The 115,343-nt window shown below is 37.2% G+C and carries 116 protein-coding genes, 1 tRNA gene, 2 pseudogenes and 1 riboswitch; of the genes and pseudogenes, 15 read left to right on the top strand and 104 right to left on the bottom strand.

The window, feature by feature from the left end; genetic code table 11:
* Window positions 1–404: 404 nt before the first annotated feature.
* From CYK55_RS04800 to CYK55_RS04685, 24 genes are all read right to left on the bottom strand, one after another.
* Window positions 405–1,124: a YebC/PmpR family DNA-binding transcriptional regulator gene (locus CYK55_RS04800; RefSeq protein ID WP_034688412.1), complete on the bottom strand. Its 720-nt coding sequence runs from the start codon at window positions 1,122–1,124 to the stop codon at window positions 405–407.
* A 98-nt stretch (window positions 1,125–1,222) separates the two neighbouring features.
* Window positions 1,223–2,404 (bottom strand): nucleotidyltransferase, encoded by a 1,182-nt coding sequence (locus tag CYK55_RS04795; protein ID WP_034688414.1) that lies wholly within the window; start codon window positions 2,402–2,404, stop codon window positions 1,223–1,225.
* A 77-nt stretch (window positions 2,405–2,481) separates the two neighbouring features.
* Window positions 2,482–3,243, bottom strand: coding sequence for a class I SAM-dependent DNA methyltransferase (locus CYK55_RS04790; protein WP_034688416.1), 762 nt, complete (start codon window positions 3,241–3,243; stop codon window positions 2,482–2,484).
* Between the two features lies 1 nt (window position 3,244).
* Window positions 3,245–3,598, bottom strand: a complete 354-nt coding sequence (gene rsfS / locus CYK55_RS04785; RefSeq protein WP_034688417.1) for a ribosome silencing factor — start codon at window positions 3,596–3,598, stop codon at window positions 3,245–3,247.
* 24 nt (window positions 3,599–3,622) lie between these two features.
* On the bottom strand, window positions 3,623–4,207 hold the full coding sequence (gene yqeK, locus CYK55_RS04780) for a bis(5'-nucleosyl)-tetraphosphatase (symmetrical) YqeK (RefSeq protein WP_034688419.1): 585 nt from the start codon (window positions 4,205–4,207) through the stop codon (window positions 3,623–3,625).
* On the bottom strand, window positions 4,197–4,844 hold the full coding sequence (locus CYK55_RS04775; protein ID WP_034688420.1) for a nicotinate-nucleotide adenylyltransferase: 648 nt from the start codon (window positions 4,842–4,844) through the stop codon (window positions 4,197–4,199). Before CYK55_RS04775 ends, yqeK begins: the two co-directional genes overlap by 11 nt.
* Before the next feature lie 12 nt (window positions 4,845–4,856).
* Window positions 4,857–5,168 carry a ribosome assembly RNA-binding protein YhbY gene (gene yhbY / locus CYK55_RS04770; RefSeq protein ID WP_019724120.1) on the bottom strand — a complete coding sequence of 104 codons (312 nt, stop codon included), beginning with the start codon at window positions 5,166–5,168 and terminating at the stop codon, window positions 4,857–4,859.
* Between the two features lie 15 nt (window positions 5,169–5,183).
* Window positions 5,184–6,293 carry a ribosome biogenesis GTPase YqeH gene (gene yqeH, locus CYK55_RS04765; protein WP_034688423.1) on the bottom strand — a complete coding sequence of 370 codons (1,110 nt, stop codon included), beginning with the start codon at window positions 6,291–6,293 and terminating at the stop codon, window positions 5,184–5,186.
* Window positions 6,290–6,817, bottom strand: coding sequence for a YqeG family HAD IIIA-type phosphatase (locus CYK55_RS04760; protein ID WP_010735865.1), 528 nt, complete (start codon window positions 6,815–6,817; stop codon window positions 6,290–6,292). Before CYK55_RS04760 ends, yqeH begins: the two co-directional genes overlap by 4 nt.
* A 311-nt stretch (window positions 6,818–7,128) precedes the next feature.
* Window positions 7,129–7,863 (bottom strand): amino acid ABC transporter ATP-binding protein, encoded by a 735-nt coding sequence (locus CYK55_RS04755; protein ID WP_034688425.1) that lies wholly within the window; start codon window positions 7,861–7,863, stop codon window positions 7,129–7,131.
* 13 nt (window positions 7,864–7,876) lie between these two features.
* Window positions 7,877–8,566 carry an amino acid ABC transporter permease gene (locus tag CYK55_RS04750; protein ID WP_126134012.1) on the bottom strand — a complete coding sequence of 230 codons (690 nt, stop codon included), beginning with the start codon at window positions 8,564–8,566 and terminating at the stop codon, window positions 7,877–7,879.
* A gap of 11 nt (window positions 8,567–8,577) precedes the next feature.
* Window positions 8,578–9,396 carry a transporter substrate-binding domain-containing protein gene (locus CYK55_RS04745; protein ID WP_034688428.1) on the bottom strand — a complete coding sequence of 273 codons (819 nt, stop codon included), beginning with the start codon at window positions 9,394–9,396 and terminating at the stop codon, window positions 8,578–8,580.
* A gap of 222 nt (window positions 9,397–9,618) precedes the next feature.
* The gene (locus CYK55_RS04740; protein ID WP_080693146.1) at window positions 9,619–10,086 is read right to left on the bottom strand and encodes a hypothetical protein; all 468 of its coding nucleotides are present in this window, start codon (window positions 10,084–10,086) and stop codon (window positions 9,619–9,621) included.
* Window positions 10,087–10,364: 278 nt separating this feature from the next.
* On the bottom strand, window positions 10,365–11,150 hold the full coding sequence (locus CYK55_RS04735) for an acetyl-CoA carboxylase carboxyl transferase subunit alpha (protein WP_034688429.1): 786 nt from the start codon (window positions 11,148–11,150) through the stop codon (window positions 10,365–10,367).
* Window positions 11,143–12,012, bottom strand: a complete 870-nt coding sequence (gene accD, locus CYK55_RS04730; protein ID WP_034688431.1) for an acetyl-CoA carboxylase, carboxyltransferase subunit beta — start codon at window positions 12,010–12,012, stop codon at window positions 11,143–11,145. Before accD ends, CYK55_RS04735 begins: the two co-directional genes overlap by 8 nt.
* 1 nt (window position 12,013) lies before the next feature.
* Complete coding sequence (locus CYK55_RS04725; protein ID WP_034688432.1) at window positions 12,014–13,393, bottom strand: acetyl-CoA carboxylase biotin carboxylase subunit; 1,380 nt, start codon at window positions 13,391–13,393, stop codon at window positions 12,014–12,016.
* Window positions 13,394–13,400: 7 nt separating this feature from the next.
* Complete coding sequence (fabZ, locus tag CYK55_RS04720; protein WP_010735872.1) at window positions 13,401–13,820, bottom strand: 3-hydroxyacyl-ACP dehydratase FabZ; 420 nt, start codon at window positions 13,818–13,820, stop codon at window positions 13,401–13,403.
* 19 nt (window positions 13,821–13,839) lie between these two features.
* Window positions 13,840–14,319, bottom strand: a complete 480-nt coding sequence (accB, locus tag CYK55_RS04715) for an acetyl-CoA carboxylase biotin carboxyl carrier protein (RefSeq protein ID WP_301356783.1) — start codon at window positions 14,317–14,319, stop codon at window positions 13,840–13,842.
* A gap of 2 nt (window positions 14,320–14,321) precedes the next feature.
* A complete protein-coding gene (gene fabF / locus CYK55_RS04710; RefSeq protein WP_034688437.1) occupies window positions 14,322–15,557 on the bottom strand; it encodes a beta-ketoacyl-ACP synthase II in 1,236 nt (411 codons plus the stop codon).
* Window positions 15,558–15,569: 12 nt separating this feature from the next.
* A complete protein-coding gene (fabG, locus tag CYK55_RS04705) occupies window positions 15,570–16,307 on the bottom strand; it encodes a 3-oxoacyl-[acyl-carrier-protein] reductase (protein ID WP_034688439.1) in 738 nt (245 codons plus the stop codon).
* A 10-nt stretch (window positions 16,308–16,317) separates the two neighbouring features.
* Window positions 16,318–17,238, bottom strand: a complete 921-nt coding sequence (gene fabD / locus CYK55_RS04700) for an ACP S-malonyltransferase (protein ID WP_034688542.1) — start codon at window positions 17,236–17,238, stop codon at window positions 16,318–16,320.
* Between the two features lie 110 nt (window positions 17,239–17,348).
* Window positions 17,349–17,573: an acyl carrier protein gene (locus tag CYK55_RS04695; RefSeq protein WP_034688440.1), complete on the bottom strand. Its 225-nt coding sequence runs from the start codon at window positions 17,571–17,573 to the stop codon at window positions 17,349–17,351.
* Window positions 17,574–17,627: 54 nt separating this feature from the next.
* Window positions 17,628–18,590 (bottom strand): beta-ketoacyl-ACP synthase III, encoded by a 963-nt coding sequence (locus tag CYK55_RS04690; protein WP_034688441.1) that lies wholly within the window; start codon window positions 18,588–18,590, stop codon window positions 17,628–17,630.
* 9 nt (window positions 18,591–18,599) lie between these two features.
* Window positions 18,600–19,040, bottom strand: a complete 441-nt coding sequence (locus CYK55_RS04685; protein WP_010735879.1) for a MarR family winged helix-turn-helix transcriptional regulator — start codon at window positions 19,038–19,040, stop codon at window positions 18,600–18,602.
* Between the two features lie 310 nt (window positions 19,041–19,350).
* Between CYK55_RS04685 and CYK55_RS04680 the strand changes: the two genes are divergently transcribed.
* Window positions 19,351–20,307: a GIY-YIG nuclease family protein gene (locus tag CYK55_RS04680; protein ID WP_034688442.1), complete on the top strand. Its 957-nt coding sequence runs from the start codon at window positions 19,351–19,353 to the stop codon at window positions 20,305–20,307.
* Between the two features lie 30 nt (window positions 20,308–20,337).
* Here the strand turns inward: CYK55_RS04680 and CYK55_RS04675 are convergent, their stop codons facing one another.
* The 6 genes from CYK55_RS04675 to CYK55_RS04650 all read right to left on the bottom strand — a co-directional run bounded on the left by CYK55_RS04675 (window position 20,338) and on the right by CYK55_RS04650 (window position 26,073).
* The gene (locus tag CYK55_RS04675) at window positions 20,338–20,568 is read right to left on the bottom strand and encodes a YkuJ family protein (RefSeq protein ID WP_010735881.1); all 231 of its coding nucleotides are present in this window, start codon (window positions 20,566–20,568) and stop codon (window positions 20,338–20,340) included.
* 85 nt (window positions 20,569–20,653) lie between these two features.
* Complete coding sequence (locus CYK55_RS04670; protein WP_034688443.1) at window positions 20,654–21,541, bottom strand: NAD(P)-dependent oxidoreductase; 888 nt, start codon at window positions 21,539–21,541, stop codon at window positions 20,654–20,656.
* 87 nt (window positions 21,542–21,628) lie between these two features.
* Window positions 21,629–22,852 (bottom strand): glycosyltransferase family 4 protein, encoded by a 1,224-nt coding sequence (locus CYK55_RS04665; RefSeq protein ID WP_034688444.1) that lies wholly within the window; start codon window positions 22,850–22,852, stop codon window positions 21,629–21,631.
* 23 nt (window positions 22,853–22,875) lie between these two features.
* The gene (locus CYK55_RS04660) at window positions 22,876–23,916 is read right to left on the bottom strand and encodes a glycosyltransferase family 4 protein (protein WP_034688445.1); all 1,041 of its coding nucleotides are present in this window, start codon (window positions 23,914–23,916) and stop codon (window positions 22,876–22,878) included.
* A gap of 163 nt (window positions 23,917–24,079) precedes the next feature.
* Complete coding sequence (gene ptsP / locus CYK55_RS04655) at window positions 24,080–25,807, bottom strand: phosphoenolpyruvate--protein phosphotransferase (protein ID WP_034688446.1); 1,728 nt, start codon at window positions 25,805–25,807, stop codon at window positions 24,080–24,082.
* On the bottom strand, window positions 25,807–26,073 hold the full coding sequence (locus CYK55_RS04650) for a phosphocarrier protein HPr (RefSeq protein WP_002287602.1): 267 nt from the start codon (window positions 26,071–26,073) through the stop codon (window positions 25,807–25,809). Before CYK55_RS04650 ends, ptsP begins: the two co-directional genes overlap by 1 nt.
* 543 nt (window positions 26,074–26,616) lie before the next feature.
* Between CYK55_RS04650 and CYK55_RS04645 the strand changes: the two genes are divergently transcribed.
* Entirely contained in the window at window positions 26,617–28,854 is a 2,238-nt protein-coding gene (locus CYK55_RS04645; RefSeq protein WP_126134011.1) for an ATP-dependent Clp protease ATP-binding subunit, read from the top strand.
* A gap of 193 nt (window positions 28,855–29,047) precedes the next feature.
* Entirely contained in the window at window positions 29,048–29,368 is a 321-nt protein-coding gene (locus CYK55_RS04640; RefSeq protein ID WP_034688448.1) for a DUF1827 family protein, read from the top strand.
* 13 nt (window positions 29,369–29,381) lie between these two features.
* Here the strand turns inward: CYK55_RS04640 and CYK55_RS04635 are convergent, their stop codons facing one another.
* The 4 genes from CYK55_RS04635 to CYK55_RS04620 form a co-directional block, all read right to left on the bottom strand.
* On the bottom strand, window positions 29,382–29,609 hold the full coding sequence (locus CYK55_RS04635; protein ID WP_235186316.1) for a flagellar motor switch protein: 228 nt from the start codon (window positions 29,607–29,609) through the stop codon (window positions 29,382–29,384).
* 244 nt (window positions 29,610–29,853) lie between these two features.
* Window positions 29,854–31,434 carry a peptide chain release factor 3 gene (locus CYK55_RS04630; RefSeq protein ID WP_126134010.1) on the bottom strand — a complete coding sequence of 527 codons (1,581 nt, stop codon included), beginning with the start codon at window positions 31,432–31,434 and terminating at the stop codon, window positions 29,854–29,856.
* 245 nt (window positions 31,435–31,679) lie between these two features.
* Window positions 31,680–33,056: a hemolysin family protein gene (locus CYK55_RS04625; RefSeq protein WP_034688450.1), complete on the bottom strand. Its 1,377-nt coding sequence runs from the start codon at window positions 33,054–33,056 to the stop codon at window positions 31,680–31,682.
* 138 nt (window positions 33,057–33,194) lie between these two features.
* Window positions 33,195–34,319: an AI-2E family transporter gene (locus CYK55_RS04620; protein WP_034688451.1), complete on the bottom strand. Its 1,125-nt coding sequence runs from the start codon at window positions 34,317–34,319 to the stop codon at window positions 33,195–33,197.
* Window positions 34,320–34,454: 135 nt separating this feature from the next.
* Between CYK55_RS04620 and CYK55_RS04615 the strand changes: the two genes are divergently transcribed.
* Window positions 34,455–34,901: a GNAT family N-acetyltransferase gene (locus CYK55_RS04615; protein ID WP_034688452.1), complete on the top strand. Its 447-nt coding sequence runs from the start codon at window positions 34,455–34,457 to the stop codon at window positions 34,899–34,901.
* 47 nt (window positions 34,902–34,948) lie between these two features.
* Here CYK55_RS04615 and ntdP read toward each other — a convergent pair whose 3' ends face one another.
* The 3 genes from ntdP to recX all read right to left on the bottom strand — a co-directional run bounded on the left by ntdP (window position 34,949) and on the right by recX (window position 37,552).
* A complete protein-coding gene (ntdP, locus tag CYK55_RS04610; protein ID WP_010735893.1) occupies window positions 34,949–35,482 on the bottom strand; it encodes a nucleoside tri-diphosphate phosphatase in 534 nt (177 codons plus the stop codon).
* A 92-nt stretch (window positions 35,483–35,574) separates the two neighbouring features.
* Entirely contained in the window at window positions 35,575–36,759 is a 1,185-nt protein-coding gene (mutY, locus tag CYK55_RS04605) for an A/G-specific adenine glycosylase (RefSeq protein WP_034688453.1), read from the bottom strand.
* Window positions 36,752–37,552, bottom strand: a complete 801-nt coding sequence (gene recX, locus CYK55_RS04600; RefSeq protein ID WP_034688455.1) for a recombination regulator RecX — start codon at window positions 37,550–37,552, stop codon at window positions 36,752–36,754. The genes mutY and recX overlap by 8 nt, the downstream gene beginning before the upstream one ends.
* A gap of 105 nt (window positions 37,553–37,657) precedes the next feature.
* Between recX and rlmD the strand changes: the two genes are divergently transcribed.
* Window positions 37,658–39,034, top strand: a complete 1,377-nt coding sequence (gene rlmD / locus CYK55_RS04595; protein WP_034688457.1) for a 23S rRNA (uracil(1939)-C(5))-methyltransferase RlmD — start codon at window positions 37,658–37,660, stop codon at window positions 39,032–39,034.
* Between the two features lie 114 nt (window positions 39,035–39,148).
* On the opposite strand, the gene CYK55_RS04590 is transcribed toward rlmD, so the two are convergent.
* The 3 genes from CYK55_RS04590 to CYK55_RS04580 form a co-directional block, all read right to left on the bottom strand.
* Window positions 39,149–39,865 (bottom strand): YcjF family protein, encoded by a 717-nt coding sequence (locus CYK55_RS04590; RefSeq protein ID WP_126134009.1) that lies wholly within the window; start codon window positions 39,863–39,865, stop codon window positions 39,149–39,151.
* Window positions 39,866–40,081: 216 nt separating this feature from the next.
* Window positions 40,082–40,660 (bottom strand): lytic polysaccharide monooxygenase, encoded by a 579-nt coding sequence (locus tag CYK55_RS04585; protein ID WP_034688459.1) that lies wholly within the window; start codon window positions 40,658–40,660, stop codon window positions 40,082–40,084.
* 341 nt (window positions 40,661–41,001) lie between these two features.
* The gene (locus tag CYK55_RS04580; RefSeq protein WP_126134008.1) at window positions 41,002–42,552 is read right to left on the bottom strand and encodes a fibronectin type III domain-containing protein; all 1,551 of its coding nucleotides are present in this window, start codon (window positions 42,550–42,552) and stop codon (window positions 41,002–41,004) included.
* Between the two features lie 366 nt (window positions 42,553–42,918).
* Between CYK55_RS04580 and CYK55_RS04575 the strand changes: the two genes are divergently transcribed.
* Complete coding sequence (locus CYK55_RS04575) at window positions 42,919–43,401, top strand: TspO/MBR family protein (protein ID WP_034688463.1); 483 nt, start codon at window positions 42,919–42,921, stop codon at window positions 43,399–43,401.
* Window positions 43,402–43,577: 176 nt separating this feature from the next.
* Here CYK55_RS04575 and CYK55_RS13935 read toward each other — a convergent pair whose 3' ends face one another.
* The 8 genes and pseudogenes from CYK55_RS13935 to CYK55_RS04565 form a co-directional block, all read right to left on the bottom strand.
* Entirely contained in the window at window positions 43,578–43,676 is a 99-nt protein-coding gene (locus CYK55_RS13935) for a carbohydrate-binding protein (RefSeq protein ID WP_326273372.1), read from the bottom strand.
* 27 nt (window positions 43,677–43,703) lie between these two features.
* A pseudogene (locus tag CYK55_RS13995) lies at window positions 43,704–43,793 on the bottom strand (hypothetical protein); the annotation flags it as partial.
* Between the two features lie 15 nt (window positions 43,794–43,808).
* Window positions 43,809–44,072: a hypothetical protein gene (locus CYK55_RS13730; protein ID WP_241234797.1), complete on the bottom strand. Its 264-nt coding sequence runs from the start codon at window positions 44,070–44,072 to the stop codon at window positions 43,809–43,811.
* Between the two features lie 16 nt (window positions 44,073–44,088).
* Complete coding sequence (locus CYK55_RS13725) at window positions 44,089–44,283, bottom strand: hypothetical protein (protein ID WP_241234796.1); 195 nt, start codon at window positions 44,281–44,283, stop codon at window positions 44,089–44,091.
* Window positions 44,262–44,450: a hypothetical protein gene (locus CYK55_RS13720; RefSeq protein ID WP_241234795.1), complete on the bottom strand. Its 189-nt coding sequence runs from the start codon at window positions 44,448–44,450 to the stop codon at window positions 44,262–44,264. Before CYK55_RS13720 ends, CYK55_RS13725 begins: the two co-directional genes overlap by 22 nt.
* Entirely contained in the window at window positions 44,447–44,704 is a 258-nt protein-coding gene (locus tag CYK55_RS13715; RefSeq protein ID WP_235186321.1) for a hypothetical protein, read from the bottom strand. Before CYK55_RS13715 ends, CYK55_RS13720 begins: the two co-directional genes overlap by 4 nt.
* Window positions 44,705–44,749: 45 nt before the next feature.
* Window positions 44,750–44,965: a hypothetical protein gene (locus CYK55_RS13710; RefSeq protein ID WP_235186322.1), complete on the bottom strand. Its 216-nt coding sequence runs from the start codon at window positions 44,963–44,965 to the stop codon at window positions 44,750–44,752.
* A 705-nt stretch (window positions 44,966–45,670) separates the two neighbouring features.
* A complete protein-coding gene (locus tag CYK55_RS04565; protein WP_034688465.1) occupies window positions 45,671–46,885 on the bottom strand; it encodes an LCP family protein in 1,215 nt (404 codons plus the stop codon).
* Between the two features lie 403 nt (window positions 46,886–47,288).
* Here CYK55_RS04565 and CYK55_RS04560 point away from each other — a divergent pair, with 403 nt between their 5' ends.
* Complete coding sequence (locus CYK55_RS04560) at window positions 47,289–47,624, top strand: hypothetical protein (protein WP_241234794.1); 336 nt, start codon at window positions 47,289–47,291, stop codon at window positions 47,622–47,624.
* 97 nt (window positions 47,625–47,721) lie between these two features.
* On the opposite strand, the gene CYK55_RS04555 is transcribed toward CYK55_RS04560, so the two are convergent.
* The 3 genes from CYK55_RS04555 to CYK55_RS04545 form a co-directional block, all read right to left on the bottom strand.
* On the bottom strand, window positions 47,722–47,922 hold the full coding sequence (locus CYK55_RS04555) for a cold-shock protein (RefSeq protein WP_010735910.1): 201 nt from the start codon (window positions 47,920–47,922) through the stop codon (window positions 47,722–47,724).
* A gap of 128 nt (window positions 47,923–48,050) precedes the next feature.
* Complete coding sequence (locus CYK55_RS04550; RefSeq protein ID WP_126134007.1) at window positions 48,051–48,653, bottom strand: superoxide dismutase; 603 nt, start codon at window positions 48,651–48,653, stop codon at window positions 48,051–48,053.
* Between the two features lie 80 nt (window positions 48,654–48,733).
* Complete coding sequence (locus CYK55_RS04545) at window positions 48,734–49,207, bottom strand: GtrA family protein (protein ID WP_034688469.1); 474 nt, start codon at window positions 49,205–49,207, stop codon at window positions 48,734–48,736.
* Between the two features lie 188 nt (window positions 49,208–49,395).
* Between CYK55_RS04545 and CYK55_RS04540 the strand changes: the two genes are divergently transcribed.
* Window positions 49,396–50,202 carry a DUF1189 domain-containing protein gene (locus tag CYK55_RS04540; RefSeq protein WP_126134006.1) on the top strand — a complete coding sequence of 269 codons (807 nt, stop codon included), beginning with the start codon at window positions 49,396–49,398 and terminating at the stop codon, window positions 50,200–50,202.
* 55 nt (window positions 50,203–50,257) lie between these two features.
* Here CYK55_RS04540 and CYK55_RS04535 read toward each other — a convergent pair whose 3' ends face one another.
* The 10 genes from CYK55_RS04535 to mltG form a co-directional block, all read right to left on the bottom strand.
* Window positions 50,258–51,205: a phosphoglycerate dehydrogenase gene (locus tag CYK55_RS04535; protein WP_126134005.1), complete on the bottom strand. Its 948-nt coding sequence runs from the start codon at window positions 51,203–51,205 to the stop codon at window positions 50,258–50,260.
* Window positions 51,206–51,421: 216 nt separating this feature from the next.
* Complete coding sequence (locus tag CYK55_RS04530; protein ID WP_034688475.1) at window positions 51,422–51,724, bottom strand: HesB/YadR/YfhF family protein; 303 nt, start codon at window positions 51,722–51,724, stop codon at window positions 51,422–51,424.
* Between the two features lie 15 nt (window positions 51,725–51,739).
* On the bottom strand, window positions 51,740–52,405 hold the full coding sequence (locus CYK55_RS04525; protein WP_034688477.1) for a potassium channel family protein: 666 nt from the start codon (window positions 52,403–52,405) through the stop codon (window positions 51,740–51,742).
* Between the two features lie 186 nt (window positions 52,406–52,591).
* Window positions 52,592–53,983 (bottom strand): magnesium transporter, encoded by a 1,392-nt coding sequence (gene mgtE / locus CYK55_RS04520; RefSeq protein WP_034688479.1) that lies wholly within the window; start codon window positions 53,981–53,983, stop codon window positions 52,592–52,594.
* A gap of 144 nt (window positions 53,984–54,127) precedes the next feature.
* A riboswitch (M-box (ykoK) riboswitch) is annotated at window positions 54,128–54,303 on the bottom strand.
* 84 nt (window positions 54,304–54,387) lie between these two features.
* The gene (locus tag CYK55_RS04515; protein WP_126134004.1) at window positions 54,388–57,456 is read right to left on the bottom strand and encodes an N-acetylmuramoyl-L-alanine amidase; all 3,069 of its coding nucleotides are present in this window, start codon (window positions 57,454–57,456) and stop codon (window positions 54,388–54,390) included.
* A 282-nt stretch (window positions 57,457–57,738) separates the two neighbouring features.
* Window positions 57,739–58,371: a response regulator transcription factor gene (locus CYK55_RS04510; protein WP_010735919.1), complete on the bottom strand. Its 633-nt coding sequence runs from the start codon at window positions 58,369–58,371 to the stop codon at window positions 57,739–57,741.
* Window positions 58,368–59,441, bottom strand: a complete 1,074-nt coding sequence (gene liaS, locus CYK55_RS04505; protein WP_019723158.1) for a two-component system sensor histidine kinase LiaS — start codon at window positions 59,439–59,441, stop codon at window positions 58,368–58,370. Before liaS ends, CYK55_RS04510 begins: the two co-directional genes overlap by 4 nt.
* A complete protein-coding gene (gene liaF / locus CYK55_RS04500) occupies window positions 59,438–60,169 on the bottom strand; it encodes a cell wall-active antibiotics response protein LiaF (RefSeq protein ID WP_126134003.1) in 732 nt (243 codons plus the stop codon). Before liaF ends, liaS begins: the two co-directional genes overlap by 4 nt.
* A gap of 180 nt (window positions 60,170–60,349) precedes the next feature.
* Entirely contained in the window at window positions 60,350–60,829 is a 480-nt protein-coding gene (gene greA / locus CYK55_RS04495) for a transcription elongation factor GreA (protein ID WP_010735922.1), read from the bottom strand.
* Between the two features lie 139 nt (window positions 60,830–60,968).
* The gene (gene mltG, locus CYK55_RS04490) at window positions 60,969–62,144 is read right to left on the bottom strand and encodes an endolytic transglycosylase MltG (RefSeq protein ID WP_034688486.1); all 1,176 of its coding nucleotides are present in this window, start codon (window positions 62,142–62,144) and stop codon (window positions 60,969–60,971) included.
* A gap of 216 nt (window positions 62,145–62,360) precedes the next feature.
* Here mltG and CYK55_RS04485 point away from each other — a divergent pair, with 216 nt between their 5' ends.
* Window positions 62,361–63,515, top strand: a complete 1,155-nt coding sequence (locus CYK55_RS04485) for a serine hydrolase domain-containing protein (RefSeq protein ID WP_126134002.1) — start codon at window positions 62,361–62,363, stop codon at window positions 63,513–63,515.
* A gap of 111 nt (window positions 63,516–63,626) precedes the next feature.
* Here the strand turns inward: CYK55_RS04485 and CYK55_RS04480 are convergent, their stop codons facing one another.
* The 28 genes and pseudogenes from CYK55_RS04480 to map all read right to left on the bottom strand — a co-directional run bounded on the left by CYK55_RS04480 (window position 63,627) and on the right by map (window position 94,917).
* A complete protein-coding gene (locus CYK55_RS04480) occupies window positions 63,627–64,586 on the bottom strand; it encodes an NAD-dependent epimerase/dehydratase family protein (RefSeq protein WP_034688488.1) in 960 nt (319 codons plus the stop codon).
* Between the two features lie 151 nt (window positions 64,587–64,737).
* Window positions 64,738–66,162, bottom strand: coding sequence for a lipopolysaccharide biosynthesis protein (locus tag CYK55_RS04475; protein WP_034688490.1), 1,425 nt, complete (start codon window positions 66,160–66,162; stop codon window positions 64,738–64,740).
* Between the two features lie 116 nt (window positions 66,163–66,278).
* Window positions 66,279–67,340 (bottom strand): EpsG family protein, encoded by a 1,062-nt coding sequence (locus CYK55_RS04470; protein ID WP_034688493.1) that lies wholly within the window; start codon window positions 67,338–67,340, stop codon window positions 66,279–66,281.
* Between the two features lie 11 nt (window positions 67,341–67,351).
* Window positions 67,352–68,302, bottom strand: coding sequence for a hypothetical protein (locus CYK55_RS04465; protein WP_034688495.1), 951 nt, complete (start codon window positions 68,300–68,302; stop codon window positions 67,352–67,354).
* Window positions 68,303–68,319: 17 nt separating this feature from the next.
* On the bottom strand, window positions 68,320–69,078 hold the full coding sequence (locus tag CYK55_RS04460; protein ID WP_241234793.1) for a dTDP-rhamnosyl transferase rfbG: 759 nt from the start codon (window positions 69,076–69,078) through the stop codon (window positions 68,320–68,322).
* Window positions 69,030–69,302, bottom strand: a complete 273-nt coding sequence (locus CYK55_RS13705) for a glycosyltransferase (protein WP_241234792.1) — start codon at window positions 69,300–69,302, stop codon at window positions 69,030–69,032. The genes CYK55_RS04460 and CYK55_RS13705 overlap by 49 nt, the downstream gene beginning before the upstream one ends.
* An 11-nt stretch (window positions 69,303–69,313) precedes the next feature.
* The gene (locus CYK55_RS04455; protein ID WP_034688499.1) at window positions 69,314–70,129 is read right to left on the bottom strand and encodes a LicD family protein; all 816 of its coding nucleotides are present in this window, start codon (window positions 70,127–70,129) and stop codon (window positions 69,314–69,316) included.
* Window positions 70,130–70,141: 12 nt separating this feature from the next.
* Window positions 70,142–71,224 carry a glycosyltransferase gene (locus CYK55_RS04450; RefSeq protein ID WP_164546257.1) on the bottom strand — a complete coding sequence of 361 codons (1,083 nt, stop codon included), beginning with the start codon at window positions 71,222–71,224 and terminating at the stop codon, window positions 70,142–70,144.
* 65 nt (window positions 71,225–71,289) lie between these two features.
* The gene (locus CYK55_RS04445; RefSeq protein ID WP_126134001.1) at window positions 71,290–72,348 is read right to left on the bottom strand and encodes an NAD-dependent epimerase/dehydratase family protein; all 1,059 of its coding nucleotides are present in this window, start codon (window positions 72,346–72,348) and stop codon (window positions 71,290–71,292) included.
* Window positions 72,349–72,361: 13 nt separating this feature from the next.
* Entirely contained in the window at window positions 72,362–73,078 is a 717-nt protein-coding gene (locus CYK55_RS04440; protein WP_010735933.1) for an IspD/TarI family cytidylyltransferase, read from the bottom strand.
* Window positions 73,079–73,122: 44 nt separating this feature from the next.
* Window positions 73,123–74,162: pseudogene (locus CYK55_RS04435) on the bottom strand (glycosyltransferase family 2 protein).
* A gap of 17 nt (window positions 74,163–74,179) precedes the next feature.
* Window positions 74,180–75,571: a sugar transferase gene (locus tag CYK55_RS04430; RefSeq protein WP_034688507.1), complete on the bottom strand. Its 1,392-nt coding sequence runs from the start codon at window positions 75,569–75,571 to the stop codon at window positions 74,180–74,182.
* Between the two features lie 212 nt (window positions 75,572–75,783).
* Window positions 75,784–77,922: a glycosyltransferase family 2 protein gene (locus CYK55_RS04425; RefSeq protein WP_126134000.1), complete on the bottom strand. Its 2,139-nt coding sequence runs from the start codon at window positions 77,920–77,922 to the stop codon at window positions 75,784–75,786.
* Between the two features lie 31 nt (window positions 77,923–77,953).
* A complete protein-coding gene (locus CYK55_RS04420) occupies window positions 77,954–79,540 on the bottom strand; it encodes a class I SAM-dependent methyltransferase (protein ID WP_126133999.1) in 1,587 nt (528 codons plus the stop codon).
* Complete coding sequence (locus CYK55_RS04415; RefSeq protein WP_034688514.1) at window positions 79,530–80,750, bottom strand: ABC transporter ATP-binding protein; 1,221 nt, start codon at window positions 80,748–80,750, stop codon at window positions 79,530–79,532. Before CYK55_RS04415 ends, CYK55_RS04420 begins: the two co-directional genes overlap by 11 nt.
* Window positions 80,751–80,761: 11 nt before the next feature.
* Window positions 80,762–81,568, bottom strand: coding sequence for an ABC transporter permease (locus CYK55_RS04410; RefSeq protein ID WP_034688516.1), 807 nt, complete (start codon window positions 81,566–81,568; stop codon window positions 80,762–80,764).
* Between the two features lie 345 nt (window positions 81,569–81,913).
* Window positions 81,914–83,143: an EpaQ family protein gene (locus CYK55_RS04405; RefSeq protein WP_164546236.1), complete on the bottom strand. Its 1,230-nt coding sequence runs from the start codon at window positions 83,141–83,143 to the stop codon at window positions 81,914–81,916.
* A 119-nt stretch (window positions 83,144–83,262) separates the two neighbouring features.
* Window positions 83,263–85,278 (bottom strand): DUF7657 domain-containing protein, encoded by a 2,016-nt coding sequence (locus CYK55_RS04400; protein ID WP_126133998.1) that lies wholly within the window; start codon window positions 85,276–85,278, stop codon window positions 83,263–83,265.
* 46 nt (window positions 85,279–85,324) lie between these two features.
* The gene (gene rfbD / locus CYK55_RS04395; RefSeq protein ID WP_126133997.1) at window positions 85,325–86,176 is read right to left on the bottom strand and encodes a dTDP-4-dehydrorhamnose reductase; all 852 of its coding nucleotides are present in this window, start codon (window positions 86,174–86,176) and stop codon (window positions 85,325–85,327) included.
* A gap of 450 nt (window positions 86,177–86,626) precedes the next feature.
* The gene (rfbB, locus tag CYK55_RS04390; RefSeq protein WP_034688524.1) at window positions 86,627–87,655 is read right to left on the bottom strand and encodes a dTDP-glucose 4,6-dehydratase; all 1,029 of its coding nucleotides are present in this window, start codon (window positions 87,653–87,655) and stop codon (window positions 86,627–86,629) included.
* 23 nt (window positions 87,656–87,678) lie between these two features.
* Window positions 87,679–88,251: a dTDP-4-dehydrorhamnose 3,5-epimerase gene (gene rfbC, locus CYK55_RS04385; RefSeq protein ID WP_126133996.1), complete on the bottom strand. Its 573-nt coding sequence runs from the start codon at window positions 88,249–88,251 to the stop codon at window positions 87,679–87,681.
* 13 nt (window positions 88,252–88,264) lie between these two features.
* The gene (rfbA, locus tag CYK55_RS04380) at window positions 88,265–89,131 is read right to left on the bottom strand and encodes a glucose-1-phosphate thymidylyltransferase RfbA (protein ID WP_010735945.1); all 867 of its coding nucleotides are present in this window, start codon (window positions 89,129–89,131) and stop codon (window positions 88,265–88,267) included.
* Window positions 89,132–89,229: 98 nt separating this feature from the next.
* Window positions 89,230–89,940 carry a glycosyltransferase family 2 protein gene (locus tag CYK55_RS04375; RefSeq protein WP_206437476.1) on the bottom strand — a complete coding sequence of 237 codons (711 nt, stop codon included), beginning with the start codon at window positions 89,938–89,940 and terminating at the stop codon, window positions 89,230–89,232.
* 4 nt (window positions 89,941–89,944) lie between these two features.
* Window positions 89,945–90,772: a glycosyltransferase gene (locus tag CYK55_RS04370; RefSeq protein ID WP_034688531.1), complete on the bottom strand. Its 828-nt coding sequence runs from the start codon at window positions 90,770–90,772 to the stop codon at window positions 89,945–89,947.
* Window positions 90,772–91,572, bottom strand: coding sequence for a glycosyltransferase (locus tag CYK55_RS04365; protein ID WP_034688532.1), 801 nt, complete (start codon window positions 91,570–91,572; stop codon window positions 90,772–90,774). The genes CYK55_RS04370 and CYK55_RS04365 overlap by 1 nt, the downstream gene beginning before the upstream one ends.
* Window positions 91,572–92,702: an MraY family glycosyltransferase gene (locus CYK55_RS04360; RefSeq protein WP_034688534.1), complete on the bottom strand. Its 1,131-nt coding sequence runs from the start codon at window positions 92,700–92,702 to the stop codon at window positions 91,572–91,574. Before CYK55_RS04360 ends, CYK55_RS04365 begins: the two co-directional genes overlap by 1 nt.
* A 77-nt stretch (window positions 92,703–92,779) precedes the next feature.
* Complete coding sequence (locus CYK55_RS04355) at window positions 92,780–93,703, bottom strand: YihY/virulence factor BrkB family protein (RefSeq protein WP_126133994.1); 924 nt, start codon at window positions 93,701–93,703, stop codon at window positions 92,780–92,782.
* 449 nt (window positions 93,704–94,152) lie between these two features.
* Window positions 94,153–94,917, bottom strand: coding sequence for a type I methionyl aminopeptidase (gene map, locus CYK55_RS04350; protein WP_034688538.1), 765 nt, complete (start codon window positions 94,915–94,917; stop codon window positions 94,153–94,155).
* Between the two features lie 162 nt (window positions 94,918–95,079).
* On the opposite strand from map, the gene CYK55_RS04345 reads away from it, so the two are divergent.
* Window positions 95,080–95,523 (top strand): flavodoxin, encoded by a 444-nt coding sequence (locus tag CYK55_RS04345; RefSeq protein WP_126133993.1) that lies wholly within the window; start codon window positions 95,080–95,082, stop codon window positions 95,521–95,523.
* A gap of 111 nt (window positions 95,524–95,634) precedes the next feature.
* Here the strand turns inward: CYK55_RS04345 and CYK55_RS04340 are convergent, their stop codons facing one another.
* On the bottom strand, window positions 95,635–96,204 hold the full coding sequence (locus CYK55_RS04340) for a TetR/AcrR family transcriptional regulator (protein ID WP_126133992.1): 570 nt from the start codon (window positions 96,202–96,204) through the stop codon (window positions 95,635–95,637).
* A 262-nt stretch (window positions 96,205–96,466) separates the two neighbouring features.
* Here CYK55_RS04340 and CYK55_RS04335 point away from each other — a divergent pair, with 262 nt between their 5' ends.
* Window positions 96,467–97,699 (top strand): aminopeptidase, encoded by a 1,233-nt coding sequence (locus CYK55_RS04335; RefSeq protein WP_126133991.1) that lies wholly within the window; start codon window positions 96,467–96,469, stop codon window positions 97,697–97,699.
* A gap of 59 nt (window positions 97,700–97,758) precedes the next feature.
* On the opposite strand, the gene CYK55_RS13435 is transcribed toward CYK55_RS04335, so the two are convergent.
* Entirely contained in the window at window positions 97,759–97,923 is a 165-nt protein-coding gene (locus tag CYK55_RS13435; RefSeq protein WP_010735955.1) for a hypothetical protein, read from the bottom strand.
* Window positions 97,924–98,045: 122 nt separating this feature from the next.
* Here CYK55_RS13435 and CYK55_RS04330 point away from each other — a divergent pair.
* Window positions 98,046–98,119 (top strand) — tRNA-Arg (locus CYK55_RS04330).
* 295 nt (window positions 98,120–98,414) lie between these two features.
* On the opposite strand, the gene CYK55_RS04325 is transcribed toward CYK55_RS04330, so the two are convergent.
* The 12 genes from CYK55_RS04325 to sfsA all read right to left on the bottom strand — a co-directional run bounded on the left by CYK55_RS04325 (window position 98,415) and on the right by sfsA (window position 109,300).
* Window positions 98,415–98,684, bottom strand: coding sequence for a zinc ribbon domain-containing protein (locus tag CYK55_RS04325; protein ID WP_034689805.1), 270 nt, complete (start codon window positions 98,682–98,684; stop codon window positions 98,415–98,417).
* Window positions 98,685–98,727: 43 nt separating this feature from the next.
* Window positions 98,728–99,906 carry a GNAT family N-acetyltransferase gene (locus CYK55_RS04320; protein WP_126133990.1) on the bottom strand — a complete coding sequence of 393 codons (1,179 nt, stop codon included), beginning with the start codon at window positions 99,904–99,906 and terminating at the stop codon, window positions 98,728–98,730.
* A gap of 259 nt (window positions 99,907–100,165) precedes the next feature.
* Window positions 100,166–100,579: a DUF3284 domain-containing protein gene (locus CYK55_RS04315; RefSeq protein WP_034689808.1), complete on the bottom strand. Its 414-nt coding sequence runs from the start codon at window positions 100,577–100,579 to the stop codon at window positions 100,166–100,168.
* Window positions 100,579–100,761 carry a DUF3188 domain-containing protein gene (locus tag CYK55_RS04310; RefSeq protein WP_010735959.1) on the bottom strand — a complete coding sequence of 61 codons (183 nt, stop codon included), beginning with the start codon at window positions 100,759–100,761 and terminating at the stop codon, window positions 100,579–100,581. The genes CYK55_RS04315 and CYK55_RS04310 overlap by 1 nt, the downstream gene beginning before the upstream one ends.
* Window positions 100,762–100,784: 23 nt before the next feature.
* Window positions 100,785–101,006 carry a hypothetical protein gene (locus CYK55_RS04305; RefSeq protein ID WP_010735960.1) on the bottom strand — a complete coding sequence of 74 codons (222 nt, stop codon included), beginning with the start codon at window positions 101,004–101,006 and terminating at the stop codon, window positions 100,785–100,787.
* 108 nt (window positions 101,007–101,114) lie between these two features.
* A complete protein-coding gene (locus CYK55_RS04300; RefSeq protein ID WP_034689809.1) occupies window positions 101,115–102,575 on the bottom strand; it encodes a PTS sugar transporter subunit IIC in 1,461 nt (486 codons plus the stop codon).
* A 108-nt stretch (window positions 102,576–102,683) separates the two neighbouring features.
* On the bottom strand, window positions 102,684–103,004 hold the full coding sequence (locus CYK55_RS04295; RefSeq protein WP_010735962.1) for a PTS lactose/cellobiose transporter subunit IIA: 321 nt from the start codon (window positions 103,002–103,004) through the stop codon (window positions 102,684–102,686).
* A 26-nt stretch (window positions 103,005–103,030) separates the two neighbouring features.
* Window positions 103,031–103,396, bottom strand: coding sequence for a PTS sugar transporter subunit IIB (locus tag CYK55_RS04290; RefSeq protein WP_268745031.1), 366 nt, complete (start codon window positions 103,394–103,396; stop codon window positions 103,031–103,033).
* Between the two features lie 104 nt (window positions 103,397–103,500).
* On the bottom strand, window positions 103,501–106,203 hold the full coding sequence (locus tag CYK55_RS04285; RefSeq protein WP_034689811.1) for a sigma 54-interacting transcriptional regulator: 2,703 nt from the start codon (window positions 106,201–106,203) through the stop codon (window positions 103,501–103,503).
* A gap of 62 nt (window positions 106,204–106,265) precedes the next feature.
* Window positions 106,266–107,543: a DEAD/DEAH box helicase gene (locus tag CYK55_RS04280; protein ID WP_034689814.1), complete on the bottom strand. Its 1,278-nt coding sequence runs from the start codon at window positions 107,541–107,543 to the stop codon at window positions 106,266–106,268.
* Entirely contained in the window at window positions 107,543–108,556 is a 1,014-nt protein-coding gene (locus CYK55_RS04275; protein WP_126133989.1) for a Gfo/Idh/MocA family protein, read from the bottom strand. The genes CYK55_RS04280 and CYK55_RS04275 overlap by 1 nt, the downstream gene beginning before the upstream one ends.
* A 15-nt stretch (window positions 108,557–108,571) precedes the next feature.
* Window positions 108,572–109,300, bottom strand: a complete 729-nt coding sequence (gene sfsA / locus CYK55_RS04270) for a DNA/RNA nuclease SfsA (protein WP_034689819.1) — start codon at window positions 109,298–109,300, stop codon at window positions 108,572–108,574.
* A 171-nt stretch (window positions 109,301–109,471) separates the two neighbouring features.
* Here sfsA and CYK55_RS04265 point away from each other — a divergent pair, with 171 nt between their 5' ends.
* The 3 genes from CYK55_RS04265 (at window position 109,472) to zwf (ending at window position 112,381) form a co-directional block, all read left to right on the top strand.
* Window positions 109,472–109,816, top strand: coding sequence for a DUF4828 domain-containing protein (locus CYK55_RS04265; protein WP_126133988.1), 345 nt, complete (start codon window positions 109,472–109,474; stop codon window positions 109,814–109,816).
* Window positions 109,817–110,195: 379 nt separating this feature from the next.
* Entirely contained in the window at window positions 110,196–110,843 is a 648-nt protein-coding gene (locus CYK55_RS04260) for a metal-dependent transcriptional regulator (protein ID WP_010735969.1), read from the top strand.
* A gap of 14 nt (window positions 110,844–110,857) precedes the next feature.
* A complete protein-coding gene (zwf, locus tag CYK55_RS04255) occupies window positions 110,858–112,381 on the top strand; it encodes a glucose-6-phosphate dehydrogenase (RefSeq protein ID WP_206437475.1) in 1,524 nt (507 codons plus the stop codon).
* A 91-nt stretch (window positions 112,382–112,472) separates the two neighbouring features.
* Here zwf and ileS read toward each other — a convergent pair whose 3' ends face one another.
* The gene (gene ileS, locus CYK55_RS04250; protein WP_034689839.1) at window positions 112,473–115,265 is read right to left on the bottom strand and encodes an isoleucine--tRNA ligase; all 2,793 of its coding nucleotides are present in this window, start codon (window positions 115,263–115,265) and stop codon (window positions 112,473–112,475) included.
* Between the last annotated feature and the right edge of the window lie 78 nt (window positions 115,266–115,343).

The raw sequence follows: 115,343 nt of genomic DNA, 5'->3' as shown, positions 1-115,343 counted from the left end.
GTTGAAATAGAAATGATAATAAATCACAAAAAAACTGTAACAAATAACACAGGATTTTTAATTTAACTACTCTGTATTTGTTCTCTTTCTTTCGTGTCGTATGAATATACTCCTTTTTTAGCCTCACCAATATTTTCTCTTCTCCGAAAAAATCGTATAAATAAAAGTACGAAAGCGAAACATGACATTGACTTTTCGAACAGGATAACAGCTGTTTCATTTTTTTATATCCGAGACATTCGACCTCTCTTAGTACCTCCAACCAAATAAACGGTGGGAACAGAAGTATATCTTCAGAAATAAGGCGCTTGCCACAAAAATTTGAAAAACAATTTTCGTGGCAAGCGCCTTATTTCTCGAGATTAAACATTTCTGTTCCGACCTCTTTTATCCGCTTTATTCAATTAATCTTCTAAGGCAACATTATGGAAGACGTGTTGAACATCTTCTAGATCTTCTAATACATCAATCATTTTTTCGAATTGTTCCAAGTCTTCGCCAGTCAACGTCACTTCGTTTTGAGGGATCATTTGGATCTCCGCAATTGAAAAGTCAGTGATGCCTTTTTCTTTTAGTGCTTCTTGAATACTGTGGAAATCTGGCACTTCTCCGTAAACGATGATTTGGCCATCTTCTTCCATGACATCACGTACATCGATGTCCTTTTCCATCAAGTATTCTAAGATTTCATCTGCATCTTCACCGGCAAAACCAAAAATCGCGGTATTGTCGAACATATAAGATACTGCCCCAGAGACCCCCATATTTCCGCCGTTTTTACCGAATGCTGCACGCACATCAGCGGCTGTTCGGTTTACGTTGTTGGTCAATGTGTCTACGATCACCATTGAGCCATTTGGTCCAAATCCTTCATAGCGCAATTCAGAATATGTTTCATCCCCTGAACCTTTTGCTTTTTCAATTGCTCGGTCGATGATATGTTTTGGTACATTATAAGTTTTAGCGCGCTCAATGACGAAACGTAGTTTTTGGTTAGCGTGTGGGTCAGGATCACCTGATTTTGCTGCTGCATAGATTTCAATTCCGAACTTCGCATAAATTCGGCTGTTGTTTGCATCTTTAGCTGTTTTTTTAGCTACGATATTGGCCCATTTACGTCCCATAGTTTCACTTCGCTTTCTGATTTGATATAGAATAGATTCTTTTTGATTCGTGCGGGAACACACAAAACGTCCTGTTTCATTATACTTGTGAATCAGGTTTATGTGAAGCTTTTTTTCTCTTCGATCGTTTCGATAAAGACTGGTTTTCGCCCAAATACTTGTTCCGCTACTTCGCCACCTAAGCAATAGATTTGATCACTGCGAACAAGTAGTTTCGCCACTTGCGCTTCTTTTTTGCCTATTTTCGCAAAAAGGCCTAAGGCTTTTTTATTTTTGAGACATGCTCTACCTGCTGCTGTAAAGCCCAACACATGGATGTATTCTTGCATCTGTTGTTCTCTCATCTCTTCTTTTTGGATATTCAATAACACGTAGCACGACAAGCGCTGGATTCTCGTCCACGTATAGCGTTTTGTTTTGACTTGTTCGACGAACTCGTAAAATGTATTAGCTGTCTTTGCCGCTTCTAACATCCTGATCTCTAAACCTTCCGTCATCTGGTAGATTTTTTGCAACGAGTCAACAGTGGAGGAAAGAAGACGATATTTTAGCAAGGGCCAATAAGATGTCCAAGTTTGCAAACTTTCTGTCTTTAAAAATCTCTCTGTCTCTGAGGGAACTGTTGCAGAAATCGATTGATTTTCCGTTAATGCTTTACGAATCGCTGTGGCACTGGCTATTGTTTCTTTTGGTAATTCTTCATCATGATAACCAGCCCCTTTACGGTTGATCGGAACTAGTTCCATTGGATGGTCATAGGTAGCATTTTCTTTTGCATAGCTCAGCCCTAGAATATGATTAGGCGAGGAAAAATCAAGTGAGATTTCTGGATAGACGTGCTTGAATACCTGTGTCATCTTTTGCGGATAACTCATTGTCTGATCGGGCAACCCTTGAAAAGCTTTGGTGATTTGATCCTGATGGTGCAAGACAAATTGACCAAATGCTTGATAATCGAAGGTCGCTTCATCTTCTGTTCCAAAACATAAATAGTCACAGTTTAATTTTTGCAACAGTTGAACTGCTCCTTTAGCAAAATAATCAGCAGATTGTACTGCCCACTCGATTGGTAATTCAACCACGAGATCCACGCCGTTTTTCAAGGCTACTTCTGCACGTTGCCACTTATCTAAAATCGCCGGTTCACCTCGCTGCAAAAAATTGCCACTCATCACCGCAATCACTACGTCGGCACCGGTTCGTTCTCGTGCTTGCTGGACATGATAAAGATGACCATTGTGAAAGGGATTATATTCAACAATGATGCCACATACTTTCATTCGCTTTTCTCCTTTCGCCTAGTAAAAAAGAAGAGACTAAGCTTTTTGATCCAGCCGTCTCTCCTTTTTGTTGTTCGCTACAGTTCGTCGATTTCGCCTTCTTCTTTCTGGGCGACAAAAAACCAACGTCTGGATTCTTCGTTAGGTGTTTCGTCTGTAAAATCAGCGAATACTTCTACTTTAGCAAATCCGCTATTCTCTAACATCCGCAAGTAGTTTTCTAGTGGATACGTACGTTCTTGATGTAATTCATCTTCACGTGTGAACGTACCGTCTTTTTCTTGTGATTCGACAAAGAATGTCAAATAATGTTCAATGCTATGTTTTTCTTTCCCCGTATAACTGTCCCAAAGAAAGGCAAAATCGTCTCCTTGATAATGATAACTATACTCCGGAAATACTTGATCGATTTGATAAACGGAATGGACATCAAACAAGAAGCGGCCGTTTTCTTCCAGTGCCTGATAGACTTCATCGAATACTTGTTGTACTTCTTGATCGTTTTGCATATAGCACAAAGAATCTGAAAAACAAGTGATGGCTTGGTATTGCCCACTCTCTGATAGATCTAACATATTCCCTTCAACAAATTGTACCGTTGCTTCTTCTCCATAGGCACGTTGACTGGCGATCATCAGCATTTCTTCTGATAGATCCAAGCCAGTTACATTGTAGCCATCTTTGGCAAAAGCCACAGCTAATGCTCCTGTACCACAAGCTAGTTCAAGGATGTTTTTAGTTGTTTCAGGCAAATGGCGTTTAGAAAATGCGAGCCATTGTTCATAAAGCCCGTCATCCATGACTTCATCGTAAATAAAGGCAAATGTTTCGTAGGCCATGTTAATCCAACCATTCAGTCAAATCGACAAGTGGCGCATCTGACCATAATTTCTCTAAATTATAAAAACCACGTTCTGGGGCATGGAATACATGGATGATCAAATCACCTAGATCGATCAGGATCCATTTGCCGCCTTCTTTTCCTTCTACGCGTTTTACTTCGTATTTGCTTTCTTCTTCTTTTTCAATGATTTCTTCCACGATGGCATTGATCTGACGTTCACTGTTTGCTGAACAGATCATAAAGTAGTCAGCTAATAGCGACACTTTACGGACGTCTAAAGCTAAAATATCTTCTGCACGTTTTGAATCTGCTGCTTGGACAGCGATTTTTAATTGTTCTTTACTATCGATGATGATTTCCTCCTAATGGGTCAGCTATTTTGCTACCCAATGATTATATGTTTCAATTGTTTTTGGATAAATTTTGATTTCTTGCGCAATTAAATGTGCTAATGTATGTTTGGTTTCGAATGCAACTGCTTCATCTAAATCGATCATGGCAATCTCACGGGCTTCTTTGACATCTGGGAAGGAACGTCCTGGTTCGATATAGTCAGCCACATAGATGATTTTATCGAGTAAGGACATCTCAGCAGCTCCTGTCGTATGGAGACGGATTGCTTGTAAGATCTCCTCATCAGTGATGTCTAATTCTCGTTCAACAAATGATGCACCGACTAATCCGTGCCAAATCGCATTTCCATAAGCTAATAACTCTGGATCAAGTTGCTCACGTTCGATGAATAAGATAAACTCATCGTCTGGTCGTTCTTTTGCATAATCATGTGTCAATGCGGCGATACTCGCTTTTTCTGGCGAGCAACCATACCTTTCAGCAAGTGCAATAGCTGTTTGTTCTACACCTAAGACATGTTTGAAGCGCTGTTCACTCATTCTCATTTGGACTTTTTGCATCAAGATTTCTCGAGTATAGGCCGTATAATCTGTACTATAATTCATGTTGATACAAGCCTTCTTTCTGAATATAATCCAAGACTTTATCTGGGATCAAATAACGGACGGAACATCCTTGTTGGATTTTTTGACGAATCTTTGTCGAACTTAGATCAATCTCAGGGACATCGACCCAAATCACAGGATATGGGGTTTCTTCTTGACACCCACGTCGATGGATACCGACAAAGTGGACCATTGTCAATAACTCGTCGATTTTGTACCACTTTGGTAAATATTCGACCATATCACCGCCAATGATAAAATAGTAGTCCGTATCAGGATTATTTTGAGTCAAAGCCTTCATCGTGTCATACGTATAGCTTTTGCCACCTCGTTCGATTTCAATCGTTTCAACCGTTAGAAAAGGATTGTCTTCGATCGCAAGTTCCAGCATGTTTAAGCGATGTTCTGCCGGTATAGTTGGCTTTTCATCCACATGAGGTGGTTGATAGGAAGGCATTAAACAGACATGGTCTAGTCCTAAATTCTGTCCTACTTGTTCTGCCATCACTAGATGGGCTAGATGCACAGGATTGAAAGTTCCGCCCAAGATCCCCACCTGTTTTCTTTTCTCGTAAAGATGGGGCATTTCTTTTGGAAATACTTGAGATCGAACAAAGGATTTCGCTTGCGATTTCATCTTCGTCACTCCTTAGATTGCATGTACTTCTTTAGATATCCGTTGATATTTCTCTTTGGATGATGCTTTGTATAAAACAAGCACGCGTCCGATGATCTGAACCACTTCACATGCGATGGCTTGTTCTAATACTTGTGCCACATCTTCTGCGATTTCATCTGTATTTTGCAGCAATGATACTTTGATCAATTCTCTTTTTTCAAGTGCTTCTTCGATTTGGACGATCATTGCTTCATTGATCCCACCTTTACCGATTTGGAAGATTGGTTGAAGATGGTGTGCCTGACTACGTAAAAATCGTTTTTGCTTTCCTCTTAAACTCATGTTTTTCCTTCTTTCTTAAATCAGTGCTTTTCTTCTTAACACATGTACCCCTTTTGGTGCCCAGCCTGCGATGACTGCTGGTTCCGTTACCGTGATCCAGCCTAGTCCTGCAAAGACGATATCTGTCTTTTCTTTTACAGAAAACTCAAAGCGAACAAGTTCAGGGAATTCACTGACTTCATTCGGACGTGGTGGTTGTAATAAGCCACCGACATGTTTTTCATAAAAAGCATCGGCTTTTTCTAATTTTGTCCGATGTAAATTGACATCATTTGATACATAAGCAATAAATGAACCCCGTTTGCCACTTATAAAGTCGAATCGAGCTAATCCTCCAAGGAAAAGCGTTTGACCTTCATTCAGCTGATACACCTTAGGCTTGATTTCCTTCGTCGGTGCAATGATACGTAAGTCTTTTTTGCCTAAATAGTGGGCCATTTGATGGCGATGGATAATTCCTGGTGTATCGATCAAAAATTGCCCATCATCCAATGGAATCTCGATTTTGTCTAACGTTGTTCCTGGGAATTGCGAAGTTGTGATCACTTCTTGGACGCCTGCCGTATTTTTGATGATTTGATTGATCAATGTCGATTTTCCGACATTCGTCACACCAACGATATATACATCTCGACCCTCACGATATTTTTCGATCTTTTTTAGAAGTGTTGTCATTTCAGGTGCTTTTTTTGCGCTTGTCAACAACACTTCAACAGGTCTTAGCCCCGCTTCATAGGCACGCTCATTCATCCATTGGATCATTTTTGATTTTTTCAATGATTTAGGTAAAATATCGACTTTGTTCCCAACCAAAAGAACTGGATTGTTTCCGACAAAACGATGTAACCCAGGAATCAGTGAGCCATTGAAGTCGAAAATATCCACCACATTGACGATCAATGCGTCTTTTTGACCTAATTCATTTAGTAATTGCAAGAAATCATCATCTGTCAATGATACATCTTGGATCTCATTATAATGTCTCAAACGGAAACAACGTTGACAATAAACATCTCCTGTTGCTAACCCTTTTTCGAGTGCTGCTTTTGGTGTATAACCTAATTCATCAGGATATTCTGTTTGGATCATCACACCACAACCGATACATTGTAATTCTTCGTTCATTCAATGCCACCTCGCCAATCCATATCTGGATGTTTCTTTACTAAATAACTCATGATCTTACGTTCCCAGAACCGATTGAATTTCGTCTTCCAACTATCAGTTTCAATGATTGGTTTAACTAAGACACTACGGATACCGGCACTATTCGCGCCACGAATATCGGTCATGATCTGATCACCAATCATGATGATCTCTTCGTCTGCCAGATCCAACATTTTTTTTGCTTTATTGATTCCCACTGGCAAAGGTTTCAACGCTCTTGCCACATAAAGTAGCTCAAATTTTTTAACTGCACGAGCTACGCGTTCTGAGTTGTTGTTAGAAACAACGACTACTGGTATGCCCGCATTTCTCATTTCTAAAATCCAAGTGAACAATTCTTCCGTTCCATCTGGATTATTCCAAGCAATCAGTGTATTATCAAGGTCCGTCAAGACGGCTTTGATCCCTAGTTTTTTCAGTTGTGCAGGGGTAATTTTATAGACGGCTTCTACCATCCATGTAGGTTTATAATTTGAAAACATGTTGTCTCCTCATCTGCAAAAAATGAAGGAGCACGATATGTACTCCTCAACCCCATATTATACTGTAAAATCTAAAAAAAAACTACCTCTATACATTAAACCTTTTCCCTATAGTTATGACAAAAGTAATCAGTGCCAAAAAACAGCAACCAGCTTCTATAATAGTTTCTTATTATTTAAGAAGTTGGTTGCTGTTTTTCAAAGGTATTCTTTGTATTCATTTTTGCGGATTGCTTGAGGACTAACATCATCATCTACAGGCAGACTCGAAAAAAACATCTAAATCTACCTATATCGTATATCTTTTCTTACTATAAGACTTTTGCTAGGAAATCGATCGTCCGAGGATGACTGGTTCGTTCAAATACTTCGACAGGTGTTCCTTCTTCAAGGATTTGCCCTTGATCCATAAAAATGATCCGATCCCCCACTTCTTTTGCAAAGCCAATTTCATGAGTGACAATGACCATCGTCATCCCTTCTTGTGCTAGTTGCAACATAACGGAGAGCACCTCACCCACCATTTCTGGATCAAGTGCCGAAGTGGGCTCATCGAACAACATGACGTCTGGTTGCATTGCCAACGCTCGGGCAATCGCTATCCGTTGCTGCTGCCCACCTGATAAAGAATATGGGTAGGCGGTGGCTTTATCTGACAAACCAACTTTTGCCAATAATTCCAAAGCGATCGCCTCGGCTTCTTTCTTAGGCATTTTTTTCACTTTGATTGGTGATAAGGTGATATTTTCTAATACTGTCATATTGGGAAATAGATTGAACTGTTGAAAAACCATGCCCATTTTTTCTCTTGTTTTAAAAATATCGTGTTGCTTGTGTGTGATATCCCTCCCCTCAAACTCCACCGTACCAGCTGTAGGAGATTCGAGTAGATTCAAACAACGGAGAAACGTACTTTTTCCTGAACCTGAAGGACCGATGATTACCACGACCTCCCCTGCGGAAATGGTCGTAGTAATTCCTTTCAATACTTCTGTTTCTGCAAATGATTTACTTAGCTGTTTGATCGTTACTATTGATTTTTCCATATCACATTCTCTCCTAACGTTGATATCCTTTTCCGAGTTTTTTCTCCCAACTACTCAACAACCGCGATGTGACAAAGGTCATAACGAAGTATAACCCTGCGGCAATAAAATAAGGTTCCAATGGGATATAGGAGTTTGAGATAACGATTTGAGCAGATCCCATCAATTCATTGATACCGATCACTGTCAGTAAAGAAGAATCTTTGATCAACGTTACAAACTCATTTCCTAATGGTGGCAGAATATTTCTCAACGCTTGTGGAAAAATGACATAACGCATCGCTTGTATAGGACGTAAGCCTAGTGAATACGAAGCTTCTGTTTGTCCCATATCAACAGCCGTAATTCCTCCACGGATGATTTCAGCAACATACGCCCCAGAGTTCAGTGATAATACGATGATTCCTGGTATCAAACGCCCTAAGTCGATCGTTAAAATCCCCACGGACCAATCCAGCGCTGGAAAGAAACGTTGCAATAAGATGAATCCGATCATGATCTGTAATAACATCGGTGTGCCTCTTAGTAATTCGATATAACTATTAGCTAACCAATTCAAAGGCTTGATCTTTGAGCGCTTCATCAATGCCATGGCTAAGCCGATTATTGTACCAAAGATGACTGTCAAGATCGAAATGACGATCGTAACGACCGCGCCGGATAAAAAATAAGGTAAGTACTTATCTAAAAACGAAAAATTCACACTGCGTCCCTCTATTCTTTCGCTGTTTGTTCAGCTAGTTCATGATTTTTTTTGATGAATTCATTGATTTTTCCCTCATCACTTAGTTTTTTGATAATTTTATTCAACTCTTCTTGTAATTCTGTACTCCCTTTTGGTAAGGCAATAGCAAAAGCTTCATCATCTGATTGTTCCAAAGGAATATCTGCAATCATCAAGTTGGGATTTTGAGCGATATATGCTTCGGCAATCGTTTGTTCAACGACCATGCCATCAAGTGAACCTTGATTGATCTCAATCACCATATTTGGCACCTTATCGATCGTGACTACTTTAGCTTCTTGGATTTGTTCGTTGATCACTGCTTCTTGGATCGAGCCTTTTTGCGCCCCTAAGCTTTTACCTGCCAAGTGATCAATGCTTGTTAATGTCCCTTGGTCTTTTTTGTTGATCACAAGAACTTGTGGCGGATTGTAATAGTTATCGGTGAAATCAAATTGTTCTTTCCGTTCTGCGGTCGCTGAAATCGCTGAAATCGCTACATCGACTTTCCCTTCTTTTAAAGAGGCTAACACTGTATTGAAACTCATATCTGAAAGCTCCAGTTTCACACCAAGTTCATCTGCAATAGCCTTTGCTAAATCAATGTCTGATCCGACGATTTGATCTTTCCCATCGACGATCGTATGAAATTCAAACGGCGCATAGTCAGCAGATGTTGCTACTTTCAATACACCACTTTCCTTGATCTCTGCCAATTGATCGTTTGATTCTGCTGCATCCCCATTGCCACAAGCTCCTAATGCGAATGTTGTAACTAAAAACAAAATAATTCCTGAAATCTTTTTCATTGTCTCGCCCCTTATTCATTTTGTTCTGTCATTATAGCATGAAAATTTCAAAAATAAACTATTTTTTGTATATTTATTTATTTTATTTCGCTTTTATACTTTAAAAATGAATAATAATGACGAATTAAGAATATTTATTTTATTATTTCGCTACAGGTAATGAAAAAAAGCCGAGTACTAGGTCTCAGCTTATATCATTCTCTATTCAGTTTATTTCTTTAATCAACTATTCCTCATTTCCTGACACAAAACTATATTCAATCTTATGTGAGTTAGATAAACGATTCCCACTTCACCTACCCCAGAAAATTCTTTTCGATAATCCTTTCCGACTAATGTTGTTGTTTTCTTCTGATTTACTTCGACTGTTACATGTTTGATTTCTTTAACAAACGTTTGAAAAAGTTCAGCCGTTTTTAATTCTTGTTCTTCGGTTGTAAAATCAGGTGTCAGCAAACTTTTGATTTCTTGTTCTTCACTGCTTGAGAGTTTTAGATTAGATCGGACTTGATCTAGGTTTTGTGCCAGTTGGATTTCTTTCATGATTTCTAAATTACCCTCTTTAAGAGTATAACTACCTCTATTTTGTATCGCCCCAGTATTCGTTAGTTGAACGATCTCGGCATTTTCTAATTGATGATCATCCGCTTTAGAACAGCCAGTCAAAAATAGCGTTACCGTAAATAACACACCATAAAAAGAACATTCAACAATTTTCCCAACACTGCATCAACTCTTTTTGAACAAAGATATCATATAAATTAAAAATAACAAAATTATGTTTTAGAATACTATTTTTACATGAATTCTGTATCGACAATAATCAATACTTTTCATGATTTATTGACACACAAGCAACCATCATCTATTAGCCATTGACCTATTTGTTCATACACAAAAAAACTATAGAGGAATCCCTCTACAGTTTTTCATTTACATAAGCGACGTCTGTATATGACGCAATACCTTTAATATTTACGAAAACGTTGGTAGCGTTGTTCAATTAATTCTTCGGTTGGTTTCAGACAGAGTTCGTTCAGTTTTTCGATCAATGCTTTTTGCATCATACGCGCAACTTTTCCCTTGCCTAAAGGCTCTCCATTGAATGTTTCGGGGATCACTCGATCGATGACGTCTAACTCTAATAATTCACCAGCAGCGACTTTCATCAATTCAGCGGCTTCGGCTGCCCGACTGCCGTCTTTCCAAAGAATCGAAGCAAAGCCTTCTGGTGATAAAACAGCATAGATCGTTTGTTCTAACATCCAGACTTCATCAGCCAATGCCAAGGCTAATGCCCCGCCACTACCGCCTTCACCAATAATGATACTGATGATTGGTACCTTTAAATCCGACATTTCTAATAGATTACGGGCAATCGCTTCCCCTTCGCCACGTTCTTCTGCACCAATTCCACAATAAGCACCTGCAGTGTTGATCAACGTAATGACCGGACGGTTGAATTTTTCTGCTTGTTTCATTAAACGCAGTGCTTTACGATAACCTTCCGGATGAGGAGAACCAAAATTCCGGCGAATATTTTCTTGTAAGTCACGACCTTTTTGGATACCAATGACGGTCACAGGTTTTCCTGCTAGTTTTGCCACACCTCCGACAATCGCTTCATCGTCACCAAATAAGCGATCACCATGAAATTCTTGGAAGCCTTCAAAAATCGTTTCAAAAAAATCAAGACTTGTCCAACGATCTTTTGCTCGCGCCAGTTGGACGATATCATGAGCAGTTTTATTCATGGTTGATCCATCCTTTCTGCGTATGCAATTCTAGTAATTGATGGATCGTATCCTTGAGTTCTTTTCGTGGAACGATTTGATCCACAAAGCCATGTTCCAGTAAAAATTCTGCTTTTTGGAAATCTTCTGGTAGCTCTTGTTTGATTGTTTGTTCAATCACTCGGCGGCCGGCAAAGCCAATCAAACTTTGCGGTTCAGCTAAGATGATATCCCCTTCCATCGCAAAGCTGGCGGTAACACCACCGGTCGTCGGATCTGTCAAGACAGTCAAATAAAATAGTTGTTTATTGCTATGACGTTTGACCGCTGCGGAGATTTTGGCCATTTGCATGAGAGAGAAAATTCCTTCTTGCATCCGGGCGCCCCCTGAAGCAGTGAACAATACAACGGGTAATTTTTTACTCGCCGCACGTTCAAACAAGCGAGTGATCTTTTCCCCTACGATCGTCCCCATACTTCCCATAATAAAATTAGGGTCCATGACACCGATAGCAAAAGGAATGCCTTTAATAGTCGCTTGACCTGTCAGAACTGCTTCATGTAAGCCAGTCTTTTCTTGCATCTTGCTAATCTTTTCTTGATACTCAGGAAAATCAAGGGGATCTTTTGTGACAAGATCCGTATCCCATTCCTCTAAACTTTTCTCATCAATGATCAACGCTAATCGCTGCCATGCGCCGATCCTAAAGTTATAACTACAGTGTGGACATACTTTTTCTTCCCCGATATCTTTTGTGTAGATGATATGTTTACAATTTGGGCATTTCGCCCACATATTGTCAGGGACCGATGGTGCATTCGTTGGCTTGATTTCTCGATTAGGATTGATTCGAATGTATTTTTTCTTTTTGAATAAAGCCATCTTATTCGTCTCCTATCTCCGTCTCGGGAATCCAGTTTGGTAAAAACTCTTCTTGTAAGAATGCGGTACTGTAATCACCAGCAATCACTGCAGGGTGACTGATCAGATCCATTTGGAATTCAGCATTCGTGATCACGCCATCTGTCACGATCTCGCTCAATGCCCGTTGCATTTTCATCAACGCATCGAAACGTGTATCGCCATGTACGATGACCTTAGCAATCATTGAATCATAATAAGGTGGAATCGTGTAACCTGAATAAACCGCACTATCGACTCTTAATCCCATACCACCAGCTGGTAGCAACAAATTCTTGATTTTACCTGGTGAAGGAGCGAAATGAAATGCTGGATTTTCTGCGTTGATCCGGCATTCGATCGCATGACCTTGGAAAATGATATCTTCTTGTTGGATCTCTAGTGGTCGTCCGGCCGCAACCTCGATTTGTTTTTTGACAAGATCGATATTTGTGACCATTTCTGTTACTGGATGCTCGACTTGGATGCGGGTGTTCATTTCCATAAAATAAAAATCACCGGATTCATCCATTAAAAATTCGATCGTTCCTGCATTTTCATAGTTCACTGCCTTTGCTGCTCTGACAGCTGCTGCACCCAAGTGATTTCGTTTTTCCTCAGAGATCACAACAGATGGTGATTCTTCTAAGACTTTTTGATTATTTCTTTGTAAGGAACAATCACGTTCACCTAGATGCAGAACATGACCAAATTGATCACCTAATATTTGCACTTCAATATGTCTTGCAGGATAAATGATTTTTTCCAAATACATATCATCGTTACCAAAAGCAGCTGCTGCCTCTTGTTGGGCGGATGAAAAATGTTGTGGTAATTCTTCTTTTGACAAGACTTTGCGGATTCCTTTACCGCCACCACCAGCGGCGGCTTTGAGCATCACTGGATAGCCAATTTTTTCTGCCACTTCCAGTGCTTCTTCAACAGTCGATAGCACACCATCACTACCTGGGATCACAGGAACATCTGCTTGTTGCATCAACTGACGTGCGTTGATTTTATTCCCCATATCATCGATCGTTCTACTTTTAGGACCAATAAAGACGATATTACATTCTTCACACATCGAAGCAAATCGACTGTTCTCAGATAAGAATCCAAATCCAGGATGGATTGCTTCTGCTTTTGTAACGATGGCTGCACTTAGAACTGCTTGTACATTCAAATAGGAATCTGTTGCTCTTGCAGGACCGATGCAGACGGCTTCGTCTGCTAATTGTGTGTGTAATGCCTCCGCATCCGCTTCAGAATAGACCGCAACGGTTTGGATTCCAAGCTCACGGCAGGCACGAATGATCCGTACGGCTATTTCGCCGCGATTTGCTATCAAGACTTTTGAAAACATAACTCACCTATCCAATCATAAAGGTTAATTCAGCTTCAGCAACTTTTTTGCCGTCCACTTTTGCAATTCCTTTGCCTATTCCTGCAGAAGACTTGATTTTAGTAATTTCCACTTCTAATATCAACGTATCTCCAGGAGTCACTTTTTTACGAAACTTCGCTTTATCTAATCCGCCAAAGTAAGCAGTTTTTCCTTTGAACTGTTCCAATGATAATAGAGCTACTGCTCCTGCTTGGGCCATCGCTTCTACGATCAATACCCCCGGCATCACAGGTTCTTCTGGAAAATGTCCTTGGAAAAAAGGTTCATTGATCGTCACATTTTTTTTAGCAACGATCCGTTCGCCTTCGACGATTTCTTCCACTCGATCAATCAGCAACAGCGGATAGCGATGAGGGATGATTTCTTTGATTTCTTGTATATTCATAGGTCTGGTTCTCCTTGGCTTAATTTGGTTGGATGATAAAGAGTGGTTGTCCGTATTCTACGACTTCTTCATTGTCGATCAAGATCGCAACGATCTCACCATCGACATCACTAGTTACTTCGTTCATCAATTTCATTGCTTCAATGATACAGATCACTTCACCCTTAGCGACTTTGTCTCCTACTTTCTTGAATGCTGGCTTGTCAGGAGATGGTTGTAGATAGACGATTCCAACGATTGGTGATTTCACTTCAGTCCCATCAATTGTCGGCGCAACTGCTTCTGGTTGTACAGAGTGGCTTTCTTCTTTTGGTAAAGTCGGTACAACTTGTTGAGGTTGTAGTTCAGAAGCACTCGTTGTTGGTACTGTTTGTCCCATTCCCCGACTCATTTCATTTTTATTCATATATAATTCAAATTGTCCGTCTTTCAAGTCAAATTCTGTTAAAGTTGACTGATCAAATTGACTGACTAATTCTTTGATTTCATTGATCTTCAACATTATTCCTCCCAGCGTTTCATACATAGTACAGCATTATGTCCACCAAATCCTAGTGAATTACTCATGGCATAAGACAGTTCAGCTGGTTTACTTTCATTGATCACAACGTTCAGATCGATTTCAGGATCTTGTTTTTCAACATTGATGTTCGGTGGAATAAACTGATGCTCTAACGCCATCAAAGTGGCAAGCGCCTCAATCCCACCTGCAGCACCTAATAAATGTCCAGTCATTGATTTCGTACTGCTGACATAGGTTTCTTTGAAAGAGTCTCCTAATGCGATTTGGATCGCTTTAGCTTCTGCTTGATCGTTTGCAGGTGTACTTGTTCCATGTGCGTTGATATAGCCCACTTCTTTTGCATCGATACCCGCTTCTTCCATCGCCAATTTCATTGCTTTTGACGCCCCAGAACCATCTGGTGTTGGTGCTGTCATATGGTAAGCATCACAATTTGAGCCGTAACCCACAACTTCACCAAAGATTTTTGCGCCACGAGCTTGTGCATGTTCCAGTGATTCAAGAACTAATACTCCTGCCCCTTCACCCATGACAAAACCATTACGGTCTTCATCAAATGGCATCGATCCACGTTCAGGATCTGTCGATGTTGACAAAGCAGTCAATGCCGCAAATCCAGCGATCCCCATTTCACAGATTGTTGCTTCTGTTCCACCTGCAAGGATGATATCGGAATAACCATGTTTGATGTTGCGGAATGCTTCACCAATCGCATTCGTTCCACTGGCACAAGCGGTCACGATCGACGTACAAATCCCTTTCGCCCCTACACGCAACGCAATATTACCAGCTGCCATATTGGCGATCGACATTGGAACAAACATTGGTGATACACGATTGGCTCCTTTGTCGTGCATGCGGATGACTTGGCTTTCGATCGTTGGTAACCCACCAATCCCAGAGCCAACGATAACGCCAAAACGATCTTGATTGATCGTTTCTTTTTCGATCCCACTCATCGTCAAGGCTTCCATTGCAGCATAAATGCCATAGATCGAAAACATATCCATACGTTTGCTATCTTTTTTTACAAAGTATTTATCAAAAGGAAAGTCTTTTACTTCACCTGCTAATGTGATTCCCGTGTCTGTTGCATCAAATTTTGTGATCGGTGCAATGCCATTTGTCCCTGCCTTTAAACTAGCTAAAAAACTATCTGCATCATTACCTATCGGTGAAGTGACTCCATAACCTGTAATTACTACTCGATTCATAAATTTTCCTCCCTATCCGTGCATGACCAATCCGCCGTCAACATTGATGACTTGACCTGTGATATACGAACTTTTCGCTAAAAACAATGCGGCTTCCGCAATATCTTCCACTTGGCCGAAACGTTGCATTGGAATTTGTTTTTCTGCTTGTTCTCTTACTTTTTCGGATAATACATCTGTCATATCTGTAGTGACAAACCCCGGAGCAATCACATTACATGTGATTCCTCGTGTGGCAACTTCTCTTGCAACAGATTTAGTAAAACCGACAACCCCTGCTTTACTTGCCGCATAATTGGCTTGACCCAAGTTACCGATCAATCCTGAAACACTTGAAAGATTGATGATTGCGCCTTCTCTTTTTTTCATCATTTTCTTTAACACATGCTGTGTCATATTGAACGTTCCTGTTAGATTGATATCCAAACATTTTTTGAAATCATCTGCATCCATACGTAAGACAAGTTTATCATTCGTAACTCCCGCATTATTGACCAAAATATCGACAGAACCGAGCTGCTGTTCTGCTTCTTTGATCATCTCTCCTGCTTTATCATAATCGGAGATATCACCTGAGATCCCTATGCATTCAACCCCATACGCTTTGATCGCATTGATTTTTTCGGCTGGGATCTCTCCACGACCATTTAAGAAGATGTTTGCGCCTGCTTTGGCAAAGGCTAAAGCGATTGCTTCACCAATTCCTCGCGTACTACCTGTAATAAATACATTTTTTCCAGTTACGTCCATAACTTGCCTCCTATGACAATCGATTGATTGTTTCTTCAAATGTTTGTTGATTCTCCACACGTGCGACGGCGATCGACTTGTCGATTTTTTTCATAAAGCCACTTAATACTTTACCGGGTCCGACTTCGACCACTTGATCGATCCCTAAATCTTTAAGTTTTTCGATACTTTCGTAAAAACGAACGGGTTTCATCACTTGTTTTTCAAGTAAACCTGGGATTCTTTCTTTCGTCATGAGTTCTGTCGTGGTATTGCTGATCACAGGTATTTCAGGCTCTGAAAAAACGATGTTGCTTAGTTCTTCCGCTAATTGTCTAGCAGCAGGTTCTAAGATTGCTGTATGGAAAGGGCCACTTACATTGAGTGGGATCATTCTTTTGATCCCTTGTTCTTGTAACAGTGCCACCGCTTGATCCACTGCTTTTTCTTCGCCTCCGATGACGATTTGCTGAGGTGTATTGTAATTTGCAGGGGAAACGATCCCCGCTTCTTCTGCCTGCTTACAACAGCTCTCGATGACATCTACCGGTGCATTCATCACAGCTACCATTTTCCCACTACCGTTAGGTGCAGCGTCTGTCATAAACGTGCCTCTTTTTTCGACCAATGCTACCGCTTCTCTAAAGGAGAGCGCACCACTGGCCACTAAAGCAGAATACTCACCTAAACTAAGCCCTAAAACGGCTTGAGGAGTGATTCCATGTTCTTTCAGCAAACGATAGAACGCAATGCTGACAGTTAAAATAGCTGGCTGCGTATAGATCGTTTGATCCAAACGTTCATTTGTTGAAAAACAAAGCTCCGCCATATCATAGCCCAAGATCTGACTAGCTTCATCAAAAGTCTGTTTCACGATGGGTTCATGGTAGAGGTCTTGACCCATTCCTTGATATTGTGCACCTTGTCCGCTAAATAAAAATGCTGTTTTCATCATAATCTCCAATTTATATTCAGGATAGATAGCTTTTTGTTTCATTTAAAAAAAGGCTAAGACATTCCTTTTTTCGGAAAATGTCCCAGCCCCCAACCTAATCTTGATGATTATGCAGTTTGTTTTTCAACATAAGTGACTAAATCTTGAACTGTTTTGATGCCGTCTTCTGTTTCGATTTTTACATCAAATTCATCTTCGATCTCGTTGATGATTTGGAATAAATCCAAGCTATCAGCTTCAAGGTCTTCTTGGATGTTTGTCGTTAATTTGATTTCTTCTGCGTCTTTCCCTAATTCTTCCGCAATGATTTCTTGAATTTTTTCGAATACCATATGATAATTCCTCCGATATTGTTTCTTTATTTTATATTTTTTATTTTTATCAGTTTATAGTTCCATGAGGATACTTCCCCATGTCAATCCTCCACCATAACCTGTAAATACCACTTTTTGTTTTTGACCTAAGGTGATTTTTCCGCTTTCTATCGCTTCATCTAAAAGAATCGGGATGCTTGCTGCGGAAGTATTGCCATATTTATCCATGTTCGTTAGAAATTGCTCCTGGGGAATTTTTACCTTGCGAGCAATCTTTTCAATGATTCGTAAGTTTGCTTGATGCAAAAGCAGATAATCAACAGGTGTGTCTTGAATGAGTTCCTTGATGTTCAGCGCGACATCTCTTACAGCAAAGTCAAAAATATCCCGTCCAACCATTTTTAAATAGTAAGAACCTTCTGAATCTTTCGTGTATAAAGGCGATTGATTTGGTTGATAGCCAGAAGTAAGAGATTGCGCACGCGAACCATCTGCCGCTAGCGATTCTCTCAATAATTTTTGATCTGAGCCAGCTTCTAACAAAATCCCACCAGCACCATCACCAAACAAGACAGCGGTTGAACGATCCGTCCAATCGATCAGTTTAGATAATGTTTCGCCACCAATTACTAAACCTTTCATTGATCCACAGCGAATCAGTTTTTCTGCAACACTCAAAGCATAAACAAATCCTGAACACGCAGCGCTGATATCAAAGGCGATTGCTTTGGTTGCGCCGATCCTTCCTTGAACTAAAGTTGCTACAGAAGGCGATGTATAATCAGGCGACATCGTAGCAACGATAATAAAATCGAGTTCCTTTGGATCGAGTGTTTTTTTCTTTAGTAATTTTTCGGCAACGAGGTAACACAAATCGGAAGTCTCCTGCTCGGTCACACAATGTCTCTCTTTGATTCCTGTACGAGATGAAATCCATTCATCCGAAGTATCCATCATTTTTGAGAGATCATCGTTTGTGATGATTTTTTCCGGTAAGACACTTGCCGTTGCTGTGATCGTTCCAAATTGTTCCATTAAACTTCCTCACTTGTAATCTCGCAAGAAATCATGCAAGTTTTTCAATGCAGACAGCAAAGCTTGTTGTTCGTCGGTAGCCATACCATCCATAATGTTTTTGACCATTTCACGATGGAAATGCTGATGCACGCGGTAAAGTAACTTACCTTTTTTGGTCAACCCCAGCTTCACCACTCGTCGGTCGTCTTCACTACGGATACGCTCAACATAGCCTTTCCTAACTAACTTGTTGATAGCAGTGGTCAAGGTCCCAACAGTAATCGACAGTTCTTTGGCTACTTCTGAAGTTGTCTTTTTCTTGTACATACCGATTGCCTCGATCGTATGCATCTCTGTAATCGACAGATCTTTGAATTGTGACTTTTTTAATTCGGATTCTTCGATCGTCAAAATATCATTGAAGACACTAACGAGATAATCATTTACTGTATTAAAATCAGGTTCCATGTTCCACCATCCACTAAAATTAGTTTGATTATCAAATCTTTTGATGTTCAAACTATATCTTAACTTTTTTCAAAATGCAACCTTTTAACTAGATTTTTTTGCATTATTAATTTTTTTTAATTTTAAATTTATGGGAAAATGCTTTAATATCAACCTTTTAACCTCTAAAAATTAAAATAAAAGAATAAAAAAATATTTTGATTATCAAAGTATCTCTATAAATTATTTATAAAATATAATCCCTTTTATTGTTCATTTTTTTAAATCTGTTATAATCTTTTTTAGTTCAAATTCAATTAGGGGAGCGCTTATGCACTTAAAAGAGAAAGTAAAAAACCTGCCTTTATTACCTGGTGTTTACTTGATGAAAAATAGCGATGGAAAAATTATTTATGTGGGTAAAGCTAAAAATTTAAAAAATCGCGTAAGTACGTATTTTCATCAAAATAAACAACACTCGAAAAAAGTCTTGCGCTTAGTTCGTTCGATTGCGGATTTTGAGATCATTGTCGTTGATACTGAACTAGATGCCTTATTATTAGAGTGTCAATTGATCCAACACTATCGCCCTATCTACAATCGTCGGATGAATTATTTTGACAACTATAACTATTTACATATTCAATCCGATGGTCTTTTTCTCACGAATATTCCTACCGCAAGAACTTATGGCCCTTTTCGTCTTTATAAAAAAATGCCTAGTATCCTTCGAATCATCGAAGAGAACTATCAAATGCCTTGGCTTTCTGAAATCAGTCATTTGGCGTTACAAGTTCAACTTCCTGAAATGAAGGTATTGAGCTTTGACCAAAAAAAGAAAGAGATCCAAGGTCTATTGCAAGGAAGAAACAAGAAATTGTTAGGCTATTTAAAAAAACGACAATTACATTTTATTAATCAGCTTAATTTTGAGAAGGCGGCTATTCTACAGCGAGATATCGAATTGATCACGTACTTTACTGGACGGATACAAGAACAAAAAAAATTTTTACGTACACCGAGAATCACATTGAGCATGCCGTTAGCTAGCGATGAGACCAAGATCAAACATTTCTTGATTTCCTACGGTCAAGTGGCTGATACAACGATCACAGAACCTGGAAAAACGCCTCATTTCTATTATGAGAAAGACAATAGGTTATCACTCAAGCGACAACTGTCTCAAGAAGAAATCGATCCTGTTCAAATCTTGATCAGCTACCAACGTAAACTGGCAAAAGACGAACAGGAATCAAAAAAAGAGTCTGGAATCCAACGCATTGGTTGAATCCCAGGCTCTTTTAGCTAGCTCGAAATCTTATTGAATCAAATCATAGATCTCCATCGCAACGATATCGATATTGTCGAATTCGTATTGTTGATGTGTGTCTGTTTCAGTTAGTTCAAATGTTTCTGTCGCTTTATCATAAGTTACGGTGCATTTTTCTACGCCCTCTTTTTCAAAGCGACGAACTTGCAGCTCATTGTCTGCTGATTCGACCATAGCCTCCAGTCGTTTAATGATTGCGACTAATTGTGAATGTGCCATCGGAGGTCCTCCTTTTCTTAGTTCTGTTATATTGTATCAAAAGCATCGTCGACTTGCATTGATTTTCTCCAAAAAAACTAGTTTTTTAGGATTTTTTTTTCGGCTGTCTGCCATCTGCCCACCAAAGCTTGATCAATGCTTGTGTTCCATCGTTCTCAAAACCCTTTTCTGCTAACTTTTCATACAGGTTTCGGGCTTCTTTGGTCGCTGGTAAGTCCAACCCTACTTTTTCTGCTTCGGCTAAAGCAATCTTCAAATCTTTGATAAAATGTTTGACAAAAAAACCTGGTGTATAGTTCTCTTGTAATATACGAGGTGCATAATTACTTAATGACCAGTTTGCCGCACTGCCGCCTGAAAGCGTGGCAATCACTTTTTCTAAGTCTAAGTCAGCTTTCTGTGCATAAACAAGCATCTCTGTCATGCCAGTCATTGTTCCGGCAATCATGATTTGGTTTGCCATTTTTGTATGTTGTCCTTTTCCAGCTGAACCATGTAACGTAAATGTTGTTCCAAACTCGCGAAATAGTGGTAATACTTGCTCGTAGACATTCTCTTTTCCACCCACCATGATCGTTAAGGTGCCATTTTTTGCTCCTAGATCGCCCCCTGAGACAGGGGCATCTAAGGCATCCGCTCCAAGCTCTTGTGCGCTTGCTGCAATTTTTTCAGCAAGTGTTGGCGTACTTGTCGTTAAATCTATGACTGTTTTTCCAATTATACCTGCTTTGAAAATGCCTTTCTCACCATAATAGATTTCTTCCACATCTTGAGGATAGCCGACCATTGTAAAGATAACTTGGCTCATCTCAGCTACTTCTTGTGGACTATCTGCCCATACTGCCCCTTCTTCCATAAGTGGCGCAGCTTTTGCTTTCGTACGATTATAAACAGTCAGTTCGTGGCCAGCTTTTTGTAAATGACGAACAATCGCGCTTCCCATAACTCCTGTACCGATAAAACCAATTTTCATCTTTTGCCCTCCTAAACGATAAAATCCTTGTTTCTATGCTAGTATACGCTAGAAACAAGGATTTTTTTAGGATTATTCACTGTTTTTTTATCTTTTGAAAGAATTTAATTTAATTTTAATCCGTTCGATGGATGCTTCTTCTTCTTTTTTACGCATCTCTTCTTTGTAATACACAAGCATATCTTCATAAAATTCGATCATTGATTGACCAAAATGAGTAGCAGAGATTTCGTAAAGTTTCTTTTCAAACACTTCTGGATTTTTTTCAACTTTGCTTTCGATATAATCAATAAGTGCAGATGCAAAGTCTTCATCTCGTTCAAATGTTCGACCAAGGGAAGCATGATCAAATAAACGATTCAAATAATCATTTCCTTCAACTACACATGGTGTACCAGCCGCCATTGCTTCTGTATACGTCAATCCTTGTGTTTCTGATGTCGAAGCACACACAAAATAATCAGCCGCACGATAATAGAACGCGACGTCATTGTTATCGACTTCCCCAGTAAATTGAACCGCATCAGCTAAATCCAGTGACGTGATCAGTTCTTTTAGTTGCTCAACATAAGGTCCGTTTCCGACTATGACTAGTCGTGCATCTGGATAGTGTTTGATGACTTCCGGAAACCCTTGGATCAACGCTTGGATATTTTTTTCGTAAGAGATCCGACTTAAAGATAAAATCATCAAGCCGTTTTCTTTTACTCCTAATGAGGTCCGTAATTCGTTGATTTGTTCTTGTGTGATTTCTGGACGTTTGAATTTTTCGATATCGATCCCTGTTGGTATCACTCGTAATGGCGCTGTCACCCCATAGCTTCGCAGTGTTTCGATCACACGCTCACTTGGGCAAACCACACCTGTCGTATGGTTCACAAATAGACGAGATAAGTATTTGACATGGGATTGTCGAATCACTTTCCCTTTTGCAATATAATGAAGGTAATCTTCATACATCGTGTGATACGTATGGATCGATGGGATCTTTAATTTTTTTGCGACCATCTTGCCAAGAACACCCGCTCCAAACTCAGTGTGAGTATGGATAAGATCTAATTCTAATTCTTTTGCCACTAAATAGGCGTACCACATTCCTCGTACCACTACTCGACGTTCTTTGAATGATACAAAAGGAACACTGGGCATACGAATTACATCTTTTTCTAACTTGTCTGCATTGGGATCTGTTGTCGTAAATATATAAACGTCATGTCCCATTTTTTCGAGTTCTTCTTTTAATGTCTTGATAGATGTAGCTACACCACTTACCTGTGGAAAATAGGTATCGGTAAAAAAGCCGATTTTCATCTTTTTTCGCCTCCAAACAACCTTTATTTTGATTCTTGCATTTGTTCATCTGAAGAATCGGATGCCTTTAGCACTTGTTGATAAACGGATTGAAGTTGTTCACCAATTCTTTTGATACTTCGTTCTTCAGCCGTTTGATAGCCAGATTCAACTAAACTAGGTACTTCATGTTGAATGATTTTTTGAATGAGTTTTGAAAACTCTTCATTGTTTCTCCCCATATAACAATTTTTTTGATCTTCAAGCCAATCATCATAGACTGGAATATCACGTACTAACACATTTTGTTTACTTGCTAAAGCTTCCAGTACGACAATACCTTCCGTTTCTTCATAAGAAGGGAAAAAGAACAGATCCGCTCCTGAGTATGCTCCTTCGATGATCTCTCCTCGAATATAACCTGGAAAAATGACATTATCGGGATGATCTTCTTTCACGATTTTTCGGATATTACTTGGGATCGAATACATCGGCACATGACCAAACCAGATGAATGTATATTCCGGTAATTGTTTGGCTATTTCAACAAAATCAATGATTCCTTTTCTTGCAAAAAACAGTCCTACACAAATAATCACTTTTTGATCAGGTGAAAGTTTGAAATACTCCCTGAATTTTTGTTCTTTGACAGGGTCTGGTTGGTACTTTTCCAAATCGATCCCATTGGAAATCGATTGAATTGGTAAATCGATGCCATAACTTTGTAATAATTTTTTTGAATATGGGGTTGGTGTAATCAAGTAATCTGCCTTTTCATACAATCCGACTAAATATTTTTTTACAAATGGTGCTAATTGATTCGAACCGATAAAGGAATTTCGAAAATCTTCCTCCGTTGAATGCGCATGATAAATAATTTTTTTACCGTTTTTACGCGCTTTGTTGACCATGTTATGACTATTGATACCATATGTATTGATGTGCAAAATATCATAGTCTTCCTTACTATCTAAAGTATAGGAGATCCCTACATCTTTAAGCGCACGCTTTTGATGATCAAGTGCACGACCAATGCCGGACTTAGAAAGTATCTTCTCACTTTCAAAATATAATAATACCTTCATCTACGTTCCCCTCACTCTTATATTATAACACAGCGTGAAAGCTGTCACTCAACCTTAAGTCCGATTTTTTCCCAACAAACTTGTAAGTTTGGACAGAATTTTATTTATTATTGCAAGAAGACAAAAAAACAGGCACAGCAAAATACTGTGCCTGTTCCAAAAATCAAGCTAGATATTCATTCACAAGTTCTACGACTTCTTCCATTGTGTCGCACTCGTTTAGGGCACGATCCGCTAGTTCAGCCATTTTGCTTGTATCTAAACGTTTCATCAAGCTACGTGTTTTTAAGATCGATGTTGCACTCATTGAGAACTCATCTAATCCCATACCTACTAGTAAAGGAACAGCCATTTGATCGCCGGCCATTTCTCCACACATACCAGCCCATTTACCTTCAGCATGTGCTGCATCAATGACGTTTTTGATCAAACGTAGAATTGATGGGTTGTATGGTTGGTACAAGTAAGAAACACGTTCGTTCATACGGTCAGCTGCCATTGTGTATTGGATCAAGTCGTTTGTTCCTACTGAGAAGAAGTCTACTTCTTTAGCAAATTTGTCCGCAATAACGGCTGCAGCTGGAATCTCGATCATAATCCCTACTTGGATCGAATCAGAGACTTCAATGCCTTCATTTACTAATTTTTGTTTTTCTTCTTCAAAGATTGCTTTTGCACTACGGAATTCTTTTAGTGTAGCAACCATTGGGAACATGATACGCAAGTTTCCATGTACAGAGGCACGTAATAACGCACGCATTTGCGTACGGAACATATCGTCACCTTGTTCTGATAAGCTGATACGTAATGCACGGTATCCTAAGAAAGGATTCATTTCATGCGGCAATTGCAAGTATGGTAATTCTTTATCTCCACCGATATCCATTGTACGAACAACGACAGGTTTTCCTTCCATTCCTTCCAATACTGCTTTATAAGCAACATATTGATCTTCTTCAGTAGGAAAATCTGGTGAATCCATATAAAGGAATTCTGTACGATAAAGTCCAACTGCTTCACCACCATTGTTGTGTACACCGACTAAATCTTTAGGTGTACCAATGTTGGCTGCTAATTCAAAGTGTTTGCCATCGGCAGTCACTGTCTCAGCATGTTTCAGTTTTTCCCATTCTGCTTTTTGTGCAGCATAATCTGCGCCGATTTTTTCAAATTCGGCTTTTTGTTCTGCTGTTGGCTCAATGACTACATCGCCTTCGATCCCATTAACAGCTAACATTACGCCTTCTTTGACCTTCGCAGTGATTTCTTTTGTTCCAACGATTGCTGGAATTTCAAGAGAACGAGCCATGATTGCAGAATGCGATGTACGTCCACCGATATCTGTTACAAAAGCTTTTACGAAGTTACGATCTAATTGAGCAGTGTCACTTGGCGTCAAATCATGCGCTACGACAACAACTTCTTCATTGATCATTGAAGGGTTTGGTAGAGTCACACCTAGAAGATGTGCTAAAATACGTTTTGCAACGTCACGAATATCTGCTGCACGTTCTTGCATGTAAGCATTATCTTCCATTGCTTCGAACATCCCGATATACATATCCGTTACTTCTTTAAGAGCTGATTCAGCATTTACACTGTTATCTTTGATGTTTTGTTTGATTTGACCTATCATTTCAGGATCTGAAAGAACCATTAAATGTGCGTCAAATACTTGCGCTTCTGCTTCACCTAAGCTTTGCGCTGCTTTTTCACGAATTTGTTGTAATTCTTCAGTTGATTTTGCTAAAGCATCATCTAAGCGAGCTTCTTCAGCTGAAGTATCCTCAACTGTCGTCTTACTGAATGATAAATCCGGTTGAACTAGCAGGTAAGCTTTTGCAACGGCTACTCCGTCACTAGCGGCGATCCCTTTTAGCATTTCAACCATTATTCAGATAAGCCTTCTTTCTTCATTGTTTCAACGATAGCTGCCATAGCATCAGCTTCGTCAGCACCTTCAGCAGTGATAGTAACGTCAGAACCTTGACCTACACCTAAAGACATAACGCCCATGATAGATTTTAAGTTTACTGATTTACCTTTATACTCTAAGTTTACATCAGAGTTAAATTTGCTTGCTGTTTGTACTAATAGAGTAGCTGGACGTGCGTGGATCCCAGTTTCTGCTACTACGTGAAATTCTTTCTTTTCCATATTAATCGGTCTCCTTTAAGTGAGTGTTGTTTTTATGTGAGGGTTTTCTTTTTTAGCAATCCATGATAGAACTAATCAGATGAACCCTTTCATCTGTAAAGATTACCATTTTTTTTCCTTAGATACAACAGTTTTCATTTAAATTGAGAGAAAATCCAATAAAGTATTCTGTAGAAGTGTTTCATGCATAGTGACGATTATTCCTGTTTTAATAAATTGCATGTTTTTTTATATCTCATGAATCGTTTGACCAATCATTGTTTGTCGAGTAATTGAACGATTCTTGAAATTTCAGCTAGATCCCCTACAAATTCGTCGACAACTTAAGGTTCTTACCCAAATGGTTTGTCACATTGTATGAACAAAAGAACCAATTGCTTGCGTCAATTCAAAAAATTAGTATAATAAAATTAAATGGTCAGTAATGGTCAACGAGGTATGACTTTTATAAGGTTTGTTGATCGAGTGTTATTCTTTTACCCAAAGATAGGCGCGATGTAAAATAGACTTAATGACTAATGTTTGAAAGGACGTGAATGTTTTATGCTTTGTCAAAACTGTGGAAAAAATGAAGCAACGATTCACTTGTATGCGACTGTCAATGGCCAACGTACACAACTTGACTATTGTCAGAGCTGTTACCAAAAAATCAAAAATCAGCAAAATGGAGGTCTAACAAGTATGGCCCAAAATGATCCATTTGGCTTTGGGAGTCTGGACGATCTGTTTCGTTCGATGTCTCGTCAAATGCAACAACAAGGAAATTATGAACAAACACCCCCTACTCAGTTTGGTGGGAACAACAACTTCAATGGTGGACAACCACCACAAGGACCCGCTTCAGATGGTCTTTTAGGCGAATACGGTATCAATATTACAGAAGAAGCACGCCAAGGTGAAATCGATCCAGTCATCGGCCGAGATGATGAAATCAAGCGCGTAATCGAAATCTTGAATCGTCGCACAAAGAACAACCCTGTATTGATTGGAGAACCAGGTGTCGGTAAAACGGCTGTGGTTGAAGGACTCGCTCAAAAAATCGTTGATGGCGATGTTCCACAAAAATTACTAGATAAAGAAGTGATTCGCTTAGATGTTGTTTCACTTGTCCAAGGCACAGGAATCAGAGGCCAATTTGAAGAACGGATGCAAAAACTGATCGAAGAAATCAGACAAGCCGAAAATGTCATTTTATTTATAGATGAAGTTCATGAAATCGTTGGGGCTGGTTCAGCTGGCGATGGTAACATGGATGCCGGAAACATATTAAAACCTGCGTTAGCTCGTGGCGAATTACAAATGGTTGGGGCAACGACATTGAATGAATACCGGATCATTGAAAAAGATGCTGCGTTAGAACGCCGCATGCAACCTGTTCGTGTTGATGAACCTTCTGTAGATGAAACGATCAGTATTTTAAAAGGATTACAAAAGCGCTATGAAGACTATCATCATGTCAAATACACAGATGCTGCAGTCGAAGCTGCGGCTAGATTGTCCAATCGCTATATCCAAGATCGTTTTTTACCGGATAAAGCCATCGATTTACTGGATGAAACAGGATCTAAGAAAAACTTAACGATCCAAATCGTTGATCCAAAAATGATCGAAAAGAAATTGGAAGAAGCGGAAGAACAAAAGTTGTTGGCTTCTAAAGAAGAAGATTTCGAAAAAGCAGCTTATTATCGCGATCAAATCAATAAATTAAAAAAAATGCAAGAACGGCAACTCTCAGAAGAAGAAATCCCAGTAATCTCTGAAAAGGATATGGAAAAAATCGTTGAACAACGTACAGGCATCCCAGTTGGTGAACTGAAAGAAAAAGAACAAACTCAATTGAAAAACTTAGCGGACGACTTGAAAAAACATGTAATCGGGCAAGACGATGCGGTTGACCGGGTAGCCAAAGCCATTCGTCGTAATCGAGTTGGTCTAAGCAAGAAAAACCGTCCGATTGGTTCTTTCTTATTTGTTGGTCCTACTGGTGTTGGTAAAACAGAATTAGCGAAGCAACTAGCTTATGAATTGTTTGGATCTGAAGAATCGATGATCCGTTTTGATATGTCAGAATACATGGAAAAACACAGTGTCGCAAAATTGATTGGTTCCCCTCCAGGCTATGTCGGTTACGAAGAAGCTGGTCAATTGACTGAAAAAGTACGTAGAAACCCGTATAGTCTGGTTCTGCTTGATGAAGTAGAAAAAGCACATCCAGATGTCTTACACATGTTCCTACAGATCTTAGATGATGGACGTTTAACCGATGCGCAAGGTCGTACGGTCAGCTTCAAAGATACAATCATCATTATGACAAGTAATGCAGGAACTGGAAAAGTAGAAGCCAATGTTGGCTTTGGTGCTGCTCGCGAAGGTGTGACTCGTTCTGTCTTGAATCAATTGAACAACTACTTCACACCAGAATTCTTGAATCGTTTTGATGGAATCATCGAGTTCAGTGCTTTATCAAAAGAAAACTTGATGACGATCGTTACTCTCATGCTTGATGATGTCAATCAATTGTTGGCGGCTCAACAATTACATGTGGACGTTCCTACGAATGTCAAAGAAAAGCTGGTTGATCTTGGTTACGATCCATCAATGGGTGCCCGACCATTACGTCGGACGATTCAAGAACAAATCGAAGACGGCATTGCCGAATTCTATCTTGATCATCCAACGATCTCAGATCTTAAAGCAAAATTAGATAAAGACGGCAAAATCGTCATTACGTCTAAACCTGAACGTTTGGTCAAAGAAGCAAACAACGAACCGACAGAATAATTCCTTGTTAGTATGGTAGTAAAAATCGAGCGGAGAGTTTGTCACTCTCCGCTTTTGTTTTTATTTTTGGAAAAGAAGTAACGATTTTTTCTCATCCGTTCATTTTTAAGAAGACAAAATGCTGTTCATTTTACTAAAAAAAAATTATAATTAATGTAAGTTATTTCTTAAATACATAAGAGAGGTGAGCGCCATGAAACTAGTTAATGTAACAAACAGTCATTCACGATTAGTTTTAAATCAATTAGAAAATACAGATGCACATATGGTGAAGGTGTATACCGCAGGAAACACAACCGTTATTTATACAGAAGCTCCCGAGCACAATGAAATCGTCCTGATGAATGAAAATCGCAATATCCAACCAAAGGAAATTGAAGAAATCCAACATTACTTCTTAAAAAAAATCCATGACGCTGAGTACCATCCTGAAGACATCCAAGTGATCGAGTTACCGGGCTTAGTAGAAATCTCTATTCCAAAAAAAAATTTAAATGCACCAATTGCTATGTAGGTAAAAAAATAAATCATGAATCAAAAGGGTTTTGTCGAAGGTACTTGGCATTCCCTTTTTTCTTTTTCCTATTTCCAACTTCCCTCCCCTTTACAGGTCGATCCGTTTGGATGATCGAGCGTATTTCTGTGACGATTCGTTCATTTTTTTCCCAATTCTCAATATCCAACATTTGACATACTCGACGCATTTTTGCTCTTTTTCTTTCAATACGCTGTTTTTTTTCGATTTCTGTTTCCATTTGATCCCTACTTTCTTTGCTTATTTTATATATATGTACGCAAAAATATTCTAATCTGTTTTTTTATTTGATTTTAATTGATTTTTTCAAAATAAACAAAAAAACGTTAAGATCCAACAAAAACACACGACAATTCACTGAAAACAGGAATCGTCGTGTGTTCGTTTTAATTTATATGCTAAATGAATATTTTTAAGTTTTTATTTTAAAAGGGAACCACTGTACAGGCAATAGGAATCACTGATTACATCAAACTTTTTAATTTTACGTTTGGATATTTGTCCGCAAACCAACGCTCTGCAAACTGATTCTCAAATAAGAATAGCGGTTGATCGAAGCGATCTCTCGCTAAGATGTTACGACTAGAACTCATTTTTTCATCCAGATCTTCCGGCTCGATCCAACGGGCAATCTTGTTACCCATTGGCGACATGATCACTTCTGCATTGTATTCATTCAACATCCGATATTGGAAAACTTCAAATTGCAATTGTCCAACTGCTCCGATGATGTATTCTTCGGTCACATAGGTTTTATATAATTGAATGGCACCTTCTTGTACCAATTGATTGATTCCCTTGTGGAATGATTTTTGTTTCATCACATTTTTAGCCGTTACTTTCATGAAAAGCTCAGGGGTAAATGAAGGTAATTCTTCATAAGCTACTTTTAGTTTTCCTTCATATAATGTGTCACCGATTTGATAGTTTCCAGTGTCATACACACCAATGATATCTCCTGCCACAGCATTTTCAACGTTTTCTCTGGCATCTGCCATAAACTGCGTGACATTACTCAATTTCAATTTTTTGTTCGTCCGCTGTAATGAAACGTCTATTCCACGTTCAAATGTACCTGAACAGATTCGTACAAATGCAATACGATCTCGGTGAGCTGGATTCATATTGGCTTGGATCTTAAAGACAAACCCAGAAAACTCTTGTTCATACGGGCTGACTACTTGCTCTTCACGTGTTTTATGTCCATAAGGAGATGGCGCCAAATCAACGAATGTTTCTAAAAATGTCTGAACACCAAAATTAGTTAGAGCTGAACCGAAAAATACTGGCGTCTGCTCCCCACGTGCGATTTTTTCTTCATTAAAGGAATCCCCGGCTTCTTTTAACAGCTCTACTTCTTCTAATACTTGCTCGTACAATGAATTATTTCTGAGCGGATGATTCTCTGGCAAGTGGCCTTCTTCATCTAATTGAGCTAAGCGTTCATCTTGATAATTCTCAGGACGATAAAATTCTACTCGATTATGATGGATATCGTATAATCCTTCCAGTCCTTTCCCCATACCGATTGGCCAATTCATTGGACAAGATTCGATATCTAATAACTCTTCTAATTCTTCTAATAAATCAAGCGGTTCTCGACCATCTCGATCCAATTTATTGATGAAGGTGAAGATAGGAATTCCTCTTCTTTTGACTACTTGGAAAAGTTTTTTCGTTTGTGCTTCAATCCCTTTTGCGCTATCGATGACCATGACCGCACTATCTACCGCCATCAAGGTACGATACGTATCTTCTGAGAAATCTTCATGCCCAGGTGTGTCTAGAATATTGACTCTTTTACCATGATAATCAAATTGCATCACTGAACTGGTAACAGAAATTCCACGTTGTTTTTCGATTTCCATCCAGTCGGATTTTGCAAAATTACCTGTTTTCTTTCCTTTGACCGTTCCTGCTTGGCGAATCGCACCACCAAATAAAAGCAGTTGTTCGGTGATCGTTGTTTTCCCCGCATCCGGATGGGAAATGATCGCAAATGTGCGTCGATTGTCCACTTGCTGTTTTAATTCTGGATTGTTCATATATTTACTCCATTCTTCATTTGTCTATTGCTTCAATAAAAAGAAACCCTTCAACTATTCGATAGATCCTCTATCCTTTTCTTCAACTCAAATAGTATAGCATGGATCTTCTGATTGAAAAAGTAAGCGAAACAGTTTTACTTTTTCTTTTCATTTGATATCTCCAAAAAAAGAACAGATACATCACTTCAGAAAGCAAGTAATATATCCGCTCTTCATTTCGTTAAAAGATCATCGAAGGTGTCTTATCTTCGTGGTTCGTCGTCTTCAAAATCTTTTTTGAAATAGCGACGTTCTTCTTCAGGCTCAGCTTCTATCTCTTCTGGATCATGGAAGATCACACGAATTTTAAGTATTCTAGAACCTTCCATTTCTTCAGAAATCAAGGTAATGTTTTCAACATCGAATGAAAGTTTTTCTCCTTCATCGGGAATCATGCCCAAAGCTGTGATCAAGTAGCCAGCCATCGTATCCACATCACTCATATGGAGATTGCTTTCAAACGCCTCATTAAATTCATCGATCAGCATTCGACCTTGAATGATATATTCATAGTCACCGACTTGTTCGTAGAGATTTTCTACTTCATCTGATTCGTCATCGATTTCTCCAACGATTTCTTCAAGTAGATCTTCCAGTGTCACTAAACCTACGACTCCGCCATATTCATCTAATAGAATCGCCATTTGGTTTTGTGTTTTTTTCATTTCATATAATAGATCATCAATAAAAATCGTTTCTGGAACAAAAAGTGGTTCTTGCATGATTTTTTTGATCTCTAAATTTTCGAACCCAAATTTATGGGCAGCTTTTAATAAATTTTTCGTATGAAGGATTCCAACAACTTTATCTTTGTCTTCATTATAAACAGGAATCCTTGAGTAATTCTCCGATAGTACTTCGTTGACATTTTCTTCAATGGAGTCATTAATGTCGATCATAAAAGCATCTGTTCGAGGAACCATTACTTCCCTTGCAACTTTTGTGTCTAAAGAAAAGACACCTTGAAGCATTTCCAACTCTTCGTTGTTCAATACCCCTTCGTTTTCAAGCATATACCGCATTTCGTCGCGGGTCATCTTTGAATCTTCATCGTCAAAAGTCATTGGTGTTATCCGTGCCAGCAAGCTGGTAGATGCAGATAACAGCCACACGAAAGGTTTCGCTACGACACCGATCATTCGGATCATACCTGAGGTAAAATTCGCTACCTCTTCTGATTTATTCAAAGCGATCCTTTTCGGGTATAATTCTCCAAAAACAATCGAAACATAGGTCAAAATAGCCAGTACGATAATATTTGCAATACTTCTTGCTGCGGCACCGCCACCTAATAGTGGGGCTAATCTTACGGATAAAGTATTAGCTAAAGATGCACCAGATAAAATATTGACCAAAGTGATTCCTACTTGGATAGTTGATAGGAAGTTATTTGGGTTCTGCAATATTTTTAAAAGCTTTTTAGATTTAACATCTCCTTCTTCCGCTTTTTGTTCGATCCGATTTTTATTGATCGATACAACTGCAATTTCGGAAGCTGCTAAAAAAGCATTGATCAATGTCAAAATGATCAATAATAAAATTTGCGCTAACAGCGACTGACTCTCAGGGTCAGCATTCATAATCGCATTCTCTCCTTATTCATTTAAATTTTTATTTTTTTAAAGAAAAAAACGTGGCTAAAGTTAGCCACGTTAAAATGGTATCATAAAGCGATTTTCTTTGCAATAAAAATACCCATTAGATCATTAAGAAGATCATTAAGATTCAAGAGTCGTCGCAATTTTTTTCTTGTTCTCGTTTTGTTTATCTTCTTTTACGATCTTGACGACATAAGAAATGATTGTTTTACAGATCGCATAAAAAGGTACACCTAGAAAAATCCCTAGTAAACCGGCAATGTTTCCCGCAACAAGTAAAACAATAATGATCGTTAGTGGATGGATCTTCAATGATTTACCAATGACATTCGGATAAATGATATTTCCGTCTAGTTGCTGAACGATCAAAACGACCACACAACATAGCAATGCTTTGAATGGATCATTAAATACTGTCACTAAAAAGGCAGGAGCTAAACCTAAATATGGCCCTAAATAAGGAATGAGGTTAGTCAATCCAGCAATTACTCCGAAAAGGAAAGCATAATCTACGCCTAGTGCAAAATAACCTAGAAAGGTGAATGTACCAACGAATAAGCATTCGATTGCTTGGCCACTAATATAATTAGCTAACGTTTTATTCAACTGCCCTAACAACTCAACGATTTGCTCTCTTCGTTTTTCTGGAAAGAAACGTTTGATGTTCGGTACAAGTTTTTCACCATCTTTCAGCATGTAAAACAAGATGAACGGCGCGGTAATAATAACGATGGTCGCTGAAGCAATCGTTCCAACGATCGAACCTAAGCTATTAGACAAGCCACTCAGAAATTGTTGGATGATCGTGCCATATGAAATATCTAGTTGTTCAAAATATTTATTGATATCGACATCTTTGAATACGGACCATTGTGCAACTTCTCCTAACCAAGTCTCTACTTGGCGGATAAAGTTCGGCGTGTTAGAGGCCAAGGAAGATATTTGTTGGACTAAACTTGGGATGACGCTTAACAAGATCCAGATCAGAGCGGCAACTAACAATAACAGTACAATTGCTACTGCCCAGATCCGTTTCATTTTTGTTTTCATCAATAATCCAACGATTGGATTCAAAATATAATACAAAAAACCAGCAATCAAAACTGGTGCAAATAATGTGGAGAAGAATGTCCCGATTGGTTGGAAGACAAAGCTGATTTTCGAGGAGACTAAGATCAATGTTGCTAAAATCAGCAATTCAAATGACCAGAACATCAACTTTGATTGTTTTAACTTATCGAACAAATAATTCACTTCTTTCCTTTTTTAAGATAGTATATAACATTCTTTTGAAAAAATCTGTTATTTTTGATTTTATTTTATGCACTTTCCATTCCGATCACTTTACAGTATACTACTGAAAAGAAAGGTGGCTGTTTAATGAAAGTAGTTCATACAAAAGATACGATGAGTCCGATCTATCTCGATGCTGTACGTATCAGAAACCAAGTCTTCGTTGTCGAGCAAGGTGTTCCCATTGAGAGAGAAATCGATCAGGATGAGGCACATTGTATCCATTTCGTCCTTTATACAGATGCACAGGAGGCGCAAGGTACTGTTCGTTTACTACCACTCGAAAATGGCCAGATAAAAGTCCAACGTATGGCAATCCTTGCTGAATATCGTCAACAAGGTTTGGGGCAAGTCTTGCTAAGAGAAGCAGAGGCTTTTGCTAAAAACCAAGGCTTTGATACGATAAAATTAGGCGCTCAACTGACCGCTATTCCTTTTTACGAGAAGCTTGATTATCAAGCCTACGGTGAAGTCTTCGAAGATGCGGGCATCCAACATCTCAACATGAAAAAAACTTGTGAAGCATCCAAGTAAAAACAGTAAGTAAGATGAAGATTCCTTCACTTACTTACTGTTTTCGTTTACTTTTGCGACAATTGCTTGTAACGGTCATACCAAATATCAATATAGCCTTCTGAGAATGGGCCATCTCCATTATTGATCCAGTCAACCAAAATCTTCACGTTTTCTTTTAAAATGAAGTCAATATCACTTGGATAATTCATCATTTGACTATGCATTTCATATTCATCGACATCTAACAAGCGCTTCTCGCCATCAGGAAAAACCTTGATATCTAAGTCATAATCAATATATTTTAATGCTTCATCATCTAATAAAAAAGGTGAAGCCAGATTACAATAATAGGAAACCCCCTTTTCTCTGATCATTGCTATTACATTGAACCAGTATTTTTTGTGAAAGTATACAATCGCTGGTTCTCGCGTCACCCAACGGCGTCCATCAGACTCTGTTACAAGAGTATGATCATTGACACCGATCATTGAATGTTCGCTTGTTTTCAATACCATGGTATCACGCCACGTTCGATGCAATTTGCCGTCGTGTTTATAACTTTGGATCGTTACAAACTCTCCTTCTTTTGGAACTCCCATCGCAATCCTTCCTTAGCAACATTTTGTGCTTTGTGTTGGGGTGTTCATTACACCGACATCGTAATTATTATAGCAATAAAAATCATCTTTGCCTAGAAAGGATTACTATTGTTTCGATTTTTATTCAACTGCTCGACTAGCTTCATTTGTACTTTTGGGAAAACCACTTGTTTAAATGCTTCTGGTATCAGCCACTGCGTCTGTTTGCCAGTTTCAGATAGGTCTTTTTCAGTCTTAGGCAACCGACCATAAAACAATAAAACATGCCATTTCAGATGACTGAAGATATGCGTCACTTCCCCTAAGTGACGTTTTTGCCATACGATTTTATCCGCATGAGCAAAAGGCAATACTGAAGCAACATCTTCGGCGACTAAAACCTCATCAAACAAACTGATTTCGTTCTTAGGTTGCCAGTCTGCTTCTAGTTTTTCGTATACCTCTTTCGTTACTTCTGCCATCGGAAATGTCCACATATCAGCCAGTAATTTTTGGTGATCTCGTTGTTCAAAATAAAAAGCACCTTCTGCGTTTTCAATCGCTGCACAAACATAATAAACATTTCGCGGCTTTGCTTTTTTTGTTTTGACAGGATAGGCGGTTTGGATCCCTTTTTCTTTTGCTAAACAAAAAGCTTGGATCGGGCATTCCTCACATTTAGGCGAGGTCGGCGTGCAGATTGCTGAGCCAAGATCCATCAATGCTTGATTGAACTCACCCGGATGCTCTTCGTCAATGATTTTTCGCATGGCTTGATCAAATACTTTGCGACTCGATGCTTTCGCAATATCTTCTTCAATACAGAACAGCCGACTAACTACACGCATGACATTTCCATCAATCGCTGGTTCAGGTAGCCCAAAAGCAATACTTGCGATTGCCCCTGTTGTATAAGGTCCAATCCCTTTTAATGTACTGATTTCTTCCGGCGTTTGTGGCATCTTTCCGTCAAAATCTTCCATAATTTGTTTTGCAGCAGCTTGAATATTTCTGGCCCGCGAGTAGTAACCTAAGCCTTCCCAAGCTTTCAGAAGTTTTTCTTCGGGTGCTTGCGCCAACGCTTCGATGGTTGGGAACCACTCCATAAAGCGATAAAAATAATCAATGACTGTATCGACTCTGGTTTGTTGCAACATGATTTCTGATATCCAAATACGATAAGGGTCTTGATTGTAACGCCAAGGAAGATTTCTCTTTTCAAGTTCATACCATTCAATAAAACGTTCTTGAAATTCTGTTGTTTTTTCTAAGGACCACTTTTCCCATTCTCTACTCACTTGCTTCTTCTTCCTTTTCTAAAATAAAGCGCTGGATCATCTCAAAATCAAAGCCTTTTTGATAGAGACCCTGCTTTACTTTCATCTTTCTCTTTTGAGGTTCAAAGCGACTATTCTTACGCCAGATCTTCTCTCCTTGTTGTACTAAAAGCTCATATTCAGCTTCTGGATCGGTTTCTTGAGGTAAGGTTTGCATCGCTTCTTGGATCACATCATTGGTAAATCCTTTTGTCATCAATTTCTGTTGGATATTCCGTAATAGATCCTTTTGGCTTTTGGCTCGATTTTTTTCGTAAGTCTTTTCCGCTGTTTGCCGTGCATTTTCTACTTGCTCTTCAAATGGGTACTGGCTTAAAGACTGCTCGATCACTTCTGGTGAGAGCCCTTTTTGTTGCATTTGTTGAGCTAATTTTTTTGGTCCTTTATCACTCAAACGCATATTCGTTCGGACGTAACTTTCACCAAACGTCAAATCGTCAACAAGACCTAATCCTTTTAATTTTTCAATGATTTTATGACGGTCTTCTTGTCCGATCTCTTTATCTTTTAAATAGATCCGAATTTCTTTTTCCGTTCGTAATTGGTAACTCAAATAATTTAATGCTTGTTGTAAACCAAAATCATAACCTGTACTTTTTTTGATTTCAGCTAATTTATCTTCTGTCAATTCTTGTCCTTTTAATAAACGATAGCGTACTAAAATATCTTCTGATACTTGTAGTGTTTCGCCATCTGATAGATCGATCTGATAAAAAGGCCCCTTGCCTTTACTGATTCTTGCAATAGAAAGCAAACTATCCCTCCTCGAACATATATTCCTATCATAACATAGAAAATCCCCAACTTTCGCTATAATATGTTAGAATATAGCCACATAATGATAAAAAGGGAGATACCTATGCCAGAAGCAATTGTTAAAAACGGCCAAACGATCACATTAAAAATTAAACGTTTAGGGATCAACGGAGAAGGAATCGGCTACTTTAAACGCATGATCGTCTTTGTTCCGTATGCTCTTCCTAAAGAAGAAGTTCTAGTGAAGATCACCAAAGCGACCCCTCGCTATGCCGAAGGCCAACTCGTCAAAGTCAAAAAAACAAGTAGTGACCGTGTGACTGCTCCATGTCCAGTCTACTATGAATGTGGTGGTTGCCAATTGCAACATTTAGCGTACCATGCACAACTCGATTTCAAAAAAGATTTGCTTTTGCAAGCCTTAGAAAAATTCAAACCCGCCGGTTATCATAAGTATCCACTTTTACCTACGATTGGAATGGAGGATCCATGGCGTTACCGGAACAAAGCGCAATTTCAATTGAGAAAAAATAAACAGACAGATAAAATTGAAGCTGGACTCTATCAAGCCAATTCTCATGACTTAGTGGCGATTACTGATTGTTTAGTGCAAGAGCCTGCAACACAAAAAGTGATGAATACAATCGTCGATTTATTGAATAAATATGATTTACCGATTTATGATGAACGTGCGGATAGCGGAATTTTCCGCACAATCATGGTTCGAGTGGGTATACAGACAGGTGAGCTACAAGTTGTCTTTATCACCCGGAGCCAAAAATTCCCACAAAAAAATACTCTGATTCGTGAGATCAATCAACAACTCCCTGAAGTCGTTTCGATCATGCAAAACGTGCAACCTTTAAAAACCTCCCTCGTGATGGGTGACGAAACAAAACACCTTTGGGGAAAAGAAGCTATTGAGGAACGGATCAATGAAGTAACTTTTGATCTTTCGCCTCGTGCCTTTTTCCAGTTGAATCCTCAACAAACAGAAGTCTTATACGGTGAGGGAATCAAAGCTTTGGCCATCCAACCAGAAGAAACAATCGTAGATGCTTATTGTGGTGTTGGGACAATTGGTTTGAGTGTGGCAAACAAAGCAAAAGAAGTGCGTGGAATGGATACTATCCCTCAAGCCATCGCAGATGCACAGAAAAACGCACAACGATTAGGATATGAGAATACTCGTTATGAAGTGGGGACGGCAGAAGAGCTCTTACCAAAGTGGTTGAATGAAGGCTTTCGTCCGGATGGGATCATCGTTGATCCGCCACGTACTGGTTTGGATGAGCAGTTGATCCAAGCAATTTTAAAAAATCCACCACAAAAATTCGTTTATATTTCTTGCAATGTTTCGACTTTAGCAAGAGACCTCGTCCAATTAGCGAAAGTATTTCACGTCGAGTATCTGCAGTCTGTCGACATGTTCCCTCAAACAGCACGTTGTGAAGTCGTCGTGAAATTAACAAAAAAATAATTCAGTTACGCCAGCCGGAATCCTTATAAAAAATAAGCACTTTCCTCTACTTAATAGTCAAAACTATTTCCGAGGTCAATGCTTATTTTTTATTCGATTATTTCTGATCAAACCTTATTTCATTTGTTTTTTTCGTTTCAATAAAGTAAAAAGTGTTTGAACTTGCCCCTTGAAAGACATGACATCATCAAAAATATCTTCGCCATCATTCAACATTTTTACTGTGATCCATCCTAATGATTCGGTGATCGTACTAGCGACTGTTGCATTGATCGCTGCACCAGCCACTGTACCTACTGCCGGAATGATTTTAATGATATTCCCTACTGCACTTCTACCTAAACTGACAACGATCAACTCTTTTGAGACACTTTTACCTAATGATTCAGACCATGATTGTCCAAATAACTTGTGGAGACGTCCCATCATCGTTAGCTGAACAGGTACAAGTAAAAAAGCATCTGAAAATGGGATCGGTGAACAACCGATGATCGCCGCTGTCAAAGAGGCCGCATGAATCGTTGCATGGCATTTTCTACGTAAGGGTTCATCTACCCCTTTTAAGAATTCTTCAAATAAACGATCGAATTGTGTTTTACTCTTTGCTAATGTTTGTTCCGCTTTGCTTTTTGACGAATCAAAATTTCGTAAAATAGCTGAGGATGTTTTTTGAGGAAGTCTTTTCATTGTTTCAGCGAAAAAGGAAGCAAATTCTTTTTGTTCTTCAGGTGTTTGTTCCAATATTTCTTCTATTTTTGTTTCTTCATTTTCGATTACAGTATCTTCAATCGATTCTTTATTTTTCTTTTTTTTTCGTAAAATTTTTTTCATTTGATTTCCTCCGTAACCCTTCCCTTTTTATATCCTTATTTCTATCATACAATACAACCTGAAGTTCGCCAAAAAATGGGCTCCTCATCTAACGCCACACCGTTTGATTTGGGCTGGTTCGAGCATACAAATAAACACCCATGAAATGAAAACGAGAGTCACTTCATGGGTGTTCTTTTATATGATCAGTTAAAAAGAGTTCTCTTCAAGGGTTCTCTATTGAACATTGACATCAATTACTTGATAGAACGCATTTGTTGTATCTGAAATATTCCAAACAGCCAAAATCACGTTGTAGCCTTTTCTATCTTGAGGAACAGTAATTGTTTGATTTACTGTTTTTGGTGGAATTGTTGCTTTATCATCGATTTTTGTGATCAATTCAAAATCGCTGAATTTCAAAGGTTGATTTTGGTTCCAACCTGGTTTTGTAATATAGTAATCCCAAGTGCTTGTACGATGTTGTGCAGTTAAGTTCCAAGTGATATTCAAAGCACCAGAATTAATTACACTTTTATGCCAACGACTTGCTGTCTGTTCATCTAATGGTTCAAATCCACTAACACCTGCACTCGCGATTTTTCCATCGATAAATGTATTTTTAGGCGCTTCAATACTTTGTGGTTCCCATTGTGCGCGTCCAACGTTTTGATTCAAATTACCTGCGGCTGCTGTGCCAAAATAAGCACGACTCCCTGGAGATGTTACATAACCATGTGCATAACCAGATGTACCAAAACCAAACAAACCTAACATAACAATTCCTACGAACATCATAACACTAAACTTTTTCATAACTGAACCTCCTATATTTGATAGATTCATTGTAAACGTTTTCTAAAATAAAAACAAACATTATGCTTTTATAACTTTATCTCGGATAAACTAATTTTAAAAAAAGAATAAAACATTAATTTAACAAGGATTAACTAGCGGTAAAGATAGTTGATCACCTAAATATTTTTATGATATAATTAATGTTTTCTTAACATTTCAACAAAAAGAAGAGAGCTTATTTCAGGCTCTCTTCTTTTTAAGATTTATATAAATAATAACTTAAATATCATTTTTTCATATAAGTTATTAATAATTTTTACGATATATCATTTTTCTATGAAGTAATAAGTAGGGAGCGATTATTCAGTCACAAGGCTCCATGGACCATACGGGCCAGATTCACTCGGAATATCATTTTGTGTCCAATATTTTGCTTCATAGATCAGCCCTTCATATGTAACACGATCCCCTTCAAAATAAACAGTTTCAGGATCCCAAGTTGGTAGAGTAGATTCTGATTCTTCAAGTGTAGTAAAAGTATAAGTTGCTGCATCCGAAATATTTCCAGAACGGTCTTCCGCAATCACTTCAACGGTGTAAGTCGTATTGCTCTTCAAGTTTTCAAAGGTATGAGATACAGCCATTGTTGTCGCTGATACTGTTTCCCCCGCACCTGTTAATTTAAGATTATAACGAGCAATGCGATCATTATCCGTTGATGCTGTCCAATTGATACGCGCACGCTGTGTCGTAATGAAATCTGAGCCTACATTTGTCGGTGTTGATGGATTTTGTGTATCTTCAGGCATTTCGGAACCATCTGTAAATCTTTGACCGACAGTTAAGAATTCATATTGGTTTTTCACTTGCCCTTGACCACCGTCTACTTTGGCATCACGATTCATTGACCAGTATGAGACCATACCGATTTTTCGTTCTTTGGCATGTTGTACAACTAAGTTGAACATGTCTGTTGTAAAGTAAGGATGTTGTTCATTTTCAAATCCTACAGAAGGAGTCGTACCTAATTTTGCATAAGCTTGTTCATCCGTTAATGTTTTACCAGCGTATTGTTTGTAATGATTTTTTAATTGGATCATTGTATTGTCTACCGCATCTAATGAACCTTGCGCATAGTCTGTAACACTTGATCCATAACACATCGTCATGATATTCACGTTAGTTAAGTCAACACCCGCTTCCAAATAAGCTTGCAAGACAGATAATCCTGTGGAAATCAATCCTGTAGGCATAACTGGTAATGTCAACGTTACATCAACACCAGTTGCATCTTGTAATCGTTTTACCGCTTTAGCATTTGTTAAATTTTCGTGGTATCCCATAGCACCTGCTTCTACATCAAAGTCAATACGTGTAAAACCATAACCTTGGATCACTTCCATATAAGCATCATAAAGCATGTCTTCATCTTGTGCCACTTCCCAAAAGGCTCCAGAATTTAATCCACCAAATGACACAGCTGCATCTCCGCCTACTTCTCTTAACTCACGGATCGATTGCTTGATTCCTTCATATTGCCATTTGTCATTATCACTTTCACTCAAACCATTGAAGCTTCCCCAAGCCCAATCAAGTTTACCATTTTTGATTCCTCTAGCTTGCATAAATCCTAAATTAAAGAAACGTTGCCCTGTTTCTCTAGCAATTTCTGCCATATTCAAAGCACCTTTATTCGACAGTACTTCATCTGAAGTATACGCTGTGATATCTACAAATGGTGCTACGACTTGTTCTGGCCACTCGATTCCTTGACCAACACCAAAATCAGGTGTTGCGCGAACTGTTTGCTCTGTTGCCGCTCCTTGCTCTTCATTTAAAAACAATGGTGCTACTAACAAGCTACACAAAGCTGCTCCAGCTAATAATTTTTTTAAACTTTTTTTCTTCATTTTTTCAAACTCTCCCCATTCAACTAATTTATTTCCCTTGTTCGTAATCGATTACAAATTTTATAATATCAGATAACTCAAAATAATATAACAAAATAAAAAAAGAAATTAAGGTTATTTAATCGTTCTATCTCCATTTTATAGTTAAATAAAAAAGTAAAAAATAAAATGTCCGGCATTGCAACAATGTTTGAAAATCAACACAAAAATGCTTTTAACAATGATTTAATCACCTCGTTACTAATTTATTTTGGTCAATATGTACGCTATATTAACATTTTTTAAAATAACTTAATGAATCACAAGCCATAAATAGATGCTGTTATAAATAATTATGTTAAACTGTCTAAAGAAAGGAGTTTTTTTATGGTATACACTATCAATCGATTAAAAGATTATCGTTTGTGGGTTTGCATGATCGGAATCGTTGCTTTGGGATTTTTATCTGGCATTCTTAGCGGCAATCCAGGAAAATATTATTACTCGTTACAACTCCCAGCTTTTGCACCACCTAGTTGGATTTTTGGCCCTATGTGGACGGTCCTCTATATTTTAATAGGTATTTCTTTGTACTTTATTCTAAATACACAAAATCAAAAACACCGCTCTAAACTACTATGGCTCTTTACTATTCAATTTATCTTCAACCTTTTATGGTCAGCTTTATTCTTCAACCTTGGAAATACGTTGATTTCAGCAATCGATATCACTTTATTAATGATTTTCTTAACAGCTTTGGTCTATCATTTATGGCTGCACAATCGTACAGCCATGTGGTTGACGATTCCTTACTATTTATGGGTATTTTTTGCATCTATCTTGAATTACGCGATTTTTATTTTGAATTAATCGATAGGTTTTAACTAATAACAACTTACTAGAATGAATCACACAACAATGAAAAAAAGCTACGTGAATGCCCACGTAGCTTTTTTATACGATCCTATTATTCGAATGTTTTATCCAATCTGTTTCCAAGGACCGTACAAACTAGATTCGCTTGGCTCGTTGTTATGTGTCCAATCTTACGCTTCATAAACGATCCCATTATACGTCACTCGATTTCCTTGTACATAAACTTTATTCGCTTCCCACGCGGCGATCTCATGGTCACCTTCTGGCATTCCTGAAATCAATTCCCAAGGACCATACAAACCTAACTCACTTGGAATACTGTTTTGTGCCCAATATTTGGCACGGTATAATGCTCCTTTGTAAGAAACAACATCAACACTTACGTAAACTTTTGTCGCTTCCTATGCAGGAATCTCTCCTGGTTCGCCTGGTTCTCCCGGCTCCCCTGGATCTACTACATTCGCTAAAATTGTGAATGCAACTTTTGCCGTATCCGAAATATTTCCAGAACGATCTTCAGCATTGATTTCTACCGTATATTTTATATCATCTTTTAAGTTTGTGTACGCGTATGAAAGAGAAGTAGTCGTAACATTGATCGTTTGTCCATTCCCTACTAATCTCAAGTTATATTTTGCCACACCTTCATTGTCAGTCGTCGCCATCCAGTTGACATGCGCGCTATTTTTTAATGTTCCAAACAGAAAGATTTGTCGGAACAGATGGTTTTTCTTTATCTTCCGGAGTTTCACTTCCACCGCCCTCATTACCTTCAGCAACTGTTTCACTCACTTTTAAGAATTCAAATTGGTTCTTTACTTGCCCTTGTCCACCATCTGTTTTTGCATCGCGGTTCATCGACCAATAAGAAACCATTCCAATTTTACGTTCTCTTGCATGTTCGACAACTTGATTGAACATTTCTGTCGTGAAGTATGATGTTTTTCATTCTCAAAACCAATCGAAAGAGTTGTACCTAATTTTGTATACGCTTCTTCATCAGTCAAAGTGATACCAGCATTTTGGCGATAATGATTCTTCAATTGGACCACATAGTATGGTCGACCGCATCTAATGATCCTTGTGCATGATCAGTGACACTTGGACCATAACACATCGTCATAATATTGACATTGGTCAAATCGACACCTGCTTCTAAATAAGCTTGCAATACGGATAGTCCAGTTGAAATCAAACCAGTTGGCATAACAGGCAATGTCAACGTTACTTGCACTCCTATAGTATCTTGTAGTCGTTTGACTGCTTTCGCATTGAGTAAGTTTTCTGTATAGCCCATCGCCCCTACTTCCACATCAAAATCTACACGAGCAAAGCCATATCCTTAAACAACTTTCATATAAGCATCATAAAGCATATCTTCATCATGGCTGACTTGCCAGAAAGCACCTGTGTTCAGTTCACCAAATGAAACAGCAGCATCTACACCAACCGTTCTTAATTCACGGATCGTTTTTTTTGATACCTTCATATTGCCATTGATCACTGTCATTCTCACGCAATCCGGCAAATCTGCCCCACGCCCAATCGATCTTACCATCTTTGATTCCTTTAGCTTGCATGAATCCTAAATTAAAGAATTTTCACCCAATTTCCTTTGCGATTGCTGCTAGATTCAACGCGCCATTATTCAATAACTCTGTATCTGACGTATAAGCCGTCATATCAACAAATGGTGTAACGACTTGTTCTGGCCATTCAACACCTTAACCTACACCAAAATCAGGTGTTGTTTTGATTGCTTGTTCTGTTGCAGCACTTTGTTGTTCATTCAAAAACAATGGTGCGACTAGCAAACTGCATAATGCAGCGTCAGCCAATAATTTCTTTAGACGAACATTTTTTTATTAATCTGTTTATCCCCTATCAACAATTTTATCTCGTGCTATGTATTTCCCTCTTACACAACGATATCATAACAAATAAAAACTAAAAATATAACATATTTAAATAATAATAATTTTTTTTATTTTGAGTATAAAAAAAAAAATATATATATAAATACTCGGTTTTTATTAAATAAATGTAAAAAAATATTTTAAATAAACATTTTAAAGACATTTCTGTAATCAAATTAAATCTATCGATCATTTTAATTTTTCCCGTTATAAAAAAACTAAAAACATAAAAAATAACATGATTTAAAAAATAAAACAAAAAATATCGAAACTTAAGGATGTATCCTTAAATTTCGATACCTACTCATTTTATTTTTTGTTTGAATCAGATGAACAAATCTTTGTTATTAATAGCCATTGCCTGTCCAAGTCTCTGTGCTTTGATCATTTTGTTGACCGCCATATGGGTCATAATATTGTTGCTGGTTATACTGATTTGGGTCGTAGTATTGAGAGGTGTCTTCTGAATAGACCGACTGCTGACCATACCCATCGGTGCCATATTGATTGTACGTATCCTGTGAATACTCAGATGTCTCACCGGTTGTGGTATTAGCAGCGGTATCACCTTCACCATTTTCTGAGTCATCATAAAACATCATATAGGCATTATCATTTTTTAAGTTAGGCAACGTATCACTTGGCTTGATCTCTAATTGTTTTTTCAATTGATTTTGGATCGATAATAAGTCATTTTGACCTAGTATTTGGTAGTACACATCATTGATCATCGTGTCTTTTCCTTTTAGCTGATCTTGCTTGATTGTTTGGAAAGCAGAGGTATAATTCGTTGCGATATCTAGCATGTCATCCCAATCCAAATCAGTTGTCACATTGTTACCTGCCGCATCTAAAAGTTTTCGATAATTGCTAACGCCATCAAGACTGACTACTTTATTGACAATTTTCGTCACAACTTCTCGTTGACGTGCTTGTCGGCCGATATCACCTTCAGGATCTTCATGACGCATTCTTGCATATGCTAACCCTGTTTCACCATCAACTGTTTGTTTTCCTTCTGGAACATGGACGCCATCTAGAGTAAAGTCGATTTTATTGTCGATCTCGATCCCACCTACTGCATCGATCAAGTCCTTCATACCATCCAAATTGATTGTGACATAGTGGTCAATAGGGATATCAAGTAATTGTTCAATCGAATCCATTGCCATCTCTACACCACCAAATGCATAGGCATGGTTCAACTTATCGACCGTCCCATACCCGACGATATTCGTATAGATATCTCGATCCAAGCTAATGATCGTTGATTTCTTTTGTTGTGGATTGACGGTCACGACCATCATCGTATCGGATCTTCCTTGTTCTGTTCGCCCAAGGCCTCCTGTATCTAATCCTAATAATAAAACTGAAAAGGGTTCTTGATCATCAATACTTACTTGATCGTCACGTTTTGCTGATACACGATCAGATTGTTTTGAAATCCGATTGACTGTTTGGCTCGCCTCTCCCATAAACTTGATTCCATAAGCTGAAACTCCGCCGATGAGAAGTACGATTATTCCCAATAAAGTCAATATCACTTTTTGCCACCGCTTCATACTACACCTCTATCATACATATTCTTGATTATTCTCTCATACACCTAATCATTCAGCAATCCAACTACTTAATTCTAATAAAACTTTAAAAAATAGTGTTTTTCTTCGTGATTTATATGTATTTTTTTGTAAAATTCTTAATTATCATACCATAGGGCGCATAAACAGAAAAGAAAGAAAGCAATTCTTTTTATACGTTTTATTGGATTTTTATGATTTTTGTTCAATACATAAAAAAAACTAGTTTTTTTAGCTTTGTTTATGCCTTCCTATTATGCATTTCCAGCAAAAAAAAGCGGAGAAATCCGGAAATGAAACAACTTCTCCGTTCTCTCCATTTTTTTAATTTATTATAAGTGATTGTTCAAGTAAATATTATTAAAACAACCTAATAGCTCTCCATATGCGAGAGATCGAAGTATTTTTAGTCATTGCCCCACCGATATTTTTTGATAAAGAGATCAAAGTGAAATTAGAAAGTGATTATCCTTTAACTATCGAATTATTATATGTAAAAATTTTACAAAACCATTTACGTTTTTATTTGAATGTCCTTTTCACAAATGAATTATTGCTGAATCCTGACTTGATTATTCGTACAGCTGAGGCCCCCACCAAAATAATCAGCTATGAAAATGAAATTCCTTATATTACTACCTACAATGATTTTTCTACTTCAGATAATAAGCACTTAGTCCAAAAAATCAAAGAAATTATGTATGGCAATAATCAAAATTAACTCATTTTTCTTATAACACCATTTTTTCCAGAAAGAAAAATAAAGAAACAAAAAGAAGATACGACAAGCCGTATCTTCTTTTTTCGTCAACATGATCTTATAATTTAGATACTTCAGCAGCTTGAGGACCACGCGCACCTTCAACGATAGAGAATTCTACTTCTTGGCCTTCTTCTAAGCTTTTGAAGCCATCGCCTTGGATTGCTGAGAAATGTACAAATACATCGTCTCCGCCGTCTACTGTAATAAACCCAAATCCTTTTTCATTGTTGAACCATTTTACTGTTCCGTGTTCCATAAATATATAGCCTCCAAAAAAGTTCTTGCAAGTAACCCTTGCAAAAACATTATACCGAATTTAGAAAACGCTCGCAAGCATTGCCCCGTTAATTTTCTAAATTCTATAGTAAATGGAAGAACGCTATTTTAGTCTGCGAAATGCTTGTTCACTTCATCCCAATTCACAACATTCCAGAAAGCTTCAATGTAATCAGGACGTACATTTTTGTATTTCAAGTAGTAAGCATGTTCCCAAACATCTAAACCTAGAACAGGTTTCTTGCCTTCCATCAATGGTGAGTCTTGGTTGGCAGTAGAAGTGATTGCAAGTTTGCCATCTTCAAGTACTAACCACGCCCAGCCAGAACCGAAACGTCCTGCCGCTGCTTTTTTGAATTCTTCTTTGAATGTTGAAAAATCGCCGAATGTTTCGTTAATTGCGTCTTTGATTGCTCCTGTTGGCTCGCCACCAGCATTTGGTGCCATGATTTTCCAGAAGAATGAATGGTTCGCATGTCCACCACCATTATTACGTACAGCAGTTTTAATGTCAGATGGAATAGCATCCATGTCTGAAAGCAATTCTTCGATTGTTTTTTCACCTAGTTCAGGATATTTTTCGATTGCTGCATTTAAGTTTGTCACATAAGTATTGTGATGTTTGTCATGATGCAAATGCATCGTTTCTTCGTCGATATATGGTTCTAATGCATCAAATGCATAAGGTAGATCTGGTAATGTGTAAGTCATAAAAAATTCCTCCTCAAATTTGTTGGGTCTCTTTACACTAAAAGAGTAACAAAGTGAGGGGAATTCTTCAATTGTTATGCCTAGTCTTCCAATTTTTTACTGGTTTTTGCTGGTTCTTCGATAATTTCTGTCTTATTGAAAATAAATAATTTGCTAAAGACATAATTTGCCAATACAACTAAGATCTGTGTAATGATTTTAGCGACATAATCATTCATTTCCAAACCATTGATCATCAAGATCATGGCGCCCATGTCTAGTCCATAAGAAACGATTCGGTAAAAAACAAATTTCCCAAATTCGATAAATAAATGCGTATAACTAGGAGATTTGGATCGAAACACCCATACCTTATTGGTGACAAATGCAAACAAAACAGAACAAATCCAAGAAATCGTATTCGATACTGGCATCGATAACTGGAAGATTTGTTGCGCGATTGCATAACTGACGAAGTTGACAATTGTTGCTAATCCACCAAAAAATAGATAGGTGAAAACTTCCCAATATCCTTTACTTTCTAAATAGCTTTTAAATTGAACATAAATCTTCATTTTTCTACCTACCTTATTTATCATTCTTTCCTATCATACTCTATCTGCTAATAATTTTCATCTCTAGGAAACAATGAACGATAAGAATATAACTTTATCTAACGTGAGATAATGTTTTAGAACTCTTGTAATTCATAGCATACTCCGCTAGAATTGCTAGTGATGACAATTCTACAGAAGGAGTAATTATGACAACAAAACAACTAATCATTAGCTCATTTGCTCGATTCACCGAGCTTAAAAATGCTAAAAACGTATCATTTGGAAAATCATTAGTCTATCTTTTATGTTTGAGTGTACTAATGGCATTACCTATTTCTTACCAAATTTTTCAAGTGCTGGACACAATCAAGTCCGATGGTCAAAAAATTGCAGCCGAAATTCCAGATTTTAAGATTCGTGATGGACAAATCGATTCACCAACAAATGAAGGCTTTATTTATCAAACAGATTCGATCATCTTTACCTTTGACCCCGAAGGAAAACGTACCCCTGAAGATATCTCTTCAGATTTGATAGGGAATTTCCTAAGTGTCGGTCTGCTAAAGGATAAATTGGTTCTAGCTTTACCAAATACTGGCACAACTTCGGCATTGTTGAACAATAATCAGTTTGAATTTGAGTATACGAATAATGCCTTAAAAAATCTAACTGGCGAAAAATTACGTAGTACATTAAGTGAAGCAACGATCCCTTTTTGGATCAAAGCATTAGTATTTTTGATCTCCATTTATCCTAGCTTTTTAAATCTGATCATCACTTTACTTATGGCAAATTTTGCAGCTTATGTATACGCAAGATTACGTTTAGCTAAAGTAACTTTTCTTGATTGTCTAAAAACAATGATCTATGCGATATCATTACCCACTGTTATTGCAACGATCCTGATGATCTTTGCACCAACTTTTGATACAACAGCGTTTATTGCATTTGCAGGCATATTCATTTTTGCCCAAGCAGTCAAAGGCTGGCCAAAAATCCAATTACCAAAATAAAAGAATCTCTGGGAGAGGTAGTCACTACACACCTCTTCTAGAGATTCTTCTTCATTTAATAGCCTTCATTCAAATCGATTTCATTTACTTCTAATTCTGCTTTGTCTACGTAGGATTTTAAATTTGTTAGAAAAATATCCATAAACTTCATTTGAAAATGTGGTGTCTGACCTGCAATATGAGAGGTGATCAACACATCTTCTCTTTCCCATAATGGACTATCTTTTGCTAATGGTTCTTCTTCAAACACATCTAAAGCCGCAAAAGCCAGTTTTCCATCGTCTAACGCAGCTATTAAATCAGATGTTTTTACGGAAGGCCCACGTCCTACATTGATGAATAGCGCTTCTTTATCAAAAGCTTCAAATACTTTTGCGTCAAACAACCCTTTTGTCTGATCTGTCAAAGGTAAGATATTCACCACAACTGTTGCTTTCGGTAAGATTTCTTTTAATTTCTCTAATGGATAAGTCTCTTTGAATCCTTCTACTGGATGTCCAGATGTATTGATGCCGATACATTCTAAACCAAATACAGCTGCATGTTGTGCCAATTTTTTTCCAATATGTCCAGTTCCAATAATTAGTAATTTTTGATCTGCCAATGCTTGATAATGGATATCTGATCCTAGCCACTCTTTATGGAACTGCGCTCGTTGGGCTTGGAACAATCCACGAGAATAGCCTAAAATAATGCCCATGGTATGCTCGCTGATTGATTCTACATGGATACCACTCGCATTGGAAAGTAAGATATCTTTGTCAGCGAATTCGTTTAATGGAAGATTATCTACTCCAGCAGAAATCGATTGGACCCATTTTAAGCTGTCAGAAGCGAATATATCCTCTTGATAATCACCATTCCAACCGATACTGATCGCTATTTCAGAAAGTTCGTCGGATGCTACTTCCGTTTGAAATGAATATTCTGGTGCTATTTCTTTGATCTTTTCAATAAATTCTTCACGAAATGAACGTACTGAATAAATTATTTTTTTTGTCATCACACCCATCCTCTCTACTTATCAGTCTAGCTTAATTTCTTAAAAGAATGAAATATGTTGCACTTCATTCCTTGAATGACTTTTTCCTATAATGAACACAGTAAAAGTGGATCAGCGTTTGACTGTCTAAAAAAAGCCTAACAATCCGAAAGTAAGTAAAACTTACTTTTCGTTCGTCAGGCTTATTTTCCTAAAAATCAAAGACTATCTCTCACCTTATACATCTGTTGTTTCTCGGAAACGATACGTTGGTTCCTCTAATTGTGGATCATAATCAACAATCAAATCATATCCTTTGAAGAACCAATCATCGGCTTCATCAATAAAGAATAATAGACCATCGATCGTTTCTTGCTTCATCGGACGTTCCGGTAACTCCACAGACATACCGATTGAAAATCCCTCATGTACTTCTGTTTTGCCATATACTTTCCCAAAAAAACGGATACCATAATTTTCAGGTAAATCTACCTCTGCTTGAAACCATTCTTTTGCTTTGTCCGTTATTGTTAATTGCATGTGATGAGCCCCTTTTTATTGATTCATTTTATCATCAAGTATATCTACATCTTCCGTTTCTCCGATAACAAGTAAATTATCATTTTCACGTACATATTCGTCTGCGGCTGGTGACACTACGACAGAACGATCGAAGCGTCGGATGGCTACCACAGTCAAATCAAATCGCTGTCTGAAATTTAGTTCTGCTAATGTTTTATTAAAGAACTTGGGATTTGATACCCGAATCTCAGCGAGCGAGAATTTGTCTGACAGCTCTAAATAATCCAAAATATTTTTAGAAACAAGATTATGTGCGATCCGTATCCCCATATCTCTCTCAGGATGAACAACGCGATCTGCACCGATCTTTTCAAGAACACGAGCATGATACTCATTTTGTGCTTTGGCTAAGATATTCGGAACGCCCATTTCTTTGACCATCAGTGTCACTAAAATACTTGCTTGGATATCTTCTCCAATTGCTACAATCACATGATCAAAATTTCTGATTCCTAAAGATCGTAAAGTCATTTCATCTTGTGCATTCGCAACCACTGCATGTGTTGCGACATTCATATATTCATTCACTCGGTCTTCACTGCTATCAATGGCTAAAACTTCTTGACCAGCTTCGACTAACGTACGACAGATACTGCCACCAAAACGTCCAAGTCCTACGATTGCAAAATTCTGTTTCACTTTTCTCCTCCTTTTTCCATTCCATTTCAAGTATAGCAAAGCCACTCTAAAAACAAAAGCAACCCTGCTTTTCTTTATGGAAAAGACTCATTTTAATGGAGGATCAAGAGAAGGGCTACTATGGTTGATCATAGCATAGTCCTTGGTGTTTCTACTAAAAAAGTATGCCTATATCAGTAATTATTCCTACAATAGGTAGCCTAAGAATACGTTAACTGAAATAAAGTAAATAAACAATCCAGCAATGTCTTTGATCGACGTAATGATTGGTGCAGATCCAGCAGCTTGATCAATATTCAATTTCAATAAGATAAAAGGAATCAAAAAACCAAGGGCGGCAGCTAAGGTCATTGCAAAGACTAGAGAGATCCCCACAGCTACACCTAACAATGGTATCCCTTGCCACACAGAAGCGACTATTCCAGATACGATCCCTACAACAATTCCTAAACTTAGCCCAATACCTGTTTCCTTCAAAAAGTGCTTGATAAATGTGTTGAGATCAATGTGTCCTAAAGATAATCCGCGAACAAAAACCGTCGATGATTGCGTCCCTACATTTCCACCCATATCCATGATCAACGGAATGAAAATAGCAACAGCAGCCACTGATTCTAACGTTTGTTCAAACTCATCGATTACTAGACCAGCTAACATCCCTGCAACCAATGTGATCGCTAAGAAAGGCAACCGGACTTTCCAGATTTGCCAAAGATTCCCGTTAATCAGTACTGTACTACGATCAGCTTCTACAGAGGCGACGTCTGCTAAACCAGCAGCATTGAACATATCCTCGGTCGTTTCTTGCTCTAAGACATCGATGGCGTCATCCACTGTAACAATACCTACTAATCGTGTTTCTTTATCCACGACGGGAATAGCGATCAAATCTAACTCTTGTAACAATCGTGCAGTTTCTTCCTGGTCTGTATCTGTGGTTACATAAGCGACGTGCTTGATCATGATTTCTTCAATCCGTTGATCACTCTCTGCAATGACTAGATCCTTTAATGATAGTACTCCTTCAATTTTTTTCGCCATATCTGTCACATACAAAATATAGATTGTTTCCATTTCTTTCGCTAATTTTCTGATTTTATGCAGTGCTTCTTCAACAGTCATTTCTTTTTTTATTGAAATAAATTCAGTCGTCATGATCCGTCCGGCCGTCTCATGTTCATAGCCCATCAATCGATTCGTCGTTGCTCGCTCTTCTTCAGAAAGCTCTGCCAATAGTTTTTTAGTCACACTTGCTGGTAGTTCGTAAAATAACCTTACCCGATCATCTGGGGCCATCTCATTCACAAATTCAATCACTCCATCATCCGTAAACGAACGAAGCAAATCTTGTTGGACAGACGGTTCAAATGTTTCAAAGATTTCGAGGGCTTTGTCTTTTGATAATAATCGAAAGACCAGTACTTGCTTATCTAAAGGTAGCCTAACAAATAGTTGGATCAATTCCACTTTTTCGATTGTTGCTAAATAGTTCTTCAATTCTTCAAGCTTTTTTTGCTCCAGATAATTAAGAATCTTCAATTGTGTTTCTAAGTTATTTGTATCATTTAATGTTCTCATCTCGTATTCTCCTTTGTTACATCGTTTTTTCGATATAAACTTGTTGAATAAATTCGTTTAGAAAAACAGGAAGTACATAAAAAAGACGGCTTCCAAAAGAAGCCGTCTCATAAGATCCCATCAAAATGGTATCAATGTTTACCTGAACGAACTTCTCGTCTGAGCTTTAGCACTAAAAGACGTAATTCTGGAAATATGATCCAGATAGCTACGTTAAGCACGCCTTAAGCCGACGTTGCCTGTTATACCCTGTGGCGTCTCTCGACGTTTAAGGGCAGTAGCCTGTGTTCTTTTAGGAGCCTCACCTAACAAGTTTTTATAATTAAACCCTACAGGTAAAATTGGTTTTTGTCAATAAAAGGATTAATATTTGATAAAAAATTGATAAAACAGAAATGATCACTTTACAATCTTTCTCCTGTCACTCCTTCTACAATCCCTTTAGCAATTTGATCCATGTTTCTACGAATATTTTCTACATCACGAGTATTGGTGATAAACCCTAGTTCCGCTAGTCGATAAGGGATACCACGAGAATGTAGTACATTCAAATTCAATAAATCACTTCTCAAGTTGATACCACCGGTATTTTGGACAGCGCCCCATAAACCTACATGTGTGCGGATCACATTAGCAATGGCATAATTTTGTGTCGTATACGAGTTGCCGTTACGATGCGCAATCACATGCCCACCAGTACTAATACCAATCGCTCCTGCATCTAAATGAAATTCTGTTACAGAAGAAAAACTACTACTAATTGTATACGCACCCTGCATTCTACGAGTATCTTGGAACATATCCGCATTTGTATCATAAAAGGTTATACGATTTGTTTTTAAGCGCCCTGCCCACTTTTGTAAATATGGCATAAGTTCATTTCTTGTAAAGTCTCGCTCGTTGATACCGTTATACGAAGCCCCTGGATCTCCTGCACCATGTCCCATTACAAATAGATGATTGATTGAGGTTTGGTAAGGGTTTGACGTAGGTCCTGGCGCTGGTGCTCCTTTTTTAACTAGTACAACTTGGATAGCTTCCATTTGTAATGCTACATTGGACGTCCCAGCGTTTTGACCGTTTCTGGCCCAATCTAACCATCCGAGTTGCGCAGAATGAACTCTATAATAGACATCATAATGTTGACTTAATTGACCAGTTAATCTCACCCTTATCGCTTCAGCTCGTAATTTTCTACCCTCTGTTCCCGAAAGAGCATTATTATTCACATAGTTTTGCCAGCCAATCGATTGGACGTGTGTACTATATTCTATTGTTCCTGGAATAGGTGTGCTAGAGATATTCATTCGTAATGCTTCTAATCTAAAACCACGTCCCACTGTTCCCGCAGTTGCACCATTCATTTGATAACCTTGCCAGCCAATCGATTGACTATGCGTTTGGTAATTAACATTAGGATTTTGTATTGTATCCTTATCATAAAATGCAGTACTAGCTGCTGGTCCAGATTGTCCTTTGGCTACCAGCCTTACTTCCATAGCTTCCATCTGATAACCAAATCCTACACTTCCTGCATTGCCATTATTTTTTGTCCAACCTAACCAACCAAAATAAGCTGAGTGCACACGATAATAAACATCATAGTGTTCTGCTAACTGACCAGTTAAACGTATTCGAATTGCTTCTGTTCGAAGTTTACGATCTGTTGTTCCGGAAATCGCATCATCTCGCACATAATTTTGCCAACCAATAGAACGCACATGACTAGAATATTCAATGGAGCCAGGGATTGGTGTATCTGAAACATTTATTTTTACAGCCTCTAATCTTAATCCTCGATTCAGCGTTCCAGCAGTTGAACCATTTGACTGATAGGATTGCCACCCGACTGACTGACTGTGCGTCTGGTAATTGACATTAGGATTAGGGAGTTTATCTTTATCATAGAAAGCTGTGCTCTGAGTTGGGGCAACTTCTCCTTTTTTGACTAGTTGGATCTGGATAGCTTCCATTTGGTAACCAAATCCTGAACTACCTGCATCTTCGCCATCTTTTGCCCAACCTAACCAACCAAAATAAGCTGAGTGCACACGATAATAGACGCTATATTGTTCACTTATCTCTCCAGTCAAGCGAATCCTAATTGCTTCTGTTCGTAAAGAAAGATCTGTTGTTCCTGATGTAGCACCATTTTTCACATAATTTTGCCAGCCAATCGTTCGTACATGACTACTATATTCAATATCACCATTTAATGAATTATTTGGTAATTGGATTTTAATGGCTTCGATTCTTTTACCTTGACCAATCGTACCTGCAGTAGCACCATCAGCTACGGTACTTTGCCAACCGTAAGTTTGCACGTGTGTTTGATAACTGACGGATGGTTTAGCAACTGCTGCACGATTGCTCACCGTTTGTTCTTGGCGATTCGCTTGGGTTATTGAATCATTGTTATTTTTTTCTACTTGGATGTTGAACTTTCCTAATGCTCTCTCGCCATCTTTTAATAAGACTTCTGTTTCACCTATTGCTTTTGCTGTCACCAGACCCTTTTCATCCACATCAACAATATTTTTGTCTACTGATACCCAATTTGGATTAATAATCTCAGCATTTTCTGGAACGAGCGAATACTCAAGTTGTTTAGTTTCGCCTTGGACCATTTCTATTTTTTCTTCTTTTGGAATAATTGATTCAACGCTATTTTGTTCTAAAAATTTCACGTCCACAGTGATATCTAGTGAGCGATTAGATGTTTCTTCTAAAATTGCTTTTTGTGAAAACTCTACTTGGTAACTATAATTTAGTGCCGAAGGTTCCACAGTAGTAAAAACGGATCCATTGTATTCCCAATTAGTTGAGTTAATATCGATCTTATTTAATTCCGGTTTTAGATTGTCTTGATTGATCACCCATTCACGATCATCTTTTGATGCTTCTGCATTGATCAATTGTTCTTTCCCGTTAAAATAAGTCAAATGATCATTCATCGATAAATCAATTGTTGGCAGTTTATTTTTAGAAATATCAAGGTATGTTAACTCTGAAAGAGCCGAGACATCTACTTGTTCTAACTCATTATTTTGAACTTCCAGTTTTTTTAACTGTTTAAAATATTCGATACCATCCAATGATTGGATATTTCTACCACTAAGATCCAACTCAGTTGTAGCTAACAATTCATCGGATAATACGTTGCTATGATTCTCCTCCATCATTTCAATCAATACTTGACGGAAATTTTGATCTGGGAAATGAACTTCATCAACAGAAATATCTTTAGATGAATTTTCTGCAAAGTTTTCTGTTGTTCCTGTGGTCTCCTCTGTGGGATTAGTACTTTCTATCAAAGGGGTATTAGATGATGTTGCTGTAGTGTCGTTTGTTTGCGAAGTACTTTCTTGTGACGTATTTATTCTATCGTTTATCGATACTGCGTAGACACTTGGCGTGATCGAGCCTGACAGTAATAAGAAACTTAATAACATGCCTATCCATTTTTTTCTCATGACATTCTCCTTTATTTTTTAAATCGAACTTATATTGTCCTATAATATATTAAACTATAAAAAGACCCAAATGAAAAGAACATGATAACAAAGAATTCAAAATAACAAACAATGTAATTTGTAATTAGCAAACACAAATAAATCCAAAGCAAAAGCAATAAACTTTTTGCTTTGGATCAGGGTACTGTTTTCCCTTTTCAATGTGAAAACAAGGATAATTTATGTCCCATTTATACTTAGTAAAAATGTGCTTACTGTTTAGATGATAAGTCACATGTCTACTTACTTTACTAATCCATGCTTGAATGCGTATATGGCAGCTTGCGTACGATCTTCCACTTCTAATTTTGCTAAAATATTAGAAACATGTGTTTTGACTGTTTTCAAAGTAATAAATAATTCGTCTGCGATTTCTTGATTGCTCTTTCCTTCAGAGATCAACATAAGAATCTCATTCTCACGATTCGTTAAATCATCGTGCAAGATTGGCTCATTACGTCGACTCATCTTTTCCATCATTTTCGAGGTTACTTCAGGTTCAAGCACACGTTCACCCCTTTGAGTCGCGCGGATCGCATCGGCGATTTCATGGGCTGTCGATGTTTTAAGTAAGTAGCCTGTTGCGCCAGCTTCAATAGCCGGATATACTTTCTCATCATCAATAAAACTCGTGACAATAATGATTTTTGCTTCTGGCCAATCTTTGAGGATTGCTTTTGTAGATTCGATCCCGTCCATTTCTTCCATGACTAAATCCATTAGAATCACGTCCGGACGAAGTTCCATGGCTTTTTCGTAGCCTTTTCGCCCATCTTCTGCTTCTCCGATTACTTCAATATCTTCTTGGATCGACAAATAGGAAGAAACCCCTAAACGTACCATTTCATGATCATCGACTAGTAATACTTTTATCATTTTTCCGCCTCCTTTATTAAAGGAACTTTAATTTCTACACTTGTCCCTTGTCCTTTGAAACTAATGATTTTTACTGTCCCACCAATACCTGCTACACGTTCTCTGATATTATTTAGGCCGTAGCTACCGGTTTTTGTTTCATTCATATTGAAGCCAGTACCGTCATCGATCACTCGTAATAAAAGATTATTATCGATTTTATGCAGATACACTTCTAATTCATTTGCTTTTGCATGGCGCAACGTATTTGAAAGTAGTTCTTGAACGATCCGAAAGAGATGATCTTCAATCGAATCAGACAAAGTAATATCTTCAATATCCCATTTCAATGCAATTTGTATCTTGTTTTTTAATTCTTTTAATAATTGCTCAATCCCTTGTTTCAAACTTTTTTCTTCAAGGTTGACTGGTCGCAAATGTAGTAGCAATGCACGCATTTCAGATTGTGAAGCATTGATGATATCTGCTACCATCCTTAGTTGTTTACGAAACATTTCAGGCGTATCACTTTTTTCTGCTTGTTCCGTCAGAGCAGACATCATCATCATCGCTGCAAATAATTGCTGGGAAACTGAATCATGTAGCTCACGCGCTAAACGATGTCTTTCTAATTCTAAGATTTCTTCTTTTGTTTGTCCATCAACATATTGAGGTCGACTCGTCAGTATTTGGAGTTCACTTGATACTTCGATCATTTTTTCTTTGATTTTAGTGATTTCTTTTTCAATTTCTTTAACATATATATCGTCAGATGCACTTGGTAAGGAATCATTTAACACTTTTGCTTCATAGTTACCGGAAGAAATTGCCCGCAACTGTTCTTCGATTTTCCCATAACGTGCTTTTTGTAAAAGAGACACAATCAAAAAAACAATTAAACCGACACCTGACGAAATTGCTAGTAAGTGAAAGATCAATGGCACGTATAAAATTCTGGCACTTAATAAAGTACGCCAAAAATGAGTTTGATTACTTGCGTAAAAATAAGTAAAAAAAGAAAATAAAATGACGATAAATGAGGCGATCGAAGCATAAATAGCTAGCATCGGTCGAGAAAGTTTCTCTATCATGCTCGAATCACCTCAATATCCCCAAGTAATGTGTTCGTAATGATTTTTAAACGACGTGGATTTTCATCGTAATCGTTACTATAGATTTTAATCGACTCGTTCTTCAATGCAAATTGTTCTTCTTCAAATTGTACATTTCCTACTAACGTTGCATGTTCGAGACTGATGGCAATCCCTAAAGGAACTAAGATGCGTGTCCGACCGATTCCTTTTCTGACGATAACGATATTATCGTCTTTAGGTAACAAGGTGTTCCCTAAATCGATGATCGTATCTCCTGAAAGTAGAGCGATATTGATATCATCCCATTCATACACATCATTACCAATTCGCTGGTTACCGAATAATTGTTGTTTTTTTCGTTCATTATTGTGGGCCTTCACTTGCTCTGTTTGAACCATAATGATTTGTTTTTTTCGCCAAAAAGCATTTTTTGTTAGATCGATTCCAGAAATCTCTACACCTTTAAGACCAATGAACAAGACAGCAAAGACTGCCATTACCCATAGCGCAGGACTATTGATCAAACTGAAAAAAATAACTAGTCCGCCTAGTACAAATTGAAAATTCTGAAATCCCGATCTCGGTGATTTTCGCAATGCAAGATAGATATTAAAAATACCAAACAAAACTAACAGTAATAATTCAACATTATTTACGATTTGCCAAACGGCAAAGATCAATAGTAAGGCTTCTACTACTATAAAAAAGCGCCAAGAGCTATTCATCGCTATTCTCCTTTCCTTTTCATTCTCTTTTTTATCATACCTATTTTTGTTTCGAGATGCTATAGGACTTTAGATGTAACTATCGCTTTCTACAGCAAAAGGCCTGGGACTTTGTGTCATGGTCCCAGACCTTTTTGTATAGACAAACCAATAATTGATTATCTGTGTCTAAATGTCAACTTATGCTTGCGCGACCTTGACGATTTTTACTTGCATATCGCCACCAGGGGTTGAAATCGTTACTTCATCATTTTTATATTTGCCGATCAAGGCTTGTGCAATCGGTGAATCATTTGAGATTTTTCCTGAGAAAGGATCTGCCTCAGCACTTCCCACGATCGTATACTCTTCTTCTTCACCATCTGGTAACTCAATGAACGTCACTGTTTTACCAATAGATACTTCATCCGAATCAACGCCATCATTGTCAATGATCTGTGCAAAACGGATCATATTCTCGATTGTCGTGATACGTCCTTCTACGAAAGCTTGTTCATCTTTAGCTGCTTCATATTCTGAGTTCTCAGATAAATCACCAAAGCCACGGGCGATTTTGATACGTTCAATGATTTCTCCCCGTTTAACTGTTTTTAATTCTTCTAATTCTTGCTCTAATTTCGCTTTTCCTTCAAGCGTCATAGGATATACTTTTTCTACCATGTATAACTCTTCTCCTTTTTCTATGGAATACCGCAAAAGGTAATCTTTTACGGACTACAGTCCAAAAAAGATTACCATGCTTTTTCTAAAATGTAAATGTTTTTCTAAAAATAAATAAAGTTACAGACAACGCTAAATTTTAATTGTTTACGTATTTTTGTACTAATTCCATATGCTCTTCATATGTTTTTGCAAAATAAACCTCACCTGTAGGGATATCTGCAACAAAATAATAATAATCATTATCTGCTGGTTGAACCACAGCTTGGATAGCTGCTTCACTCGGGCTATTGAACGGTCCTGGACCGTATCCTTTATTTGTATAAAGATTATATGGTGAATCGACTGCCGTATCTTCATAAGAGACAAATTCTTTGTGCTCACCTAACGCATATAAAATAGAAATATCTGATTGTAAAGGCATCCCTATATCAATCCGATTATAGAAAACTCTGGCAATATTTTTACGATCTGATTCAGATACCCCTTCTTTTTCAATCAATGAAGCAAGTGTCATGATTTCTTGAACCGTATGATTTTGCTGCTTGATCGTAGAGAAGTATGGTTGTAACACGGTATTCGTTTTATCGACCATCTGAATGATCAAATCTTTGAGTGACATATCTTTATAGTAATCATAAGTCGCTGGGAATAAGTAACCTTCTAAGCGATACTTCGTGTTTTCTGCCTTAGCTGCACTTTCTAATAAATCAGGAAATTTTTGAGTCAACTCCGTGAAAAAGGCTTCGTTTTTTAGTAGATCTAAAAATTCCTGCTTATCTTTCCCAGTGATTTTTGCTACTCGTTCTGCAATCTGCTCTGCATCAAATCCCTCTGGTATCGTGATTTTTCCATCTGCTACTTCCGTTGGTTCTGAGGTTCCGCCTTCTTGAAGCTGTTTACCGATTTCGTCTAACGTCATGTTAGGGGCTAATTGGTAGAAGCCAGCCTGAAAGCCGGTCATATTTTTAAATTTTGTATAATAATTAAATACAATACCGCTCTTAATAATATGGTCTTGTTCTAAAATCTCTCCGATTTGCTTATTTGAAGAGCCACTAGGGATTTCGATTGAAACCAATTGTTCATTCTCTGGGTCTAAAGGTTTTAAGCCACTATCGATATAGCGATAGACGGTAAAACCAAATACACATCCAATAATTAGCAACGTAAGCGCAATCACTAAAATAATTTTTCCTACGATTTTATCTTCTTTTTTTCGTAGGTCTTTTCGTTTACTGACTACATCTGTCGAATCAGTTGCATTCTTTCGTCGTCGTTTCTTTTCATCTGGATGTTGTTTGTTTTCTGACAAAACAACTCCTCCTTACTATCAACTTCATAACTTTATTCATTATACATGAAATTCAGGCAGAGGTGAATTATTTTTAACAATTCTTATGTCAAAATTGTAAGTAGTAAATCGATTATCTTCGGCTTAAAATAGAAAATAAAATGATTCTTATTTACTAAATAACAATAATCTGCTCATTTTAATCACTAAGCTCTTAGACAGGAAGGATTGATGTACATGAACAAAAAGAAACATTTAAGAAGAAAACATGCTTCCCATTTTTCTTTCTCTCAAAAAATCTGCTTATTCATTTTAGTCGTCACTATTGGAATTATCACTTGGTCTACCTATGAAATGGCCCAGTCAAGAGTATCCGCCTCGATTCAAGTGGCAAACGATTCCCTCGATTTGACCAAAGATGAACAGGTCCTTGCCGATCAAATCGACCATTTGTTACAAAAAAATGATTATGTCGGATCTGTCTTTATTCGCAAAAACAATCGAATGATCCTTGAAAAGGGCTACGGATACGCTAACGAAGAAGCACAGCAACCAAATACTCCATCTTTGTATTATCAAATCGGTTCGATCCAAAAAGCAATGACTGCACTACTGATTCTAAAACAAGTTGATATAGGGAAACTTTCTTTAGATACAAAACTGGCTAAATTTTATCCCCAAATCAATGGTAGCAATAAAATCACGATCAAAGATTTATTATATATGCGATCAGGATTGAAAAAAACAGCTTCTCCGACCGTACCGATGAATGATCAAGAGGTGATCCAGTTTGCCCTAGACCATCTCGAATATACCAATGATCAAAGTTACAAATATGAACCATTGAATTTCACATTACTAACAGGTATTTTAATGAAATTGACCCGTCAGCCATACGAAAAGCTGGTGTATGACCAAATCATCACTCCCTTACAATTAAAACAGACGACCTTCTATGACCAAGTCAAAAACACTTCAGAACACGCAGTCTCTTATCAAATGAGTCCAGACGATGATTATCATCAAGCTTTGACTGAATCTGAAACAGATATACGTAATGAATTAGGAACTGGAAATATCAGTATGTCCGTCTATGACTTGAATGAATTTTTTACAAAAGTATTAAAAGGGCAATTGATTCCAAAAGATTTACTTTTTTCTCTTTGGGGAAAGAATTTGAGTGGGCGTCCATATAATGGTGGGGTCTACAGTGGAAGAGATACAATATTTGCTCAAGGAAACATCAATCGTTTCCATGCGGTATTAGCAATGAAAAAAGATACCTCTGATGCAGTTGTGCTAGAAAGTAATATCCAAGCTGACAAAAAATATAAAACAACTGCCACCGATCTTAGAGATCAGATTTATAAATTGATGGGAAATGATGAATAAGCAATGTGTTGACCTGTCATCTGTGATAATTGAATAAGAATGAAGAAAACCTTGTATAAGCAATTTTGCTTGATACAAGGTTTACTCAGTTGTTACCTAGATATAGAAACTTTATGATTTTGTCGTATTTATTTCTGTTGCTAAATATTTTCTCATGCCATCAAGTATGCTATGTTTGGGTTGGTAACCCAGGGTTGAAAGCTTAGTGATATCAGCTAAAGAGTCGTGGATATCTCCTGCTCTCTCCTCTTGATAATCTAACAGTAATTCAACTTCAAGAATCTGATTGATTGTCTGGATCAAATCAAGTAAAGTTGTACTGTTTCCCGTTCCAACATTGAATTGTTGCCCTAATGCTTTTTTTTCTTTGGAAACAAGTAATAAAGCTTGCACAACATCTTCGACATAGACAAAATCTCTTGATTGACTGCCGTCTCCGAATAAAGTAAATGACGCTTTTTCACCAGCAAGTTGCTTTTTATAGCGATCCACTAGAATCGAGATCACACCACTATATGGCGAATTTGGATTTTGATTTGGACCGTATACGTTGAAGAAACGTACCGCAGTTCCTGGCACATCATACAAGTGACAATAATCAAGTACATATTGTTCAGCGGCAAATTTATCAATAGCATAAGGCGTCAACGGTCGAATAACTGACTCTTCTTTTTTAGGGAGTGTTGGTTCATCTCCATAAACAGCTGCAGAAGAGCTAAATACAATACGCTTTAATTTTGGCTGATACTTACGAATCAACTCAAGTAACATCAAGACACTATCAAAATTCACTCGATGAGTTTCCAATGGCCGTTCAACAGAATCAGCAACACTAGCTATAGCAGCTAAATGAAAGATATAGTCAAATCGGTGAGATTGCAAAATCTTTTCCATTTTTTGCTTATCACTGACATCACCTTCAATAAAAGTGATTTTTTTTGTTTGATCTAAATTCTCTCTATTCCCCATTGATAAATCATCAATAACTACAATATCGTTATGATCTCCTAGATGATTTGCCAATGTTGAACCGATAAACCCGGCTCCACCGGTAATTAATATTTTATCCACTTTATTCACTCCAATTATTTATTAAAAAATATAAACCTATTTTACCATGATAAGATATTGAACACTATGCAGTGTAATCGAAAACGTCTCGTAGAAAATAAAATATTTTTTACGAGACGTTTTTATGAATGATTTTATACAGAAATTTAGATTAACGTTCTTTTAGTAAGATACGAAAATCTTTATAGCTAGCAATAATTGATCGATGTATAAAAGCAAGATATACAATATAAATAACGACGTATACAACCATGCTTGTAAAAGATGCATTGAATAGTACGTTACTTAAAATAAATAGCACAGTTAATAATGTTTCAATAACATGCTTCCAACCTATTGTTAATCGCAAATCTTTGTATAAGAAAAATTCAGCCAGATTACAACGTAGGGACAAACTAATCAAAATGAGTAAAACAGTCAAATCTAAATTTCCAACAATGAAAATCACAAACAAAGACGCAAGTAATGTTACTCCTAACGTAATGATATTAACAAATAAAATCGTTTTTTCTTTTCTCAAAGTTTTTAGATACGTATTGATTAGTAATGACATTCTTCCTTCATAAATGACAATTGGGAATAAAATCCCCATAAACCTTAGACTTTCTGCATATTCAGGTAACCATAAACTTAAAATGATTTTTGCAGGAATATAAAATATTAATAATCCATACGTTAATGGGACAAACAATCCTCTAAGAATTCGAAACAATTCAGGCAATCTCTCTTTATTCGTCCTTCTTAATAAAGGAAACATCACAATGCCAATGGCATTGATGAACGTCAAAAACATATTTGAAAGGCTTAGTGTGAATGATAACTTACCAAATGTTTCGATTGTCCATTTTTGTTGCACAAAAAAACGGATTGTTCCAATAATCAGCATACTTGCAATATTACTAATCATCAATTTGCTGCCAATATTGATATTATCTAGTATTTCTGGGAATAAAACTCGCAAATTGATTAGTTTGACATTTAACATATCTTTAATCAAAGACATTCCCCATAATGTTACCAACAATTTAGAAAGGATATCTAATAAAATCAACCAGAAGAAATTTCTACCACCTAAAGAAAAGTAAATAGCAATAAATAAAACATATAGATATCGATCATTTCTTGAAAGTTGTGCATACTCTTTGATTCGATTCGTCGATTGGAAAATATATAAAACAAATGTTTTGATAATTGTCACAACTGACACTATTGCTGTTAAGATGAGTATGACTGATTGCTCAGAATGAGGAAGAAACAACCAGGCCCATATAGCTACAAAAAAAGATAAGAATAGTTCAAAGATCATTAGATACCAAAACTGTGTACCCAAATCTCGTTTATTCAACTGATCATATTCTTCTCCGCCAATTTTTAAGTAGATGCCATCAATCCAACCAAAATGTAGAAAACCTACATAAGACGAATAAAAAACATAAAGTTGCCAATAGCTATATTCAGTAACACCTAAAAGTTTTGGCACAAATAGATTTAATAGCACTGATATTCCTAAAGTAGCAAAATTTGCAGCTACAGTATAGTATAAATTTTTCATTACGTTTCTTGCTTTATCATTCATCATTAATACCTACTTTGTCATACTATTTAATAAAACCATCTTATATATAGTGCTTGTGCCTCTATATTTCTTCCAAATTAACCTTAGTAGTATTTAAGCTAAGCTATTAAATACTATTAATTAAAGAATATCGTATTGTATGGTACATATGAATTATATGCTCCAGAAACAATAAAAATCAAAATAAATATACAGAAGCTGAACAAAATAAAAGTTATCAAGAATAGAAATTTATTTTTAAAAAGTTTCTCCAGTACAATGGGTACGATAAAAATTTCTACTGTTGAAAATATTGTACTGATTCTTCCACCAATTGTTGCTAAAGGTCCAAAACACACTAACAGAATCGTCGATAAGCAATATAAAGACAATATTATATTAAAGTTTTCTGTAAAAACTGTATTATTGTTTTTTACGAAAATAGTTGCGCCAATCAATATGACTAATTGCATTATGAATACCGGATTAAAAATCCAACTACCTTGTGCATAGTACCCAGATAAATAACCATAGTAACGATCTGGAATCATAAACCTAAATAAATTTGGGAAAAAGAAAATGATTCCTACAAATGCGCTAGATGAAATCAGAAATATTTCTTTAGGGACGTTGATCTCTTTAACAATCTGTACGAAAAGATACGCAGGAATAATAAAAATAGAAACAATATGAAATAATGAACCTACTAACGAAAGTAGAATAATATTTCTTAAATTTCTTTTTTTGAACGCTGGTAAAGCCAATAAGAATATGATAGCCACAATAGAAGATCTTATTTGCCCCATATCACGTACTAGAAAAAATCTAGAGTAGTAATAGAGTAGTGCGATTGATGGAACTGGAAAATAATTATTAAGTGCATAAGCGAGCAATAGCATGCTTATTATAGAAAATAATAAGATAAAAGTTGAAAAATTCATTCCTAGCTCACGTACGATATAATTTAATAAAAGATATCCAGGTTCTGCATCAATACTACCATCGAATATTTTATCCCAATTAATTAACCTATCAAAAAAATTGTTATAGGAAGAAAAATCATATCCCGTAGAAAATCTAAAACCTGCTAAACACGTTAAAAATACGATACCAGCATAAAAAAATATTTTTTTTCTAGTAAAATATTCCAAAACTGACAATACCGCTAGCAGTGCGAATGTTCCTACATAAATGTACAATGCTGTTCTCCTTATATATAGATTATTTTAATGAGATTAGTTAAAGCTTTTGCAATCTCTAATTGTTCTCTATACCATTTTTTTGTCGTATTTTTCTTGAAACAAACAATTAAAATCTCATCTGGTTTAAACGACACAGGCTCAATAATATGATTTAAATTTGAATAAATATTTGTATTATCACGCTTGGAAATTTTATTTTTATCAATGGTATTATTTTCTTCTAAAATCAAGAATTTATTTTCAGATGTGCCATTCAATAGTGAATTGATAATATTTAGTTTTTCTTCTACTGTTGATAAGTCTAAGGAATTGATATCAATCGCTTGAACATCATTTCCCAGTGTGAATTTTTGCGTGATAACTTTGGTTCTGTACTCTTTCCAACTTACTAAAAGAGTTCCTAGCCCCAATGTAATAACTATCATTACTAATACTAACAAAATGATTTTTTTTGTACTGATTCCTTCACTCACTTGTGCTGGCAATGTTTTATTAAATTGGATATCTTTGTTGATATAATAGAACGTTTTATTATCAAAAAATGGTAACTCATTATTAGTCATTTCCTTTTGCAATAATTCAGATATTTGTTTTTGTTCTTGCTCTGGGACATCATCTGTAAACTGAACATCAATCGTATTTTGGATATCATTGTATCCTACACTTAGTTTTTCAAGTGTCTCATCTGAAAATTGATTTTTTTCCTGTAAACTAGTTAAAAATACTTGTTTTACAGCCCCTGAAGCAGTCATGATGTTACCTTGACTATTTTCTAAAATAAATGAGAATAGTGGACGATTTATTTGATTATTATTTTCAATCTTACTTTGAGAATAATTTGAATAGAAGAATAACCCACCTACAAGAAGTAAACTTACTATAAATGAAACAACATATACTTTTAAATGATCTCTAAAAAAAGAATATATATCTTTAGGCGACAGACTATTATTGGACATGTATTTTCCTCCATTTATTACCGGTATTTTTTATTCACTCTGCTTTTTGTAAAGTATAAGATATCAGCTAGAAAAGAATGCAAAACTGTATAAGAGTTCCAAGATGTCAATACAGCCATTGGTTTATCTTCTTCGATAATCTTTAATCTTGTTTCTAGTTCCTTTAATAAAGCTTTCAATGTTTTTATTTTATACTCTCTATTTGGCACATCAACTCGTTGAACAAAATTCAAATTTGATTCTGTTAGAATTTTTAATAACTCCAGTTTTCCTAACCGTATATTTTTCTTAGTTTCTGCAGTTTTTTCTGTTTCTTCATTTTCAATCTGCATGGCACTACTTCCATGTTTTCGCCATAATCCTGTTTTTTCATCTAGTAGATACAACTTGTCTGTTAAAACACCTGTAGACCACATCGCCATATCATGAACTGGATAAAGTGATGTTTCGAGGAACTCATCGAAAGTCGGAATAAAGTCTTTTTGAAAAGCATAAACCCATCCTGGTCGATTTAAAAATACATTTTTTTTAGAAAAATAAATATGATCATTTGGTTGTTTTGTCGGTATCTTTCTCTTTTCACATGGATAAGAGACACCATTTTCTTCAAGTAGCTCATCATAATTAGAAACTAGTACTTTTATATTTTCCGGGTCGGACATTATCTTTTCAGACATATGTTTGATTTTGTGCGGGTACCAAATATCATCCTGGTCACTAAAAAAAATCACATCCCCTTTGCTTGGTGAATCAAGCGGATGAAATTTTCTCTCCAACCGATATTTACCTCATTGATCAACAACTGCCATTCAGATAATTGGTTTTCTTCTATAAAATTAGTTACGATCTCAACCGTGCGATCGGTTGAACCATCATCACATAATAATACTTCATCAGGCATACGTTCTTGATTTTTGATTGATTCTAATTGTTCAATGATATTTTTTTCACCATTATAAGTCGGCATAATCACTGAAACTGTAAAAGATTTATCTCTCATATTTACATTACCTACTTTTCTTTCTTATGTCTTTTTATTTTATAGTGATCTCCTTTTTGCTTTTCTAAAGGTGGCAATTGCATGTAATCTCCATATAAACTCTCTAAATAAACTTTGTAATTTTTTGGAATCGATAACTTCGCGTCTTCAAACTCTACATAGATAGCTTCAGAAAAAGTACTAGATGGTAAGAATTCTCTCACTCCATAAATAGTTGATACACTTACTCCTTTTAAACTAGAATCAATCTGTCGCTCATTCGTAATTTTAGCGAGTTGATCCATCTTCCTAGCAAAGTGATTCGCACCCTTACGTTTAGCATACTTAGCAATCATTTTTTTGATAAAAATAAATTTTTCTTCTGGTTTAAACTTTTTCTTACTCTCTGCACCTCTAAAAACATCTAATAACTTCATTCTTTTTACTAAAAATTTTTGGCTAAAAGTTTTTTCTGGTACAGAATCAATCGGAAAAATATCTAAAAATAATCCATGCTGAGCAACTCGATAATCATCATCGATATACGTTCGTGTATCGTTTATTTTTGTAAAAGCATATTCCCATTTATTATCGATTTCTAAAGCTTTTAATTCTAGAAAATCTGGCAATTTATGTGCTAAGCTGATAAGTTTATTGTAATCTTTTCTTGGCATAATGATGTCTGCATCATCATCCCATGGAATAAAGCCTTTATGTCTAATGGCCCCTAGTAAGGTTCCTCCAGCTAAAAAATATGTCATATCGTGTTCTTGACAAAACTGATCAAAAAATTTTAATAAATCTAGCAAACCTTCATGGATTTCTTTTGTACTTAAATAATCAGACATTGTTTACTCCCTCTAATAAACCTTATATACCTTTAACATTTGTTGTAATGTGTGGCTAACATCATATTTCATTAATTCTTGTGTTATTTCATTATTCCAAGGCTGACTTAAAATTGCTTCACACCAAGTTGCCTTAGCTTCATCAAGACCAATAAAAGTAACGTTTGGAGTCAATTTCGTGTCTGGAGAAATCGTACTCGATAATACGAGTTTTTTTCTACTTGCCTGAGCCTCTAAGCCGACCATTGGAAGACCTTCGTACAAAGATGTCATACAAAATACATCCATAACTTGAAACAACTCTGGAATGTCATTTCTTTCACCTAGCAAGTACACATTTTTTGATAGGCTCAATTCAGTTATTTGTTTCTCTAAACTTTTTTGCAACGAACCCGCTCCAACAATCAACAATTTTGCGTCTGGTTTCTTTTGTAATAGTTCGCTAACGATATCAATGAGATAGGTTTGATTTTTTTGCTTTTCGAGACGTCCAATATTCCCGATAACAAAATCATTTTTGGAAAGTCCCAGCTCCGCTCTTTTCTCCGCACGTACAGCTTCATCCGTCTTATACAATGATAAATCAATACCATTATGAATAATCTCATAAGGATGACCTTGAAATAAGCTATCTCCAGCTTCTTTACTAACAGCTAAAAAATCAGTTGCTTCTTTAATAAGTAAATGATGTAAATATTTCCTTAGTAAATTCATTAAAAAATTAGACGATTTCCCGTCACTAGTGGCATGACTATGTGCTATTCGTTGTGTTATTCCTCGTTTTCTAGCTAATAACAGGTTGATTCCTCCGCCAAAATACACTTCATTATGAACGATATCGAAATGCTGTTCTGCTAAAAGTTTTCTAACCTCAAACCAATACTTTATGATGTTTTTTTTTGGATTAGTCACTACAAATATTCTTCCACCCAGTTTTTTTATCTCTTCATGATAATCTGTCACATGTGCAAAATCATCATAAATCAAAAAATCGAACTGTACTTTACGACGGTCGATTCTTCTATATAGATTCATCATGAAGGATTCGGCTCCACCTTTGCCCATTCTCCCCTGAAAATGTAACACTCTTTTCACTTTGTTCACTTGATCACCTATTTTTCTATATTTAATACTCTATAACGGTTAAAAGTAACGAATTTTTATGAGATACTCTCTGATAAGATATCCAAAGTATTCTTAAATCCATCTTTTGCATCAAAAAATGCTTTCCATCCTAAAGCACTCAGCTTTTCGCTATTCAAGCTAGAGTTATTCATAGGATTGAATTGTTTTGCTTCACCTGCAGTAGGCAAATCAAACTCCAAATCAACATTTCCAATTTCCGCAATCGTTTTAGCCATCTCTGCAATACTGATAATTGAACATGGATTAGATATATTGTAGGCTTCTCCAGGATTTCCTTTAACAAGTGCATATAGCATGGCAGTAGCACAATCCAGACTATAAGTATAGGACCTTATTTGTCTACCTGTGCTTTTCATAATAATTTTTTTACCTTTTAAAGCATCTAAAACAAATGCTGAGGAAACACGTTTATCTTCTTGTTTTGCTGAAGGACCATAAATATGTCCTGGACGAACAATTACACTCTTGACTGAGTATTCTTTTAAATAACTAACACATAATGTTTCAGCTGCACGTTTCCCCATAGAATAAGAAGAGCGTGGATTCAATAAATCAATATAACCATAATCAGATTCAAGTAAAGGTCTATCTGTACTAAATTCTCCATAGACTTCACTTGATGATACATATAACAGTCTATCAACTTGTTCTTTCTTTGAAAATTCCAATAATGAATTTAGCCCAAAAATATTGCCTTGCATTGTCTCTACAGGTTTTTCTGAATAAAGTTCAGGACTCGCATGGCTCGCTCCATGAATAATATAATCTACCTTATTAGTAAAAGTGAACTCTTTCGTCGCATCATACAATACTGGTACAATACATTTACTTGCCGAATAAGTAGAAAAACGTGTGTTTAATCTTTCGATATTCCTTCCAAGAGTGTATACTGTCATCTGCAAATCAAGTTCTTGATTAGCGATAATCAATAAATCGACCACCGCAGAACAAATCAATCCGCTTGCTCCTGTGATCATGACAGATTTGTCTTTGAATTTTTGAAATATATCAGTAGTTTCTTGAACACACATTTTTAGATTTGAAAGATAAGTTTCGTTTTCTAATAGATTCATTTTCTTACCTTCCTTACTTGATCCAGTCATCATTTGTTGAATTCAATAATGCTTTAAAAATTTCTAAATCTTCTAGAGTAGTGATTTTTAAATTTTTCTCTGATCCAGGTGAAAAGTAAGATTTTTTTCCTAAAACTTGCATCAACTGACATGAAGCTGCCATATCATTAATTCCTTTTTCTTCTGCTAATTGGTAGGTTTCGATAATTTCACCCAATTGATACGTGTGCGGTGTTTGTGTACGAACTAAAAGATCTCGATTCAATGAATTTACTGAACTTGTCTCTCCTTTTTCTTCTAATGTGAAAACAACTTCTGTACAAGGAATAACTGCTACAGCATTTCCATTTTCTTTATAAACTGCAATACTCTCACTGATGATTTTTTCACTGACCATAGGTCGATTACCATCATGGATCAATACAACATCATCTTTTGCTCTTTTTTTGTAGATTTCTTTCAATCCATTATAAATTGATTCTTGTCCAGAATTACCACCTTCAACAATATACTTTAGTTTTGTGATATTGAATTGCTTAGCATAAGCAGTCAGCATTTCTTCCCAACCTTTTAAAATAACCACACAAATTTCATCAATCTCTGGATGTTCTTCAAAAGCTTTCAGTGTATAAACTAGGATTGGAATATTATTCACATGGATGAATTGCTTTGGAATATCTTGTCCTGTTCTAGTTCCAGTACCTGAAGCAGTTAATAAAGCAATATTCATAAAATGTTTTTCTCCTTTTCGTGATCTTAACTAACTGTAAGAACTTAATATTTTCTTTTTAATAAAGCGATTAATCGCGGGCTAATTCGCTGGAACTTATTTGCAAAAATAATAGTATGATAAGCGATTGTACTCGGTAGGTTGAAATAAAACTTTGTCAATTTTTTAATGATCGAATCAGTACACGCAATCGAGCGCGCTTCTCTTATTACATCACTATTTAAAATTTCTTTTATTGCATGTCTCTTTTCGATATTAGTTAACTGATACGTTTCAGCAATCGATAAAAGAACTGACGTTGTTCCTTTTAATAAAAGGGAAGCCATTCCTGCTTTATTATTATTATTTGTCACTTCATTTGCTCGTAAATAAAAGTCTTCAAATGTTTGAAACTTATTTTTATTATATTTATTTGTTATTCCTTTGCCACCTTGAAATTCATAGGTATAAACAATACTAGGATTCATTAGGACCTCATCACAGTATTCAAAATAATCTAAATTAAAAATTCGATCTTCACAACTACTATAATTTTTGAATCGAACACTATATTTATCTAACAAATCTTTACGGTAGCATTTATTCCAAACAACATACATCAGCTGCTGATTCATCAATGTGTACATGTCCTGCAAAAATTCTTCTCGCTTCGTATATCGATGTTCGGTGACCTGATTTATCTTTTCAGAGATTACTTTTTCATCATCAATAGTTCGAAATATGAAGGAACTCACAATCAAATCAGCATTCGGTTGTTTTTTCAAAAGTTGTTCATATTCTTTTAATACTGCTCGATTCGGAGTGTCATCTGCATCGAAAAAGAGGATATATTCCCCCTCGCACGATTGAGCCCCTCATTACGTGCAAATCCTGGTCCTTTGTTTTTAGTTGTCACCCATTGAAATTTAGGATTTTTGTCGACTAATTGACGGATCAACTGTTCTGTTTTATCCGTAGAGCCATCATTCACTAATATCACTTCATAATCATTAAATTCTAACGATTGCAATCTATTAATCGAACGCTCGATCGTATCTTCGGCATTATAGACAGGAACGATAATACTGAAAATCGGTTTTTTCATTTTTCAGCTCCTCCAACTCAACTATAAATTTTTTCTTGGGGAAAATCTATTTCTTTTAATGAGCTGGCATTTTCATCCTCTTCTAACCCTTGGGAAGACATTTTATCAAAAAGGATCTTGATCGTTTGCAATAAGATCTTTAGATCCATCATTAACGAATATTTTTTGATATACAACAAATCAAAGCGTAACTTGCTGTTATAGTCAGAAACATATTTCCCATAAACTTGGGCATAGCCGGTGATGCCTGCACGGACATTATGTCTCAAATAATAATAAGGATTTTCTGCATTGAATTGATCCACAAAGAAAGGTCTTTCTGGGCGTGGACCGACGATCGACATATCGCCTTTTAATACATTAAAAATCTGTGGCAATTCATCAAAACGTACAGCACGGATGAATTTACCGACTGGTGTCACTCGCGCATCATTACTTTTCGCTAAGACAGGTCCTGATTTCGCTTCCGCTGTCGCTGTCATTGATCGGAATTTATAGATTGAAAATTCTTTTTGATTTTTAGTGATACGGACTTGTTTATAGATCACTGGTCCTGGTGAAGTCACTTTGACTAGTATTGCTGTAAGCAACATGAAAGGTGATGCAAGGATCAGTAAGATAAAGGAGATGATAATATCGAATAAGCGTTTGAACAATTCATCTTCTGGTTGTATCTTGAAACCAGATGCTTCAATGATACTTTCATCTTCAAAGTTCATAATGTTGGGATTGATCATTGTTAAGTTTTCAAAAGTCGTATTCAAGAATAATTTTTTTTCTTTCTTAGTGATCAATTGATAGATCTTGATTTTTTCATTTTCTTCAATATGTGATGACAAGTAGACGATATCGATCGTATCGATCATCTTCTTGATGTTCTCATAATAGTTATCGATAACGACCGCTTCAACTTTATGTTTATTATTTTTTTTGGATTGAAAATTTTGGATTGCTGGAGCAACATCTTTTTCAAGTCCAACAATCACTACTTTCTTGTCTCTACTGACTTTCAAATATAATTTGTAGACCAAGATACGGTATAAGCTTAGTAAAACTGTTCCTACTACCAAAGATAAAAGAATAACTGCCCGTGGAAAAGCAAACCATCGACCAGCGAAAGTTACCACCATTACGCCTAAAGACATCAATACTTGCCCTATTACAGTCACAAATATAATGTCACTGATCATTCGATTATAAAAGACGTATGCCCCTAATAAAATATTCAAGACGATAAAGATAATAGATATAAACACTGCAGAATGTTGAAAGGTCTCGAAATTCCGTGCGGGAATTTCTCCTTGAAATTTCAATAAGAAACTTATATATATCGCTGCATTGTAAACTAAGACATCCAGCATGATAATGAATATCCGACGAGCAGCATTCCATTCTCCATTTTTATTCATGTATACACTCCTAACCACAAAATAATACCTCTATCATCTTACCATAGCACACTTTAAAAACATAGTGAATAACCAAATTGTAACCTAAATTCAAAGTTTTTCGCGACAGATTTATATGCTTGATTCTGCTATAAAAATGAGTCATACAAAAATATACCTTAAGTAAAACTTGGATATTCTCCAAGTCTCTCCTAAGGTATATCAACTACTCGTTAATCTGGTCGTAATGAAAAATCGCCAATTCCTTGTTTTGTCAAATTGTCATTATAAAAAGGATCATGTGCGATATATTTAGGCCATTTATCTTGCATTTTTTTGATTTCACCCGCGAAGCGTTTCTGCTTTTCTGGCGTATCTTCGTACCCGCGAGATTTTGACTCAAAGTGATATAGTTCAACCTGATGAGCATACACATTGTTTCTGCCAAGTTCATAGACTTTAAGACATAGGTCTACATCGTTGAAGGCAACTTGTAATGTCTCATCGAAGCCACCCACCGCTTTGAAATCATCCGCTTTGACCATCATGCAAGCGGCGGTCACTGCTAAATAATCGACGTCGATCACTAATCGTCCGAAATAGCCACAATGTGTGCGGTCATAATTATTCAACGCGTGACCAGCGACGCCACCGATGCCAACGAGTACGCCCGCATGTTGCGTCGTATCATCTGGATAATAAAGCTTAGCGCCAACACAGCCGATCGAATCAAACTGAGCATATGAGACCATCGTTGTCATCCAATTTGGAGCAATCACTTCGGTATCATTGTTCAGGAATAAGTAATACTTTCCACTAGCTTTTTCAGCCGCAAGGTTATTGATGCGAGAATAGTTGAAGGGAATATCGATCAACTCTACAATGAAGCGTTCTTTCAGTTGTTCCTTGTAGGAATCAAAAAGATTTTGCATCTTCGGATCAGTACTGCCGTTATCAGCTACAATGATCTCGTAGTTAGGATAAGTCGTTTTTTCGATGATCGAATCAATACACATTTTCAAATCGTCATACCCATTTTTGGTTGGGATGATGACGCTGACTAGATCCTCTTGTAGGACATCATAATTGATCTCATAAAAACCTGAGATTCTCCCTGGGCGTACTTGCCCTTTGATATTCCTGCGAGCTAATGCATCCGTCAAAGCTTTCACACCAGAATCGTAAATATAACTTTTAGCTTCTCCACTACTAGCTGTAGATCCTGGAATCGTACGCCAGTGGTAAAGGACACGATCGATATGATAAATATGATCTGCTGGGATCTTTTCTGTAAAACGAAGAACTAGGTCATAATCTTGTGAACCTTCATAACCTTTTCGGAAGCCACCTAGTTCTTTGACGATACTTAATCGATAGACGCCTAAATGAGAGATATAGTTATTTCCCATCAAAGTATTAGGTGACCAGTCTGCTTTAAAATGAGGATCGAAGCGATTGCCATCTGCATCGATCTTATCTTCATCACTATAAATCAAATCAAGTTCAGGTCGATCATTCAAGACATTGACTACTTCAAACAATGCATTGACAGGAAGTTCGTCATCGTTATCAAGTAATGCCATGAATTCCCCTTCTGCGATCTCAAGTGCAGAGTTCGTGGCTAAACTGATATGTCCGTTTTCCTCACGAAAGACAACTTTGATCCGTGAGTCTTTTTGCTGATAACGTTCTAAACATTTATGGATTTTAGGATCGGTAGAGGCATCATCACTGATACACAATTCCCAATGGTCATATGTTTGAGCAATCACAGAATCGATACATTTTTCTAGCCATTTGATTTCTACGTTATAAACTGGCATCACGACAGAAATCAATGGACGATAGGCAAAGGCTTGCGCTTTTGTTTTTTGTGCTACAACGTCGATTTGTTCATGCTTAGCGATCCATTGTGCATAGTCGATCGAACCTGGTTTCAATTCCATTTTCACACGACGTACAGCCTTTTTTAGGCCATGCGTTCGAGCATAGTTCAAGCCTTTTTTTAACAATCGTTTTTTCTTTTCCAAACTCGACTCGATACCATCATCATAAGGATAGCGTCCATTCAATTTGACGGCTATTCCATTTTGATGATCTTTCGTTTGAAAATCTAAAATTGCTTTTCCCTTCATCTTTCCAGATAATCGAAGATTAAAACCACTTTGCGTTTTTACATCCAAATCATAGAGATGATTGATATCTAATCGCACGACTGGTGTATTTTTTGCTATAATATTTTCTTTTTCAACTTGGATCGTCGGAATTTCTTTCGTTACTTCATCGATTGCCCAACCAACGATCAATAAATCGCCGGTCGCCCGCTCACGAGTGATTTTATCGATAAATACAGCAATTTCTTTTTTTTGCACTGGTTTGGTACTCCTTTACCTAATAAGTTATTTATATTTCAACTAGCCAAGACTGCCCATTTTCTGCAATCAATTCGATCAAAAATGATTTTTCTTGTTCACACGCTATCTGGATCTCAAAACCAGCTTTTGTGTGGGGAGGAAGTTTTTCGGCTTCATTCACTTCGGCTCGCTCAATCTGCTGAACCTCGAAGAATGGTGATTGATCTACAGACAACTTATAAGATAAAGGTTTACGTTCCGCATTTGAAATTCCCCATCCAATGATTTTGAGTAATTTTGTTTCTGGATCCCAATTTTTTTCGTCGATACAAAGAGAAAGATCTTTGGCTTGGATTTTTTTTGCCGTTTCTTTTGGTCTCACCAATCGTCCTTTTGGCTTTATTGCCCAATTGTTAGGCTGCAACAAGTCAAAATATCGATCAGTCGTAGTCTTCAAGACTTTCGTCAACTCTTTATTCTCTATTTGTAAGTGCTGGTTTTCTTTTGTTAATCTCTCGTTTTCAGCAGATAGTTCTTTTTGAACAGCAGCCATGGGTTTGATTTCTCTAAGGACTTCAGCCATTGTTGCTGGTAATTCACCAATGAATCGATAATGGCAAGAGATTTTGATCGTTTCTCCACTTATATCGGTCAATTTTAGTCTTGGTGCTTCTGATCCATCAAAGATATAACAGTCTGTCGCTGTTTTGATGACCGCATTCGATGCGATAAAATCAAGCTTTACTCCGTCTACTTCAACACTGAACTCAAGGTAACTTGGTTGCTTTTCAAATTGAAAAATAAAACTTGCTGGTTCTTCTGTAAGTGGAAAAGTCAATACTTGGTTTTCTCCCGTATAATTATTGAACGGGATCTGTAATGTTTCTTCTTGCGTACTCTTTTTAATGATCTCCATCATTTTGACATAATTTGAATTTTGCGGTGAATTGACTTTAGCTTCTACATTTGGGTGTTTTTTCAATGAAAAGAAGTACTGATACACTTCGCCGAATGGGCGCATTTTGAAATCATAACGAACTGCTTCCGGTAAGTCAGTATAAGCTGACTTCAATTCAGTATCCCCTACTGCTAGATATAAATAATCTTCAATGTTGATGTGCAGATCAGCATTTGCAAATACTTTTTGAAAGCCTTCGTGGGTATAAAAAGAATTATGTGTTTCATCTAGTAGCCCAAACGAAGCCCACGGCAATTCGTTATTAAAGAGGTGGATCAATACAGAGTTATGCACGAGATTAGGAAAAGTAATCAAAATCTCGCCTTCTTCATTTAGAAACTCTCTGACTTTTTTTAATGTCTTCAAAGGATCCACTAAATGTTCTAAGACATCTGCAAATAATATATAATCAAACGTTTGACCAGCATAATATTTTGCCCATTCAAAACTTTCAATATCGCCATAAAAACCATCTTGTGCAATTTCATTGACGTAATCAAATAGCTCTTTGTCCAGTTCAACGATGCTTACTTCACAGTTTTTTGCACCGATCAAATGTTTCGTCATGCGTCCATTGCCTGGACCAAATTCCAAGACTTTACTTCCCGGTTTGATTTGTCCGACAATCTTACCTACGCTACTTTGTTCATCTAAATCCATCTCGAAATCATATTTCATTGTTTTGATCTCCTTCTTTCCACTGGTGATCTAAGACCACGATCCCTTCACCAATATAAGAACCCGTCACAAATAAGTTCATATATTTCGTTTTATAAACTAATGGAACAGTGGCATTTTCTTCAAAAACCGCCACATCGAAATAGTATTCGCCAGCAAGTAAGCCTAACTTCTTATACTTGAGATAAAAAACGTTTTTTCCTTTTTCCCAAGGAATCGTGATATTGTCTAGTAAGGTATTCAAGCCACAGACATAGAAATTATCGACCGTTCGCAGGGCAATCCCTAATACAGGTTTTTTGATGGTATCATCTTTCACTTCATAGGTAACCTTGATATAAAGATCTTCCCCTTGTTCTAACATATCGATTGGTTGCTTGTTTTCATCTAGTAACTCAGCACTTAGCACATCGACGATATCTGGGGCAGCAAAACGCTCCACTTGATTTTTGTTACGATCCACTGTTTTTACTGATTTTTTCTTTAAGAAGTTTTCGTAATTGGTTGTCACATCCATCGTATCACCAAATTCTACAACTTCACCATTTTTTAGCCAGTAAGAACGGTCGCAGAAACGACGGATCGAGCTGATATCATGGGAAACAAATAAAATCGTCTTCCCAGAATTTTTGATTTCCGTAAATTTTTCCATACATTTCAATTGGAACTCCAAGTCACCTACTGCGAGTGCCTCATCAACGATCAGAATATCTGGATTGACATTGATCGCTACCGCAAAAGCTAAGCGTACGAACATCCCACTTGAATAAGTTTTAACTGGTTGATAAACGTGGTCTCCGATATCTGCGAAATCAATGATGTCATCCACCATCGCATCGACTTCTTCACGTGAAAAGCCAAGAACCATTCCATTTAAATAAATATTTTCATACCCAGAATATTCTGGATTAAAACCTGAACCCAATTCAAGTAAGGCAGAAATCTTTCCTTCGATCTCCATGGTTCCACTTGTTGGAGTCAAAACGCCTGTAATGATTTTGAGCATCGTTGATTTACCAGAACCATTTTCACCGACAAAACCGATCATTTCACCTTTTTTGATCTCTACATCAATATTTTTCAATGCATAGAACACATCATGATACGATTTCTTGAAAGGATTCAAAGCTTCTCTAAAACGATCCGTCGGTTTCGCATACATATTGTATGATTTAGTGATGTTGTTTAATTTAATTGCGTATTCTGTCATAACTATACTCCTTACAGCACATCTGAAAAATGTGGTTTCAATCTACGGAACACTAAGGAACCGATTACGAACATGATTAATGTAACTACCCAAAAATAGATTGTATAAGCACCATGTTCCCAGAACCAAGCTTGACTTAAGAATGATTCACGGTAACCTTGAACAACATAATACAATGGGTTTAATTTTAGAATCTTTATGATTGCTGGATTAAATTGACTAGGACTCCAAAGAATCGGTAATGTCCACATAATCAGCTGCAGCAAAATCGTGATAAATTGCATGATATCAGGTATAAAAGGTTGAATCGATGCGGTCAACCACGTCAATCCGGTCAAAAAGGCAACCATACAAAATAGATAATAAATCAATTGTAAAGACATGACCGTTGGAAAAATACCATGGCCCATTGTTACGACTAAACCAATCAAAATAAAGAACATATGTGAGTACAAGTTTGAAAGGATTTTAGTTGTTGGTAAGATACGGATATTGAATACCACTTTTTTCACTAAATAGGTGTATTCTCGGAAAACAAGTGTTGTAGAGGTAAACGCATCTGAGAAAAAGAACCATGGGACCATCCCTGTGATCAAATAGACGATAAACGGATACTTCCCATCAGTCATCGCCGCTTTCAAGCCGAAGCCAAAGACTAACCAGTAAATGAGAACCGTAAACACGGGATTGATGAACGCCCATAAAATCCCTAAAAATGAACCCGCAAAACGCGATTTAAAATCATTTAACGAGAATTGAAGTAATAGCTTTCGATTTTGATAGATATCCTTCATAAATAAAAACAAATCTTTCAACATTTGTGTTCCTCCAAGCAGTTTCAATTAATTACAGTCAACAGCCATTTTACCACATATTAAGCTAAGGACTGCGATATTCGTTGTTTCTTAATTTTCTATTAAGCAAACTTTTTATCAACGTTACTATTTTACAAAAGATGATACTTAATTGCAATGAAGCAAAAAACGTGGGTCTGCCAAAAAAGGCTTACCCACGTTTTTATTTTTTTTATTGAGGTTGGAACATAAGTGTTTAGCCTTATTTCCGAAGCGCTTGCTCTTGTTCCTGCTCCAATCATTTATTCGATTATAAGGTGACAGACAAAAGTGACTATTACTATTGTTTCCCACCCCTTATTTTCAAATTTAGTGATAGCGTGCAACTCTTGAAGTTGACAGTTGATCATCCTTTTGTATTTTCATTTTCTCACCTGGTGACTGATCATAACGATGACTTGCCATCGCTAACAACAAGTAACCAATAGGTATCCAAGGGAAAGAAGTCAATGTATCTTCCATAAACGATTGGATCATTACTGCCATGAATGCCCACAAGAATGTAAGTTGTCCATTCGAAAAATCAGCTTTCAGTGTTAGTCTTCCAACAAAAACAAGCAATAAAATTCCTACAATTGCGATTCCTATCAATCCATATAAATTCAAAATAGAGTTATAACTATTGTGATTACCTAAAACCTCATCCCCACGAAAATAAAGAAAAGGCTTCATTCCAACCAGTAGTTGCTTTGTACTCTCGGAAATCGTTTGATAAAATTTCAGCCATATGCCCTCTCTTCCAGTGAAGAGATTAATCTCTTCAGATGTGGCAGCTAAATAGGATATCGGTAGCGCTAGGCTAAAAATAGCTAAATAGCCGATAAAAGGTGCACGAATAAATTTAAAGAATCTTTTAGGCCAGATATCCAATAAAGCAAAAATGATGATCGCAATCAATGCCGAGCGTGATTGACATACCCAGATTCCTAAAAATGCAGCAAGGATCGCTGGTACTCCAAGAATCCGAATATACCAACGTTCAAATGAACTGGCGAAACCAGTGATCAGTAGTCCAAGCATCATCAACGAGCTACCGATCGTATTTGTATTGATCCAAATATCGGATAATTTATTATCTTGGTTCCATATACTTTGTCCTTCAGGTACTTGAATCTCTGTAAATACTCGATATACCGTCACAGCAAGGAAAAATGAGAAGACAAGCAAATAAATTCCCCGATCTACTTTGTCAAATTCGATCCACTTTACACTCAATCCAAGCAGAATCAAGATTGGGATCAACAGATTACCTGCCAAAGAACCTTCTCGTATTCCACTGAAATACGTATAGAAACAGAAGATTACAACTGCTGCCCCTAGATAAAAAAAGTCAAATCCTCTTGCTTTATAGATATTCAGTCCTGTTAAGACAAATACACCAAAAGTGACGAACTGTGCGCTATGTCCATATAAAAATAAAGTAGCTGGTGAGCCTATACCGATCGTCCAGACAGAAAAAAGAGCGATCAGCATCAGTAACAAGATCCCAGTACTCATTTTATTTATGAATTTTTCGACAAATGTTTGAATGGTTTCCACCTCCTCTTCCAAATAACACTTTTTAAAAACGGATCATTGGATCAGCGTTATCACGATGATTTCTAACTGATCCAATATCCCCTTTTTTTTGCACACATCTTCTTCAAACTACAAATTTTTTATTGACCAGTAGACTGTGTTTGCCAAGTAGCATAGTTTGGATACGCTACTTCATAGATCATGTGCCCATCGTCGTCTGGTCCATATAATTTAGTGAACTGCGCTTCATTACGCTGATTATAGTCATCTAATGGACGCTTGGTTACGACATATTTGATGCCTAACTTTTCAGCATCATCAAAATTCAAAGTCACTGAGAACATGTCTGGACGATCTAGCTTGAAGACTGTATCTTCTTTGGCAATAAAAGCTCTAGTATGGGCATAACGATTGTAGAAACGCTCATATTCCCCTTCTGGATCAATCAATTGCCATGCAGCTTTGTCTGGATAAAAGCGGACCGTATTGAATGCCTTCACCCCTAAAGCCGGTGTGAAATTATAGAGCTCATCTTCGGTTAACCATACTTGACCTGGATCCTGTTGATCGATTTTTTGAATTTCCTTGGCTAACGTTTTTTCAAAAATTGCACCTGTTCCTTGGACAACTGGATTCACAAAGAAACCAGAAGCAATGATCAATGCACTAAATGAAAGGTAGAAAAAGACGCGTTGTCGAAACAGTGCAAATGCTAAAAGGAGTGTCCCCAGAACAATCACACTAGTTAACTCAAAGCCAGAGAAATAGCCTTCCATCTTGGAACCTTGTAACGCATAGTAATAGATACCTGCATTAGTAATCAATAAGACGAATTTATACCACGTAGGGATGACATCGTGTTTCCAAATGTACGCGATAAACCAAATCGATAATAGAAAGGCAGCAAAGCTGAAAGTTAAGATCGCACGAAATGGTGGGACAAATGATAACAAGGTCAATTGAGCCATCGTTCTAGGTAAGCCAATGGTGATCCAAAAAATTGCGAAGAGACAAAAGAGCATTAAGATCCGACCAATAATTTTTTGATCGTCGTTTTTTTTTCCAAACAAGACAAATGGACTTGCTAAAAAGACAGTTGGGAAGAAATGGTAAAAGAGTGCTACTTCTGAGTTATTTGAGAAATTGATATCCTCGAATGGGATTTTCCAGTTCGTTAAGAAATAGAAGAATTCACTAAATTTCCATTTACCACCTGTACTTACTCGATTCCCAGGATACAACGTATTCAAAGAGGCGAGTAACGCATCTTTAGAAATTGACCAAAAATGCCACATGACAATACCAATAAACAACAACGCAGCAGTAATCAATACAGCGTCAAACCAATCCCAATGTATTTTTTTGCGGTAATAGATCAGTAAACCGACAAAATAAAAAACTAATAGATAGGCGAGCATCACTTGATGGGCCGGATAGATGACTAAGATAAATCCGAGACCGAATATGACCACTAATAACATCATCAATGCGCGCAGCCACTTTTTTTCATGGTGATAAAAATAATGATAAAAGGCGACCATTAAACCAATTGTAAAGAAAATCAAATCGCCAACGTGTTGCATGAACCACCATTGAACAGCTGGTGAGAAGGTCAATGCAAATGACCCAATCAACGAAAGTGGCTTGTTTCTTTTCGTTAAGATCATCAGGAGTTCAAATCCTAACAGGACCATGACTACCAATTTCATTGCCCAATAAAAGGATAATCCTCGATCCCTTCCTAAAAAGAAGAATCCCCAGTTAAATGGCTTACCGATAACAGTGATATCTTTCACTGGTGAATTGTAGGCAATAATCATATTTTGACCATTCAATGAATAATCTTCGTTGATGACCGGATACCCCGATTCTGCTTGAGAGAAATAAAAAGGTGTTTGGACCAGCCATTCATCTGAACGAACTTCTCGATTTTGACCAAAAATCACATCCGTCTTTTTCCCATCATCTCTTTGGGATACATAGTTATCCCAGCTACCGATCGAACTACCATTCAAGTTGAAGGTCACAACAATAACGATCACTAGTAAACCAATCACATAACGCAATTTCAATAGGATATCTAACAATGGATGCGTCAGTTCTGTTTCCGTTTGTCGTGGTTTATCTCGCCTTGCACTTCTTGTTTGTTTTTCCATAAAATTCTCCAATTTCTTCGTTGTTTCTTTTTTCTAAGGAAAAACCTTATTTGTTTAATTTTTCAGAAGCTTGTAACATTTGTTCAAGTGCTTCTTGCCACGTTGGAATAACAAAACCAAGATCTTCCGTTTTTTTCAGGCTCATCACTGAATATTGTGGACGTATCGCTTTTTGTGGATATTCGGCTGAAGTAACAGGAGCTACTTCTACTGCTGTATCTTTTAAGATTTCTTTTGCGAATTCATACCATGAACAACTATTCTCGTTTGATAGATGATAGACACCATATGGTACTTTTTCTTCGATTACATAGACCATAAATTCAGCCAGTGTGCGTGTCCATGTTGGACGTCCAAATTGGTCATTGACCACTGTTAATCGATCATGGGTTTGTGCCAAACGTTGCATCGTATAAACAAAGTTATGACCATATACACCAAATACCCATGATGTACGAATAATATAATAATCTTCTAAAATTTCCTGCACTGCTTGTTCGCCTAGTAATTTTGTACGACCATATTCATTCAATGGATTGGTTGCATCATCTTCTAGATATTCTTCAGCTTCTTTTTTACCATCAAAGACATAATCGGTACTGATATAAATCAATTTCGCATTTACTGATTTTGCTGCCAATGCAACATTTCTCGTTCCGTCTACATTAATTTTTTCATCTAATTCTTTTCCTTCGTCTTCAGCTTTATCGACAGCAGTATAGGCTGCACAATGGAAGATGACTTCAGGCTTTAAGTCTGTGATATAAGCCATTGTTTTTTCTGCATCTGTGATATCTAGTTCTTGGGCGTCAGTCGAAACATAATCTAATCCTTTCTCATCTAATAAATGACGTAACTCGGTACCAAGTTGACCATTTCCACCTGTTAATAAAAACATAACGCAATCGCTCCTTGATTTATTTATTTTTAAACTGTTTTTGTAAAAATATCATTAGCTATCATGTTGTCTTTAATGAACGCTTTATCTTTGAAATTCGATTCATTCAACTGTTTGTTCGGAGTATGGGACAAAAATAACGGTCTCATTATCTCCCCCTTATCCCCAAACAACGGCAGAACACTTATGTGCCAACCACGTTCTAAGAATCAAGCTTATTCTACCATATCGGTTCTCGCTTTTCGAGAGGATGAGCATCCATCAAGCGCTCTTAAAAACTTTTTCATGAAAAAAGGGGCAGCGTCAGTTAAACGCAGTGCCCCTTCAATGACTATTTAAAAAGAGGTTGAGTCTCTCAAGCTATCTATTCAAGCAAGAAAAACATCTGATAAGAGGAAGTCTCTGACTCTTATCTAGGCAGCTTGTGCGAGGGAGTCGATTTCTCGCTTCTTATTGTCCATTTCTAGCGTAAGCTGCTTCAACTGCTTCTTTCTCTTTTTGCCACCATTCTTGGTTCTCTTCGTACCACTTGATGGTTTCTGCTAAACCATCACGGAAATTAGTGAACTCTGGCTGCCAACCAAGTTCTTGTCGAAGCTTGGTTGAGTCGATCGCATAACGCAAATCATGGCCAGCACGATCTTTGACATGTTCATAGGCATCTTTAGGCTGACCCATCATTTCTAAGATCATTTCCAACACGGTTTTGTTATCTTCCTCGCCATCAGCGCCAATCAAATAAGTTTCCCCAATATTCCCTTTGGTTAGGATCAACCATACGGCAGAAGAGTGGTCATTCGTATGGATCCAATCACGAACATTTTTTCCTTCTCCATATAACTTAGGTTGGATACCACTTAAAATATTGGTGATTTGACGTGGAATGAATTTTTCAATGTGTTGATAAGGTCCATAGTTATTGGAACAATTTGAGATTGTCGCCTTTAGTCCAAATGAACGAACCCAAGCTTTCACTAATAAATCAGAACCAGCTTTTGTTGAAGAATAGGGGCTGGACGGGTTGTAAGGTGTTTCCGCAGTGAACTTCTCACCTTCACCCTCGCCATGACCTGGTAAATCCTCACGTAATGGTAGGTCACCATAGACTTCATCCGTAGAAACATGATGATAACGAACATCGTACTTACGGCAAGCTTCTAGCAATGTATACGTACCAATGATGTTAGTGTGTACAAACGGAAACGGATCTTTAAGTGAATTATCATTATGTGATTCAGCAGCATAATGAACCACTGCATCTGCTTTTTCCACTAATCGATCGACTAATTCTGCATCTGCGATATCTCCGACAACCAGCTCCACACGATCAGTTGGCAATCCTGCTAGATTTTCTTTATTTCCTGCATAAGTTAATTTATCTAAGACTGTCACATGTACTTCTGGGTGGTTTTGTACAACATAATGTACAAAATTTGATCCAATGAAGCCTGCTCCACCAGTAACAATGATATTTTTCATTTAATATTTCTCCTCATCAAATGTTAGATTTCACCATAAACAAATGGGTTTTCTGCTTCAAATTCTTTTAGTGTAGGATGATTATGGTCTTTTTCAGACATGATCGCTTTTGAAAGATCGATCGGCCAATCAATCGCTAACTCTGGATCGTCAAATGCGATCCCACCGTCTGCTGCGGCATCATAATAATTATCGCATTTATAAAGGAAATTCACATTTGGTGTCAACGTCACGAAACCATGCGCGTATCCCTTGGGTACAAGTAATTGACGATGATTATATTCAGATAAGATATAACTTTCCCACTGTCCATAGGTCGGACTACCTTTACGAATATCGACGATCACATCTAAGACTGCTCCTGAAGTGACACGGATCAATTTTGTTTGAGCAGATGCCCCTTTTTGAAAATGCAAACCACGAATCACTCCTGCTTCAGCAGATAGAGAGTGATTATCTTGAACAAAATCAAAATCTAATCCATGTTCCGCAAATTTTGCTTTTGAATAGCTTTCTGTAAAGAAACCACGATGGTCCCCAAAAACATCCATTTCGATAATTTTAACATCTGTTAATTTAGTATCCGTCACTTTCATCACTAAAAACTCCTTATTCAGCAGCCAATCTTAATAAGTATTGACCATATTGATTTTTTTTCAGTGGTTCTGCCAAAACAGCTAATTGTTGTTTGTCGATATAGCCCATTCGATAAGCCACCTCTTCTAAACAAGCAACTTTTAAGTTTTGACGCTTTTCAATCGTTTCAATAAATGTAGAAGCTTCAAGTAAAGATTCATGCGTGCCTGTATCTAACCATGCAAAACCACGTCCCATAATCTCTACAGAAAGTTTTCCTCTTTCTAAATATGCTTTGTTGACGTCAGTGATCTCTAGTTCGCCACGCTCAGATGGTTTGATTTCTTTTGCAATTGAAATCACATCGTTGTCGTAGAAATAAAGTCCTGTGACAGCATAGTTTGATTTTGGTTCTGTTGGTTTCTCTTCAATAGAGAGAGCTTGCATATTTTCATCAAATTCGACCACACCAAAACGTTCCGGATCATTAACATGATACCCGAAAACGGTCGCTCCACTTTCTCTAGAGGCAGCACGTTGCAACATTTTTGATAGTCCGCCACCATAGTAGATATTATCTCCTAAAACAAGACAAACACTATCATCGCCAATAAATTCTTCCCCAATGATAAAAGCTTGAGCTAAGCCATCGGGACTCTCTTGAACCGCATATTCAAGGTGGATACCTAGATCATGCCCATTTCCAAATAATTCTTTAAAGCGCGGGGTATCTTGAGGTGTTGAAATAATCAATATCTCCTTGATACCTGCCAACATCAAAATAGACATTGGATAATAGATCATTGGTTTGTCGTAGACTGGCATCAACTGTTTCGAGGTTGCCTTTGTTAGTGGGTACAAGCGTGTTCCGCTTCCTCCCGCAAGGATGATTCCTTTCATGAATATAAGCGCTCCTTTTTCTTTAAATTTTCACTTTCGTTATTATCTCATCAATCCTACTATTTGTCATGGATTTCTTGAGAATTTAACAATATCTTTTAGAGATATTTTTTCCATTTCCGCTGAATGAGTGCTTGGATCAAATGAATCCGCCAAGTGATTTTCTGGCGCCAACTACTCTTCGTTTCAATTTCACTTGCATTAAAATCGTGTCGCCGATAAAGAGTCAGCGGTTCTCGAATAAAGCCCGCATGATTCCCCGCCAGCAAACCGATCCACATATCATGCATCGGTACATTGTCAGGTATCGGTAAGATCGTCTCTTTTAATGAAGAGCGAAAAGCCATCCCTGCACCGATATAGTTACTACGAATCAAATTCGTCAACCAGCCTTCTTTGGATCTCCTAAAGGTAAAGTATGAGGAATGGAGCTCATTCAACTGGCTATCTACGATCACTAAATCTGAAATAACTACTAGTTGTTTTGGATGAAGGCTAAAGTATTGTGTGATTTTCTCTACTTTCCCATCTAACCATACATCATCTTGATCTGCTAAAAATATCAGGTCTCCCTGAGCTTGTTCAATCGCAAAGCCAAAATTTTTGATCAAACCTTGTTTAGGACCTTCAAAAAGTTTGATACGTGGATCATTATGTGCATATTCTGTTAAGATCGACCAAGTATCATCGACTGAACCATCATCCGAAATAATCACTTCATCTTCTGGAGAAAGTTGCTTTAAGATACTATCCAATTGTTCTTTTAAATACGCGCCACCATTAAAGGTTGCTATACAAACCGATCGCATCATTTCACACCTTCCAATTATCAACAAACGAACGTAAAGTCATTCGCCAGATTTGACGATTCTTGACAGTCAAAAATTGCTTTGTCATTCTTAATACTAACTGCTTCCGATGTTGCCTTAAATGCTGACGGTCGTATTCTTGGTAAAAGAGCGACTCAGCAGCCAATATCGACTGATAGCGTGTTACGTTGACTTTTTTATCATCTAATACTGAGAGATCATGAGTCATGCTAGTGGCTAAAACTACAATTTCTTTGTTTAATTGTTTGATTTGCCAAAAAAGCCAATGATCTAAAAAATCGAGTGGGAACACTGTATTATAGCCATTGATCTCTCTTAAAAATGTGAGCGAGAATGCCGCGCCAGAATTGATTGCCATAATCCGTTGACGTGTTACTACTGGCTCTTCGATCACTTCGAAGTGGCGATTGATATAGTGGTCTGCCCACACCGGAGAGATTTGTTTTGTACCAGAAAATACTAAGGGGACCGCAGCTACTCGCTCCTTTGTCCAAGTGAGTTCGGCTACAGTTTCCAAATAATCAGTACCTAACTGAGTGTCCTGATCTAATGTTACAAGTGTCTGTACCGTATCTGAAATGTGGTCAATTGCATAATTGTAAGCAACCGCTAGGCCTGGATTTGCTGGATCATGATGATAATGGACGTTCTTTTCTGAATAAAGCACATCAGCATGTGCAACAGGACTATTATCAAAAATAACTAACTCCACTGTCCCAGCTTGGGTAGCTGCTTTTAAATAATCGTAAGAAGGCGATTGGTTGATTTTTTGGTGATACAATACGATCACTACTGCTATTTCTGGTGTCATTAGAAGAAAGTCCACCCCCACTTATGGAAGAATTTCATCATTGAATTTAAAAATATTCGAAAAAGTTTGAAGTTACGATGCGCCCCTTTTCCATATAGATGGATGGCACTATAACGTGGCGTATAAAGGATCTTTTCGTTTGCTTTTTCAAAACTTAAACAAAGATCATTATCTTCAAAATACATAAAGTAGCGAGTATCAAACCCATTGATTGATTTAAATTTCGCAACATCTACTACCATAAAACTACCAGAAATCATGCGCACATAAGAATCACGATCCTCTGGCAAATCACGACATTCAAAGCGATTCAATCGCCGATCAAACATTTTTTTGACAAATTTGAAAGGAATGAAACGTAGTACATAGTCGAATAGAGCTAAACGCTGTCTAATCAAGTATTGAGTCGTCCCATCTTCATTCAAGATTTTAGGTGCCAACATCGCACATTCAGGACGCGTTTCTAAGAGCGCAACCAGGTCGATCACCGTCTGCTCATCTACTAAAATATCTGGATTAAAAATCACCGCATATTTTGCAGCGCTTTGGAGCAAGGTATGGTTATGACCAAATCCAAAGCCTCGGTTTTCATTATTGAAATAAATATTCATGAACGGATATTTTAAATATTCGCGTAATCGTTCTTGGTATTCAGGTGTCGAGTTATTATCAAAAATTTGAAATTCAATTGCCGGTTCTTCACCGATCGTCGCAATGATCGTATCTAATGTCTGGAATATTTTTTTACTATTTGCTGTCACAATGCTAATTAAAATCGGCTTTTTTTTATTGTTCTCCATTAAGGTCTTTTCCATTTCTTAAAGTATTTCTGCATCACTTGTGTACGGTATTCTTTATTCCCTAAAAACCGTAATGTTTTTAGAATAAATTGGTATTTTTCATTGATCAATCCGATCAATTCAAATAATAAAATAGCAGCAAACAGCATCACTAAGAACAAAGCGATCGTTCCAAGACTTCCCGTATAATTCATGATCATTGCAGTAAATGAAAACATCAAAGCGATGGAGTAGATCGTCAAAACAGCTCCTTTATGGGTAAAGCCTAAAGCGAGCAATCGATGATGCAAATGCTTCTTATCTGCCGTAGAAAATGATACTCGATTTGCTTTTCTACGAATGATGGCAAAAAAAGTATCTGTAACAGGTACACCCATGATGATCAACAAAGAAATCGATGAAACGAAAGTAACATTCTTTAAACCTTGCAATGATAACACCGCCATCATAAAGCCTAAGAAAAGTGCACCTGTATCCCCTAAATAAATTTTTGCTGGATAAAAATTGTAAGGAAAAAAGCCGATGATACTTGCAACTAAACAAAAAATAACTATAGGTATATATACTGTTGAGGCATGTAAAAAAAAGTAGCCAATAATACCAATGGTCATCAAGCCAATCAAAGATATCCCTGCTGCTAAGCCATCTAAGCCATCAATCAAATTGACTGCATTAGTGATCCCAAAAATCCAAAAAATGGTGACAGGAAAACTAAGCCAACCTAATTGGATATATCCTAAGAATGGTAAGGTAAAAGAATCAATCCTGATATCAGCGACAAAATAGATGATCAAAGCCGCTAATAAAATACCAATACTTTTTTGCTTAGGTGAAAGTTCATATTTATCATCAAGTAATCCGGTCAGCACGATGACGGATGCAGCCAACAATATAGGTAGAATATAAAATTTAGGAATGATATCTTTGAATAAAAACAAACTAGATATCACGAAGGAAACAAAGATAGGTAAGCCACCAGCTGAAGGCATCGGCACTTTGTTTATTCGTCGTTCATTCGGTTTATCGACCATTCCAGTTTGAACTGAAATTATTTTAAAAATGGGGGTCAATATCAAAGACAATAAAATTGTCAAAAAAATCCTTATTACAATACTAAAAGAAACCAGCATACGGGCACCTACTTTATTTAAAGAGTCATTAATAATTATAAAACACTGTCGCTATTTTACAATAAGAACTCGTGTTTCTAATTCTTTTTTTGAGAAAATTTATTTTTTAGTTTACCAAGCCATGTTGATGTGATGCTTCTTCGTTCTTTTATTTCGTTTCCTGTTATGTACTCTTGCACAACAGCATTGATGATTCCACCAAGAATAATGATCGTCGCAGCAAAGTTTAACCAAAGCATCAAAACGATAAAACTTCCGATGATTTGATAACCGCTCACACGCGTTGCAAAATAACGAGCATAAATTCCAAAAACTTGTGACAACAACATCCAACCAGTCGTTGCAAATACAGCACCAGGAATCACTGCTTTAAATTTCAATTGCGCGTTTGGTACAATCCAATAAATCATAAACATGATCACAAATAAAGCCACCAAAGTAATCGGCCATTTCAATGTTTGGAATTGGTCAATAAAGTTTACAGGTATTTTAAAGATCGGTTGAATCGCCTCTAAAATCATTTGTCCTAATCCAAGTACTAAAGTGACACCACTAATCGCAACCATAAACAAGATGATAACTATTAAGGAAAAGAAACGGACAATGATGAAATTTTTTCTATTTTCAACTCCATACGCTTTATTCATGGCAATCTGTAATGCATTGATACTCTGACTAGCTGACCATAAAGCTGCAATAGCTGACAATGACAACAAACTACCAGAACTTTGTGTCAACAAATTTTTTACCGCCGGTCCAATAAACTGATAGATCGTTTCAGGAATCACTTGGCGAATATAAGTCAAGACAGTTTCTTGATCGATTTGAAGATACGGTAGAATATTTCCAAGCGCAATAATCAATGGAAACAAAGATAAGAGTAAATAATAAGCCACAACTACTGAAGTCGTTCCCATTTCAGAATCAACGATCCTCTTTTGCGTCGTCTCAATAAAACGCATTAAATTCTTATGTTGTTTTATTTTATTCAAAATATTCATAGAAATCTCCTGTTCAAGGTTGTGAAAGAAGCGGTCTGCACTGAGGAATAAGTCAGAAAAATCGAAAATGGCTTTTTCATTTTGGTTTTTTCTGACTTATTATTGAAGTGTTGCTTCTTGAACACCGTTTATCTAGGTTGTGAAAAAGCTGCTTAGCTCCAAGTATTAAGGCAAAATTTGAGAAAATAGCTCCCCATATTTTTTGATTTTTTAGCTTAATGTTGAAGGTCAGCTTTTCGAACACCGTTTATCTAGATTGTAAAAAAACTAATAACACTGAGGAAAAGGATGGCAAACCAGAAAATAATAGACATATTTTTCCAATTGCCACCCTACTATCTTAGTTACTAGCTTTCCTACAACTTTTATCCATTATTTGAAGAAGAAGGTCATCCACAACTTGCTTCATTTAATTAAACAGTTTGAAAACTGTTCGTTGAAAGAAGCACTCAATAAGTTCCTTCCTCACCTTGAGAAGTCAAGATTCTTGGACCATCTTTGGTGATAGCCAATGTGTGTTCATATTGACAAGATAATCCACCATCTCTGGTATAAGCAGTCCAACCATTTGGATCCATTTTCATTTTCCATGTTCCTGTATTGACCATTGGTTCGATCGTAATGACCATACCTTCTTTTAAACGTAATCCTTTACCTGGTTCACCATAATGAGGAATAGTTGGTTCTTCATGGATCGTTGGTCCTACCCCATGTCCAACAAAGTCTCGTACGATTCCTAGATTTTCTCCTTCGACGTACGTTTGGATCGCATGACCAATATCCCCAATACGATTACCGACTTGCGCTTGCTCAATGCCGATATATAGTGCTTTTTTTGTCACTTCCATCAATCGATCAATTTCAGGTGTAGATTCACCGACCACATATGCCCAGCAAGAATCAGAGATTCCGCCTTTTAAATCAATACACATATCCACTTTCACTAAGTCGCCACTTTTAAGTGGTTTTTTTCTAGGAAAACCATGACAGATCTCATCATTGATACTGATACACGTCGCATATTCATATCCTTCAAATCCAATTTGGGCAGCGACTCCGCCATGACTTTCGATATAATTACGTACGAATACTTCGATATCCCAACTAGTTATTCCTGGTTTAATGAAATCTCGCAGATTTTTATGGACATCTGCTAATAATGCACCAGACTCTGCCATTGCTTCGATCTCACGTGCTGATTTTAATGTTATCATCTATTCTCGTCTCCTTTTTACAAATCCTTTTTATTTTAACATAGTAGGAAGTATTTAGCCAAATCCCATAGTACCTTTATAAATCTCGCTTCCTTTTTCTCAAACTTTTGGTATAATTGGTAGTTGTTGAAATGCTATTCATTAAAATTTAGGAGGCGCCTTATGGCTTTAGCAAAAATCGTTTATGCAAGTATGACTGGTAACACGGAAGAAATCGCCGATATTGTTGCAGAGGCTCTGGAAAATATGGATATCGATGTTGAAATCAATGAATGCACACAAGTAGATGCTGAAGACTTTCAAGAAGCAGATATTTGCGTAGTTGCTACTTATACATACGATGACGGTGATCTACCGGACGAAATCGTGGATTTTTATGAAGATTTACAAGAACTTGAATTACCTGGAAAAATCTACGGTGTGTGTGGCTCTGGAGATACTTTCTATGATGAGTTTTGTAAGTCAGTGGACGATTTTGATGTTGCCTTTGCAAAAACTGGTGCTGTTAAAGGTGCCGAAAGTGTGAAAGTTGATTTAAACGCTGAGGAAGAAGATATTGAAAATCTTGAAGCGTTCGCAAAATCTCTTGTATCCATGTTATCTTAATCACAAAAAGAAGGATGTGTTTACCACATCCTTCTTTTTTTAGAAGCATTACGTTTTGTAAATCAAGGCATTACTATCAAATGGGGTCGATCAATTTTTCAAATAAGCAGATCAGTCTACTTCAATCGGATCTTTTAAGCTCAAAATGGCATTGATGCTGTCTTGGATCATCTTTTCGATTTGTGTATCCGTCGGATGGATGATATTCGATGACATCAAAGCAGCGATACCTGTTGCAATGATCCAAGTCCCATTGTGCAGCGAGACTAGTTTATCACCTGACAAGTCCATGTATTTTGGATCTTCTTTCACTACGTCCATAAAGTAATTATAGGAGAAATTTTGCATCTCTCTTCCGCCACCATACTCTTCCAAGTAAAGTGAGCTATATAATTTCTTTTCACGATTTGCGAAATGGATGTAATTCAACGCTAAATCGACAATCGTATTGCCGGTATGTTCTACAGGAAAGACTTCGTATTTTAGATAATCGTAGATTTGCTCAAATAGCGCGTGTTTCAAATCATCCATATTTTTAAACTCTAGATAGATTGGTTGAGTAGAACAGTTCATTTTATTTGCAATGTTTCTCGCAGTGAATTTCGAAAATCCTTCATTGGCAGCAACTTCATAGGCCGCTGCCAAAATCTGCTCCTTTGTTATCGTTTTTTTTCTTGCCATAATTTTCTAATCTCCTTGAAATTTTTTATAACGCTTCCACCATTGATTAATACTATTGTACCATTTTTTTTCAATAAGCAAAACTTGTTTTTTTATTTTTTACAAATTTTTCTGTCATTATACTCTCGAATATCAGCGCTTTTTTGTGTTTTCTAATTAAAAACAAATGATTATTTTATCAGATGTTTATTTGTTTCATTTCTAATAAAATGTTATCATACAATGAGGAATTACAAAAAATACGATGAGGAGGAATTTAATTATGTTAGCTGATTTTAATGTTAATTTAAAAAAATACGCCCGTTTAATTGCAGAAACAGGGGTCAATGTATCGAAAGGGCACACAGTAGTCTTACAAATCAATGTAGAGCAAGCGGAATTAGCTCGATTGATCACGAAAGAGGCTTACCAATTAGGTGCAGATGAGGTAATCGTTCAATGGACAGATGACATCATTCAAAAAGAATTCTTGACTCATGCAGCAGATGATCGAATCTCTACAGTTCCACAATATAAAATTGATCAAGCAGATGATTGGATTGAAAAAGGTGCGAGCAGAATCAGCGTTGTTTCTTCTGATCCAGATGCATTCGCAGGAGTTGACAATGATCGTGTAGCCACTTATCAATCAACAGTTGGAAAAGCATTGATGAATCTAAGAAAAGCGACACAATCAAACAAAGTAAGTTGGACAGTTGTCGCAGCTGCTGGGAAACAGTGGGCAGCAAAAGTATTCCCTGATCTACCAGAGGAAGAACAAGTCGATGCATTATGGGATGAGATTTTCAAAACGACTCGCATTTATGAATCTGATCCTGTAATTGCTTGGAAAAATCACGATGAAAAACTAGCGACAAAAGCAGAAGAATTGAACAAAGAACAATTTACAGCTTTACATTATACTGCCCCAGGAACAGATATCGTAATTGGCTTGCCAAAAAATCACTTGTGGGAAGGCGCTGGAAGCTATAATGCTCGTGATGAAAAATTCATGGCAAACATGCCAACAGAAGAAGTCTTCACCGCGCCTGATAGTCATCGCGTTGATGGGTATATCTCAAGTACGAAACCTTTAAGTTATGCAGGAACGACCATTACTGGAATGAAATTTACATTTAAAGACGGTAAAGTCGTTGATTTTTCAGCGGAACAAGGACAAGAAGTCTTGGCAAAACTATTAGATACCGATGAAGGTGCACGTCGTTTAGGCGAAGTTGCTCTAGTTCCTGATCCTTCACCGATTTCACAATCTGGTATCATTTTCTATAACACATTATTCGACGAAAATGCTTCAAACCATTTAGCACTTGGTTCAGCCTATGCGTTTAGTGTGCAAGGTGGAACAGAAATGACTGATGATGAATTGGCAGCTGCAGGCTTGAATCGAAGCCAGACACATGTAGATTTCATGGTTGGTTCAGATAAAATGGATATTGATGGTATTCGCGAAGATGGTTCACGCGTACCGATCTTCAGAAATGGCGACTGGGCGTAATAATAAAACAAAAAAAGATCTGGAAATCCCAGATCTTTTTTTGTTTTTCATCGATATGCTTATAATAAATCTTCTTTTTTAGTAAACGTAAATTTGCGACTTTCTTTTTCTACAGGTTTTTCTTCTTCGTGTTTTTGGATTGCCTCTTTCGTAATTTCTTCACGTTCTCTTTTTGCTTCATCTAAACGTTCTGCAATTACTTCTTCTTTTGGCTTATCAGACATAATCAAAACCCCCTTTATCACCTTCATTCTACCACTCAGGATTCCTTTATTGGAAACGTTTTGCTCTAAAAATCAGCTTGCATGTATGCCTTCAAAGCGCTAAAATAATAGTATTGATGTTTGTTCCTGTAGCTCAGTAGGATAGAGCGATCGCCTCCTAAGCGATAGGTCGCTGGTTCGATTCCAGTCAGGAACGTCTTAGAACTTATCACGATTTTGTAATAGTGATGTTCAGCTACGAGAAATAAGCCCACTCCCCAGAAATTCGTTCTTGTATTTTGGGGAGCGGGCCTGTTTCTTATGGACACTGTTTATTCAGTTTTAAGAATTATGAAATGCCACAGGTCACAATCCCCTATTATATTTCTGCTCTTTTGAAAAAATAGCAACAAAAGTAAAATCCCATTTTTCAACTTATTACCAAATACATTATGCGAAGTCATTTTATTCGATAATGAAGTAGCATCCATTTTTTGCTATTGGAATAAACTTTATTGATATTTCCGCCTTTTTAAATCTGGGAAAAAGTGATGCATGAATTCACGTGCTTCTTCCTTTGTCTTGCCTTGTTCTTTCAGCATGCCTGATTCATTCATGTGCTTGGCACTCTCTTCAATCATTTCATCCATTGTACAATCAGTTAAAAATGCGCCTTCTTTGTAGCAGTAAATGCAATATTCTTCACTCTTGCTATTGTTTTTGTTTGTCCCTAAAATCTCAACTGAATCAAGTGGCATCCCACAACTTTGACAATACGTCATTGCTTAAATTTCTATGATCCTCCTATCATCTGATTGTCTTCACTCAGAAATAATCATTAAGAATTGGTTGTTGGTTAGGCAGTGATTGACTAAGTTCAGCCACCAATGCGCCTTCTACTTTGATTTTTTCATAGAAATCAAGCTCTTCGACTGTTTGATATCCTAACAATAATTGTGTCAAGCTTTGAATCGTTCCACTGACCACAGGTAATTCTGTCTGTTGGACTTTCTTTACTTCAAGTACTCCATTGACATAAGAAATATCAAAAAATCCTTCGTTCCATTTTGCATACGGATCTTCTGTCACATGGATAGAAAAGTTGATTGCATGTCGGAATGGATAAGTCTGCATAAATTTCTCAACATCTACGATTCTCCCCATCATGTAAGGCGTGATCGTGGTTTTAGCAAATGGATTATCCAATAAATAATTTTTACTATAGCCAGAAAAACCACATGTATACTCAAACGAATCAAATGCGCCACTATGTGAACCAATGAAACGCATCAATCCTTTCAATGCTTCATGATTCAGATAACCCATTTCGACGATGATAAATGTAGGTGCGGCTAATTTATAAACGACATATCCTGTAACATTTCCTTCACGGTCGTAATACAGTGCATATTGATTTTCTTTTCGTTGTTTGAACTTGTAGGAATACCACCATTCTTCTCGGACCAAACCACCTCGCGTACTCTCCGGCATATTTGTATAAATGGATCGTATGGCATCCACTGATTCTTCAAAACTTGTCCGTTTCATATAACCAGTTGTTTTTTTTACAGCTGGCATATCACGGCTCGCTAATTCATAGCTGATTCGATCAAATAATTGTTCGTAGCCATAGCGACGATAAAAAGGATAAGAAAATGGTGCTAGATAAGACAACGTGACATTTCTTTCTCGACAGTCTTCAAGGATTTTTTCCATGATCCGATTGATACCGCCCTGTCCTCGCGCTTCAGGATAGGAAGCAACGTAGCCAATCCCAGCCATCAAGTAATTTTTTCCATAGAAATCCACTGAAAAAGGTGTGGCCATTACTTGACTTGTCAAATGGCCCTCTGGATCTAAAAAGCCGTAGTTCCATGAATTCTCAACAATCATTTTAAATCGTTCACGTCGTTCGTTTGTATCTTGTGAATTAAAAGCATAGGTTGCTAAAGCGTACATTTCTTCTAGCGCTTGGTTCCCTAATTCTTTTATAACATTCGTCATACTTTCCCTTCTCCCTTTAAATATCTATACCAATTGTACTATTATTTTCTTTATAATAGCAAGCGGACCTTCATTACTTTCACAAAGTAGTATCTCTCAAAAAATGATTTACAAAAAATAGCGCTAAAAAGCCAAAATAGAACAAACGATTTTGGTTTTTAGCGCTTCGTTTTTTGATCCAAACGTTGTTTCCACAACTTATTCTTATTTTGATCATTAGTTATCCTCTTGGATGGACGATTTGATTTACCATCCTCTTTTAATAGGATTCTTCAATCATCCCTAGCATCTTTTTAAAACGTCTCTTTTTAAAATACATCAACATCGTTCCTAAGATCATATCATTCATTTTCTGCAACATACCATGTGATTCCATTTGTTCCGTATAATGGACTTCACACGATTGTTCATCAATTGGTTTGATTTGATAATGAACGACAAAATCATTTTTAGTCGTTGAGGTACGAAATTTATAAGATTGGTTATCAATGACTTCCTCAATGATAATGCGTGCACGATTATTTTGAGAGAATTGTTTGACGTATTCAAGATTCTTTAATTGTTTGCGTGTCACTGATTTCCCAGTGGCTTTGCGGACATCAAAAAGAACAGAATCCATCACTTTATCATAGAAAAACGATGCCGGAATGTTTAGTGTTTTAATTATTTCCATTAGTTCTTTTTCTCCTTTGCTTCTTCTTTTTTCTTACCTTTTAAAAAGAAGTAAATCCCTAGTCCTGCAAAAAACAACCCAGTGACCATACTATAAATGTCATATTGTTGTGTTCCCGGATTTAAACTATATAGTATGATCAGTGAACCAATACTACACAAAAACAATCCATTTTTTATCATTTGAACCACCCTTATCTTGTTTCTTAGACTGCTGCTGCTTGGAAATATAATACCGTGCCCCATGGTTGAGCTTTGATCAATTCTTTTGCTGTTTTGGCAGCTGCTTCTTTATCTTCTGCACTTGTTTCAAAGAATAATTTGATTCCTTGTTTTTCTTTGAAAGTAAAGGTCATGCCTTCTTCGTTGTATCCTTCTAATAATTCTTTGATTGCATCTTGTTGCATAGCACTAGCGATTGAAATCATTTGTTCTCCTCTTTTCTTTTTTTATTGATTACTTTTAGTTTCACTCGAATGAAGCGAGGGCTAGGGATTTGACGGATCGTCATCGCCCATAGCCCCTACTTCAACTGATTATTTAGGTTCTCCTGCTGCTGGATCCATTTTATTTGCTGACATCACAAATGGTGCCCAGATCAGGAAGGTCACGACCATACATACTAATGTGACAATCGGCGCCCGCCAGTCTGCCCCTGTTGCAAGGAACGATAGCAAGAACGGTGGGACGACCCAAGTCACTTGTTGGGATACCGGTGCGACTAATCCTAGATAAGTAGCTACCCAACCAATTGTTGTTGCAACAACCGGCGCAACCAAGAATGGGATAAACATGATCGCATTCAAGACGATTGGTAAACCAAACATCACTGGTTCATTGATATTGAAGATACCAGGTCCAATCGAAAGTTTTGCTACAGTCAAGTAGTCTGCACGTTTTGATAATAGTAAGATAGCGATCAATAGAACGATTGTTCCACCTGATCCACCAAACCATGCAAACGCATCAAATGAGCCACGTACCCACATGTAAGCTTTACCATCTTCAATCGCATCTAATACTGCAGGTGTTCCTGTTTTGCCATTGTAACCTTTTTGGAAGATATCGATGTTGATCAATTGTGCTTGACCCCAAATACCTTCTAATACTGGTGCTAATACGTTCGGACCATGTATACCAAAGAACCAGAAAATCTGAACGAAGACCGTAACGATTAATACAGCACCAATACCTTGTGATAAGCCTAAGAAAGGTTCTGCAATATATTTTTGTACTAAATCAATGATCAGTTGACCATCTGCCACACGTCCAACAACATAATTAATGATAGCGATGACATATAATGAAATCGTTGCTGGTAGGATTGCTGCAAATGCTTTAGAAACTGCGGGTGGGACTGAGTCAGGCATTTTGATCGTGATATTGGCAAGCATCAATTTACAGAAAATGATAACAGAGATTGCACCCATGATCATTACTGTAAAGTAGGCGTTACCGTTTAAATGATCTAATTTCAACCATCCCCACAAACCAACTGATAGAGTGCCATCAGCAATCGTTGCCCCAATTTCCGAGCCATTGATCGCATCTGCCACATTTTGTGGAACATTGACATTCAATGCAGCTGATAATGACGGGCCAAAAGCGATTCCTTGAATCAGTGTTGCTAACCCAACGATCCCTCCTGCTAAGTCATTGACGCCATATGCACGGGCTAAATTATATCCCCATGAAAAAGCAAAGATCAGTCCGGCGATTGCTAAGGTACCATTCCAGACGAACCCATTGATGCCGATGATCACATTCAATACAGCAAAAAAACCTTTGTCTGCTGCTAAGCTGTCAGCATACGTACTAATAAATTGCTGTGGTAAATCACGAATAATTGCATTGATCATTACAGCTACTGATCCAGCCATTGTTGCAGGCATCGTACCGATAAAAGCGTCACGCAATGCCACTAAGTGCTTTTGCGCGCCGATTTTGCCGGCAACTGGAAGGATGTATTTTTCCATCCAACTTGTTAATCCATTCATTATTACTTCCTCCTATAAGTTTTTATATAAAGAATGACTCCTTATATCAAATTAAAAAAATCCGTTCAAAATTTTTTTCTTCTTCCGTTCAAAAAAGAAGTGTTTTGGTTATTCAACGTAAGTTCTACGATATAAATCAATGATTTCTTTTGCAAGGTCTGTAAATGCGATCGATGTCATCAAGTGATCTTGACTATGCACAGTCAACAGCGTTACTTGCATATGATTTCCTTGTGCTTCTTGCGTGAGCATTTGAGTTTGTGAATGATGTGCTTCTACCAGAGAGGCTTCAGCATCGCGGATTTTTTGCTCCGCTAAATCAAAATCTCCTTTTTTTGCCGCAGAAATCGCTTCCATTGCATCGCTTTTTGCATTTCCACCATACATGATCAATCCCATGATGGCTTCTAGATTTTGTTGATCTTCCACTATTCTACCTCCAGCTTCACGTTTGATTATTTCATTAATTTTTCAGCTTGTTCAAGCACTTTTGCCCCGTTCATCATGCCATAATCTTGCATATTGATAACATCCAATGGAATTCCTTTTGGTGCTAATTTTTGTTCAAATTGTGCTTTCATAAAGCGAACTTGTGGACCTAATAATAGAACATCTACATTTTTTGATTCAAGGTTATTGTCAGCATCTGAAGCTGAAACCGCAAAGATATCCGCTTCCATTCCTTTTTCTTCTGCTGCTTTTTGCATTTTTGTTACTAATAAACTTGTACTCATTCCTGCAGAACATACTAACATGATTGTTTTTTTCTCCATTTTTTCCACTCCCTTTAAATTTGGTTTTACACTATAACTATAATGCAAGAAGCATGCCAAACACTAAGCATCTAAAATAGCGTTTTCATAACGCTTATTAAGTAAAAACAGTGTACACACTAATCGTTAGTGTGTACACTGTGTAATTTCAATCATTTTTTTATTTTATTTTCTATAAACATTTGTGTGATAAAAGCAATTTCATGTTCCGGGATTTTCACACCATATTTACGTTCGATCCCGATCAAATTCGTTCGAACGATATCCATTTCTAAGCGATACATTTTTGCAAAAATGGGGAAATCATCAAATGTACGCATTTTTTCATGTTTGATTAGACCATCAATCAAAAAAGCAACATGGATCACGATCCCCGTATCCACACCTGGTTCAACGATGATCGATAAGTCTGTTTGGATTTGTTGGATCGCTTTTTGCAAAGCTTGAATCAAACGTTCAACAGATGATATCGCATTCAATGAGTCTTTTAACGAATCAACAATTTTTGCTGTCGGAACTTCGTCATCTGCGATGCGTTTCAATGTATTGAGTTTTTCATCATCGAATACGTCATAAGCAGAGAAGAATGGAATATTTTGATAATCTACCTCAACAGTTCCGGCAATTGCCTTGATTTCATATTCTTCCAATAACGCATCAATGTGGCGTTTAAATGATTCACGTTCCAAAAACTGCATTTGGATCACTTCAACTTTATCCTGATTGATAACGGGCACAATTCGTTGATACAGTTTTGCTGCCACACCTTCTCCAGTAAAACAAGTCACGATCACTGCTTTTTTCCGTTCGTTCATTTCCTGCTTTTCGGTTTTAAATTGATCTTTGACAATCGATTCAAAAGACATTTGGATACTTTGGTAGATATCTTCTAAGCTTCTACCAACATTTGCCATCCGGATTGCTTCGATGACGATCATGGTACTGGTCATCGTGATTGCTTTTGTACGTATCCCCGTCTCTTCATAGATCAAATCGCTGAATGTATTCAGTGAACCCATATCAGTCAGTAAAATCAACCCATTTGTTAAATTGCTTTGACGATTCTTTACATATTTCAATACTTCTTCGTACATGGATTGAACTTCCATCTCTAATGGCATATTGAACGCTTGTCCGATCGTTGTTCCGAGTAAAGCTTGCGCCATCTCCAACATACTTGAAGCGGTTTGTCGCCCGTGCATCAAGACTAACACGTCGACTTTATTTTCTTTGACTGGTTCACTTTCTCCGAGGTTGATCGATAAGAACATACTGATAAAGCCAATTTCATCGAATGGTATCTCTACTTGTTGATCTTCTTCAATGATCGTAGACAAATCGATTGCAACTTGAAATTCTTTTTTGAACTTCTTTCGTATATTATTCAAATCTGGATGAACGATCATATGTCCATCTTTCACACGATCCAGTGTACTTTGCAAATGTAAGGCAAACGCAAAGCGTGCTTTTTGGTTATAGATTCGGTCTAGTCGTTTCTCAGCAACATCGTATAACTCATTTGTCAAACGCCAGATGTCTTCTGGGAGTAAATCTTTAGGGATCGTACTTTTCGTCAATTCTTTGACATACGTTTGAAAATAGGCATCGACATCTTTTGAGATCAACGACTCAAGATCAATATTTTCGCCACCCGTTTCAGAGAGCGACATCACCTTTTCTTCAATATCATTGTACACTTGCATGTTTCTTTCTGGGTCCCGAGACCAAACCACATCAGCAAATCCTGGCTCAAACGTCAAATATTGACTCTTACTATCCATAAAGCGATCTAATCGTTCAGGGACTTCTTTGATTCGTAATAATCCTTTTTGGACTTGCAGGGATAACTCTTCTTTTCGAATGACTAATTTTTCTTCTTGGTGCATACGATAATGAAGGAATGACTTCGCACAGACTAATTTCAGGTCACGTTTTACTTGCCCGATATTTCCCTCTGCGTCGTATAGCATAAAAGCTAAAATCGCTTCTTTTTCAATATCGATCCGCTGATTCAAGCGATTGGCTTCTTGCTTGATAAACAAGGAAATGATTTCATACCGCTCATCTAATGAACGAGAGGCCAGATTTGGCAAAGTGATTGCCATCGGTATCCTGCGGTTAAATGTCGTCAAAAAACTTTCAGATGATTCTGTCGTTGCTCCGATGATCTGAACAGACGCCTCATGGACTTGTGCGCTCTCCCCTAATGGGCGATAAACCCCTTTGTCGATAAATGTGAAGAGCATCTCTTGGCCTTCTGGAGGTAAGCGATGGATCTCATCTAAAAATAAGATCCCCCCATCTGCTTTAGCCATCAAACCTTGGCTATCTTGTGTTGCACCTGTATAAGCACCTTTTTTTATCCCAAAGATATGTCCAAACAACAACTGTGGGTTTTGCGCATAATCCGCACAATTAAATGAAATAAATGGGGCATCTGGAGAAAGCATTTCCGAATCGATTGCAAAATGATACATACATTCAGCAAACATCGATTTCCCTGTTCCTGTCTCCCCAAAAATAATCGTATGCAATCCTCTTGGCGGATATAAAATCGCTGCTTTAGCCTGTTGGATACTTACTTTTAATGATTCATTCTCCCCTACTAAGGTTTCAAAAGTGACTTGTGTAGAAGCGTCCACATGAACTTTATCTGAAGTTGTTTTTTTGGGAGGCATAGAATAAACTACAGGTCTGCCAGTGCTTTTCACGATGTAATGCGCTTTATATAAATCACTTAGATAACGACTTGCATTACTACGATCAATCTCTAATTGCTTCGCAACATCCGTTGCTGTCAATCCTTTATGATTTTCCGTAAGTAAATCCAAGATTTCTTCCTGTCTTTCGTTCATGCTAACTCTCCTTTAACCAAACGACCTGTTTCCATTTTCAATATAATAACACAAAAAGGCGCTTATTTGCGCCTTGCTCCTTTATTTTTATCTTTTTTATGCTTGTTTTTGTGTTTTGTTTTAGAAGAAGAAGCAACTTTTTTTGTAACTGTTTCACTTGCTTCTTTTTTTCCTAATTCTTTCTTTTTTGGGAACATTTTTGTTGGGGCTTTTTCAGGAGCTTCTGTCTGTAAGCCTCCCCCATAAATAAATAATTCAGTGAGTTCTGTTCCTGTTTGTCGAGCAATTTTTTTTAAGTCTCTTAGTGTATGTTCATTCACAAAGGTGATGACTTGTCCTTCTTGCCCCATTCGACCAGTTCTACCTGCACGATGCAAATAGGTTTCTTCTGTCATTGGAACTTCAACATTGACAACATAAGGCAGTTCCGCGATATCTAGCCCACGAGCAGCGACATCCGTTGATAACAACATGCTGATTTTGCCTTCTTTGAATTGATTCAATGCCGCTTTTCGTAACAGCTTGTTTTGGTCAGATGCTAAACTCGCCACGCGGATTCCTCGATAACTCATTTTTTCTTCCATCATGCCTAACTCACTCAACTGGTTGAAAAAAACAAGACCTTGGAAACCTTCCACATGGGCTAATCGTCTTAGATAGTCCTCTGTTTTTCGAGCAGGAACACGTATAAAATAGTGACTAAGTCCTTTCCTTGAATCATCCATTTTAGTAACGTCGACCACTTTCAGCGATTGTTTTGTCAATGATTCGATTTGCTGGATGGAACGATCGGCTGTTGCTGAAAAGAAAGCTAGCTGGTAGTCCGTTGGCGCTTGATGAACGATTTGATCAATAAATGGTCGATTTCCTTCATCAAAAAGTTGATCTGCCTCGTCAAATACGATTGTTTGGATTTGATGAGCCTTTATTTTTTTTTGTTTCATCAACTCTAATACACGACCTGGTGTGCCTACCAATACTTCCGGTTTCTTTTTTAGTCCTTCGATTTGGCGTTTAACATTTGCGCCGCCCACAACAGATTGGACAGAGATTGCTAAATCTTTTGCCCATTCACGGGTGACCTCAGCAACTTGGATCGCCAATTCTTGCGAAGAAGCAAGGATCAATAGGGTACTTGCCTCTCCTTTTTTCACATTTAATAGTAAAGGCCATAGATAAGCTAAGGTCTTACCAGAACCGGTTGGAGAAACAGCAATCAAGCTTTTACCTTCTTTTAAGTCAGTGAATACTTCTTGTTGGATAAACGATGGGCCGGTGAACCCTTTTTCTTCCCATTTGTTTTGCCAATTAGTTGGAAAATGTTTTACAAAATCAGTCATTACTCAGTTCCCTCTTTATCTGCATCGAATTCGATTCCACCACTGATTCGCAAATCATAAACGACTTGATTCACGTTTCGTGCAAGTTCGACCCATTCTTCATACTGTAATCCCCATTGTGGATCTTTAGGGTTCATGATCACATTTGCAAAATCTTCTGCCTCTTCACTCATTGGATTTTCAGAAGCCACGATCTCTAATTTTTCAATTTGTTCGTGGTTACGATCATGGTACTCTGCTTGCACAATTGCATTGACGCCATTCATGATCACTGTTCCGCTATCAAAATAAATCTCGGAAGGTAGATATGAATCACCGATTTTGCCCGGTTGGATCGCTACATCAAAAGTAGCATAGCGCAAGATCCCCCAACCTAATCCATCAACACCTGTAGCTATTTTTCTAGGGAAATAATGGACTTCTTGCGGCTTGCCAAACCAACCTACAGCTGCGTAGACGAGGTAAACGCCGAGATCCATCATTGCTCCACCTGAAAAATGCGGAGAGAAAATATTCGGTTCTTCCCCATCTAACACTTGATCATAACGAGAAGAATATTTCATATAACTGAAATTCGCGCCAATGATCTCATCTTTCAAAGGTAAAAATTCTGCAATTTTTTTAAACCCAGCTTCATGGATATTTCGCGCGGCTTCAAAGAAAAAGACTTTCTCTTGGTTTGCCAAATGAATGATCTCTTCCATTTCGTTTGGTGTACTAAATGCCGGTTTTTCTACAATCACATTTTTTCCTGCCAAAATTGCTTGCTTCGCATGCTGAAAATGCAAACTATTTGGCGAAGCAATATAGACCGTATCCATATGTTCTAACTCAAAAAAAACAGTTAAATCTGTTGCGAACGCGATATCGCCTTCATATTCTGCGCCAAATTGTTGCGCTTTTTCTAAATGTCTTGAATAAACAGCTGTTAATTCATACTTACGTGTCGCTAATGCTGCTTGAACAAATTGATGAGTAATCCAATTTGTGCCGATTATACCTAAATGGATCATCTTTACGCCTTCTTTCTATAAATTAGGATCTTCAAAAACTGTATTTAGGTCAAATGGGATTGCTTGTTTCAATACCACTTGTTTTTCTGTTACTTGACAATTATATACGATTACTTGAACACCTGCTTGCTGAGCAAAACGAAAAGCAGTGGCTAATTCTGGTTGCATCTGCTCATGGATCGTTGCTTGATGCAAGTGTTCAAATTGTGCAATAAAAAGAATATAGGTCTCATAGCCTTCTTGATGCGCGCCGATCAATTCATTGACGTGTTTAAGCCCACGAATGGTCGGTGCATCGGGAAAAGCACCTATTGCTTTGTTTTCCAGGGTCATCCCTTTGACTTCTACAAATGCTTTTTGACCGCAACTTGTTTCTAAATAAATATCAAATTTAGACTTTCCAAAGGTCACTTCACGTTTGTAGAACTCAATATCACTATTTAAATTTGGTAAGTGGATCGTCCCATCTAAAATTCCATCAATCGCTAATCGGTTTGGTAACTGACTATCGATATTGAACCACTGCTGCTCTTTTTTTACAGCAATCAGATCATAGGCAGTTTTACGTTTTGTTCCAGGAATGTGTACTAACGCCACCTCTGCACCAGGAAGCAACAACTCTTTGCCTCTACCTGTATTCTTAACATGAGTTTTGACTACTTCTCCTTTTTTGTTCAAACAAAAAGCAATAAAGCGATTTGGTCGTTCAATGAAGTAAGCAATTTCAACATCTTGGTAGTCCAATAGTCATCACCTGTCTCCCTACTACTGTATCCTACCATATTTTTACTAAAAACACTTGAAAAACCAGTCGAAAGTCTTAGAGAAATCGTGCACTTTTTTTAGTAAACTATAAGAAAAGGAACAATAAGCAAAATATGCTTTTATCATAAATCAAGACAAAGGAGTGGAAAAATGAAAAAAAGAATCATCTATATCCTACTTGCCGGTATCGCAACACTTGCTGGAAAAAAAGTACTCGATCATAAAAAGAAAGAAGCACAGGACGATCATTTGAATAAATACTGTGGAACTTGGTCATTTACGGATACCAGCCAAACACACCATGAACTGACCATCCATTCTGATTATTCTTTTTGGCTTGATGACCGTTCTTTAGGAACACTATTAGTCGAAGTTACCTCCGAAAAATTGATAGTTAGAGATCAATACGGCTTTTTCCTAACGTTTTCTTACAACGACATGTTACTGTACGATGAAGCAAATGATTCCGCTTATTTATTATCAAAAAAATCATGATTATCCTAGCTTAGTAGATGATACACTGCCGATCACTTCATTAACGTACTTCTTTTTTATAAAAACGAGACAAAAGGTTTAGAAAATTGCCGTTTTCTAAACCTTTTGTCTCGTTTTACAAGTTTCATCCATGCAACTTCCTCTAGGTCACAACGATCGAACAAATTATGCTATGATAAGAGCAAAGTACTTTTCAACTAGCGACTATTTGATCACTGCACATCTCAAACAACTACTTAGAAAGATGAACGAACGATGGAATACGAAAAATAAAAAAACCGACATTTCCGTCCTATTTTTTTCTCATAAAATAGTCAATTTGTGTTTTTTTTGTTACACTTACAAGTGATGGTTTCTTACCATGAAAGGATGATCGCATATGACACCAAACCGAGAAGATTATTTAAAAATCATTCTGGAATTAGGCGGTGACACAACAAAAGTCAACAATAAACAAATCGTTTCTAGCCTAGCAGTGTCACCTGCTTCAGTAAGCGAAATGATTTCTAAACTCGTTAAAGAAAAACTAGTCGAACACTCTCCTTACCAAGGTGTACAATTGACTGATAGCGGACTGATAAAAGCAAGTAGCCTGATACGTAAACATCGATTATGGGAAGTTTTTTTAGTCGAACATTTAGATTACAACTGGAATGAGGTTCATGACGATGCTGAGGTCCTTGAGCATGTGACTTCTGAACAGCTTGCGGATCATTTAGAAAGTTATTTAAATCATCCTAAACACTGCCCACATGGAGGCATTATTCCTAAAAAGGAACAGGTTGTCCATGAAGAACGTCGTCAAACACTTGAATCCTACCCAGTCGGTACCAAAATCCGGATTGCTCGTGTCCTTGATGAAAAGGAATTATTAGACTATTTAGTCACAATCGATGTCAATATTGATGAAACTTATGAAATTACTGATGTAGCGGCCTATGAAGGACCAATCACCATCCAAAATAAAACTAAAAAAATTCCTGTCAGCTTTAAAGCCGCCAGTACAATTTTTGTTGATAAACTGTAAAGGAGATTACCCAAATAATGAATGAAAAAAACGTATTATTTACTATATTTGGCGGTACAGGAGATTTAGCACAACGTAAATTGTATCCTTCCCTTTTTCGTTTATACAAAAAGGGCAACTTGAGCGAACATTTTGCTGTGATCGGTACAGCACGTCGTCCTTGGAGCGATGAACACTATCGTGAAGTGGTTAAAGGAACAATCAAAACATTGAATCCTTCTGCCGAAGAAGCCGAACGATTTGCCAGCCATTTTTATTATCAATCCCATGATGTCAATGATTCTTCTCATTACCAAACATTAAAAGAATTATCTGATCGTTTAGATGAAAAATACCACTTGAATGGTAATCGAATGTACTATTTAGCCATGGCTCCACAATTTTTCGGTACGATCGTTTCACATTTGAAATCTCAGAAAATCATCACTGAAGCTGGCTTCAACCGATTGATTATCGAAAAACCTTTTGGTTCTGATTTCCATTCTGCCTTTGAATTGAATGAAAAAATTCGACAAGTCTTTCCAGAAGATGATATTTTCCGTATTGACCATTATTTAGGTAAAGAAATGATCCAAAATATCTCTGCGATTCGCTTTGCCAATAATATTTTTGAGTCTCAATGGAACAATCGTTACATTGACAACATCCAAATCACTTTTGGTGAGAGTTTAGGTGTTGAAGATCGTGGCGGCTATTATGACCACAGTGGTGCGTTAAAAGATATGGTCCAAAATCATATCCTTCAAGTATTAGCTTTACTTGCGATGGAACCACCAGTTGCCTTTTCCGAAAAAGAAATCCGATCAGAAAAAATCAAAGCGTTAAAAGCTATTCGTATTTATGAAAAAAAAGAAGTCTTAGAAAATTTTGTACGTGGGCAATATGCTGCAGGTCAATTAGATGATCAGACATTCAAAGGCTATCGTGAAGAAGACAACGTTGATCCAGAATCAACAACTGAAACATTTGTTGCTGGAAAATTCACGATCGATAACTTCCGTTGGTCTGGCGTACCGTTTTATGTACGGACTGGGAAACGTCTTACTGAAAAAGGTACACGAATCAATATCGTCTTTAAACAAGTACCTGTCAATGTATTTAAAACATCGATCGACGAACCTTGTAATGATCCAACGTTACCACCAAATGTTTTGACTATCTATATTCAACCAACAGAAGGTTTTTCATTTACATTAAATGGAAAAAAAGTTGGTCAAGGCTTCGCCACCGATCCAATCAAACTGGAATATCGCAATAGTGCTGAAATGGTCGAAAATAGTCCTGAAGCGTATGAAAAGCTTATGTTAGATGCATTGAACGGTGATAGTACAAACTTCTCTCATTGGGAAGAAGTCGCACAAACTTGGCATATCGTTGACGTGATCCGCCAAGTTTGGGATCAAGTACAACCGGATTTCCCGAATTATAAAGCTGGTTCTATGGGTCCTGAAGCAGCATTCGAGCTTTTAGAAAAAGACGGGTTCGAATGGATCTGGCAACCAGATCATTGGTACCGTGAACGTGGTAAATTGGATTAGTGACCAATCACTTGCTATTCGCTTAAAAATACTCTTTGATGTAATAAAAACAACCAAACACAAGATGTGTTTGGTTGTTTTTTACTAACTTCTATTCAAAACCTTCTACGACTGCTTCTGGATAGAATTCTTCAACAAGCTGTGCGCAACGTCCGCATAAGTGTGGTAATTTTTCATCAGTTCCAACATCTTTACGGATTTGACGGCAACGATCACATGTTTCACCTTCTGCTTTTTCGACTAAAATCGCTACATCATCAAAGACTAAAGCATTTTCAGGCGCTTCAGTGTTTTCTGGCATAACCGTAAAGTAGTCTGGTGAGACGATCAATAATTGAGGAATGTCAGCAGCAACTGCTGTCAATAATTGATTCACCTGTTGATTTGGATAGATCGTTAATTTTGCTTCTAATGATTTTCCGATCAATTTACTATTTCTTGCTTCTTCTAGTGCTTTTAAGACTTTATCACGGAAATCCATGAAGGCCGCCCATGTATCTAATAACTCATCTTGGTTAGGATATTCAACATATCCTGGTAACTCACTTAATTGAACATAAGCTTCCTCTTCTTTTAAGAAGGACCAGATTTCCTCTGTTGTGTGAGGAATGATCGGTGTCAGTAATTTTGTTAATGAAACAGCTGTTTCATAAAAAACAGTTTGCATACAACGACGTTGATGATCATTTTCTGCTTCAATATAAACAACATCTTTTGCAAAATCAAGATAGAAAGAAGAAAGATCAACTGTTAAGAAATTCATCACTGTGCGATAGATTTGCATAAAGTTATACTTATCATATCCTTCTTCACGGATTTCTTTGATGACTTGATTTAAACGAACTGTCATATATTTATCAACTGAACGACGATCTTCATACGCTACTGCATCTTTCTTAGGGTCAAAATCATCCGTATTTGCTAATAGGAAACGCATCGTATTTCGGATTTTTCGATAAACTTCAGCAACTTGACCTAAAATATCCATAGACACACGAACATCTGCTTCGTAGTCCACACTAGATACCCATAGACGTAGAATATCCGCACCAAATTGTTTGATCACTTTATCTGGAACGATCGTATTGCCTAATGATTTACTCATTTTTCGACCTTCGCCATCTAACGTGAACCCTTGTGATAGAACTGCTTTGTATGGCGCAACACCATTGATCGCAACACTTGTTGTGATACTTGAGTTGAACCAACCACGGTATTGATCGGAGCCTTCAAGGTACATATCTGCTGGGAAAGATAACTCAGGGCGTTGACGTAAAACTGCTTCATGAGAAGAACCTGAATCAAACCATACGTCCATGATATCTGTTTCTTTAGTAAATTCGCCATTTGGTGATCCTGGATGCGTAAAGCCTTCAGGTAGTAAGTCCTTCGCTTCTTTTTCAAACCAAATGATTGAGCCATGGGCCGCAAATAATTCAGCGACATGTTCAATCGTCTCAGGTGTAATGATTGCTTCACCATTTTCAGCATAAAAGATTGGTAGTGGGACGCCCCAAGCACGTTGGCGTGAGATGACCCAATCGCCGCGATCACGTACCATATTGTAAAGACGTGTTTTTCCCCATGGAATGATCCAATCAACTTTTTCCACTTCATCAAGAATGTTTTGGCGGAAATCATTGATTGAAGCAAACCATTGTGGTGTTGCACGATAAATGACAGGTTTTTTAGTACGCCAGTCATGTGGGTAACTATGGGTGAAGAAATCCAATTTCAACAAGGCACCTTTTTCTTTTAATAGATCCGTGATCATTGGATTTGCTTTGTCATAAAAGATTCCTTCGAATCCAGGAGCTTCATCAGTAAATACACCTTTAGAATCAACGGGAGAAACAACAGGTAATTTGTAACGATTTCCTGCAATATAGTCATCTTCCCCGTGTCCAGGTGCAGTGTGAACTAATCCAGTACCGGCATCCAGCGTCACGTGATCTCCTAAGATCACTAAAGATTCACGATCATAGAATGGATGTGTCGCTGTCATGTATTCCATCTCTTGTCCTGCAAATTCTTTTAAGACTTGGACTGCTTCCCAGCCAATTGCTTGTTGTACCGTTTCCATCAAATCTTTGGCAACGACAAATTTGCGACCATCAGCTTCTACTAAGACATACGTAAATGTTGGATTTACAGCAATCCCTTGGTTAGCTGGCAATGTCCATGGTGTAGTTGTCCAAATAACGAAAGCAGTATCTTCTTCCAAAAGACCTTTGCCATCTTTCACAGTAAAAGCGACATAGATTGACGGAGATTTTACATCTTTATATTCAATTTCAGCTTCAGCTAATGAGGATTCACTAGATGGTGACCAGTAAATTGGTTTTAATCCTTTATAGATATATCCTTTTTCAGCCATTTTACCAAACACACGGATCTGTGCAGCTTCATAGGAAGGATCTAAAGTGACATAAGGATTTTCCCAATCACCAGCAACGCCTAGACGTTTAAAGTCTTCTCGCTGTTTGTCTACTTGTGAAAGGGCATATTCACGACATTTTTCCAAGTATTCAGCCATCGTCATTTCTTTTCTCTTGATTCCCTTGTTCGTCAACACTTGCTCAATTGGCAAGCCATGTGTGTCCCAGCCAGGAACGTACGGCGCACGAAAACCAGACATTGATTTTGAACGGATGATAATATCTTTACTGATTTTGTTTAACGAATGACCTAAATGAATATTTCCATTTGCATATGGAGGACCATCATGAAGAATAAAGCTTGGTTTGCCTTCATTCAACGCTTGTCTTTGTTGATAGATTTGATTTTCTTCCCATTCTTTTTGCCATTCACCTTCACGGTTTGGCAAATTCCCACGCATAGGAAAACTTGTTTTTCCTAGTTGTAAGGTTTCTTTCATTTTCATACAAACACTCCTTAACTATAGTTTACAGAACGCAAAAAAGCATGCTCATCCTAGGGACGAACATGCCGTGGTACCACC

Origin of the sequence: Enterococcus mundtii (genome assembly GCF_003957375.1) — a bacterium.
Classification (GTDB): Bacteria; Bacillota; Bacilli; order Lactobacillales; family Enterococcaceae; genus Enterococcus_B; species Enterococcus_B spodopteracolus.
The sequence above is the reverse complement of the archived record's forward strand: the minus strand, read 5'-3'. Positions and strand labels throughout refer to the sequence as shown.

Bases quoted from the DNA above. Each gene is read 5' to 3' on its own strand.
- CYK55_RS04800 (WP_034688412.1), bottom strand. From the start codon at position 1,124: ATGGGACGTAAATGGGCCAATATCGTAGCTAAAAAAACAGCTAAAGAT.
- CYK55_RS04795 (WP_034688414.1), bottom strand. From the start codon at position 2,404: ATGAAAGTATGTGGCATCATTGTTGAATATAATCCCTTTCACAATGGT.
- CYK55_RS04790 (WP_034688416.1), bottom strand. From the start codon at position 3,243: ATGGCCTACGAAACATTTGCCTTTATTTACGATGAAGTCATGGATGAC.
- yqeK (WP_034688419.1), bottom strand. From the start codon at position 4,207: ATGAATTATAGTACAGATTATACGGCCTATACTCGAGAAATCTTGATG.
- CYK55_RS04775 (WP_034688420.1), bottom strand. From the start codon at position 4,844: ATGAAATCGCAAGCGAAATCCTTTGTTCGATCTCAAGTATTTCCAAAA.
- yhbY (WP_019724120.1), bottom strand. From the start codon at position 5,168: ATGAGTTTAAGAGGAAAGCAAAAACGATTTTTACGTAGTCAGGCACAC.
- yqeH (WP_034688423.1), bottom strand. From the start codon at position 6,293: ATGAACGAAGAATTACAATGTATCGGTTGTGGTGTGATGATCCAAACA.
- CYK55_RS04760 (WP_010735865.1), bottom strand. From the start codon at position 6,817: ATGTTTTCAAATTATAAACCTACATGGATGGTAGAAGCCGTCTATAAA.
- CYK55_RS04755 (WP_034688425.1), bottom strand. From the start codon at position 7,863: ATGGAAAAATCAATAGTAACGATCAAACAGCTAAGTAAATCATTTGCA.
- CYK55_RS04745 (WP_034688428.1), bottom strand. From the start codon at position 9,396: ATGAAAAAGATTTCAGGAATTATTTTGTTTTTAGTTACAACATTCGCA.
- CYK55_RS04735 (WP_034688429.1), bottom strand. From the start codon at position 11,150: ATGAATAAAACTGCTCATGATATCGTCCAACTGGCGCGAGCAAAAGAT.
- accD (WP_034688431.1), bottom strand. From the start codon at position 12,012: ATGGCTTTATTCAAAAAGAAAAAATACATTCGAATCAATCCTAATCGA.
- CYK55_RS04725 (WP_034688432.1), bottom strand. From the start codon at position 13,393: ATGTTTTCAAAAGTCTTGATAGCAAATCGCGGCGAAATAGCCGTACGG.
- fabZ (WP_010735872.1), bottom strand. From the start codon at position 13,820: ATGAATATACAAGAAATCAAAGAAATCATCCCTCATCGCTATCCGCTG.
- fabF (WP_034688437.1), bottom strand. From the start codon at position 15,557: ATGAATCGAGTAGTAATTACAGGTTATGGAGTCACTTCACCGATAGGT.
- fabG (WP_034688439.1), bottom strand. From the start codon at position 16,307: ATGGACGTAACTGGAAAAAATGTATTTATTACAGGTAGTACGCGAGGA.
- fabD (WP_034688542.1), bottom strand. From the start codon at position 17,238: ATGAAAACAGCATTTTTATTTAGCGGACAAGGTGCACAATATCAAGGA.
- CYK55_RS04695 (WP_034688440.1), bottom strand. From the start codon at position 17,573: ATGGTATTCGAAAAAATTCAAGAAATCATTGCGGAAGAATTAGGGAAA.
- CYK55_RS04690 (WP_034688441.1), bottom strand. From the start codon at position 18,590: ATGGAACAATTTGGAACGATCACAGCAACGGCAAGTGTCTTACCGGAA.
- CYK55_RS04685 (WP_010735879.1), bottom strand. From the start codon at position 19,040: ATGGAACCTGATTTTAATACAGTAAATGATTATCTCGTTAGTGTCTTC.
- CYK55_RS04680 (WP_034688442.1), top strand. From the start codon at position 19,351: ATGCACTTAAAAGAGAAAGTAAAAAACCTGCCTTTATTACCTGGTGTT.
- CYK55_RS04675 (WP_010735881.1), bottom strand. From the start codon at position 20,568: ATGGCACATTCACAATTAGTCGCAATCATTAAACGACTGGAGGCTATG.
- CYK55_RS04670 (WP_034688443.1), bottom strand. From the start codon at position 21,541: ATGAAAATTGGTTTTATCGGTACAGGAGTTATGGGAAGCGCGATTGTT.
- CYK55_RS04665 (WP_034688444.1), bottom strand. From the start codon at position 22,852: ATGAAAATCGGCTTTTTTACCGATACCTATTTTCCACAGGTAAGTGGT.
- CYK55_RS04660 (WP_034688445.1), bottom strand. From the start codon at position 23,916: ATGAAGGTATTATTATATTTTGAAAGTGAGAAGATACTTTCTAAGTCC.
- ptsP (WP_034688446.1), bottom strand. From the start codon at position 25,807: ATGGTTGAAATGCTAAAAGGGATCGCCGCTAGTGACGGAGTAGCCGTT.
- CYK55_RS04650 (WP_002287602.1), bottom strand. From the start codon at position 26,073: ATGGAAAAGAAAGAATTTCACGTAGTAGCAGAAACTGGGATCCACGCA.
- CYK55_RS04645 (WP_126134011.1), top strand. From the start codon at position 26,617: ATGCTTTGTCAAAACTGTGGAAAAAATGAAGCAACGATTCACTTGTAT.
- CYK55_RS04640 (WP_034688448.1), top strand. From the start codon at position 29,048: ATGAAACTAGTTAATGTAACAAACAGTCATTCACGATTAGTTTTAAAT.
- CYK55_RS04635 (WP_235186316.1), bottom strand. From the start codon at position 29,609: ATGGAAACAGAAATCGAAAAAAAACAGCGTATTGAAAGAAAAAGAGCA.
- CYK55_RS04630 (WP_126134010.1), bottom strand. From the start codon at position 31,434: ATGAACAATCCAGAATTAAAACAGCAAGTGGACAATCGACGCACATTT.
- CYK55_RS04625 (WP_034688450.1), bottom strand. From the start codon at position 33,056: ATGAATGCTGACCCTGAGAGTCAGTCGCTGTTAGCGCAAATTTTATTA.
- CYK55_RS04615 (WP_034688452.1), top strand. From the start codon at position 34,455: ATGAAAGTAGTTCATACAAAAGATACGATGAGTCCGATCTATCTCGAT.
- ntdP (WP_010735893.1), bottom strand. From the start codon at position 35,482: ATGGGAGTTCCAAAAGAAGGAGAGTTTGTAACGATCCAAAGTTATAAA.
- rlmD (WP_034688457.1), top strand. From the start codon at position 37,658: ATGCCAGAAGCAATTGTTAAAAACGGCCAAACGATCACATTAAAAATT.
- CYK55_RS04590 (WP_126134009.1), bottom strand. From the start codon at position 39,865: ATGAAAAAAATTTTACGAAAAAAAAAGAAAAATAAAGAATCGATTGAA.
- CYK55_RS04585 (WP_034688459.1), bottom strand. From the start codon at position 40,660: ATGAAAAAGTTTAGTGTTATGATGTTCGTAGGAATTGTTATGTTAGGT.
- CYK55_RS04580 (WP_126134008.1), bottom strand. From the start codon at position 42,552: ATGAAGAAAAAAAGTTTAAAAAAATTATTAGCTGGAGCAGCTTTGTGT.
- CYK55_RS04575 (WP_034688463.1), top strand. From the start codon at position 42,919: ATGGTATACACTATCAATCGATTAAAAGATTATCGTTTGTGGGTTTGC.
- CYK55_RS13935 (WP_326273372.1), bottom strand. From the start codon at position 43,676: ATGCCAGAAGGTGACCATGAGATCGCCGCGTGGGAAGCGAATAAAGTT.
- CYK55_RS13730 (WP_241234797.1), bottom strand. From the start codon at position 44,072: ATGGCGACGACTGACAATGAAGGTGTGGCAAAATATAACTTGAGATTA.
- CYK55_RS13725 (WP_241234796.1), bottom strand. From the start codon at position 44,283: ATGGTTTCTTATTGGTCGATGAACCGCGATGCAAAAACAGATGGTGGA.
- CYK55_RS13715 (WP_235186321.1), bottom strand. From the start codon at position 44,704: ATGGGCTATACAGAAAACTTACTCAATGCGAAAGCAGTCAAACGACTA.
- CYK55_RS13710 (WP_235186322.1), bottom strand. From the start codon at position 44,965: ATGGTAAGATCGATTGGGCGTGGGGCAGATTTGCCGGATTGCGTGAGA.
- CYK55_RS04565 (WP_034688465.1), bottom strand. From the start codon at position 46,885: ATGAAGCGGTGGCAAAAAGTGATATTGACTTTATTGGGAATAATCGTA.
- CYK55_RS04560 (WP_241234794.1), top strand. From the start codon at position 47,289: ATGCGAGAGATCGAAGTATTTTTAGTCATTGCCCCACCGATATTTTTT.
- CYK55_RS04555 (WP_010735910.1), bottom strand. From the start codon at position 47,922: ATGGAACACGGAACAGTAAAATGGTTCAACAATGAAAAAGGATTTGGG.
- CYK55_RS04550 (WP_126134007.1), bottom strand. From the start codon at position 48,653: ATGACTTACACATTACCAGATCTACCTTATGCATTTGATGCATTAGAA.
- CYK55_RS04545 (WP_034688469.1), bottom strand. From the start codon at position 49,207: ATGAAGATTTATGTTCAATTTAAAAGCTATTTAGAAAGTAAAGGATAT.
- CYK55_RS04540 (WP_126134006.1), top strand. From the start codon at position 49,396: ATGACAACAAAACAACTAATCATTAGCTCATTTGCTCGATTCACCGAG.
- CYK55_RS04535 (WP_126134005.1), bottom strand. From the start codon at position 51,205: ATGACAAAAAAAATAATTTATTCAGTACGTTCATTTCGTGAAGAATTT.
- CYK55_RS04530 (WP_034688475.1), bottom strand. From the start codon at position 51,724: ATGCAATTAACAATAACGGACAAAGCAAAAGAATGGTTTCAAGCAGAG.
- mgtE (WP_034688479.1), bottom strand. From the start codon at position 53,983: ATGAGAACATTAAATGATACAAATAACTTAGAAACACAATTGAAGATT.
- CYK55_RS04515 (WP_126134004.1), bottom strand. From the start codon at position 57,456: ATGAGAAAAAAATGGATAGGCATGTTATTAAGTTTCTTATTACTGTCA.
- CYK55_RS04510 (WP_010735919.1), bottom strand. From the start codon at position 58,371: ATGATAAAAGTATTACTAGTCGATGATCATGAAATGGTACGTTTAGGG.
- liaS (WP_019723158.1), bottom strand. From the start codon at position 59,441: ATGATAGAGAAACTTTCTCGACCGATGCTAGCTATTTATGCTTCGATC.
- liaF (WP_126134003.1), bottom strand. From the start codon at position 60,169: ATGAATAGCTCTTGGCGCTTTTTTATAGTAGTAGAAGCCTTACTATTG.
- greA (WP_010735922.1), bottom strand. From the start codon at position 60,829: ATGGTAGAAAAAGTATATCCTATGACGCTTGAAGGAAAAGCGAAATTA.
- CYK55_RS04485 (WP_126134002.1), top strand. From the start codon at position 62,361: ATGAACAAAAAGAAACATTTAAGAAGAAAACATGCTTCCCATTTTTCT.
- CYK55_RS04475 (WP_034688490.1), bottom strand. From the start codon at position 66,162: ATGAATGATAAAGCAAGAAACGTAATGAAAAATTTATACTATACTGTA.
- CYK55_RS04465 (WP_034688495.1), bottom strand. From the start codon at position 68,302: ATGTCCAATAATAGTCTGTCGCCTAAAGATATATATTCTTTTTTTAGA.
- CYK55_RS13705 (WP_241234792.1), bottom strand. From the start codon at position 69,302: ATGAGAGATAAATCTTTTACAGTTTCAGTGATTATGCCGACTTATAAT.
- CYK55_RS04455 (WP_034688499.1), bottom strand. From the start codon at position 70,129: ATGTCTGATTATTTAAGTACAAAAGAAATCCATGAAGGTTTGCTAGAT.
- CYK55_RS04445 (WP_126134001.1), bottom strand. From the start codon at position 72,348: ATGAATCTATTAGAAAACGAAACTTATCTTTCAAATCTAAAAATGTGT.
- CYK55_RS04440 (WP_010735933.1), bottom strand. From the start codon at position 73,078: ATGAATATTGCTTTATTAACTGCTTCAGGTACTGGAACTAGAACAGGA.
- CYK55_RS04430 (WP_034688507.1), bottom strand. From the start codon at position 75,571: ATGAATAAAAATGGAGAATGGAATGCTGCTCGTCGGATATTCATTATC.
- CYK55_RS04420 (WP_126133999.1), bottom strand. From the start codon at position 79,540: ATGAAATATGATTTCGAGATGGATTTAGATGAACAAAGTAGCGTAGGT.
- CYK55_RS04415 (WP_034688514.1), bottom strand. From the start codon at position 80,750: ATGACAGAATACGCAATTAAATTAAACAACATCACTAAATCATACAAT.
- CYK55_RS04410 (WP_034688516.1), bottom strand. From the start codon at position 81,568: ATGTTGAAAGATTTGTTTTTATTTATGAAGGATATCTATCAAAATCGA.
- CYK55_RS04400 (WP_126133998.1), bottom strand. From the start codon at position 85,278: ATGGAAAAACAAACAAGAAGTGCAAGGCGAGATAAACCACGACAAACG.
- rfbD (WP_126133997.1), bottom strand. From the start codon at position 86,176: ATGTTTTTATTAACAGGTGGAAATGGTCAACTTGGTACCGAGTTACGT.
- rfbB (WP_034688524.1), bottom strand. From the start codon at position 87,655: ATGAAAAATATCATTGTTACTGGTGGAGCAGGCTTCATTGGATCAAAT.
- rfbC (WP_126133996.1), bottom strand. From the start codon at position 88,251: ATGAAAGTGACGGATACTAAATTAACAGATGTTAAAATTATCGAAATG.
- rfbA (WP_010735945.1), bottom strand. From the start codon at position 89,131: ATGAAAGGAATCATCCTTGCGGGAGGAAGCGGAACACGCTTGTACCCA.
- CYK55_RS04375 (WP_206437476.1), bottom strand. From the start codon at position 89,940: ATGCGATCGGTTTGTATAGCAACCTTTAATGGTGGCGCGTATTTAAAA.
- CYK55_RS04370 (WP_034688531.1), bottom strand. From the start codon at position 90,772: ATGACACCAGAAATAGCAGTAGTGATCGTATTGTATCACCAAAAAATC.
- CYK55_RS04365 (WP_034688532.1), bottom strand. From the start codon at position 91,572: ATGGAGAACAATAAAAAAAAGCCGATTTTAATTAGCATTGTGACAGCA.
- CYK55_RS04360 (WP_034688534.1), bottom strand. From the start codon at position 92,702: ATGCTGGTTTCTTTTAGTATTGTAATAAGGATTTTTTTGACAATTTTA.
- CYK55_RS04355 (WP_126133994.1), bottom strand. From the start codon at position 93,703: ATGAATATTTTGAATAAAATAAAACAACATAAGAATTTAATGCGTTTT.
- map (WP_034688538.1), bottom strand. From the start codon at position 94,917: ATGATAACATTAAAATCAGCACGTGAGATCGAAGCAATGGCAGAGTCT.
- CYK55_RS04345 (WP_126133993.1), top strand. From the start codon at position 95,080: ATGGCTTTAGCAAAAATCGTTTATGCAAGTATGACTGGTAACACGGAA.
- CYK55_RS04340 (WP_126133992.1), bottom strand. From the start codon at position 96,204: ATGGCAAGAAAAAAAACGATAACAAAGGAGCAGATTTTGGCAGCGGCC.
- CYK55_RS04335 (WP_126133991.1), top strand. From the start codon at position 96,467: ATGTTAGCTGATTTTAATGTTAATTTAAAAAAATACGCCCGTTTAATT.
- CYK55_RS13435 (WP_010735955.1), bottom strand. From the start codon at position 97,923: ATGTCTGATAAGCCAAAAGAAGAAGTAATTGCAGAACGTTTAGATGAA.
- CYK55_RS04325 (WP_034689805.1), bottom strand. From the start codon at position 98,684: ATGACGTATTGTCAAAGTTGTGGGATGCCACTTGATTCAGTTGAGATT.
- CYK55_RS04320 (WP_126133990.1), bottom strand. From the start codon at position 99,906: ATGACGAATGTTATAAAAGAATTAGGGAACCAAGCGCTAGAAGAAATG.
- CYK55_RS04315 (WP_034689808.1), bottom strand. From the start codon at position 100,579: ATGGAAATAATTAAAACACTAAACATTCCGGCATCGTTTTTCTATGAT.
- CYK55_RS04310 (WP_010735959.1), bottom strand. From the start codon at position 100,761: ATGATAAAAAATGGATTGTTTTTGTGTAGTATTGGTTCACTGATCATA.
- CYK55_RS04305 (WP_010735960.1), bottom strand. From the start codon at position 101,006: ATGATTTCAATCGCTAGTGCTATGCAACAAGATGCAATCAAAGAATTA.
- CYK55_RS04300 (WP_034689809.1), bottom strand. From the start codon at position 102,575: ATGAATGGATTAACAAGTTGGATGGAAAAATACATCCTTCCAGTTGCC.
- CYK55_RS04285 (WP_034689811.1), bottom strand. From the start codon at position 106,203: ATGAACGAAAGACAGGAAGAAATCTTGGATTTACTTACGGAAAATCAT.
- CYK55_RS04280 (WP_034689814.1), bottom strand. From the start codon at position 107,543: ATGACTGATTTTGTAAAACATTTTCCAACTAATTGGCAAAACAAATGG.
- CYK55_RS04275 (WP_126133989.1), bottom strand. From the start codon at position 108,556: ATGATCCATTTAGGTATAATCGGCACAAATTGGATTACTCATCAATTT.
- CYK55_RS04265 (WP_126133988.1), top strand. From the start codon at position 109,472: ATGAAAAAAAGAATCATCTATATCCTACTTGCCGGTATCGCAACACTT.
- CYK55_RS04260 (WP_010735969.1), top strand. From the start codon at position 110,196: ATGACACCAAACCGAGAAGATTATTTAAAAATCATTCTGGAATTAGGC.
- ileS (WP_034689839.1), bottom strand. From the start codon at position 115,265: ATGAAAATGAAAGAAACCTTACAACTAGGAAAAACAAGTTTTCCTATG.